The sequence below is a fragment of the Nitrosospira multiformis ATCC 25196 genome (assembly GCF_000196355.1).
GTDB lineage: Bacteria > Pseudomonadota > Gammaproteobacteria > Burkholderiales > Nitrosomonadaceae > Nitrosospira > Nitrosospira multiformis.
This window is the reverse complement of the sequence record NC_007614.1, coordinates 1959255-2074597: the sequence shown is the minus strand read 5'-3', so window position 1 is coordinate 2074597 and position 115343 is coordinate 1959255. Positions and strand designations below refer to the sequence as shown.

Annotated in this window: 102 protein-coding genes and 1 pseudogene (1 of these 103 only partly in view); 59 read left to right on the top strand and 44 right to left on the bottom strand. The window is 53.8% G+C overall.

Annotated features, from left to right (window positions below; translation table 11 throughout):
- Positions 1-180: 180 nt before the first annotated feature.
- Together NMUL_RS16500 and ampD are read left to right on the top strand one after the other, a co-directional pair.
- Positions 181-423 (top strand): PP0621 family protein, encoded by a 243-nt coding sequence (locus NMUL_RS16500; RefSeq protein WP_011381130.1) that lies wholly within the window; start codon positions 181-183, stop codon positions 421-423.
- Between the two features lie 68 nt (positions 424-491).
- Complete coding sequence (gene ampD, locus NMUL_RS09490) at positions 492-1037, top strand: 1,6-anhydro-N-acetylmuramyl-L-alanine amidase AmpD (protein ID WP_011381129.1); 546 nt, start codon at positions 492-494, stop codon at positions 1035-1037.
- A 60-nt stretch (positions 1038-1097) separates the two neighbouring features.
- Here the strand turns inward: ampD and NMUL_RS09485 are convergent, their stop codons facing one another.
- Positions 1098-2771, bottom strand: a complete 1674-nt coding sequence (locus NMUL_RS09485) for an ABC-F family ATPase (RefSeq protein WP_011381128.1) — start codon at positions 2769-2771, stop codon at positions 1098-1100.
- A 204-nt stretch (positions 2772-2975) separates the two neighbouring features.
- Between NMUL_RS09485 and NMUL_RS09480 the strand changes: the two genes are divergently transcribed.
- Positions 2976-3944 carry an acetyl-CoA carboxylase carboxyltransferase subunit alpha gene (locus NMUL_RS09480; RefSeq protein ID WP_011381127.1) on the top strand — a complete coding sequence of 323 codons (969 nt, stop codon included), beginning with the start codon at positions 2976-2978 and terminating at the stop codon, positions 3942-3944.
- Positions 3913-5331, top strand: coding sequence for a tRNA lysidine(34) synthetase TilS (gene tilS, locus NMUL_RS09475; protein ID WP_011381126.1), 1419 nt, complete (start codon positions 3913-3915; stop codon positions 5329-5331). The genes NMUL_RS09480 and tilS overlap by 32 nt, the downstream gene beginning before the upstream one ends.
- A 7-nt stretch (positions 5332-5338) precedes the next feature.
- Here tilS and NMUL_RS09470 read toward each other — a convergent pair whose 3' ends face one another.
- From NMUL_RS09470 to NMUL_RS15995, 4 genes are all read right to left on the bottom strand, one after another.
- Positions 5339-6037, bottom strand: a complete 699-nt coding sequence (locus NMUL_RS09470) for a pirin family protein (RefSeq protein ID WP_011381125.1) — start codon at positions 6035-6037, stop codon at positions 5339-5341.
- 67 nt (positions 6038-6104) lie between these two features.
- Complete coding sequence (locus NMUL_RS09465; RefSeq protein ID WP_011381124.1) at positions 6105-7766, bottom strand: MFS transporter; 1662 nt, start codon at positions 7764-7766, stop codon at positions 6105-6107.
- Positions 7767-7821: 55 nt separating this feature from the next.
- Positions 7822-8214, bottom strand: a complete 393-nt coding sequence (locus NMUL_RS09460) for an alginate export family protein (protein ID WP_011381123.1) — start codon at positions 8212-8214, stop codon at positions 7822-7824.
- A 104-nt stretch (positions 8215-8318) separates the two neighbouring features.
- Positions 8319-8456, bottom strand: a complete 138-nt coding sequence (locus NMUL_RS15995; protein WP_167535577.1) for a hypothetical protein — start codon at positions 8454-8456, stop codon at positions 8319-8321.
- 293 nt (positions 8457-8749) lie between these two features.
- Between NMUL_RS15995 and NMUL_RS09455 the strand changes: the two genes are divergently transcribed.
- The 3 genes from NMUL_RS09455 (at position 8750) to radA (ending at position 13295) form a co-directional block, all read left to right on the top strand.
- Complete coding sequence (locus NMUL_RS09455) at positions 8750-10465, top strand: hypothetical protein (RefSeq protein WP_011381122.1); 1716 nt, start codon at positions 8750-8752, stop codon at positions 10463-10465.
- A gap of 11 nt (positions 10466-10476) precedes the next feature.
- Positions 10477-11799, top strand: a complete 1323-nt coding sequence (locus NMUL_RS09450; protein WP_011381121.1) for an FMN-binding glutamate synthase family protein — start codon at positions 10477-10479, stop codon at positions 11797-11799.
- Positions 11800-11936: 137 nt separating this feature from the next.
- Positions 11937-13295 carry a DNA repair protein RadA gene (radA, locus tag NMUL_RS09445; RefSeq protein WP_011381120.1) on the top strand — a complete coding sequence of 453 codons (1359 nt, stop codon included), beginning with the start codon at positions 11937-11939 and terminating at the stop codon, positions 13293-13295.
- A gap of 137 nt (positions 13296-13432) precedes the next feature.
- Here the strand turns inward: radA and NMUL_RS09440 are convergent, their stop codons facing one another.
- Positions 13433-13960, bottom strand: coding sequence for a peroxiredoxin (locus tag NMUL_RS09440; protein ID WP_011381119.1), 528 nt, complete (start codon positions 13958-13960; stop codon positions 13433-13435).
- Positions 13961-14111: 151 nt separating this feature from the next.
- Positions 14112-14402, bottom strand: a complete 291-nt coding sequence (locus NMUL_RS16375; protein ID WP_238529797.1) for a hypothetical protein — start codon at positions 14400-14402, stop codon at positions 14112-14114.
- On the opposite strand from NMUL_RS16375, the gene NMUL_RS09435 reads away from it, so the two are divergent.
- Complete coding sequence (locus tag NMUL_RS09435; RefSeq protein WP_373365298.1) at positions 14335-14952, top strand: DUF6962 family protein; 618 nt, start codon at positions 14335-14337, stop codon at positions 14950-14952. The genes NMUL_RS16375 and NMUL_RS09435 overlap by 68 nt on opposite strands.
- 77 nt (positions 14953-15029) lie before the next feature.
- Positions 15030-15389, top strand: coding sequence for a group II truncated hemoglobin (locus tag NMUL_RS09430; protein WP_041352523.1), 360 nt, complete (start codon positions 15030-15032; stop codon positions 15387-15389).
- Between the two features lie 79 nt (positions 15390-15468).
- Here the strand turns inward: NMUL_RS09430 and NMUL_RS09425 are convergent, their stop codons facing one another.
- Positions 15469-16887 carry a DEAD/DEAH box helicase gene (locus NMUL_RS09425; protein ID WP_011381116.1) on the bottom strand — a complete coding sequence of 473 codons (1419 nt, stop codon included), beginning with the start codon at positions 16885-16887 and terminating at the stop codon, positions 15469-15471.
- A gap of 814 nt (positions 16888-17701) precedes the next feature.
- On the bottom strand, positions 17702-19576 hold the full coding sequence (gene ftsH, locus NMUL_RS09420) for an ATP-dependent zinc metalloprotease FtsH (protein ID WP_049783162.1): 1875 nt from the start codon (positions 19574-19576) through the stop codon (positions 17702-17704).
- A 376-nt stretch (positions 19577-19952) separates the two neighbouring features.
- Between ftsH and NMUL_RS09415 the strand changes: the two genes are divergently transcribed.
- The 12 genes from NMUL_RS09415 (at position 19953) to NMUL_RS09360 (ending at position 35928) form a co-directional block, all read left to right on the top strand.
- Entirely contained in the window at positions 19953-21740 is a 1788-nt protein-coding gene (locus NMUL_RS09415) for an autotransporter assembly complex protein TamA (protein WP_167535576.1), read from the top strand.
- A 6-nt stretch (positions 21741-21746) separates the two neighbouring features.
- Positions 21747-25808, top strand: a complete 4062-nt coding sequence (locus NMUL_RS14975; RefSeq protein ID WP_080557691.1) for a translocation/assembly module TamB domain-containing protein — start codon at positions 21747-21749, stop codon at positions 25806-25808.
- Between the two features lie 503 nt (positions 25809-26311).
- A complete protein-coding gene (locus NMUL_RS09405; RefSeq protein ID WP_011381112.1) occupies positions 26312-28264 on the top strand; it encodes a glycosyltransferase in 1953 nt (650 codons plus the stop codon).
- A complete protein-coding gene (locus NMUL_RS09400) occupies positions 28242-28973 on the top strand; it encodes an SDR family oxidoreductase (protein ID WP_041352522.1) in 732 nt (243 codons plus the stop codon). The genes NMUL_RS09405 and NMUL_RS09400 overlap by 23 nt, the downstream gene beginning before the upstream one ends.
- Positions 28973-29572, top strand: coding sequence for a D-glycero-alpha-D-manno-heptose-1,7-bisphosphate 7-phosphatase (locus NMUL_RS09395; RefSeq protein WP_041353093.1), 600 nt, complete (start codon positions 28973-28975; stop codon positions 29570-29572). Before NMUL_RS09400 ends, NMUL_RS09395 begins: the two co-directional genes overlap by 1 nt.
- A gap of 88 nt (positions 29573-29660) precedes the next feature.
- A complete protein-coding gene (rfaE2, locus tag NMUL_RS09390; RefSeq protein ID WP_011381109.1) occupies positions 29661-31136 on the top strand; it encodes a D-glycero-beta-D-manno-heptose 1-phosphate adenylyltransferase in 1476 nt (491 codons plus the stop codon).
- Positions 31137-31150: 14 nt separating this feature from the next.
- Positions 31151-32377, top strand: a complete 1227-nt coding sequence (locus tag NMUL_RS09385; protein WP_011381108.1) for a glycosyltransferase family 9 protein — start codon at positions 31151-31153, stop codon at positions 32375-32377.
- Between the two features lie 134 nt (positions 32378-32511).
- A complete protein-coding gene (locus NMUL_RS09380) occupies positions 32512-33318 on the top strand; it encodes a glycosyltransferase family 2 protein (protein WP_011381107.1) in 807 nt (268 codons plus the stop codon).
- A gap of 6 nt (positions 33319-33324) precedes the next feature.
- On the top strand, positions 33325-34119 hold the full coding sequence (locus NMUL_RS09375; RefSeq protein ID WP_011381106.1) for an inositol monophosphatase family protein: 795 nt from the start codon (positions 33325-33327) through the stop codon (positions 34117-34119).
- 99 nt (positions 34120-34218) lie between these two features.
- On the top strand, positions 34219-34689 hold the full coding sequence (locus NMUL_RS16660; protein ID WP_011381105.1) for an SRPBCC family protein: 471 nt from the start codon (positions 34219-34221) through the stop codon (positions 34687-34689).
- 71 nt (positions 34690-34760) lie between these two features.
- Entirely contained in the window at positions 34761-35219 is a 459-nt protein-coding gene (locus tag NMUL_RS09365; RefSeq protein ID WP_011381104.1) for a PAS domain-containing protein, read from the top strand.
- Positions 35220-35337: 118 nt separating this feature from the next.
- Positions 35338-35928, top strand: coding sequence for a lipocalin family protein (locus NMUL_RS09360; RefSeq protein WP_238529795.1), 591 nt, complete (start codon positions 35338-35340; stop codon positions 35926-35928).
- A 121-nt stretch (positions 35929-36049) separates the two neighbouring features.
- Here NMUL_RS09360 and NMUL_RS09355 read toward each other — a convergent pair whose 3' ends face one another.
- Positions 36050-36454 (bottom strand): hypothetical protein, encoded by a 405-nt coding sequence (locus NMUL_RS09355; protein ID WP_011381102.1) that lies wholly within the window; start codon positions 36452-36454, stop codon positions 36050-36052.
- Positions 36455-36698: 244 nt separating this feature from the next.
- Positions 36699-37166, bottom strand: coding sequence for a YbhB/YbcL family Raf kinase inhibitor-like protein (locus tag NMUL_RS09350; RefSeq protein WP_011381101.1), 468 nt, complete (start codon positions 37164-37166; stop codon positions 36699-36701).
- A 144-nt stretch (positions 37167-37310) separates the two neighbouring features.
- On the opposite strand from NMUL_RS09350, the gene NMUL_RS09345 reads away from it, so the two are divergent.
- Both NMUL_RS09345 and NMUL_RS09340 read left to right on the top strand, forming a co-directional pair.
- Complete coding sequence (locus NMUL_RS09345) at positions 37311-38318, top strand: glycosyltransferase family 9 protein (RefSeq protein WP_011381100.1); 1008 nt, start codon at positions 37311-37313, stop codon at positions 38316-38318.
- Between the two features lie 40 nt (positions 38319-38358).
- On the top strand, positions 38359-39297 hold the full coding sequence (locus NMUL_RS09340; protein ID WP_041353088.1) for a glycosyltransferase family 4 protein: 939 nt from the start codon (positions 38359-38361) through the stop codon (positions 39295-39297).
- A 24-nt stretch (positions 39298-39321) separates the two neighbouring features.
- On the opposite strand, the gene NMUL_RS09335 is transcribed toward NMUL_RS09340, so the two are convergent.
- Both NMUL_RS09335 and NMUL_RS09330 read right to left on the bottom strand, forming a co-directional pair.
- Positions 39322-40392: a glycosyltransferase family 9 protein gene (locus NMUL_RS09335; protein ID WP_148235540.1), complete on the bottom strand. Its 1071-nt coding sequence runs from the start codon at positions 40390-40392 to the stop codon at positions 39322-39324.
- A 191-nt stretch (positions 40393-40583) separates the two neighbouring features.
- Positions 40584-40778, bottom strand: coding sequence for a DUF2795 domain-containing protein (locus NMUL_RS09330; RefSeq protein ID WP_011381097.1), 195 nt, complete (start codon positions 40776-40778; stop codon positions 40584-40586).
- A gap of 586 nt (positions 40779-41364) precedes the next feature.
- Here NMUL_RS09330 and NMUL_RS09325 point away from each other — a divergent pair.
- Entirely contained in the window at positions 41365-41985 is a 621-nt protein-coding gene (locus NMUL_RS09325; RefSeq protein ID WP_011381096.1) for a TetR/AcrR family transcriptional regulator, read from the top strand.
- Between the two features lie 144 nt (positions 41986-42129).
- Here NMUL_RS09325 and NMUL_RS09320 read toward each other — a convergent pair whose 3' ends face one another.
- The gene (locus NMUL_RS09320) at positions 42130-42384 is read right to left on the bottom strand and encodes a hypothetical protein (RefSeq protein ID WP_011381095.1); all 255 of its coding nucleotides are present in this window, start codon (positions 42382-42384) and stop codon (positions 42130-42132) included.
- A 461-nt stretch (positions 42385-42845) separates the two neighbouring features.
- Between NMUL_RS09320 and coxB the strand changes: the two genes are divergently transcribed.
- The 11 genes from coxB (at position 42846) to NMUL_RS09270 (ending at position 53521) form a co-directional block, all read left to right on the top strand.
- Complete coding sequence (gene coxB, locus NMUL_RS09315; protein WP_011381094.1) at positions 42846-43979, top strand: cytochrome c oxidase subunit II; 1134 nt, start codon at positions 42846-42848, stop codon at positions 43977-43979.
- A gap of 19 nt (positions 43980-43998) precedes the next feature.
- Entirely contained in the window at positions 43999-45588 is a 1590-nt protein-coding gene (gene ctaD, locus NMUL_RS09310) for a cytochrome c oxidase subunit I (protein ID WP_011381093.1), read from the top strand.
- 30 nt (positions 45589-45618) lie between these two features.
- Positions 45619-45762 (top strand): hypothetical protein, encoded by a 144-nt coding sequence (locus NMUL_RS15990; protein ID WP_167535575.1) that lies wholly within the window; start codon positions 45619-45621, stop codon positions 45760-45762.
- A 54-nt stretch (positions 45763-45816) separates the two neighbouring features.
- Positions 45817-46668 carry a cytochrome c oxidase subunit 3 gene (locus NMUL_RS09305; protein ID WP_011381092.1) on the top strand — a complete coding sequence of 284 codons (852 nt, stop codon included), beginning with the start codon at positions 45817-45819 and terminating at the stop codon, positions 46666-46668.
- Between the two features lie 52 nt (positions 46669-46720).
- Positions 46721-47191, top strand: a complete 471-nt coding sequence (locus NMUL_RS09300; RefSeq protein ID WP_011381091.1) for an RrF2 family transcriptional regulator — start codon at positions 46721-46723, stop codon at positions 47189-47191.
- A 123-nt stretch (positions 47192-47314) separates the two neighbouring features.
- A complete protein-coding gene (locus NMUL_RS09295; protein ID WP_238529794.1) occupies positions 47315-48013 on the top strand; it encodes a helix-turn-helix domain-containing protein in 699 nt (232 codons plus the stop codon).
- Positions 48014-48784: 771 nt separating this feature from the next.
- Positions 48785-49672, top strand: a complete 888-nt coding sequence (locus NMUL_RS09290) for a hypothetical protein (RefSeq protein ID WP_011381089.1) — start codon at positions 48785-48787, stop codon at positions 49670-49672.
- Positions 49673-49804: 132 nt separating this feature from the next.
- Positions 49805-50104, top strand: a complete 300-nt coding sequence (locus NMUL_RS09285) for a ComEA family DNA-binding protein (RefSeq protein WP_011381088.1) — start codon at positions 49805-49807, stop codon at positions 50102-50104.
- Positions 50105-50408: 304 nt separating this feature from the next.
- Positions 50409-52220, top strand: coding sequence for a translational GTPase TypA (typA, locus tag NMUL_RS09280; protein WP_011381087.1), 1812 nt, complete (start codon positions 50409-50411; stop codon positions 52218-52220).
- Positions 52221-52351: 131 nt separating this feature from the next.
- Positions 52352-52975 (top strand): DsbA family protein, encoded by a 624-nt coding sequence (locus NMUL_RS09275; RefSeq protein ID WP_011381086.1) that lies wholly within the window; start codon positions 52352-52354, stop codon positions 52973-52975.
- A 48-nt stretch (positions 52976-53023) separates the two neighbouring features.
- A complete protein-coding gene (locus NMUL_RS09270; protein WP_011381085.1) occupies positions 53024-53521 on the top strand; it encodes a hypothetical protein in 498 nt (165 codons plus the stop codon).
- 74 nt (positions 53522-53595) lie between these two features.
- Here the strand turns inward: NMUL_RS09270 and NMUL_RS09265 are convergent, their stop codons facing one another.
- From NMUL_RS09265 to NMUL_RS09255, 3 genes are all read right to left on the bottom strand, one after another.
- Complete coding sequence (locus NMUL_RS09265) at positions 53596-54255, bottom strand: hypothetical protein (RefSeq protein WP_011381084.1); 660 nt, start codon at positions 54253-54255, stop codon at positions 53596-53598.
- 451 nt (positions 54256-54706) lie between these two features.
- Positions 54707-55774 carry a phosphotransferase gene (locus NMUL_RS09260; protein WP_041353085.1) on the bottom strand — a complete coding sequence of 356 codons (1068 nt, stop codon included), beginning with the start codon at positions 55772-55774 and terminating at the stop codon, positions 54707-54709.
- 207 nt (positions 55775-55981) lie between these two features.
- Entirely contained in the window at positions 55982-56428 is a 447-nt protein-coding gene (locus NMUL_RS09255) for an exosortase system-associated protein, TIGR04073 family (RefSeq protein ID WP_011381082.1), read from the bottom strand.
- A gap of 505 nt (positions 56429-56933) precedes the next feature.
- On the opposite strand from NMUL_RS09255, the gene NMUL_RS09245 reads away from it, so the two are divergent.
- Both NMUL_RS09245 and NMUL_RS09240 read left to right on the top strand, forming a co-directional pair.
- Complete coding sequence (locus NMUL_RS09245) at positions 56934-59528, top strand: glycosyltransferase family 39 protein (protein ID WP_011381081.1); 2595 nt, start codon at positions 56934-56936, stop codon at positions 59526-59528.
- A gap of 133 nt (positions 59529-59661) precedes the next feature.
- Entirely contained in the window at positions 59662-61119 is a 1458-nt protein-coding gene (locus NMUL_RS09240; protein WP_041353083.1) for a DUF4139 domain-containing protein, read from the top strand.
- A 162-nt stretch (positions 61120-61281) separates the two neighbouring features.
- Here NMUL_RS09240 and NMUL_RS09235 read toward each other — a convergent pair whose 3' ends face one another.
- The 4 genes from NMUL_RS09235 to pdxJ all read right to left on the bottom strand — a co-directional run bounded on the left by NMUL_RS09235 (position 61282) and on the right by pdxJ (position 64140).
- Positions 61282-61716 carry an Hsp20/alpha crystallin family protein gene (locus NMUL_RS09235; protein WP_011381079.1) on the bottom strand — a complete coding sequence of 145 codons (435 nt, stop codon included), beginning with the start codon at positions 61714-61716 and terminating at the stop codon, positions 61282-61284.
- A 274-nt stretch (positions 61717-61990) separates the two neighbouring features.
- On the bottom strand, positions 61991-63040 hold the full coding sequence (nagZ, locus tag NMUL_RS09230; protein ID WP_011381078.1) for a beta-N-acetylhexosaminidase: 1050 nt from the start codon (positions 63038-63040) through the stop codon (positions 61991-61993).
- A complete protein-coding gene (acpS, locus tag NMUL_RS09225) occupies positions 63041-63418 on the bottom strand; it encodes a holo-ACP synthase (RefSeq protein WP_011381077.1) in 378 nt (125 codons plus the stop codon).
- The gene (pdxJ, locus tag NMUL_RS09220; protein WP_041353082.1) at positions 63415-64140 is read right to left on the bottom strand and encodes a pyridoxine 5'-phosphate synthase; all 726 of its coding nucleotides are present in this window, start codon (positions 64138-64140) and stop codon (positions 63415-63417) included. The genes acpS and pdxJ overlap by 4 nt, the downstream gene beginning before the upstream one ends.
- A gap of 289 nt (positions 64141-64429) precedes the next feature.
- Between pdxJ and NMUL_RS09215 the strand changes: the two genes are divergently transcribed.
- The gene (locus NMUL_RS09215) at positions 64430-64804 is read left to right on the top strand and encodes a YidH family protein (protein ID WP_011381075.1); all 375 of its coding nucleotides are present in this window, start codon (positions 64430-64432) and stop codon (positions 64802-64804) included.
- Positions 64805-64898: 94 nt separating this feature from the next.
- Positions 64899-65090: a hypothetical protein gene (locus NMUL_RS09210; protein ID WP_041352520.1), complete on the top strand. Its 192-nt coding sequence runs from the start codon at positions 64899-64901 to the stop codon at positions 65088-65090.
- 27 nt (positions 65091-65117) lie between these two features.
- On the opposite strand, the gene recO is transcribed toward NMUL_RS09210, so the two are convergent.
- The 13 genes from recO to NMUL_RS15410 form a co-directional block, all read right to left on the bottom strand.
- Complete coding sequence (recO, locus tag NMUL_RS09205; protein WP_011381074.1) at positions 65118-65846, bottom strand: DNA repair protein RecO; 729 nt, start codon at positions 65844-65846, stop codon at positions 65118-65120.
- Positions 65847-65849: 3 nt separating this feature from the next.
- Positions 65850-66011, bottom strand: a complete 162-nt coding sequence (locus tag NMUL_RS15985; RefSeq protein WP_167535574.1) for a hypothetical protein — start codon at positions 66009-66011, stop codon at positions 65850-65852.
- Positions 66012-66164: 153 nt separating this feature from the next.
- Positions 66165-66473 carry a hypothetical protein gene (locus NMUL_RS09200; protein ID WP_011381072.1) on the bottom strand — a complete coding sequence of 103 codons (309 nt, stop codon included), beginning with the start codon at positions 66471-66473 and terminating at the stop codon, positions 66165-66167.
- Positions 66466-67374: a GTPase Era gene (gene era, locus NMUL_RS09195; protein WP_011381071.1), complete on the bottom strand. Its 909-nt coding sequence runs from the start codon at positions 67372-67374 to the stop codon at positions 66466-66468. Before era ends, NMUL_RS09200 begins: the two co-directional genes overlap by 8 nt.
- A gap of 114 nt (positions 67375-67488) precedes the next feature.
- Entirely contained in the window at positions 67489-68181 is a 693-nt protein-coding gene (rnc, locus tag NMUL_RS09190; RefSeq protein ID WP_011381070.1) for a ribonuclease III, read from the bottom strand.
- A 72-nt stretch (positions 68182-68253) separates the two neighbouring features.
- The gene (gene lepB, locus NMUL_RS09185; RefSeq protein ID WP_011381069.1) at positions 68254-69060 is read right to left on the bottom strand and encodes a signal peptidase I; all 807 of its coding nucleotides are present in this window, start codon (positions 69058-69060) and stop codon (positions 68254-68256) included.
- Positions 69061-69168: 108 nt separating this feature from the next.
- A complete protein-coding gene (gene lepA / locus NMUL_RS09180; protein WP_175463258.1) occupies positions 69169-70965 on the bottom strand; it encodes a translation elongation factor 4 in 1797 nt (598 codons plus the stop codon).
- Positions 70966-71226: 261 nt separating this feature from the next.
- Positions 71227-71490, bottom strand: coding sequence for a glutaredoxin family protein (locus NMUL_RS09175; RefSeq protein ID WP_011381067.1), 264 nt, complete (start codon positions 71488-71490; stop codon positions 71227-71229).
- Complete coding sequence (locus NMUL_RS09170; protein ID WP_011381066.1) at positions 71491-72912, bottom strand: DegQ family serine endoprotease; 1422 nt, start codon at positions 72910-72912, stop codon at positions 71491-71493.
- 124 nt (positions 72913-73036) lie between these two features.
- On the bottom strand, positions 73037-74023 hold the full coding sequence (locus NMUL_RS09165; RefSeq protein WP_011381065.1) for a MucB/RseB C-terminal domain-containing protein: 987 nt from the start codon (positions 74021-74023) through the stop codon (positions 73037-73039).
- A 9-nt stretch (positions 74024-74032) separates the two neighbouring features.
- A complete protein-coding gene (locus NMUL_RS14965) occupies positions 74033-74599 on the bottom strand; it encodes a sigma-E factor negative regulatory protein (RefSeq protein WP_011381064.1) in 567 nt (188 codons plus the stop codon).
- A gap of 1 nt (position 74600) precedes the next feature.
- Positions 74601-75203, bottom strand: a complete 603-nt coding sequence (gene rpoE, locus NMUL_RS09155) for an RNA polymerase sigma factor RpoE (RefSeq protein ID WP_011381063.1) — start codon at positions 75201-75203, stop codon at positions 74601-74603.
- A 409-nt stretch (positions 75204-75612) separates the two neighbouring features.
- Positions 75613-75954 (bottom strand): four-helix bundle copper-binding protein, encoded by a 342-nt coding sequence (locus tag NMUL_RS15410; RefSeq protein WP_011381062.1) that lies wholly within the window; start codon positions 75952-75954, stop codon positions 75613-75615.
- A gap of 215 nt (positions 75955-76169) precedes the next feature.
- On the opposite strand from NMUL_RS15410, the gene NMUL_RS09145 reads away from it, so the two are divergent.
- Together NMUL_RS09145 and nadB are read left to right on the top strand one after the other, a co-directional pair.
- Positions 76170-77129, top strand: a complete 960-nt coding sequence (locus NMUL_RS09145; protein ID WP_011381061.1) for a cation diffusion facilitator family transporter — start codon at positions 76170-76172, stop codon at positions 77127-77129.
- A 152-nt stretch (positions 77130-77281) separates the two neighbouring features.
- Positions 77282-78886 (top strand): L-aspartate oxidase, encoded by a 1605-nt coding sequence (gene nadB, locus NMUL_RS09140; RefSeq protein WP_011381060.1) that lies wholly within the window; start codon positions 77282-77284, stop codon positions 78884-78886.
- Between the two features lie 35 nt (positions 78887-78921).
- Here the strand turns inward: nadB and NMUL_RS09135 are convergent, their stop codons facing one another.
- Together NMUL_RS09135 and NMUL_RS09130 are read right to left on the bottom strand one after the other, a co-directional pair.
- The gene (locus tag NMUL_RS09135) at positions 78922-79317 is read right to left on the bottom strand and encodes a hypothetical protein (RefSeq protein WP_104009701.1); all 396 of its coding nucleotides are present in this window, start codon (positions 79315-79317) and stop codon (positions 78922-78924) included.
- A 38-nt stretch (positions 79318-79355) separates the two neighbouring features.
- Positions 79356-80291 (bottom strand): zinc dependent phospholipase C family protein, encoded by a 936-nt coding sequence (locus NMUL_RS09130; protein ID WP_011381058.1) that lies wholly within the window; start codon positions 80289-80291, stop codon positions 79356-79358.
- Between the two features lie 194 nt (positions 80292-80485).
- Between NMUL_RS09130 and NMUL_RS09125 the strand changes: the two genes are divergently transcribed.
- A complete protein-coding gene (locus NMUL_RS09125; protein WP_011381057.1) occupies positions 80486-82315 on the top strand; it encodes an ABC transporter ATP-binding protein in 1830 nt (609 codons plus the stop codon).
- Between the two features lie 64 nt (positions 82316-82379).
- Here the strand turns inward: NMUL_RS09125 and NMUL_RS09120 are convergent, their stop codons facing one another.
- Positions 82380-83324: a CysB family HTH-type transcriptional regulator gene (locus NMUL_RS09120; protein WP_011381056.1), complete on the bottom strand. Its 945-nt coding sequence runs from the start codon at positions 83322-83324 to the stop codon at positions 82380-82382.
- 281 nt (positions 83325-83605) lie between these two features.
- A complete protein-coding gene (locus NMUL_RS09115; protein WP_011381055.1) occupies positions 83606-84121 on the bottom strand; it encodes a protein YgfX in 516 nt (171 codons plus the stop codon).
- 113 nt (positions 84122-84234) lie between these two features.
- Between NMUL_RS09115 and ygfZ the strand changes: the two genes are divergently transcribed.
- The 15 genes and pseudogenes from ygfZ to NMUL_RS09045 all read left to right on the top strand — a co-directional run bounded on the left by ygfZ (position 84235) and on the right by NMUL_RS09045 (position 107505).
- Positions 84235-85281: a CAF17-like 4Fe-4S cluster assembly/insertion protein YgfZ gene (gene ygfZ, locus NMUL_RS09110; RefSeq protein ID WP_011381054.1), complete on the top strand. Its 1047-nt coding sequence runs from the start codon at positions 84235-84237 to the stop codon at positions 85279-85281.
- Positions 85282-85470: 189 nt separating this feature from the next.
- Entirely contained in the window at positions 85471-88401 is a 2931-nt protein-coding gene (locus NMUL_RS09105) for a bifunctional glycoside hydrolase/polysaccharide deacetylase family protein (protein ID WP_238529791.1), read from the top strand.
- On the top strand, positions 88391-91093 hold the full coding sequence (locus NMUL_RS09100) for a tetratricopeptide repeat protein (protein ID WP_011381052.1): 2703 nt from the start codon (positions 88391-88393) through the stop codon (positions 91091-91093). The genes NMUL_RS09105 and NMUL_RS09100 overlap by 11 nt, the downstream gene beginning before the upstream one ends.
- Positions 91090-92361: a hypothetical protein gene (locus NMUL_RS09095; protein WP_011381051.1), complete on the top strand. Its 1272-nt coding sequence runs from the start codon at positions 91090-91092 to the stop codon at positions 92359-92361. The genes NMUL_RS09100 and NMUL_RS09095 overlap by 4 nt, the downstream gene beginning before the upstream one ends.
- Entirely contained in the window at positions 92361-93500 is a 1140-nt protein-coding gene (locus NMUL_RS09090) for a tetratricopeptide repeat protein (RefSeq protein WP_011381050.1), read from the top strand. The genes NMUL_RS09095 and NMUL_RS09090 overlap by 1 nt, the downstream gene beginning before the upstream one ends.
- On the top strand, positions 93497-95077 hold the full coding sequence (pelF, locus tag NMUL_RS09085; RefSeq protein WP_011381049.1) for a GT4 family glycosyltransferase PelF: 1581 nt from the start codon (positions 93497-93499) through the stop codon (positions 95075-95077). The genes NMUL_RS09090 and pelF overlap by 4 nt, the downstream gene beginning before the upstream one ends.
- A gap of 9 nt (positions 95078-95086) precedes the next feature.
- The gene (pelG, locus tag NMUL_RS09080; RefSeq protein ID WP_011381048.1) at positions 95087-96457 is read left to right on the top strand and encodes an exopolysaccharide Pel transporter PelG; all 1371 of its coding nucleotides are present in this window, start codon (positions 95087-95089) and stop codon (positions 96455-96457) included.
- Between the two features lie 595 nt (positions 96458-97052).
- The gene (locus NMUL_RS09075; RefSeq protein WP_011381047.1) at positions 97053-98048 is read left to right on the top strand and encodes a ComEC/Rec2 family competence protein; all 996 of its coding nucleotides are present in this window, start codon (positions 97053-97055) and stop codon (positions 98046-98048) included.
- 40 nt (positions 98049-98088) lie between these two features.
- The gene (locus NMUL_RS16370) at positions 98089-98223 is read left to right on the top strand and encodes an efflux RND transporter permease subunit (RefSeq protein WP_143034459.1); all 135 of its coding nucleotides are present in this window, start codon (positions 98089-98091) and stop codon (positions 98221-98223) included.
- Complete coding sequence (locus tag NMUL_RS09070; protein ID WP_011381046.1) at positions 98220-99311, top strand: efflux RND transporter periplasmic adaptor subunit; 1092 nt, start codon at positions 98220-98222, stop codon at positions 99309-99311. Before NMUL_RS16370 ends, NMUL_RS09070 begins: the two co-directional genes overlap by 4 nt.
- A gap of 21 nt (positions 99312-99332) precedes the next feature.
- Positions 99333-102512, top strand: coding sequence for an efflux RND transporter permease subunit (locus tag NMUL_RS09065; RefSeq protein ID WP_011381045.1), 3180 nt, complete (start codon positions 99333-99335; stop codon positions 102510-102512).
- Positions 102496-103932, top strand: coding sequence for a TolC family protein (locus NMUL_RS09060; RefSeq protein ID WP_011381044.1), 1437 nt, complete (start codon positions 102496-102498; stop codon positions 103930-103932). The genes NMUL_RS09065 and NMUL_RS09060 overlap by 17 nt, the downstream gene beginning before the upstream one ends.
- A gap of 89 nt (positions 103933-104021) precedes the next feature.
- Positions 104022-104422: pseudogene (locus tag NMUL_RS16365) on the top strand (IS6 family transposase); the annotation flags it as partial.
- 917 nt (positions 104423-105339) lie between these two features.
- Entirely contained in the window at positions 105340-106413 is a 1074-nt protein-coding gene (locus NMUL_RS09050) for a hypothetical protein (protein ID WP_011381042.1), read from the top strand.
- A 111-nt stretch (positions 106414-106524) separates the two neighbouring features.
- Positions 106525-107505 carry a glutathione S-transferase family protein gene (locus tag NMUL_RS09045; protein WP_011381041.1) on the top strand — a complete coding sequence of 327 codons (981 nt, stop codon included), beginning with the start codon at positions 106525-106527 and terminating at the stop codon, positions 107503-107505.
- 99 nt (positions 107506-107604) lie between these two features.
- On the opposite strand, the gene NMUL_RS09040 is transcribed toward NMUL_RS09045, so the two are convergent.
- Both NMUL_RS09040 and NMUL_RS09035 read right to left on the bottom strand, forming a co-directional pair.
- Positions 107605-109041 carry a RimK family protein gene (locus NMUL_RS09040; protein WP_238529790.1) on the bottom strand — a complete coding sequence of 479 codons (1437 nt, stop codon included), beginning with the start codon at positions 109039-109041 and terminating at the stop codon, positions 107605-107607.
- Positions 109042-109186: 145 nt separating this feature from the next.
- Positions 109187-110620 carry a hypothetical protein gene (locus NMUL_RS09035; RefSeq protein ID WP_146063201.1) on the bottom strand — a complete coding sequence of 478 codons (1434 nt, stop codon included), beginning with the start codon at positions 110618-110620 and terminating at the stop codon, positions 109187-109189.
- Positions 110621-110831: 211 nt separating this feature from the next.
- On the opposite strand from NMUL_RS09035, the gene NMUL_RS09030 reads away from it, so the two are divergent.
- Both NMUL_RS09030 and NMUL_RS09025 read left to right on the top strand, forming a co-directional pair.
- Positions 110832-111593: a c-type cytochrome gene (locus tag NMUL_RS09030; RefSeq protein ID WP_104009696.1), complete on the top strand. Its 762-nt coding sequence runs from the start codon at positions 110832-110834 to the stop codon at positions 111591-111593.
- Positions 111590-112903, top strand: a complete 1314-nt coding sequence (locus tag NMUL_RS09025) for a c-type cytochrome (RefSeq protein ID WP_011381037.1) — start codon at positions 111590-111592, stop codon at positions 112901-112903. Before NMUL_RS09030 ends, NMUL_RS09025 begins: the two co-directional genes overlap by 4 nt.
- An 81-nt stretch (positions 112904-112984) precedes the next feature.
- Here NMUL_RS09025 and NMUL_RS09020 read toward each other — a convergent pair whose 3' ends face one another.
- The 4 genes from NMUL_RS09020 to NMUL_RS09005 form a co-directional block, all read right to left on the bottom strand.
- Positions 112985-114193 (bottom strand): NADH:flavin oxidoreductase/NADH oxidase, encoded by a 1209-nt coding sequence (locus NMUL_RS09020; protein WP_104009697.1) that lies wholly within the window; start codon positions 114191-114193, stop codon positions 112985-112987.
- Positions 114194-114355: 162 nt separating this feature from the next.
- Positions 114356-114619, bottom strand: coding sequence for a membrane anchored protein (locus NMUL_RS09015; protein WP_011381035.1), 264 nt, complete (start codon positions 114617-114619; stop codon positions 114356-114358).
- 100 nt (positions 114620-114719) lie between these two features.
- Positions 114720-115157 carry a CHRD domain-containing protein gene (locus NMUL_RS09010; RefSeq protein ID WP_011381034.1) on the bottom strand — a complete coding sequence of 146 codons (438 nt, stop codon included), beginning with the start codon at positions 115155-115157 and terminating at the stop codon, positions 114720-114722.
- Positions 115154-115343 carry the 3' portion of a hypothetical protein gene (locus NMUL_RS09005; RefSeq protein WP_041352513.1) on the bottom strand. The gene runs 44 nt beyond the window's last position, so the window shows 190 of its 234 coding nt (coding positions 45-234); its start codon lies beyond the right edge, outside the window — the gene reads right to left on this strand; it ends in the stop codon at positions 115154-115156. The genes NMUL_RS09010 and NMUL_RS09005 overlap by 4 nt, the downstream gene beginning before the upstream one ends.

Here is a 115343-nt window from a genome sequence, read left to right as displayed (position 1 = left end):
ATAGGTCAATCGAGTATTTGTTCCCCTTTTCCACAAATGGGGAAGGGGCCAGGGGGAAGGTGGGGAGCGGCGGATTTTTATTCCCCCTCAAGCTTGCACACTATTGCATAAGCGGTAGAATGCCGTACATGTCATTTAACTGCTTGCCGCCGGTTTCGATACCGCAACGGAGATTCCCCCTTGGGTAGAATCCTGTTCTTCGCCCTTATTGCCCTTCTTTTTTTCTGGGTCATAAGGAGCTATCGTCGCGCCCTCAAAAAACGTGAGGAGATGCATAAGCAGCCTCAATTTCTCGAAGGTGAGGATATGGTCCGATGTGTCTACTGCGGCGTCCATTTACCCAGAAGCGAAAGTATCACTTCGGAAGGCAGGTTTTTCTGCAGCGATGAGCATCGGCGACTGCACCTGCAATCTGAATCGTGAACCCGCCGGTGCAAATGGGTTACAGCCGGCAGAATGACGCGGGCGGCGTCCGACAGGATGACTGCCTCATGCAGATCGATGCCACGGGATGTGCGAGGGGCATCCGCTTCATCGCTTCGCCCAATTTCGACGAACGGCCGGGGGGATGTGCGATTTCACTGCTCGTGATTCACAACATCAGCCTTCCTCCCGATCAGTTTGGCGGAAACGGTGTAGCCGAGTTATTCACCAACGAGCTCGATCCGGAAGCCCACCCCTACTACCGCACCATTCACGGCCTCAGGGTTTCCAGTCACTTTTATATTCCCCGGACAGGAGAGGTCATTCAATTCGTCCCGTGCGAAAAACGCGCCTGGCATGCAGGGGAGTCCTGCTGGCAGGGCAGGAGCCGGTGCAATGACTTTTCCATCGGTATCGAGCTCGAAGGCAGCGACTCGCAGCCTTTCACCGATTCTCAATACAGAATGCTGGTCGGGCTCACGCTGGAACTGCAAAAGGCTTATCCCATCGAGCATATTGCAGGGCATTCCGACATTGCCCCGGGTCGCAAGACCGACCCGGGCCCCTGTTTCGACTGGAAGCGTTACCGTACCGCCCTCGCTGCTTCTCGTTGAGTCTTATTTCGAGTCTTGCGCAGTCTCTCCGGTAAGCATCAGAAAGAAGAACCCATCCTGTCATCTGGATGAGGTGCGCGCTTTTTCCTTGGCCGCGGTAGAACTATTTCCGCGCGCATTCACGCCATCCGAAAAAATTCCCTGGCTCCGCAAATAGTCCTCGTAGTTCCCCTTGAAGTCGACGATTCTCTCTGGTTTCATTTCAACGATGCGTGTTGCGAGAGAAGATACAAATTCGCGGTCATGGGAAACGAAAATCAGCGTGCCTGTATATTTTTCCAGTGCTGCATTAAGCGATTCGATGGATTCCATGTCGAGATGGTTGGTGGGTTCGTCCATCAGCAATACATTGTTTCTTTGCAGCATGAGCTTGCCAAACAGCATACGTCCTTCCTCTCCCCCCGAAATGACATTAACCGATTTTCTGACTTCGTCGCCGGAAAACAGCAACCTTCCAAGCACACTCCGAACAGCCTGGTCATCATCGTGTTCGCGGCGCCATTGCGTCATCCATTCGGTAAGTGATATATCATTGCCGAAGTCTGCGGCATGATCCTGCGCAAAATAGCCAGGACGGGCTTTCTCCGCCCATTTGACTTCTCCCGCGTCAGGCGACAGATCGCCGGCAAGACAGCGCAGCAAGGTGGTCTTGCCAATGCCGTTCGGACCGATAATCGCAATTTTTTCGCCTGCTTCCACATTCATGCTGAATTTGTAGAACAGCGGTTTCTGCATTCCGTCAAAACCTTTGGTGATGCTTTGTACCGATACCGCCAGACGGTGCAGCTTCTCGCGCTCGTCCATGTCCAGCCGTATGTATGGATACTGCCGGCTTGAAGGTTTCACGTCTTCCAGTTTTATTTTTTCGATCTGACGGGCACGGCTGGTTGCTTGCCGTGCCTTGGAGGCATTGGCGGAAAAGCGGCTCACGAATGACTGCAATTCAGCAATCTGGGCTTTTTTCTTCGCGTTGTCGGCCAGCATGCGCTCCCGCACCTGGGTAGAGGCGAGCATGTAGTCATCGTAATTTCCCGGATAGATACGTATTTCGCCATAATCCAGGTCAGCCATATGAGTACATACGCTGTTCAGGAAATGCCGGTCATGCGAAATGATGACAATCGTGCTTCTGCTGGCGTTGATGACGTCTTCCAGCCAGCGGATGGTGTTGATATCGAGGTTATTGGTGGGCTCGTCCAGGAGCAGAATATCCGGATCGGCAAACAATGCCTGGGCAAGCAGTATGCGCAATTTGAAGCCCGGCGCCACAGCGCTCATCAACCCCTGATGTTGCGGCAGGGGTATGCCCACGCCGAGTAGCAGTTCTCCCGCGCGCGCTTCAGCGGAATAGCCATCCAGTTCAGCGAATCTTGCTTCCAGTTCCGCGGCGCGCATGTAGTCATCTTCCGTCGCATCGGGGTTGGCATAAATTGCGTCGCGTTCTTCCTTTACGCGCCATAGTTCTTCATGCCCCATCATCACCGTATCGATTACGAGACAATTTTCGAAAGCGAACTGGTCCTGGCGCAATTTTCCCACGCGCTCACCCGCATCGACACTGATATTGCCGGAAGTAGGCTCCAGATCGCCGCCGAGGATTTTCATGAAGGTCGATTTCCCACACCCGTTGGCGCCGATCAATCCGTAACGATTGCCATCGCCGAATTTGACCGAAACATTTTCGAACAGGGGTTTTGCCCCAAACTGCATGGTGATATTGGCTGTTGTAATCAATGTCTTTCCCTCTCTCTGTTCCCGGAAGGGATTGGAAAAAACCTTCCATTATACGTTTCCTGATCAGAAACGGAATTATGATCCTCCTGCCCAGGGCCAAACAGGGACAGGTAAATAGGACTCTTGGACATCCGGCTTACTGAGAGATTCCTCGGTTTTCGCCTGATCCTGTATCATTACCGTTTCGGCTTAAACCGGTGTTTTATGAAGATTACATTTCTGGATTTCGAGCAGCCGATTGCTGAGCTTGAAGCAAAAATAGAAGAATTGCGCTTTGCCCAGGATGATTCAGCGGTCGATATTTCAGCCGAAATCCTGCGTCTGCAAAAGAAAAGCCAGTCCCTCACCAACAGCATATACGGGAAGCTCACGCCCTGGCAGATTTCACAAGTCGCGCGCCATCCGCAGCGCCCCTATACACTCGACTACATTCAGAATCTTTTCACGGATTTCGAAGAACTCCACGGCGATCGCGGCTTTGCCGATGACTACGCCATAATAGGCGGGTTGGCGCGTTTTGACGGCCAGACAGTCATGGTTATCGGCCACCAGAAGGGGCGCGACACCAAGGAAAAAATTCATCGCAATTTTGGCATGCCCAAGCCCGAAGGGTATCGCAAGGCGCTGCGGCTGATGCGTCTGGCAGAAAAATTCGCCATCCCGCTGTTCACGTTCATCGATACGCCAGGCGCATATCCGGGCATCGGGGCGGAAGAACGCGGTCAATCAGAGGCGATTGGACACAATCTGTATGTAATGGCGGAGTTGAAAGTGCCCGTGATCTGCACCGTTATCGGGGAGGGTGGGTCAGGTGGCGCGCTGGCGGTGGCAGTGGGCGACGCAATCCAGATGCTGCAATATGCAACCTATTCCGTCATTTCGCCCGAGGGCTGTGCCTCCATCCTTTGGAAAAGCGCTGACAAAGCCCCTGAAGCTGCCGAGATCATGGGAATCACGGCGCACCGGCTCAAGACCCTGGGTCTGATAGACAAGATCATCGATGAACCTTCCGGGGGGGCTCACCGCGACCAGCCCGCTACCATGCAAGCCGTAAAGAAAGCCTTGCAGGACTCGCTCAAGCTCCTGCAGGAATATTCCATCCACATGTTGCTGGAGAAACGCTTTGAGCGGCTGATGGGATATGGCCAGTTCAAGGAAGTCAAAGTCAGATAATATCTCGCGCAGGGCGCAGCATGTATTGCGTACCCAGGTCCCAGCTGGCGATCACCTGACCATCGCTTTGAGCGGGGGAGTGGATTCGGTGGTGTTGCTGGATCTGCTTGTCCCGCTTGCCTCGCAAATGCAACTCCCGCTCTCGGCCGTTCATGTCAACCACGGTATCAGCCCCAATGCAGATAAATGGAGTGAATTCTGCCGGAATCTGTGCCAGTTCCGAAACATTCCTCTTGAAATTGCCAGGGTAAAAGTTGCCCAAGGACCCGGTATCAGCCTGGAAGCCGCGGCACGTGAAGAGCGCTATCGCATCTTTAGGGGTCTTCAAACGGATTATATCGTGCTGGCCCAGCATCTGGATGACCAGGCGGAAACGCTGCTGCTGCAATTGCTGCGTGGTGCGGGGGTAAAGGGGCTGAGCGCGATGCCGGTCGTGAGGACCGTGCGAAAAGAAATGGGTGAGACAGTCCCGGTGAACTCCGTCCCTGCACTTGAGGGCAGACCGAGGCTGCTTCGGCCTCTGCTCGACGTTTCGCGACGGGAGATCGAAGACTATGCGAGAAAGCATGCCTTGCGGTGGATTACCGATGAAAGCAACGACGAGATATCTTTCGGCCGGAATTTTCTGCGTCACGAACTTTTTCCCCTCATGGAAAAGCGCTTCCCCGCTTACCGTACGACTTTCCTGCGCGCCAGCCGCCATATGGCTGAGGCTTCCGCTTTACTGGATGAATTGGCCGAAGTCGATAGTGCGCGATGTGCAGTACCCGGAAAACTCCATGTCGAAGATCTGCGGAAACTGGGTTTTCCGCGTGCGCGGAACCTGTTGCGCTATACGCTGGCGCAGCATGCCGTCGTACTGCCCAGCACGGTAAAGCTTGAAGAAATCCTGCGGCAGCTGGTCTCCTCGTATTCCGATACAAAACTGCATGTCGTTTTCGGGAATACGGAAATCCGGTGCTTCAGAGGCCGGGTACATATACGAAAAGCCCAAACGATAGTCGAAGCGATTCCCGAGGCCCGCTGGCATTTGCCCTGGCGAGGAGAAGAGCAGCTTTTCATTTCCGAGCTTGGCGTAACCCTTCGATTTACACGTTCTATGGGCGCCGGGATCGGCTGGCAAAAGATCAACGGGCAACCCGTAACGATCCGTCTGCGCCAGGGGGGGGAACGGCTGCGTCCAGACTGCAAGCGCCCACGCCGGAGCCTTAAAAACCTGCTGCGGGAAGCATCGCTCCCACCCTGGCAACGGCAAAGGTTACCGCTGATATTCAGCGGAGAGCAGCTGGTCTGCGTACCGGGAATAGGCGTGGATTGCGATTTTCAGGCAGCGGACGACGAACAGGGTCTCGTGGTGGAGTGGCGGCAGGACCTTTTTTCACCCTGATTTTTGTTCACCACAATTCAAACACCAGCACTTCCGCTTTTTGACCCTGATCGAGAACCAGACGATCTTCGCCGGTAAGCATGGCGGCATCTCCCGTTTCCAGCGTGTCGCCACTCAGTGATACACGACCGCGTGCGACGTGGATATAAACGTCATTGCCTGCGCCGATACTCTGTTCAATTCGCTCGTTCCCATCCAGCAGCGCAGCGAACATCCTCGCATCCGTCTGTATTTTCACAGAGCCATTGGTGCCATCCGCCGAGGCAACCAGACATAGCTTCCCACGCTTTTCCGCTTCATCAAAGTATTTCTCTTCATAACCCGGCGGAATACCCGTCTTGTTGGGCAAAAACCAGATTTGCAGGAAATGGACTCTTTCACTTTGTGATGCATTGAATTCGCTATGCTGTACACCCGTGCCCGCACTCATGCGCTGCACGCTGCCGGGGCGAATTACTGAACCTCCCCCCGTACTGTCTTTATGCGCCAGCGCTCCTTCCAGCACATAGCTGACAATTTCCATGTCGCGGTGCCCATGCGTGCCAAAACCCTGCCCAGGCTGGACGGTGTCGTCATTGATCACACGCAACGAACGAAATTGCGTGTGCTCGGGATCGTAATAGTCTGCAAAAGAAAAGCTGTGCCAGGAATTCAGCCAGCCGTGATCGGCATGACCCCGCTCATGGGCGCGACGTAGTTCGATCATGTAAATGCTCCTTTCAGTGAGATGGAAAAAAGGGTGACTATCGGCAATTTGCCTGTCAGTTTCCTCTTTATGCTTCAGTCATGCCTCCCGTTGCCGCCGGGCTGTCGGTTGACGCTGTCGGTGTGCCACCGATGAAGTGTGAAACGCGTGGGGCTTCGCTGCCCGTATGAAAGCGGTTGACGTTTTCCTGCACTCGCTGGTCCTCGCGGGTAACGCGTGCATGCTGGCGCAGATGATCCAGCCACGAGGCCTGCTGGAAGAATTCGATATAACGCCCCGGCTTCTCGAGGTCCTCAAAGACCCCCCAGGCAAACGCCCCATCGCGCCGCCGCGATGCTCCCAGTGAGCGGATTGCTTCCAGGAAGGCTCGCCGCTGATCCAGCCCAATCTCATATTCGACAGTGACTAGCACGGGCCCCCGGCGCAAGTCAGGTTCTTCCATTGCTGGAGGATGCGGCCGCCAATGGTATGAAGGAGCAAGATCCGGAGCCTCCCGGGAGCCCAGACTGAAATTGCGAACAGCCAGCGCCGCCACCATCGTCCCGGCCGAGGATAGCAGGAGGGCAGTGGGAACGGTAGTGCTGGCAGCAACCCATCCCCAGAACAGGCTTCCCAATGCCAGGCCTGCGGAGAAGACCATGATATAGAGAGACAGTGCGCGTCCCCGAACCCAGGCAGGAACAGAGGTTTGTGCGGTAACCTGCAGTGACCAGAGCACGCTAACCCAGGCCGCGCCGGAAAGCGTCATGATGGCGTAAAGCATCTCTTCGCTCTGCAGGATTGCCAGTGCCATGATCGTTGCCCCATAAATCAGGCTTGCCGCCAGCACCAGGCGATCGCGGGAGGCGAGTTCATGCAGCCGGGGCAGAACAAGGATACCGCACACCGCCCCAATACCGACGAAGGAGAGCAAGAGTCCATAAGTTCCGGGTCCCCCGCCCAGTTCGACCCGTGCAATCAGCGGAAGAAGCGCCCATCCCGAAGCTGCGAAGAGAATAAAAGCCGTGGTACGAATCAGCACCGCTCGGAAAGGCGATGCTACATGAGCATAACGTACCCCGGCGCGCAATGCCTGGAAGAAGCGTTCGGGTGGCAGCGACCGCTCTTCCGGTTCGCGCTTCCATCTCCAGAGGACGACAATCATGCCTATAAACGAGAGCGCATTCAGGCCATAAGCGGCCCATGGGCCGATCTGGGCCAGCAATACGCCGGCAATGGCTGGGCCGAGGGAACGCGACAGGTTCATCGACAATGAACTCAATGCGACCGCTTCCGGCAACATACTCCTGGGAACAAGCTCGGGGGCAGTGATATTCAGCGCGGGAGTTGCCAGTGATGCGCCAATGCCCAAAGCAAAGGTCAGAATCAGGAGGTTCCAGATATCGATCTGATCGATAGCAGCAAGTACGGTGAGCATTGCCGCAGCCGCGGCCATCCATATCTGCGTGAAGAGAAGATAACGCCGTCGGTCTACAATGTCGGTCAGCGCACCTGCAGCCAGCGCGAACAGTACCATGGGCAACGAAGTGGCCGCCTGCACCAGGGACACCATCACCGGTGAGGGAGACAGGTCGGTCATTACCCAGGCGGAGGATACGCCATTGATCCACGTTCCGATGTTGGAGCCAAGCGCGGCGAACCAGAATGCCCTGAATGGCAGTATCTTGAGCGGTTCCCAAGTGCCGGAGCGTCCCCGGTTCGATTCTTTATTGCGGGCTTGTTTGGTCACCAGCGAAAACCCAGGCTTGTCATAAGAAAAGTCACATTCCCACCGCCTGCCTGAATTAATCCACTTCCTGCTCGAAAATGGACGATAGCAGCACGGATTTCTCACTGCGGGCTAAGGCGATAATTACCTTCCAATTTGATCGGGTCGCCGATATGGCGACTGGTTCCAATTGTTTCACGTATCGCCACCAAGAGGCAGGCGGCTTAAACCCCGTCTTCCTTATGATGTTTCCACAAAAAATACCGCCCAGGACAAGTATCAGAGCGTGAGCCGGCTTGATCGTCAAGACTGGCTGCAAATCCATTTTATCACCGCGGGCTATATCCGCTTTTACGCCCCGCCGCGACGACCAAGGAAGTGCGAGGAAAGTAAAACCGGTATCGGAGACAACAGTCCAGGCACGGATGGTTTGGTCGCCGGCATGCCCGGGTTGAAATAGGACTTCCATATTCCAGTCTCAACCTCTGTGACACCAAAAAGCCGCGTGCCGAACGAAAGCCTGCGTTTCCCCTGCGCTGTTGCAAACCGCGCCTTTTCTCTTTCATAGCGAAGTCAATAGAGATCAATCTCGAAAGAATCAATATGTTCCGCTGCGAGAGCGATATACAAGCCGTAGAGTGGTTGCAATTTATTGGCTGAATCATCGAAGGCACCCAGCTTGAGTTGAGTGCTGCCATCGAAGAGCGGCATGGTGACGTACCTAATTCCTGCTCCAAGTTCGATGAAGGATCAAGGGCTGGAGCGCGACTCAAGTTTGCGCTCAGTTTGCCGATTATTTAATCCAATAACGATATTTGCTGGGGAAAAAGCAACTCCTCAGACTCCTGGAGTCGCCGCTCTAGGCCAGCCGTCAGTTTTCTCATCAGAAGAAGCTTTCGCCTGCTTTGGCAACCCCATCCCATCACATGGCCACCCAGACAAGGGTTCTATGTACTTCAACCTGAATAATAAGTTTGTTTAATTGATAGATGATGGAGATTGAGATGCAGCAAAAGATTTTATCCAGCTTTTTTCTCCTGCTTCTTGCGTTTGCCTCAGAGCTCTTTGCGCAACAAGCCTATGAGGATGAGCCTGACATGACGCCGGTGGCCGCGCCGTCAAGGGTCAGAATTGAGATCAACAAGAAATATTTTGAGGTTTGTGAAGCAGAGCTGGGACCATTTCCGCAGGAAACCATCCATTGTCCGGATGCAGTGCTGATTCCAACCGAGCGTACGCTTGCCGGCGGCAAGGTGATCAAGCTGAATGAGGATTTGCCGGAGAGCACCCCCCGGTTCCGCAATTCCGAAACAGGGCAGCTCAAGTTGAATGCCGATACCCAGTTATTCGATGACATCACCTCCTGCGACAAGCCCAGCGGCGTTTTTCGGGACATGCGTAATGCTGGCTGTATCCCCGGCAATCGCATCAAACATCTGATAAATCAGATCAAGGGTGGGCAAACCGTCGATTGGGTCTACATATGCCGGAAGAATAGCAATTTTTCGAAGCAGGGGGGTCATTACAATGAACTGGGCCTGATCGGCTATAACCGGCATACGGGTAAAACCTGCTATTTTGCCGGGCAGCCGACGCAAACCCTCAAGGTCAACGGGAAGTGGAAGGTCATCGAGAAGAACAATAAAGGGGAGCCGGTCGAAACCATCAGGACGGAAGCGGATGTTGCCCTGATTCCGGGGGAAAAGATTCCTGCGCCAGGCTTCAGTAAATTCGATGAAAAAATGGTGATCCACTGGTCGGTGCCGACTTTTGGCGGCTGCACCCGTTGTCATTCCAACGGTCCGTTCATTCGCTACCCTTTCAATGAACCGGTCTGCCTCGTTGCCGGCAGTTCCACCAGTTGTCTCAGAAGTTTTTCCAGCAACGAGGCTTGCGGCAAATATCTCGAGCAAACCTATGCGCGTGGCGACCGTATCAAATATCAGTGCAGGGTTCTGAAACCACGCCGCCAGCCGGGAATGCTGTATTCGGTGATTTCTCCTTTTGATGGAGACGGTACGCTCAACAAATTTTTACTGGCGATGAGCGAAGCCGACAAAAAAGATAAATATTATGAAGATCTGATGCAGTATCCCTGGGAAAAACCCAAGCGTCTGGTCAGCCCCGAGGCGAAAGCATGCGCGCAATGCCATGCACTCGGAAATGGTGTCTACGCCACTTTTGTTAATTCCCTGTTTTCCGTCCATAGCCTGAAGGATGAAAAATTTCATCCCGGGGTCGGCGAAAACTGGCGTGCCCGTTTGTTTTTGTCGAATGTTTCCGAGGCTCAGCGCAGCGATAGCGCACACGATAAAAAGATAAAGAGCGAAGGCATCCTGCCGATCAGGGTCAGCGCCAAATCGATCAAGGAAGAGAACGAATTGCGGGAAAAACTATCGCTCGGACACTATCAGACGGCCTTGCGAAAGATCAATGATTGCGACCGGCAGCCGGGAAATTGCCAATGGGACGATCACTGGACGATGGAACGGGTCAAAAAGGAATCGTTCAAGTATTTGCAGGAACATTGCAGCTATTGCCATGCGTCGGAAATGGCCAAGCCGGTTTTAATGACCGAAGCCGATTTCAAACACCCCGATCTGGTTGACAAAATCATAGGCCGCATGCACGAACCGACCAATCCGATGCCCCCCAGCGGGCAACTGCCAGGTTCGGTGTTAAATGTCTTGTCCGACTATCTGCGCAAAGCAAATAATTAAAGGATGCAATAATGAACGAAGAATTGAAAAAGAGCATAGCGGCCAGCATCGAAAACACTCGGTTCGACATTTTGCAGATGATCGAACTGGGACGTGAGCTTATCGACTATCCCGATGAAATCCATCACGGGCCGGTGGTATCCATGGGGGTGCCGAAGGATACGCTGCCCAAATGGGACGATATCCAGATTCTGACAGCGCAGCTCCATAAAAAACCATTAATAGATGATGCCCCGGTGGATACTCAGCTGGTGATCGGTCCGCGTGCCCAAAAACCCCTGGTTCTGGATATCCCGCTGCTGGTTGGCGATATGAGTTATGGCGCGCTGTCGAAAAGGGCCAAGCAGGCATTGTCAAAGGGGGCTGATCTGGCCGGCACTGCGATCTGTTCAGGTGAGGGCGGCATTCTGGGGGATGAACTCGAGCTGAATCAAAGTTATATGTTCGAATTGGGCAGCGCGCGCAACGGCCTGAAGAAAAACAGCGACTTGAGTCAGTTTTCGAAGGATTTTAAAGGCAAAGTCAAGGCGTTTCACTTCAAGGGCGGGCAGGCGGCCAAGACCGGTACAGGTGGGCATTTGCCGGGAGGCAAGGTTACGGAGGAGATTGCCAAGGCACGCCAGATTGAAGTCGGCAAGGATGCGATCTCCCCATCCACCTTTGCCGATTTCCACACACCCCGCGATTTTGCTGATTTTGCCGATCAGATCCGCGACCAGATGGGCGGCATTCCGATTGGTTTCAAGATAAGCGCAAACCACATCGAGGATGACATGCGCTTCGCGCTCGATGCCGGGGCCGATTACATCATTCTCGATGGACGAGGTGGCAGTACCGGTGCTGCGCCGGGGATTTTCCGGGACCATATTTCAGTGCCAACGATCGCTGCATTGGCGCGGGCGAGAAAATTTCTCGACGTCGCAGGCCATGAGAAAGGTGCAAAGAATAGCGTGACCCTGATTATTACCGGCGGTTTGCGCATTCCTTCCGATTTCATTAAGGCGTTAGCCTTGGGAGCCGACGGAATCGCGCTGGCCAATAGTGCGCTGCAGGCAATTGGCTGTACCGGTGCGCGCATCTGCTACTCCGGCGATTGTCCTGCCGGCATAGCAACCCATGCCCAACACTTGGTCAACAAGATCGACGTCGACGCCAGGGCGCGTGACCTGGCGCTGTTTTTCAACGGCAGTGTACACCTGATGAAGATCATGACAAGAGCCTGCGGCCACCATTCCCTGCGGGAATTTAGCCGGGATGATATTTGCACCTGGAAAGCCGAAATATCGAGGTTGGCTGGAATTCCCTATGCCGGTGTCGATCCCTCAAATCCCTGACCGCCGAAACTGAGGTAATCCTTGCGCTGGATGGCACCTGCTGTCTGCCATATATCTATGACGTGGTTCGTGGAAATGAAATATATTACTTCGATGATTGAGCTTTCAGGGCGATAACAAATTCCGGTTTTCCATACATGGCTAAATCCAAATCTACTTATTCCTGCACCGAATGCGGCGGCCAGACTTTGAAATGGCAGGGTCAATGCCCGCATTGCCAGGCATGGAACACCCTTGTCGAGGCGATGAGCGAAAAGGCGGCAGCGCGATTCACTCCCGTCTCAGAAAGCAGGGAAGTTCAGAGCTTGAGTGAAGTGGAAGCGGAGGAAGAGCAGCGTTATTCGACAGGTTTGCTCGAGTTTGACCGGGTGCTGGGCGGAGGCCTTGTGCAGGGTGGTGTGGTATTGCTGGGGGGCGATCCGGGAATCGGCAAATCCACGCTGCTGCTCCAGGCATTATGCAATATGTCTTTGCTGCCGCTCGCGAGAAACGTGTTGTACGTGAGCGGTGAAGAGTCGGCCAGGCAGGTGGCGATGCGCGCCAAACGAATGGGGGTCGATGCAAAGGCGTTGCATTTGCTGGCGGAAATTCGCCTGGAGCGAATCCAGGAAGTGCTGGCCGAACGCAAGCCTGACGTGGCCGTCATCGATTCCATTCAGACAGTTTATTCCGACGCGCTGCAATCCGCTCCCGGTTCCGTCGCCCAGGTACGCGAGTGCGCCGCGCAATTGACCCGACTCGCCAAGGCCAGCGGTACCGGCATGATTCTGGTGGGCCATGTGACGAAGGAGGGTGCATTGGCCGGTCCGCGCGTACTGGAGCACATGGTGGATACGGTGCTCTATTTCGAGGGCGACACGCATTCGAGTTTTCGCCTGATCCGCGCCTTCAAGAACCGGTTTGGGGCAGTGAATGAACTGGGCGTTTTTGCGATGACTGAAAAGGGTTTGCGGGAGGTAAGCAATCCCTCGGCCTTGTTTCTTTCTCATCATGGCGGCCAGGTCCCGGGTTCCTGCATCATGGTGACACAGGAAGGCACCCGGCCGCTTCTCGTTGAAATCCAGGCCCTGGTGGATGAAGCGCACTCGCCTAACGCGAGAAGGTTGAGCGTTGGACTGGAGCAGAACCGGCTTGCCATGTTGCTGGCGGTTTTGCACCGCCACGCAGGCATCGCCTGTTTCGATCAGGATGTGTTCGTGAATGCGGTGGGGGGCGTGAAAATTACCGAACCGGGTGCCGATTTAGCTGTATTGCTGGCAATCGTTTCCTCACTCAAGAACCGGCCGCTGCCGGAAAAAACGGTGGTGTTCGGGGAAGTGGGTCTGGCGGGAGAAGTGCGCCCGGTCCAGCGCGGCCTGGAAAGACTGAGAGAAGCGGCCAAGCTGGGTTTTGTGCAAGCCATTGTTCCCAAGGCCAACAAACCGAAAGCGACGCCTCCCGGCATCGAAATCATTGCGGTGGAACGGGTGGAGGAGGCGGTTGCAAGAATGCGATGAAGAACCCCACGAAAGATTCGCTTTCAGGAATATCTGTTACTTTATCTCAGATAGGCTGACATGATTCCCGGTTTCCGTCACAAGGATCTGAGAAGGCTTCACATTTCGGGATTCACTTCAAATCTTTGGCAATGCAACTAGGAACCCTTCATTCTTTTCAAATCCTCGATTATTTCAGCAGAATTGCGCGAAGCGCTGGCTGATAAATAAATTTTAGCGATCCTGCCTTCCGGGTCAATGAGGTAGGTATTGCGTTTGGCCAGGCCGATGAGGCTCCATATCGAGTCGTAACGCTTGGCAGTCTCGCCTTTGCTGTCCGCCAAAAGCGGAAAGGGAAGATCATACTTTTTGGCAAAGCTGGCATGGCTTGCGCTATCGTCCACGCTTACACCGACAACTTCCGCGCCCAGATCCCTCAATTGGTGAATGTCATCACGGAATTTACACGCCTGCTTGGTGCACCCGGGTGTATCGTCCTTGACATAGAAATACAATGCCAGCCATTTGCCGTGGTAATCCGAGAGCTTGTGGTTTTTGCCATTTTGATCGGGAAGATTGAAATCCGGTGCTGCCTCTCCCACCTTGAGAGGCTCGGCAAGTACGCCACGACTTCCAAAAGTCATGATAAGTGTCGCTAACGTTGCAAGTACTCCCAGTACTTTCATGATTTCTCCTTGATATTCAAATCGATGTAGCGATTTGGCATCGCACGAGGTTTCTGTATGGGTTGAAACACTTGTGCTCATACCAGGTCTTCTCTTTTCATGCTGCATGCGTCATATTATGGTTCACTTCCTTATTTGCATGCAAAGCCCTTCAGTCGAGTTTGGACGAGTAATTGAGCAATAAATTCAAATTATGGATACTGGCTATACTTTCAGTCGCCATGTTGTTGCTTGCGACAATTGTTCCGCCCATTCCACAGCCCTCGTCATACCACCATTTCGCCGATAGCCGGGACTGTTTCGGCATTCCAAACTGTTTTAATGTAATCTCCAATTTCGCTTTTCTCTTCGTTGGAGTCGCAGGGCTGGTATTTTTGCTGAACTCTCGAGGTTCGTGCGCGGCAAAGACCTTTACCCTCCCGTCCGAACGCTGGCCTTTCATGATTTTGTTCCTGAACGTGGCCCTGGTATGCTTCGGTTCAGCTTACTACCATCTGGCTCCTGACAACGATCGTCTGATATGGGACCGGTTACCCATTGCAATCGGCATCATGGCGCTGCTGGCAGCAACGATCAACGACCGGATCGGTCCAAAAGCAGGGACACGCCTTCTGCCTGTCCTGATTGCGATCGGAGCAGGTACCGTACTGAACTGGTACTGGAGCGAACAGCGGGGGGTGGGCAATCTGAACTTTTATGTAGTCGTGCAGTTCTATTCGTTGCTGGTCATCGTTCTCCTGGGTGTTTTTTTCCGCTCGCGCTATACCCGCGGACGAGACATCTACACTGCGCTGGGGCTTTATGCCCTTGCCAAGGTTGCGGAATTCACAGACCGGCCGATTTATGCTCTGGGACACGCAATCAGTGGACACAGCGTAAAGCATCTGCTTGCCGCTTGTGCCATCTACTGGGTTTTACGCATGCTGAGGAAGCGCGAACCCTTGCAGGGAACAATGGAGGAAGCGATGCCTCGTGCTTCCGGTCTTCACTAACGATGTGACGATCTGGTTAAAGTCTGGTTAAAGGAAAGAAGGAGGAGGAAGTGCATCTTATAGAAGCTTACGAACGGATGGGTGGGGAAGCGGTCATCCGCCGTTTGGTAGACCGTTTTTATGACCTGATGGATGAGGATCCCGACTATTACGGCATACGCAAGCTTCATCCCCAGGACTTGACCAGTTCCCGGGAGAAATTGTTCATGTTCCTTTCAGGCTGGACCGGGGGGCCGACACTCTATACCGACAAGTACGGCGATCCCCGCCTGCGCAGCCGCCATATGCCTTTTCCAATTGGCGCTTCGGAGCGCGACCAGTGGCTGGGCTGCATGTATCGCGCCATGGTGGATATCGATCTGGATGAGGCCTTGCGCAAGAAGCTTGCCATGGCGTTCGATCAGACTGCGGACTTCATGCGCAACCAGCCGGAATAAAATTGATGCAAGGAAGGATTGCGCGAATAGCGGGGTGGGAAATGCCCCGCTGCTGTCCTTCAGAACATGGATGAAACGCCTACTTCCCCCTGAAATAAGCGCTAGAACCGGTCGTGCTTCCAAATGAATCGCGCCTGCCATTGCCTCCGCTACCGGCTCTGGCAGCTCTGGTACTGCCCGCTGTATTACCCCATGTATCTCGATTACCGGCAGGGGAACGGCTCTGCCCGGCCTTCCAGTCTCCATCGGACCGGTAAGCGCTGCTCCGGTGCGGAACATCGCTGGACCAGGTACGACTGCGTTTATGGGCGACACTAGGCGTACTTCTGGGCTGGGCACTCGCGCCAGGGCGTGGTTTAGCGCGGGGTTCCAAGCCGGGAACGACATGCGAAGCAATGCGCTGCCCGGTAAAGCGTTCGATTTTTTTCAGATGGATTCCATCCTTGCTGGAAGCGAATGAAACCGCGATTCCTGATGCGCCAGCGCGTCCTGTCCGCCCGATGCGATGCACATAATCTTCGGCAAATTTCGGCAGATCAAAATTGATGACGTGGGTAATGCCTGCCACATCGATTCCCCGCGCGGCTACATCGGTCGCGACCAGTACTCTTATGCCGCCCTGGCGCAGTTTTATGAGGGTACGATTGCGGTCGCGCTGGCTCATGTCCCCGTGCAGGGCGGCTGCCGCATGACCCTGGGCGGAAAGACCGTCGGCGAGCATATCCGCATCACGTTTGGTGGCGGTAAAAACGATGGCTTGTTTGAGCTCTATATCCCGAAGCAGGTGATCCAGCAGCTGGTTTTTGTGGGAAATGTCGTCCACGTAATGCAGCCGTTGTTCGATATTGTTCAACCGGGCCTTGGAGGTCGCTACCTGGATGCGTTTAGGTGAATTCAGCAGACGTGCAGCCACATTATCCATTGCACTGTCCAGGGTGGCTGAAAACAGCAGGGTCTGACGGGTTGCAGGAGTGGCCGATGCGATTCGCTCAACATCCTCTATAAAGCCCATGTCGAGCATGCGATCGGCCTCGTCCAGCACCAGCATTTCCAGGCGGGAAAAATCGATCCGCCCCCGTTGGATGTGGTCGATCAGCCGCCCGGGAGTGGCCACAAGAATATCGACCACCTGCGAGAGCAGCTTGTTTTGCAGCGGGTAAGGCATACCGCCCAGTATGCTCACCACTTTCGCCCGCGGGAGGTACTTCCCATATTTGGCAGTGGCTTCGGATACCTGGAGCGCGAGTTCCCGCGTTGGTGTCAATACCAGCACGCGGGGTCCGCGGCTACGTACCTGGGAAGGAGAAGCCAGGCGGTGCAAAGCGGGCAACATGAAAGCAGCAGTTTTGCCGGTGCCGGTCTGTGCTGATGCCAGGACATCATGCCCCGTCAGCAATTCGGGAATGGCTTGTTCCTGAATGGGAGTAGGCGAGGTATAACCCGCATCATTGATGGCTTTAAGAATGAGCGGATGGAGATTCAGACTTTCAAAAGACACGTTGTTTTTTCCTGTTGAATGAAAAAGTGTGCATCCTCAAAAAAACTCGGTTTCCTTGCATCAGCCCCTACTTGGAAGGATTTTGCACCAAGAGAGTTACAACAAAACTGTCAAGTTCTGCACAGGAATGTTTTTCATTCCATGTTGTGTCTGAGTCAGGTGACCTGAATTGATTCTTGGATGCGCTCTCGAGCGCGCAAGCAGGACGTACCCTCGAAAACGGACGGGCTGCTGGTCGGCCGGCGCACATACATAAGAAACCGCTTGATGAACCCGTAAAGGATTGATCAGGCGTTTCAAACATCGCCGCTAACCACGGTGCCGCCAATTTCCGCTGGAAACTTGAAAATCGAAAAAGCTCTGAAACGGTCAGGAACGATGGACCGAAAAAAGCCGTGATGCTATTAGGGCTTTTCGTCGAAGCGCGGAGTATACAGGAAACTGCAGCCTGTATAGAAATTTTTATATGGATAAATGCATGAAGAGAGAATGAAAAGCGCGGACGGAAAAGAGAATGGGTGGGGGCAGGAGTGATTTCGTTCCCGGGAGAACTCATTCAGCAGAAAAAGTTTTTCTGTAAAGACAGCTTTGCGACTTGAGGAGGGGGAAGATTACGGGGCACTTCCGTGAAACCAAGTCTTTGGAATCCGGGGCTCATTGGAAGTCTTCGGCGGAGTGTCATGCCTCGTCAAGATTGAGCGCATGCGCGACTTGGTCGGGAGTGTGAGATCGCCAGGCTGGAACAGATTCAGCACACACCTGCGGAGCCTGTTCCAGTTTTGCAACCCGTCATGCAAAAGCCAGCACTCGAAACCTACGCTTTCTCCAGGGCTTTGTCCTTTTCCGGGAGGGGCGTGTCGGTGCGAGGAAGCACGGGCCTGGCGGTGATCTGCCGTTTCAGGTTCTCTATCTCGGGTTCATTCAACGTTTCGACCCGAAGCAACTCCTCCGCCGTCCGGTCGAGCAGCGCGCGGTTGTTTTCCAATATCTCTATCGCCCGCTTCAATGCACCATCGACGAGCGCACGCACAGTGCTGTCAACCGTGTTTGCCGTCTCTTCGCTATAGTCCCGGCTTTGCGGCATGGGAATGCCGGGTTGCAGAAATTGCGAACGTTCGCGGTCATACGCAACATTCCCGAGGGCCTCGGTCATTCCATAACGGAGCACCATCGCACGGGCAAGGTCGGTCGCGCGGACGATGTCATCCGATGCGCCAGTCGATATTTCGTTGAATACCACACGTTCGGCTGCTCGTCCGCCCATCATCACCGCCATTTTGTTTTCCAGCTCTGCCCGGGTCATCAGAAACCGGTCTTCGGTCGGCCGCTGCACTGTATAGCCGAGCGCGCCTATTCCACGCGGGATAATAGAAACCTTGTGTACCGCGTCGGTTCCAGGCAAGGCGAGTGCCACCATCGCGTGTCCCAGTTCATGAAACGCGACCACCCGGCGCTCTGCCGGATTGAGCAGGCGGTTGCGCTTCTCAAGGCCGGCTACCACCCGCAAAATGGCGTTATTGAAATCCCCCATCGTCACGGCCGCGCCATTCCTGCGGGTGGCTAGCAGGGCAGCTTCGTTGACCAGGTTGGCGAGATCGGCGCCCGTAAACCCCGGCGTCAAAGCTGCAATCTGCTCTTTTTTTACGTCAGGATCGAGCTTCACCTTCTTCAGATGTACGGCAAGAATCTGTTCTCGCCCCACTTTGTCCGGCCGATCCACCAGTACCTGCCGGTCAAATCGCCCCGCCCGCAGCAGAGCGGGGTCGAGGATTTCGGGCCGGTTGGTCGCCGCGAGCAGCACCACGCCACTTTTAGGGTCGAAACCATCAAGCTCGGCCAGCAGTTGATTCAGCGTCTGCTCCTTCTCGTCATGACCCCCAAGCCCATAGGCGCCCCGGGCTCGTCCAAGCGAATCCAACTCATCGATAAAGATGATGGCGGGAGCCATCTGGCGCGCTTGTTCAAACAGGTCGCGCACGCGCGCGGCCCCGACCCCGACGAACATCTCTACGAACTCGGAACCGGAGATCGAGAAGAACGGAACATTCGCTTCGCCTGCCACGGCACGGGCCAGCAGCGTCTTGCCCGTACCCGGTGGCCCCACCAGCAGGATACCCTTGGGTACCCGCCCGCCCAGGCGGCTGTATCCGGCAGGATCCTTCAAAAAATTGATGACTTCTTCCAACTCTTCCTTGGCTTCATCCACTCCGGCCACATCTGCAAAAGTTACCTTGGTTTCTTTCTCCACAAAAACTTTGGCGCGGCTCTTGCCGATCGACATCAGCCCGCCCGTCATGCCGCCCGGATTCATGCGGCGGATGATAAACAGCCATATCCCGAAAAAAATCGCCATCGGCAATAGCCACGACAGCAGATCGCGCATCCATGTGCTCTGGACCACGCCCGTATACGTCACGTGATGTTGATCGAGCTTATCAGCCAGCTCGGGTTCCACCCGCGTGGTCACGAAATCCTTCAACCCGTCGGCACCTTCCCCCTTCAGGGTGCCATAAATATGATTTTCGGTGATGGCTATCTCCGCAATCTTGTCCTCGTCCAGCAGGGTATGAAAGCGGCTATAAGGAATGGGCTCGACCTTGGTATAGCGGGCATACATGCTTTGTATGAGCAGAATGCCGAGTACCGCGATAATGACGTACCAGAAGTTGATCTGGGTTTTTTTGTCCATGGGAAGTTGGGTCTTTTTATCCTTTTTATCCATCAGATATCCTTGCTCTCGTACTGTTATATTCGTAGACAGTAAATGCCTGACTTTGTTCAGCATAGTATACGGAGGTTGTAGCGCAAGGCACGCAGGTTGGGTAGACCCCAGGTTGTGTAGACGATGGCAGGAGAGAGCTTGCCAAGCAAAGGCTTGACGCAACCGGGCCGAATGCGCTTTACTCAGGAAAATCGCTTATATCGCCGGTCTGCTATTCTTTGATCCTGGCGGTCCGCCTGCGGGGGCAAAGATTTGCCTTGTTCCGCGGCTTTACATGCAAAGCCTGCCTTTCATTCGCGGGCTTCCAGTATTGTTTATACAGCCCTTCTTGCATTTGCCCGTCTTGAAATTCTTGTTTTCTCTTCTGGCGGATAAAGCGTGTCTTTATCTCGGGGTGATCATTTTGCTCATGCTGAGTAACGACACGGTCGAAGCGGGTCTCTTCGGCGGCCTCTTCGGAGACGATGCTCCTCCCCCCTCCATCAGCCTTTCCGCTCCGGAGCCCGTGGCGGATCTGCTGAAAACACATTTCCGTCTGCCGACAGAAGCTCTGGAAGATGAAACTGCGCGCGCTACTTTCATGCGGCGCGCCCAGCGCGAAATTAGCGAACTGCTCGCCACCGAGGGTTATTTCATGCCCAGGATAACATTGCATCTCTCCACCCCCGGCGAGGTACCGCAACTGGAAGTCGCGCCGGGACCGCGGACAATGGTTGTCGGGGTGCATATCGAGTTCAAGGGAGACCTGAGTGTTGATGAGCCTGGACGGCGCGCACGGATTGAAAAGCTGCGCTCTGCCTGGTCCCTCAAGGAAGGCCAGCCCTTTCGCTCCCCTGCCTGGGAAGAGGCCAAATCGGTATTGCTATCCAATGTCGCGGGAGAGGATTATGTCGCAGCGCAGATCGAGGAAAGCAGGGCGGAGATAGATCCCGATTCTTCGCAGGCGCGGTTGAGGGTGATAGTGAACTCCGGGCCGGCATTCCACTTTGGCGAGCTCGACATAAAAGGGCTCAATCGCTACGAACCCTCACTCATAAGCGGCCTTGCGCCATTTAAACCGGGGGACCTTTATCGCCGTGATCAATTACTCTCGTTCCAGACGAAATTGCAGAATCTGCCTCAATTCAGTTCTGCGGCTGTCAATATTCAACCTGACGAAGTAACGCATCAGGCGGCGCCGGTAGAGGTAGTGCTATCGGAGGCGAAGTCGAAGAGGGTAGGGTTCGGCGCAGGGTACAGTTCCAATACGGGTGCGCGTGGCGAGGTCACTTACATGAATAACGATTTCCTGAATAACGCCTTGAGACTGAACAGTGGATTGCGTATCGAGCAGAAACGCCAGAGCTTGACGGGCTCAATCGACAGCGTGGCGGATGCCTCGGGAACATGGTTTTCCTTGGGGGCGGCAGCGGATAGAACCTTTATCCAGCAACTGGAAACCATACGCCAGAAAGTCGGCGTCAGTCGCAACCAGCTCTTGGACAAGACCGAAACAAGACTATCATTGAACTGGCAGCGGGAAAACCGGGATCCAAAAGGGGGCCTGGAGCAGATCAACCAGACCTTGGTGCTGGACGGTTATCTACGCTATCGTTCCGTGGACAACCCGTTATTCCCCAGGGATGGCAGCGTTTCCGAATTGCGCATCGGTGGCGGCAAGCGGGAACTGTTGTCCGATCAGGACTTCTTGCGGACTTATGCCAGGCATCAGTTCTGGTATCCGGTGGGCAAGCGCGACGTGCTATTTCTGAGGGGCGAGCTGGGGTACACCTTTGCTCCCTCGCGCTTCGGCATTCCCCAGGAATATCTCTTTAGAGCGGGCGGTATTCAATCCGTTCGCGGATACGCTTTTCAGCGTTTAGGCGTGAGGGAAGGCAGCGCGGTGGTCGGGGGCAGGGTAATGTTCACGGGTTCAATTGAATATAATCACTGGCTTACACGTAATTGGGGTGCTGCCATCTTTACCGATGTGGGGGATGCGGCCGATACCATAGGCGGGTTGAACCCGGCTGTCGGATACGGGGGAGGGATACGCTGGCGCAGTCCTGTAGGGCCATTGGCGGTGGATGTCGCCCGCGGGCAGCGGGACGGGAAATTCCGTTTTCATTTTTCGATTGCCGTGGCGTTCTGACAGCGCATGAAGGCTGTAAACGAACAGCGAATCCAACATGCTTTCCCAAGCTTCCGCTGGTGGCAATGGATGCTGCTGGCGGCGATCTTCATCCTCCTCGCGGTCGCAGGCTCCGCCCTCTGGCTGGCCACAAGCAACTCGGGTCTCGTCTGGCTCGGGTCGGCCCTCTCCCGTCTGAGCGCGGATAGCATTTCTTTTGAAGGGTTGGAAGGAAAACTGTCCCGATCCGTCAGCGTCCGGCGCATGCGCTTTTCCGGAGAAAACCTGCTTATCGTCGCACGGGATGTGCAACTGGATTGGGAACCCGGTGCATTACGTTCGGGCCAGCTCAAGATCATCGCCTTGACAGCGGGGGAAGTGGAAGTGGTTTCATCTCCTTCTCCGGAACCGGCAACACAGCCGGATAATCTGGAACTGCCCTTGTCGCTGGAGGTGCGCAAGTTCGAGATTGGCGTCCTCCGTGTGATGCGCGAAAAAGGGGGCGCTCCGTTTTTTCGGGCGCTGGACCTTGCCACGAAATTGACAAGTGATGGACACATTCATCAGATTCCTGAACTGCGCGTCATGCTCGACTATGGCCGCCTCACTGCATCAGCCCAACTGAAAGGCGAGAAGCCTTTTCCCCTGGAAGGCTATGTAACCCTGGCAGGAATTTCCGTTCCCAAAGCGCAACAACCAGCCGGCACGTTGACAGAGAAATCGGAAGCACGCATTTCTGCCACCCTTGGCGGTAATCTGGCACAGATCGACGTGAAAATCGAGGGGCAGGGCGCCGGGCTGTCAGGGGAGGGAGATGCGCAATTGCGTCCCTTTGCTCCGTTCGCAGTGGCAGGCCTGCGGTTGTCACTGAGCGGCCTGGATCCTCATGTTTTTTCCGCTACGGCGCCTCAGGCCAGGCTTGATTTGCAGGCGGATTTGAATGAAAAAATGGCGGGCCAACTCGAAGGCACCCTGACCGTCAAAAACAGCAAGCCTTCCGCCCTGGATACGGGCGGTCTCCCGGTGCTCGAAGCACGCGCAGCCCCCGTGTTGTCGGCGGAACTGCTCCAGCTTCATGACTTGAAACTGCTGCTGCCAGGCGGCGGATCGATCATGGGTGATGTCGTATGGCAACTCAAGCAGGCAAGAGGATCGGCGGATTTGCGCATCCGGCAGGTTAACCTGGCCGGGCTGGATACGCGGATGCGGCCCACGAATGTCAGTGGATCCCTGAGACTCAGTGGGGATGAGAAGAGCCAGCAGGGAATATTGGCGCTTCATGATCGGAAGCTGAGTGCGGATGTTCATATGACACTGGCGGACGATGTGCTGACACTGGAAAAAGTGCGCCTCAGCCATGGGCAATCCCTGTTTACCGGTCAGGGCAGGATGGAGTTGAACGGGCAGCGGGAGTTTGACCTGGGGGGCAGCTTGCGGCGCTTTGATATTTCTGTGTTTTTGCAGGGGCCTCGAACCGATCTCAACGCGACACTCAAACTGACAGGTGAGCTGGGTTCAACCGGAACGCCCGAATCCTCCCGAAAAGTTTCAGAACCGGCAGGTACGGCTCAGTTTGCAATCGCTAACAGTCACGTCGCGGAACAACCGGTATCAGGCAATGGCCGCATCGAGTTTGCAGGGCTCAGCCGGGCTAAAGGGGGGATCGAATTAAACTTCGGCACGAACCGGCTTCTGGCGCGTGGCGGTTACGGGCGTCCAGGCGATCAACTGCAGCTTGAATTGAATGCTCCTGCGCTGGCGCAAATTGGGTACGGGCTTGGGGGCTCACTGATGGCGAAGGCAATAATGGGGAGCAGTTCCGCCAGTTTTATCGAGAAGCCGCTTGAATTGCCGGATATAAGCTTTTACGTCACGGGAAAGGGCATCAAGCTCCCGAATGAGCATTATCTGGATAATTTCACTGCCGATGGCACGCTGCACGGCGATGCGATCACGTTAAAGATCCTGGCTGCGGACTACCGGCTCCAGGCAAATCCACGTCTGCAACAACTCAGTGTGGAAATGGGAGGCAGTACTTCACAACACGAGATCCAGGTCTCTGCCCAACTGGTCGATGATCAGAGGCTGTCCCTCCGAGGCAGAGGGGGTCTTGCCAAAACGGGGGGGCAGAGGCGGGATGCCGAATGGGCAGGGGAACTGATGGAGTTGTCCGGGTCGGGGCGAGTTCCATTTAGCCTCAAAAATACCTCTCCCGTACAAGTTGGCTTCAACCACGCATCACTCGGTTTATCGAACATCGGCATCGCGGGAGGCACAGTGCAGATTCGTGAAATCGATTGGAGTCCTGAAAGGTGGAGCACAAAGGGGCATTTTTCGGGGATTGGACTGCGTCCCGGGGCTGGAGGGAAAAAGTCGGAGGCGGCTGTGGAGTCTGTGGCGGCAGCGAAGACCGCAAAGACTGCAGGGGCAAACGAAACCGAAGGTGCGGACGGGCGCAGGCGGTATGAAGCCGATCGGGGAGCGGGTCATGAAGCTCTCCGGCTACACGGAGAATGGGATATTTCAGCCGGTAGCCAACTGAAAGGTTTTATTGACATCGAACGCGAGGGTGGCGACTGGATATTGCCGGATGAGCCGCCGCTACCGCTGGGTCTGCAAGTCCTCAAATTGTCTGCTCGGGCTACAAACGGCCAACTGACCGCAGAACTCACGGCAAGAGGCAAGCGATTGGGCGAGGCGAACGCTCTTGTCGCCATGCCGTTGGCAAAAGCAGTCGAGTCGGGGATGCACTGGACGATTTTGCAGGAGGCTGCCCTCTCCGGGCACATCTTTGTCAATATGCAGGATATTTCCTGGACGGGTCCCGCCATTGACAACAGCATCAAAACGGGCGGTGCAATTGCATTGCAGGCAGATGTGGTCGGGACGTTTGGCAAGCCGCGTCTGGAAGGAAAGATACAAGGAGATAACCTTGCGGTTGCCTCGCTGGAGCATGGCGTGCGGCTTGAACAGGGAAAGCTCGCGGCGCATTTTAACGAGAAGTCCCTTCACATGGACATCCTCGATTTCTCGGCGCCGCATCAATCTCCTCCGCAGGATCCTCTGTTGCGGCACCTGGAACTCGCAAAAGGACCGGGTACCTTGCGGGCGTCGGGAGTCCTGGATTTTACCGGAGAACGCGGCAGTGTCGAGATTACCGCCAATCTTGTTCCGTTGGCTCAACGGCCTGATCGCTGGATTATTGCTTCGGGAAGCGGTAATGCCATGCTGGAACACAATATGCTCACCCTCAAGGGAAATCTCATGGCGAATGCAGGGCTGCTGGCGCAGCCTACCGCGGGTCGTCCTCATTTACCCGATGACGTGATTATCATCGGCCGGGACGAACCGGATGGACCGCAATCCGAGCGCAGGGGATTGCGTATCGATGTTAAAGCCACTCTCGATCTGGGTGAGCGGTTCTACATCCATGCATCCGGGCTGGAAGGCAGGCTGGCCGGACAATTGCATTTGAGGGGCGAGCCCGGACAGAAGCTTCGTACTGTCGGCACCATTACGGCACAGGATACGAAGTTCGAGGCCTATGGGCAGGATTTAACGGTGGAGCGAGGCATCGTGGGCTTTCAGGGTCCGATCGATGATCCGGCCCTGAACGTGCGTGCAGTGCGCAAGGGGTTGGCGGTGGTGGCAGGAGTTGAAGTGACTGGCAGCGTGCGTCATCCCGTCATACAGCTGGTATCGACGCCGGCCGTGTCCGACCTGGAGAAACTCTCGTGGATTACGCTGGGGCGAGCTCCGGGAGGCAAGGCGGACGCCTCCTTATTGCTTGCCGCGGCCGGCTCCATTCTCGGAGGGCAATCCGGCGGTGTGACCGATAAAATAACCCGGGCGCTGGGAGTAGACGAGCTATCGATCCGGCAGGCAGGAAGCGATCCCTTGACCGGCCAGATTGGCACGATCGGCAAGCGCCTGTCGAAGGAGGCTTACATCAGCTACGAACAAGGGCTTGCCGCCGCGACGGCGGGTGTGACGAAGCTCACTTATGCGCTAACTCCCAAGATCACGTTAGTTGCCCGTGCGGGAACGGATAATGCGATCGATGTGCTTTATTCGCTCAGTTTCGATTGATTGAATCCGCGCCGAGTGGGCGAAAAAAGCCGGGAATCAACCAGATTGCCGGATGAAACCTCGTATCCGCGTCATAAGAATACCTTCCTGCTTCTTCTTCAATTGCGAATCCCCGAACCGGAACGTCCCTAGGACAATCCAGTACTCTTTTGTCCGCCCTTTTGCCTGCCTTAAGCAAGCTCCCCTCCGGAAGGCTTCGCCGCTCAGCATGAGTGTGGTACCGAACAGAGCGCACGCGTTTTCCTTCTTAAAATTCGGGCATCTGCTCTAATTCGACTCGATGATTGATCTGGAATCAAAGGGATACACTGGATTCGAATGCAGTATGTGTCTCCATGGAAAATCTCGTAACCCTCGATCGTTTCGACATCCGACATACTCTGGTTGGCCATGCAGACGTCGGTCTGTTGTAACAGGGAGTGTTCCCGTGTGAATGAGGGGGCATTCTTCTGTTTCAGTACCGAGCGGCTTACTTTGGCCGGCTTCAATGAAAGGGAAGGAGTATGAAGAAGAGAATTGCCCTCATCAGTGAACACGCTTCACCCATCGCGGCAATAGGAGGTACGGACACCGGCGGACAAAATATAGCGGTGGCCGAGCTGGCCCGGCATCTTGCCGCCCTCGGCTACGAAATTGATGTCTTTACCCGCTGGGATGACCGCCGTGTTCCAAAAATCCTCAACTGGCGGGATGGCATACGCATCGTCCATGTGGAAGCCGGGCCCGTCACGTTCATTCCCAAGGAAAAGCTGCTGCCTTATATGCCCGCCTTCACGCGCGACATCCTGCGGTTTATCAAGTCGGAAAACAATCGCTACAAGCTCGTTCACGCCCATTTCTTCATGTCCGGGCTGGTGGCGGCGGATATCAAGCGAAAACTGGGTATTCCTTTCATCGTTACCTTTCACGCTCTCGCAAAAGTGCGGAGGCTTCACCAGGGAGGGAATGACTGGTTCCCGGACGAGGGCTTTGCCATCGAAGAAAGGGTGATAACAGAAGCGGACCAGATTGTCGCCTTGTGCCCGCAGGACCGCGATGATCTGATCAATCTTTATGAAGCTGATCCCGGAAAAATCACGGTTATTCCAAACGGATTCAGACCGGATGAGATCTATCCTCTCGACAAGCTGTTCGCGCGCATGGCGCTGAAACTCGATCCCAAGGAAAAGATTATCCTGCAACTGGGGCGCATGGTGCGGCGAAAGGGTGTCGATAACGTCATAAAAGCGCTGGGCTACATGCGGCGCGAGCATAACTTCGAAGCACGTCTTCTGATAGTGGGCGGGGAGTCGGATGAGCCCGATCCAAAAACAACGCCTGAAATCGGTCGCCTGCAAAAACTGGCTGAAGCAGAGGGTGCGGGCGATCTTGTGACGTTTGTCGGACGCCGCCCGCGCGACATGCTGCATTATTACTATAGCGCGTGCGACGTATTCACGACTACGCCCTGGTATGAACCGTTCGGGATCACCCCGCTTGAAGCAATGGCCTGCGGGACGCCCGTGATCGGGTCAAATGTTGGGGGCATTAAATCCACCGTCATGGATGGCAGGACGGGCTTTCTCGTGCCGCCCAACGATCCCGCGTCACTCGGGCGCCGCATCATAGAGCTTTTGAGCAGCAACAAGCTCATGACGTATTTCAAGGAAAACGCCATCCGCCATGTCAATCAGAATTACACCTGGATGAAGGCAACGCATCTCACGGCCAACATGTACGAGCGGATTGCAACCCAGAGCCCCCTGCGAGCGGACGAAGAAGAAGATTCCTTGTCCTACATCGACGACTCCTTCGGGTCATTAATAGAGACTATTGAAAAGTCCAGGCGGAAAATCCGCCTTGCCATCCTCGATTCGGCCCAGGCTGTATACCGCTCGTTGGCGCGCGGCGGAAAGGTATTGGTTTGCGGCAATGGCGGGAGTGCCGCCGAAGCGCAGCACTTTGCGGCCGAACTCATGGGGCGGTTTGAGGCAAGTGGTCGTCGCGGCTTGCCCGCAATGGCACTCACTGCCGATACCGCCTTTGTGACCGCCTGGTCGAATGACTATACATTTGACGATGTGTTTGCCAGACAGGTCGAAGCGCATGGGCAGCCGGGGGACGTTCTGGTTGTCATCAGCTCGAGCGGGCAGTCAGTCAACTTGGTCAAGGCGCTCCGGACGGCGCGCCGGCACGAGATGTTCTGCATTGGCCTGCTTGGCAAGGAGGGTGGTCCTGCCAGCGAACTGACTGATATCAACATCATTGTTCCGTCAAACGAAACTTCACGCATCCAGGAAGTACAACTGCTTGTTCTCCACGTGCTCAGTCATCTGATCGAGCAGCAAATCGTGGTGGATGACCTGAATACCGTTCAGATAACGGAAGAGTGGTCAATAAAGCACTTTCAGGTCCAGGAAATGGCTAAAAACGTTAATAAGAGGAAAATCAAGCATGAATCAACAAAGTGTGACTGACAAAGTCGTTATTGTCACGGGCGCAGGCCAGGGGTTGGGCGAGGCGATAGCAAACACGCTCGGCGCGGCAGGAGCGGTCGTCTGCGCCTGCGATATCAAGGAAGACAAGGTGAAAAACGTGGCCCAGGCCATTAACGACGGGGGCGGCGCTGCTTATCCATTCGTGCTGGATGTACGCAACGCGGAGGGTATCCGGCAGACTGTCGATGACATCATGGCCGAGCATGGCCGCATCGATATCCTGATCAACAACGCCGGTACTGACATGACCCTGGGGATTGAAGATTTAAGCGTGACCGATTGGGACCGGGTGGTGGACGTCAACTTATGCGGTCCCTTCCTGTTGTCGAAAACTGTCTATCCGCTTCTCAAGCGTCAGGGCAGGGGTCATATCGTCAACATTGCCTCGACAGCCGCGAAGCGGGTCTGGACGGAGGCCAGTGCCTACCACGCAAGCAAATGGGGCCTGCTCGGTTTCAGTCATGCCCTGCATGCGGAAGGACGCCGGGACAATATCAAGGTCACTGCGGTGATAGCAGGCGGCATGCGCACGCCTTTCATCATGGACAGGTTCCCCGATACCGATCCAAACGTCCTCCAGGATCCAAAAAACGTGGCGGACACCGTGCACTTTGTCCTGACACAACCCGACGAAACGGTGATTCCCGAAGTTATGGTTCTCCCGATGCGGGAGACATCGTGGCCGTAGTGGCTAAGAAAACTGAAGAAACTGCACCTGGAAAGGCCGTGTTTATCGACAAGGACGGCACACTTGTTCACGACGTGCCCTACAACGTCGATCCGCGCTATATCCGGTTGACCGTGGGTGCGGGTCCAGCTCTCCGGAATATGAAAAATGCGGGTTATAAATTGGTCGTCATTTCCAATCAATCCGGGATCGCCCGGGGCTTGTTCGAGGAAAAGGATTTGTTTCCTGTTAACCGCTGCATCCAGTCCTTGCTCGCGCAATATGATGTTTCCATCGACGCTTTTTATTACTGCCCGCACGCGCCGGGCGATGGTTGCCGATGCCGTAAGCCGATGCCGGGAATGATTTTAAAGGCTGCCAAAGATCAGGGCGTGCACCTGCAGGCCTCCTGGATGATCGGCGATATCCTGAACGACGTGGAAGCGGGAAATCGTGCGGGTTGCCGCACGATTCATCTGGATAACGGTAACGAGACGGAGTGGGTAAAGGGCAATGATCGAGAACCTGTGTATTCGGTAACGGATTGGATGGAAGCAGCGGAAATTATTTGTCAGGGTGCCAATTGCGGTGCCGTGCGCACGGAGGTTGCACACTGCTGATACTGGCAGTTTTCCCGATTGCTCCCTGGAATTTGCTTTGACCCCGTATAGCTTGCAGGGCGACATATTCCAGGTAAAAGGAGGCAGCATGAACAGCAGTTATCTTGCCACTATCGATCGCTTTAGCGGTTTGAATGTACTTGTAATCGGCGATGCGATGCTCGATGTTTATCTCGACGGGGCGGCAAACCGTATCTGCAGGGAAGCGCCTGTTCCCATCGTGGATATCAGGGATGTCAAGGCAGTGCCGGGAGGAGCGGCTAATACGGCAGTAAATCTGGCACAACTGGGTGCCACAGTCCACTATCTTTCGGTTGTCGGATGTGATCACGAGGCCGAGTTGCTGAAAGAATCGCTCGTCAGTCATGGCCTCGACATTTCCCTGGTTATCTGCGATCCGGCCCGTCGAACGCTTACCAAACAGCGTGTCGCCGCAGGTACCCAACTGCTGGTGCGTTTTGATGCCGGCACGACAGAGCGGGTATGCAACAAGCACGAGCAGCAGATGATCGATACCCTGAACGAAAAGTTTCATGAGATGGATGCTGTCGTTGTTTCCGATTATGGTTATGGCATTCTCACGGACCCAGTGATCGATGCTCTGCGTGCTTTGCAGAAAAAAAAGGAAAACACTCTGGTAATCGACGCAAAATCGCTCGATAAATACAGCCGGGTTGGGGCGACCGTGGCCAAGCCGAACTATCAGGAACTCGTCACGCTGCTTGCCATCACGGAACCGGCGCCTGTGGGCCAGCGTTCGGAGCAGATCAGGCTCTACGGACAAAAGCTGCTCAAAAAAACCGGAACGAAATATGTTGCGGCTACCATCGATGTCGAAGGCGCATTGCTGTTTCAGCACGGCAAGGAGCCTTATCGCACCTTCTCCAAACCGGTAGAGAACACCCGGGCAGCCGGAGCAGGGGATACCTATGCAGGCGCGCTCACGCTGGCTCTCGCCAGCGGATCATCTATTGAGGTGGCGGGTGAGATTGCCAAGTCTGCCGCGATGGTGATACTTCAAAAATCCCACACCGCCACCTGCACTCAGAACGAACTGCGGCATTACCTGGGAAGCAGCAGTAAATATGTCGCGGACTGGCAAGCCCTGGATAATCGTCTGGATGCGTTCAGAAAAGAAGGCAAGCGCATCGTGTTTACCAACGGGTGCTTCGACCTCCTTCATAGCGGCCATGTCAGCTATCTCGAGCAAGCACGGGCTCTGGGTGACGTTCTGGTGCTCGGCCTCAATTCCGATGCGAGTATAAAACGTCTGAAGGGGAGCAATCGCCCCATCAACAACCTGTATGAACGTATCCGCATCCTCTCGGGATTGGAGTCGGTAACACTCATGACGTCATTCGAAGAAGACACGCCGGTCAATCTTCTCGAAGTCATTCAGCCAAGTTTGTATGTAAAAGGCGGTGACTATACGATCGAAACGCTTCCCGAAGCGCCGGTTGTCCGGGCATACGGCGGAAAAGTGGAAATCATGCCTTTTGTTCAGGACCGATCCACGACAAACATCATATCCAGGATCAAAAGCATGGACAAACAGGTTGCCTAGGCCGGAAAATCAAAATGTTTGCCGGAGCCTGGAAAAATTACAGGAACATATTATGCGTTCGCCCGGACAACATGGGCGATGTGCTGATGAGCCAGCCGGCGATGCGGGCGCTCAAGGAATCGGTTCCGGGCAGAAAAATCACTCTGTTGACTTCCACCGCGGGAGCATGCATTGCTCCCTTCATTCCGGAAGTGGACGAAACGATTCCGTTCGATGTTCCCTGGGTAAAGACGACCGAAACCAATGGAGCGCAACGGTTGCTGGCGCTTGCCGGCGAATTGCTAGCCCTTCAGCTTGATGCCGCAGTAATCTTTACAGTCTATAGCCAGAACCCGTTGCCGGCTGGCATGTTGTGCTATCTGGCGGGTATCAAAGCCGTTCTGGGCTATTGCCGCGAGAATCCTTACCAGCTTATCAATCAGTGGGTGCCGGACAGGGAACCGCTGGACTACGTCGTCCACGAGGTCGAACGGCAGCTTCGCCTGGTCGAGATGGCCGGCGCAAAAACCTCCGATACCCGGCTCCTGCTGAAAATTCCAGAGGAAACGCGGAAAGAAGCAACGGACAGGGTATGGGAGATATTAAATGTAGCCGGCATCCGGGCAGGTATGGGCTGGCTGGTGCTGCATGCGGGCGTCAGTGAAGAAAAGCGTCTTTATCCGGCCAGAGATTATATAACGGCCTGCCAATCGCTCATCAGGCAAGGCTATAAGATCCTGCTCACAGGCAGCGGCAGCGAGCGCGATTATGTAGACCAGATCGCTCGCCAGCTCAGTGATGCCGCGATAAATGTCGCAGGCGAGCTATCCATTGCAGAACTGATTGTCCTGGTCGAAGCGGCACCCGTCTTGATCTCGAATAATACCGGTCCTGTCCATATTGCCACCGCCGTCGGCACCCCCGTGGTGGTACTGTACGCGATGACAAATCCCCAGCACACGCCATGGCAAGTGCCAAGCAAAGTGCTCTACTTCGAGGTGCTGCCGGAACTGAGGACAAAGAACCAGCTGCTTCAGTCCTTCCCCGGATCCTCCACACCCAGGGCTTCACCGGAGGCAATAGTGGCGGCTGTAGGTGAGCTTGTTTCACCACGGAGAAAACACGGATCCTTCATTCCAAGCCCCCTCCGGAATCCAGTCCCCACCTGCAATAGCCTTCCTGACACTGCACTGGCTGCCTGTTTCACTCCGCATAATGAATATGGCATGTGCCCGCCTATTCGATATGGCGAGGATGTATGAAGCCAGCACAAACCCCGGTTGTATTTATATTGCATCGTTCCGGCTCTGGTCTGCAATCCAGGGCGGAAACGACAACGAAGCCGGGCTGCTACTGCATTCCGCAGTTCATTCGCCGGATCAATAACTAGGGCTACATGATGCGGGCAGGCGTTACCGTAGCCATTCCTTCCTACAATCGCCCTACTGCCTTGGCGGTGACCCTTACCGCGCTTTGTTTCCAGCAACACCAGGATTTTGCTGTCGTTATCTCCGACCAGAGCGATCTCCCAGTCTATAGGGATGCCTCTGTGCAGACAGCAATCCGCCTGCTGGAAAAAAAAGGCCATGCGGTTCAGCAGCTGACCAATCTGCCGCGTCGCGGCCTGGCCCAACAACGGCAATTCCTGCTGGATACGATCGATTCGTCATACTGTCTTTACCTCGACGATGACATTCTGCTGGAATCTTTCGTTCTGGGAAACATGCTGCAGGCGCATCGGGAAGAAGAGATCGGATTTGTCGGGCAGGCAGTCATCGGGTTGTCATATCGGGACGATTGCCGCCCTTCGGAACAGGCGATAGAGCTATGGCACGGGCGCGTCGAGCCCGAGATCGTTACTCCCCAGCATGCGAATTGGCAGCGTTATAGCCTGCATAATGCAGCCAATATCCTGCATGTGCAGGAAAAACTGAAACTGACCCCCGACACGCAAAAGAAATACAAGGTCGCCTGGGTGGGAGGCTGCGTGCTGTATGACACCGAAAAATTGCGGGAAACCGGCGGGTTCGAATTCTGGCGGGAGGTGCCGCAAGAACATGCGGGTGAAGACGTTCTTGCACAGTTGAGAGTCATGAAGCGCTACGGCGGCTGTGGTCTTATCCCCTCCGGGGCCTACCATCAGGAAGCACCAACCACTGTAGTCAACAGAAATTTCGATATTCCGAAAGAGCTGGTGTTATGAGCGCGTATGGAAAACCTCAAGCTTAAAAGCTTCGCCCAGCACGACTTTCCTATAGAAGATATAGAGCAAGTGGCAAGGTCAGCCGGGAGCATTATCAGAGCGCACTATACTCGAGGTGTGGGGTGTGAATTCAAGTCCCGGCGGCAGGTGGTAACCATTGCGGACAGAGAATCCGAACAATTCCTGAAAGAAACGCTTCTAAAACTCCACCCGTGCCATTTTTATGGAGAAGAGAGCGGGGGAATCATTATCGAGCAGGGCGACCAGTGGGTCGTCGATCCGTTGGATGGGACTGAAAACATGACGGGATATCCGCCACTTCTTGCCGTCTCCATCGGGCTTCTACGCAACGGAAAACCTGTTCTCGGCGTCATTTACGATCCCATCCATGACACCTTATATAGCGCACAGGAAGAACATCAGCTAAAAATAAATGGAGAAGTTACCCGGGTAAGGAGTTCGCCCGAACCGGCAAACGCGGTTGTGGGACTCGATTTTTCCTCTGAAATGCATACGCGCCCGGAAACACTTGGGCAGCTTTCGCGTATATTGCAACAGGCGCGCGCAGTAAAAGTATTGGGAGTTCCTGTTTTATCGCTGGCCGAAGTGGCAGCGGGAAGGCTCGACCTGTTTTTTCGTCCTTCGACCAAAGCGGCAGATATGGTTGCAGGTGTCTGCATGGTGAGGGTGTCGGGAGGAAAAGTGGTTGATTACGAGGGCATGGAATGGACGATCCATTCGAAGGGGATTATTGCCGGGTCATCTGCAATGATAGAAGCTTATCTCCCCTGTCTTACATAATTCTGACGAAATTACCATATGGGGAAGCTTCGGCCAGTCCTGAGTTACTCACTGGGGTGGAAATGGAGTTGATCGATATTACACAGCGGAGTCAGTTTTATGTTCGGTTTGCTTAAGGACACCCCCGTGGCAGGTAAAGCTGACGCCGTGATCCAGCGGCCGGCCACAGAAGTTTTCGATTTTGTTGGCCCTAATTTACTCGTGAACTATCCCAAGTGGTCGCGGGAAGTTGTAGAGTTGATTCCGTTGACGGATGGACCGGTGCGAATAGGAACGACGTGTCGTCAAGTTCGTATCGATCAGGGGAGGCGCTCGGAGTCTACATTCAGGGTTACAGTATTTCAGCTAGGTCGGCACGTTTGCTTTGAGGGCGTTTCTAATCCGTATCGGTGCGATTACCTTTTCGAGCCCGTTACCCCCACCTCTGCAAGCCGTATTATTTTTACTTTCGAGCTCCTCAGCCTTGATGTATATATGAGACCGTTTGAAAAACTGATTCGTATAGCGATCCAGGAAGGTACGGAAGAGACAGTGAGAAATATAAAAAGACTGGTGGAAGCGCGTTGTTAATATTCCTGCCGCTCACTGCCCATTGGACTGGGCTTTAATATGAGTGGCGGGGGACAAGATAGGAGGCCCCGATGCTTTTCATTGATGATAAAGATCCTGGGTTAATTCCCCGAGTTCTCTGCACCATACTCGATTCTTGTGTCAATGGAGTGACCTTGGCGGATCCTGATATGGAAGATTTGCCCCTCGTCTATGCAAATAAGGCGTTTGCAGACATGACGGGATATACCCAGGAAGAAACTATCGGAAAGAATTGCCGGTTTTTGCAAGGTACAGACCGGGAACAGGAAGAGAGATCGCAAATCCGGACGGCGATAACAAACAAGGAGCCGATCGAAGTCACCCTCAGAAATTATCGTAAAAACGGAGAGCTATTTTACAATCATCTGAAAATTATCCCCCTGTTCGACTCGCAAGGAAAGGTTCTCTACTATTTAGGGGTTCAGTACGATATAACCACTCAGGTTCTGAAAGAAAAGGAGATCGAACGGCTGAGCGGACGCCTTGCCTCGCTCAAGAATAGCTTCTAATCTTGAAACCAGATGACAATGGATTGCCCGCTCGATACCCCGTACCGTACTAGCCACTCCACTCCGAACTAAAGCAAATCCATAAGCTGAACCATAAGCTGAATGGAAAATCGATCTGTTGAAAACGCTGCTGCCCGAGGGACGATTGTTACAAATCTTTTTGAACGTGAAGAAAATATCATTAGCTTGGGTAATAGCAGCGATGCTTGCGGCGTGCGGAGGAATCCCAAAAGGAGTTACTCCAGTCACAGACTTTGACATCGGTCGCTATCAAGGAGTTTGGTACGAAATTGCTCGGCTCGAGCATTCCTTCGAAAGTGGCTTAAGTGACGTAACAGCAAGCTACGGTTCGCGCGATGACGGAGGCATTGACGTAGTAAACCGCGGGTGTGATGTCGAGAAAGGCAAGTGGCGCGTAGCAAAGGGGAGAGCTTACCCCGCAACAACAGCGGACATTGGATATCTCAAGGTTTCCTTTTTTGGTCCTTTCTATGCCTCGTATGTGGTGTTTGATCTGGATAAGGCCGCCTATCAGTATTCGTTTGTGACTGGACCGGATCGAAACTACCTTTGGCTTCTGGCGAGAACTCCTCATGTCCAAGAGGAAGTTTTGAAAAAATTCATCAGAGAGTCAAATAAGCTGGGTTTTAATACAGAGAAGCTTATTTTTGTTAAACATCATTCCGCGCCCTGCAACGCGGCAGGATGACTTAAATAAAGCACAGGGAATTGAAGGCGCGACCATTCGGCATCGCCTGCACATTGTCATCGCTGTTTGAGTATTTGTGCGAGAAAAATGCGGGGACGCGCATAAATCCTTCTGCCAGCAGTTACCTTCCCTCCAGCAACGCTTTCAATTCATACTTTTCCCGATCGATTTCTCCTCGTGTACGTACGCCCAGACGCCGAAACAGGGGTAAAGGTGGGCACCATCCCTGCAGCGAATGCTGCAGCAGGAATGACAGTACAACCGTGGGCAACGCCAGCCATTTCCTGTTAACAGTCAGGCCAAGCAAAAGGCCCGTCAAGGCCAATGTCGACGCATTGGCTTCAAGCACGCGCTCTATGTCCCACTCCTGGTCGAGCTCTGCAATGCGTCGATTGATGACTTCCTCGTTGCTGTTGGCATAACGCCGGATATTGCTGTTCGTTTGGCGATCTATTTCGCGGTTCACCTTCGGCGCTGTTGAGTGGCGAACGCGATCTCTGCTCGTTCGGTCTTCCGCATGTAACATGGCTCGTTCTCCTTTGAAGAAGTGATTCCGGGGGAGAGATTCATTTGAGTTTCGGAGGCCAGTAATAACAGGTAAACCTTATTTTTATCTTTATTTTTGAAGATTTCTGTATGGAAAGACACAATTGAGGCAGGAAAAAATTGTTCAATAATTCAATTAATGTGGCCTTGCCTTTATCCTCCCGGTAGCTGGATTAGATACGGCAAAACAAGGAGGCGGGGTCAAAATGAGGGGTTATGCAAGTTTAAGAAGTCCCCGCTTCGGCTTTTGTTCCCTCGCATAAACCGACGAGCGTAGCGGAATCAATGACGTGTTCTTTCATGCTTGCCGCTACATGCGTTTTATCCGCACTTGCAGGCAAATCCAATACCACATTCAGGGCAAATAACTGGAAGTGGTAGTGGTGGGTGCCGTGGAAGTATTTGGGGCAGGGACCTTCATAACCGTGCGTCCCCCCATTGGCAATGCCTTCCGTCCCGCCCGCGGGAATGCTCCCGGCGGAAACCGTTGCGGTGTCAGGGGGAATATTGAATACCAGCCAATGTACCCAGGGAACGGGTGTCGCATCGCGATCTTCCACGATCAGGACCAGGCTTTTCGTCTCTGCGGGAAGGTCTCCAAACTCCAGGGGAGGGCTGATATTTTCTCCCATGCAGGTATGTGGCTTGAGAACGGGGGTGCGATTAGGAAACGCCGGGCTGGATATGAACATCCGCGACTCCTTTCATTTGATGGCAAAAAAAGACGAGTTAAAACAGGAGAATTGGTTATAAAAATAGCGGAACCCTGGCTTACATGCAATACTGTTGAGCGAAGAAAGTCTGACTGACTTGACTCGTACCGGGAGCGCAAGCATATGGCTCAGATGGGTAATCTGCCAATCAAGAAGATCGCGATTTTCAGGGCCTTGAAGCTGGGGGATTTTCTGTTGTTCGTCCCTGCGCTGCGGGCGATTAGGCGGGCTTTTCCGCAAGCCACCATCGATTATGTCGGGTTGCCCTGGAACAAGGCGCTCGCCGCGCGTTACAATCATTATATCGACGAATTTATCGAATTTCCGGGTTTTCCCGGATTGCCCGAGCATCCCTTCAGGGCTGAAGCAGTCACGGCTTTTCTGGACGGCATGCAGCGGCGACAATACGACCTTGCCCTGCAAATGCATGGCAAAGGTACAGTATCTAATCTTGTCGTCTCTCTTTTCGGGGCGGCTATTGCGGCCGGGTTTGCGAGCGAAGGCAACTCTCACTGGCCTAACCGCGATTTCTTCATGCCATACCCCTCCAGGCAGCCTGAGTTGCTAAGGAATCTGGCGTTACTCGAGTTTCTCGGCATGGAGCAGGCTGATCGCGCGGCGGACAGAACCATGGAATTTCCGTTATTGGACATGGACTGCCAGAAACTTCGGGAACTGCAAGAATATGGGACTATTCGTGATAAACCTTATGTCTGCCTGCATCCCGGCGCGATTTCCGCAACCCCCTGGCCTGCTGCTCATTTCGCGGAGGTGGCGGACAGGTGTATTCGGCAGGGTTTGAAAGTGGTGTTGACGGGTACTGCGGAAGAGAAGCCGCTCACGCAAGCGGTCGCCGGGAAAATGACGGGTACGGCGATTGATCTTGCCGGTAAAACCGCCATCGGGGCACTCGCCGCCCTTCTGAAGGGCAGCCGGGCGGTGATCTCGAATGACACGGGAGTTGCGCATTTGGCGGTAGCGGTCGATGCCCCGAGTGTCACCGTCTTTACCACGACCGATCCGCTGATTTGGGGTCCGTTGGATCAGGTTCATCATCGGGTTGTTTCGGGAAACGACGTGAAGACGCCGGAAATGGCAATACGGGCGCTGGAGGAATTAATTGGGCGTTAATATGAAAGTAAAGGAGAATCAAGGAAGAAAGGAGGAGAAATTGCGGGTTCTTACCTGGCATATTCATGGCAACTACCTTTACTATCTCACTCAGGCGCCGCTGGAGTTTTATTTGCCTAAAGGAGAGGGTGCAGGCTATGGCGGCCGCGCGCTCGGTTTCGATTGGGGGGACAACGTGCACGACGTGCCCATCGAACAGGTGAAGGATCTCGATTTTGACGTGATCCTGTTTCAGCATCGCAAGAACTACGAAATTGACCAGTACGAAATCCTGTCCGAGGCACAGCGGCGGCTCCCCAAAATTTACCTCGAACACGATCCCCCACAGGAACATCCAACCAATACTGCCCACTGGGTGGACGATCCTTCCATGCTTCTGGTCCACGTAACCGATTTCAACCGCCTGATGTGGGATAGTAACGGAACACCGACCGTCGTCATCGATCATGGGGTAATGGTGCCGGACAACGTGAAATATACGGGAGAACACGCCAGAGGCATCGTCGTGGTGAACAACATGCACAAGCGCGGTCGCCGCCTCGGTCTCGATGTATTCGAGAAAATCCGTGAACAGATACCGTTGGACCTGGTGGGGATGGGGTCAACGGAACTGGGTGGCCTGGGGGAAGTGTCGCATGAGGAACTGCCTGCTCTCGTCGCCGGATATCGTTTCTTCTTCAACCCCATTCGTTATACCAGCCTCGGCCTATCCGTCTGCGAAGCGATGATGACGGGATTGCCCATCGTAGGGCTTGCGACAACCGAGATGGTCACCGCGGTTGAAAACGGCAAAAGGGGCTATGTCGAAACGGACGTGGACAAGCTGATCGAACGGATGCGTTATCTGCTCGACGATCACGATCATGCGCGGGAATTGAGCCGAAACGCGCGGGAGTACGCAACCCGCCGATTCGGCATCCAACGGTTTGCCAACGACTGGCAAAGAGTCGTCAGCAATCTTGTTCGGAATGCTCACTGAAAAACGCTGGCTTAGTGTTCGGGCTCAATGCTCAGTCGTCAGGCCCAATAATTCAGTGGCCAATGCAAGAACCTCTGCAACCGGTACACTTTCCACGAATGAGTACGGATGACTGCAGTCGGATGTCTGCGGCTGAAACGGCCAGGGCGAAACAGGCCTGATGCCGCATTGGGGACATTCAAGCTGCCAACCGATCGCGAGCCGGTGCCGGTCGCGGCTGAGCGGACCCCAGTTGAGGATGTTGGGGGCCCAGTAAATTCCCACTGTACGTGCGCCCACCGCGCGTGCCAGATGGAGCGGGCCGGTATCGTTGCTGATGACGAGCGCGCTATGCTGTAAGAGGGCAGCCAGACCGCACAGGCCAAGTCGGGTACAGGGAATCGCAGGCCGACTCATGGCCCGAATGACAGTCGCCACGCGCTCTTCTTCTTTCGGCGTTCCTGTCACGACAACTGCATATCCTTTTTCGAGCAGGCAATCTGCGGCCTCGGCAAACCTGACTGCAGGCCATACCCTGCGGATATCATCCGCGCCCGGGTGGATAACGACATAGGGTTTGCCCTTGATCGTCTGGCGGACCGATTCTGTCTCCTGTTCGTCGGATTCCGTCACCTCGATGCGCGGTTCGAATCCGGTACTCGTGGTACGAGCGCCAATTAAGGAGGCCACTTCGAGATTGCGCAGAACCTCGCTCTGGTAATGCACATAGGGAATGGAACGGTCGAGGGATTCGGCAGGCGGGTTGCACATGCCTGCCGTCACGCGGGCGGCAAATTTATTGATGAAGGGATTGACGGATTTACCATCCCCTTGCATATGAATGACGACATCGAGCTTCTCGCCTTGCATCGCTTGGCAGAACAGTTCTACTTCGACAGGGTAGACACCGCTGCCTGTGGAGGGAACGCGGCCTTTGGACTCAACCGGATCATTGACACCGGCAAGTGGGGGAAGGCTGAGAACACGGTCAACCGGCGACGGGCGGCCGGAGAAGAATTCCTTTACCCACGGCTTGGCGAGCAGGATGAGTTCTGCCTCGGGATATGTCCGTTTAATCGCATCCAGGGCGGGCAGGATGACGATAAAGTCACCCACCGCCTTGGCATGGAGAACCGCGATTTTGCGGGGTGAGAAAGGGAGAACGGGGGGGAAATTACGTGCTGCCAATGTCAGTAAAAAAGTTATTATTGTTCTCTATTCCCGGCATCGTCTCATTGCCTCTGCACGTTTCATCCTTCGGAGACGTAAATTCTCGCGGACTTTATCTGCCCCTAAGGCACTCGGATTTATTTGATCTGCCCGATTGCCTTGCTTACATCCGCGGGCGTCTCATAGTCCTCATCCGGCAACTGTTCGAGGGTCTGCATTATATTCTCGTCAGCGCCCTTGGATTTGGCATGATCCACGAGTTCATCCTTGTTCGCGGGGTAATCCACACCAGACAGGAATTTCTGGACCTGAATCGGGTTCGCTTTTGCCATGGTTCCTCCATTTATCGCGATCGTTATCTCGGTTGCCTCACATTCAGAACTCAGTGTAGTTCATTTCCTGGCAGATTTCCGTGTAACTTTGATTTAATGAGAGAAGCAAATGACGAAGAAGCGGCGTGCGATGCAAGGCAATGCGCAGGCCACGATGAAGTTGCAAATCCGGGTATGTGTGTTGGCGAACTGAAATAAAACCTGATCAGAGCAAGAATAAAGTCCTCAATGACGGGCGGAACAGCTCCCAATCATTTAAATATAAACCACTTAAGGAGGCAGGCATGAACAACATAATCTGGTGGGTGGGTTTTATTGTTATCCTTCTCGCAGTCTTGAGTTTCCTCGGATTGCGTTAAGAAGTGGTGGCGCCAGCGGTTACTCCTGGGAGCGACAGGCTGTTTTTCGTCAACCACGATTGCGGCGTGAACAGCAATTCTCCACCGGGGTAATCGTGGCCTTATTAGGCATCCCTAACAGATGCTTGCCGTTGCATGGGGATTTGCGCTACGTTTTGCTCTGACTAGATCAGAGTTTGTTGAAATTTTCTTTATGAATCAATTATTTGTGTAATAGGAAATCGGTAATGGTGACTGCTGATCAGATTGTTAACACCGCAGTTGAGCTTGGCGAACAGAAATCATGGGAGGCTGTACGCCTGCATGATGTGGCAGCTGCGCTGGGCATCACCCTGAATGACGTGCATGCGCATTTTCGTGAGAAAGAGGATATCGTTGAAGCCTGGTTCGAGCGGGCAGACAGTGCGATGCTCCGGATAGCGCGGGCGCCGGACTTTTCCTTCCTGACGCCGCGGCAGCGTCTGCACCGGCTGATCATGGCTTGGCTCGCGTCTCTTTACCCTTACCGCAAGGCTACAAGGCAAATGATCTATGGCAAACTGGAGCCAGGTCATCTGCACGTTCAGATTCCCGGATTGATGCGCGTCCGCCGTACTGTGCAATGGATGCGGGAGGCTGCGGGGAGGGATGCTACGTACCTCCGGCGCGCATTGGAAGAAAGTGCGCTTACTTCAATTTATCTGGCGACATTTGCTCACTGGATGAACGACAGTTCGTCCGGTTCTTCCAGGACGAGCCGATTTCTGGATGGATGCCTGTCCGTAGGTGAAAACCTGGATCGAATGCTATTTTTCCATCGGCGCGGCGGAGAAAGAACGGATAGTGGAGAAGCGCCCCAGGGTACATAAGGGTAGTTCGTTTCGCGTATCCGTGGCAGGCATTCTGTTGCATCGCTGCGCTCGGTATAGGCATTCATAGAGCCGGTGATGTGATCAACGTCAAAAAACCATCGGTTAAAGGAGGCTCAGGTTCACGCCTTCCCTCAACCGCTCTCACCCTTCAACTGGAAGACTGTCGTCAGCCATGACGACTATGAGATAGCCTCGGGTAATGTGGGGCGTACGCGAGAACTTGAGGTCTCCGCTGCCGAGAGCGGTCTGCCGAGCGGGAAGCGATAGCCGCGGGTTATCAGCCTGTTTCAACAGCAAAATGGAGACACTCTGGTATTCGGACTCTGTCGCGAAGGCCCGCAGGATCCTGGCATCTCGCAGCGACCCTGGGTTCTTCGGAAGAGACTGACGCGGCACCGCGATTTTTCCCGGAATCGCGCTTCACCGCGTTTCCCGCCCCATTCTTTTCTTCGCTAGCCGTTTCTGTGCGGATTCAAGCCCTTCAAACAAAGTAGCCCATTCAATTTTGGTGGGGAGTCGCGGTTTTCGCTTCCACCCTCCACTGTATTTCGATGCCCTCGCGGATAGTCGCCTCTTTTCACCCTTCTGTCGCTGAATTTCGGGCCGTATAAGGTTTGGTAGGGGATGGACCGGATCCCTCCCGCTCGGAATATGCCGAGTCCATTTATCCTCCTCTATCCCTGGTATCACCCTTTATCACCTCAGCTCGCTCCCTTCCACTCAACCTCGATAAAAGTTGATATTAGTCAAGGTTTCACCTCGTGCCGAGGCATACGATTCGATACCGGATAAGAGAATCCGATTATCTTTAATAACCCTACTCGTGAACCAAATATTCGGGAATCAATGAGGAAAACATGAAGATCAACGTACCCTCCGCCCTTGCAGGAGTCATGACGTACGTGACGTATCCCGGACTGGCGATGGCGGCGGCCGACCCCTACCAGTTAAATCTGCCCGAGCCGCAGACAGCCATTGCCCAGCAGATCTACGACCAGCACATGCTGGTTCTGTGGATTTGTCTGGCGATTTTCATCGGCGTGTTCGGCGTGATGTTCTATTCGGTAGTCCAGCATCGCAAATCCAAGGGCTATAAGGCGGCCAATTTCCATCACAGCACCACGGTCGAGATCATCTGGACGGCGATCCCGTTCCTGATCCTGATCGGCATGGCCTTTCCTGCCACCAAGACCGTGATTGCCATGAAGGATACGTCCAACCCGGACATCACGGTCAAGGCGACGGGTTATCAGTGGAAATGGGGTTATGACTACCTGACGGGTGAAGGGGAGGGGATCGGTTTCCTGAGCGCTCTTGCCACGCCCAAGGCGCAGATCGAGAATGCGGCGCCCAAGGGGGAGAATTATCTTCTGGAAGTGGACAAGCCCCTGGTGGTGCCGACGGGCAAGAAAGTGCGGGTGCTGATCACTGCCAATGACGTGCTGCACGCCTGGTGGGTACCGGCGCTAGGCGTGAAGCAGGACGCTATCCCAGGCTTCATCCGTGACGTGTGGTTCAACATCGAGAAGCCCGGCACCTATCGCGGCCAGTGCGCCGAGTTGTGCGGCAAGGAGCATGGCTTCATGCCGATCGTGGTAGAGGCGGTGGAGCCTGAGAAATACGCTGCCTGGGTGGCAGAGCAGAAAACCAAGCTGGCGGCAGTGGCGGTGGACGTCAACAAGGAGTTCGGGCTGGACGAGCTCAAGGCCAAGGGCGAAGCGGTGTATAACGCCAACTGCGCGGCCTGTCACCAGGCCAACGGGCAGGGCGTGCCCGGCACCTTCCCCGCCATCGCCGGATCGAAGGTTGCCACCGGGCCCAAGGACGGCCACATCAATATCGTCATGAACGGCAAGAGCGGCACGGCAATGGCGCCATTCAAGCATCTGTCGGACGTGGATATTGCCTCGGTGATCACCTACCAGCGCAATTCCTTCGGCAATTCGACGGGCGATGCCGTCCAGCCATCCGAAATCAATCAACACAGATAATAGCCTCAAGGAGGAAACCATGGCAGCAATACCCGATCACGATGTCGTGCATGGCGCCGAGCACGCGCACGACCACCCCACCGGCCTGATGCGGTGGCTGACTACCACGAATCACAAGGATATCGGTACGCTTTATCTCTGGTTCAGCTTCATCATGTTCCTCACGGGGGGCGTGATGGCGCTGACCATCCGGGCCGAGTTATTTCAGCCAGGTATACAGATCGTCAATCCCGAATTTTTTAACCAGCTCACCACCATGCACGGCTTGGTGATGGTGTTCGGCGCCATCATGCCGGCCTTCGTCGGTTTTGCCAACTGGCAGATACCGATGATGATCGGCGCTCCCGACATGGCCTTCGCGCGAATGAACAACTGGAGCTTCTGGCTGCTGCCTCCTGCGGCATTGTTGCTCATCGCTTCTTTCTTCGTGCCCGGCGGCGCTGCTGCCGGGGGCTGGACTTTCTATCCTCCGCTGTCGGTCCAAATGGGCATCGGGATGGACATGATGATTTTCGCCATTCATATACTTGGCGCCTCTTCCATCATGGGCTCGATCAACATCATCACCACCATTCTCAACATGCGCGCCCCTGGCATGACCCTGATGAAGATGCCCATGTTCGTGTGGACCTGGCTGATTACCGCTTATCTGCTGGTGCTGGTCATGCCGGTGCTCGCCGGTGTGGTGACCATGCTGCTGACCGACCGTAACTTCGGCACCAATTTCTTCAATGCGGCGGGTGGGGGTGATCCCGTGCTGTTCCAGCATGTTTTCTGGTTCTTCGGTCACCCGGAAGTCTACATCATGATCCTGCCGTCATTCGGCATTGTCTCCGAGGTAATTCCCGCTTTTTCCCGCAAACCGCTGTTCGGTTATTCCTCGATGGTGTATGCAACTGCTTCCATCGCCATTCTTTCCTGCATCGTCTGGGCGCACCATATGTTCACCGCAGGCATGCCTGTAACCGGACAACTGTTCTTCATGTACGGCACCATGCTGATCGCGGTTCCGACGGGCGTGAAGGTATTCAACTGGACCGCCACGATGTGGCGTGGTTCCATGACCTTTGAAACACCCATGCTGTTTTCCATCGGCTTCATTTTCCTGTTCGTCATCGGAGGTTTTAGCGGCGTGGTCTGCGCTATTGTCCCGATCGATGTGCAGGTGCAGGATACCTACTATGTGATCGCGCACTTCCACTACGTGCTGGTATCCGGTTCGCTCTTTGCCATCTTCGCCGGAGCGTACTACTGGCTGCCCAAGTGGACGGGTCACATGTATGACGAGACGTTGGGCAAATGGCATTTCTGGTTGTCGATGTTCTTCTTCAACCTCACCTTCTTCGTGCAGCACTTCCTGGGATTGGCCGGCATGCCGCGCCGCATCCCCGACTATGCGCTGCAATTTGCGGACTTCAACATGATTTCCAGCATAGGAGCATTCGGATTCGGTACGACCCAATTGTTGTTCCTCTATGTAGTGCTGAAGTGCATTCGCGGAGGAGCAAAGGCGCCCCAGAAACCGTGGGAGGGTGCAAAAACACTGGAGTGGACCCTGCCCTCGCCGGCGCCGTATCACAGCTTTGAAACGCCGCCGCTCGTGAAGTAGTCCGCTAATCGATATAAACAGGAGATCGTCATGTCGAAAAATATGGATATGCCGCAACCCGTAAGCCTGTCGGAAGACGAGGAGATCGAGAGGAAGCTCTCAGCAATCAGAACGGCTCTTTATGCGCTGGCTTTCTCTCTGGTGGTGCCCCTTATGCAATATTTTTGGCAATAGCTGCTGTCGAAACCAGTCGGCATCTTATCGATCAAACTCTAAAGAGAGAAAAAAGTGAGTCAAGAAGCGAGTCATTACTACGTTCCGGCGCCGTCACCCTGGCCAATAACCGGTGCAATCGCGCTGTTATTCATGGGTTTCGGCGCCGCATTTTCCGTCAACCGGCTTCCCCTGGGTTATGGATTGCTGGCGACGGGCTTTGCCATACTCGTCTACATGCTTTTCGGATGGTTTAGCACCGTTGCCCGCGAAAGCGAGAGCGGCAAATTCAACAAGCAGGTCGATAAGTCTTTCCGCTGGGGAATGAGCTGGTTCATCTTTACGGAAGTCATGTTTTTCGGGGCTTTTTTTGGCGCGCTGTATTACATGCGCATGCATTCCGTTCCGGACCTTGCCGACCTGGACAACAAAATACTGTGGCCCGACTTCACCGCCGAATGGCCCACGGCAGGTCCCGGAATCACCGAGAAATTCATGCCGATGGGGCCTTGGGGTCTCCCCGCGCTCAATACCCTGCTGCTGCTGACCTCGGGCGTGACCGTCACCTGGGCGCACTGGGCACTGAAGCTGAACAAGCGCGGGCAGCTCAAACTGGGCCTGTTTCTTACATTCGCCCTCGGATTTCTCTTCGTGGGACTGCAGGCGTACGAGTACGGGCACGCCTACTCGGAGATGAATCTCAAGTTAACTACGGGAGCCTATGGCGCCTCGTTCTTCATGCTGACCGGCTTCCACGGCTTCCACGTGACGGTCGGCTCCATTATGTTGTTCGTCATCTGGTGCCGTGTGCTGAAGGGCCACTTTTCACCCGAGAATCATTTCGGCTTTGAAGGCGTCGCCTGGTATTGGCACTTCGTGGACGTGGTCTGGCTGGGCCTGTTCATATTTGTTTACTGGCTGATATAGGAATTGGTCTTAAAAAAGTTCTAAATATTCACCGTATTTTCTCCGGTTCCCGATGATTCTTTCGCGTACGACCCAATATGCCATTCAGGCCCTCATCTACATGGCAACCCAGCCTCCCGGGGTGGCTGTGCTGAATCGCACAATAGCGGAATGCCTGAGGTCGCCGCCTACTTATCTCGCAAAGATTCTGCAGGAGTTATGCAAGGGCAACCTTTTGTATTCTTTTCGTGGAAAGCAGGGGGGGTTTTGCTTGCGGGAAAGCAGTGACAAGATTAACCTGATGCAGATCGTCAGGATCACCGAGGGCCCGGGATTTACGGAGGATTGTGTTCTGGGGCTGAAAGTTTGCAGCGACACCACCGCTTGTCCCATGCACGCAAAATGGTGGCCGATCAAGCAGGAAATCGTGAAACTTCTGCAAGGCCAGACGCTGGATACCTTGGCTGCGATGGTGGTAAGCGGCAAGTATCAGTTAACGGATTTTCCCGGAGCGGTTCTCGGCAACATCGAGCTGCCGGCATAGCCATCCAATTTATTGCCTATAGGTCCTCACATGTCAAAACACGCACTCAAGCTGATACCTTCCTCAACGGAGCACGCGGATGTACCCAATGATTGCAAGAATTGCGGGGCGTATCACCTTTGTATGTCCCTCTGGCTCAAAACCGCCGATTCATCCCTGCTTGAGCGCGTGGTAAAAAAGAAGCAGGTATTCAAGCGTGGGGAAGTGCTTTACCGTATGGGCCAGCCGCTGGAGTATATCTATGTCATCCGTGGGGGATCGGTCAAAACCTGCGTGAGCACTGAGGATGGGCAGGTTCAAGTAATGGGTTTTCATGCAGCCGGGGAACTGCTGGGACTTAATGCCATCAGTAATCGGGAGCATAAATGCGAAGCGAGGGCAATGGGAGTGACCTCAGTATGTGAGGTTTCCGTCGAGCGTTTCGAAGAACTGGCCAAGAAGGATCCGGCCATTCAGTATGAGATTCTCAAAATCATGAGTGCCGAAATCCATCATGGTCAGGAATTGCTGCTCCTGCTCGGTAAACACAATGCCGAGGAGCGGATCGCCATTTTTCTGCTCAACTTGTCCAGGCAATTTGAACAGCGGCATTGTTCGGCCACCGAATTCACCTTGTGCATGTCCCGCAGCGATATCGGTAATTATCTCGGTATTGCGGAAGAGACCGTCTGCCGCATATTTGCACGGTTTCAGGACGACGGCCTCATCAGCAGTGAATACCGTAATGTCAAACTCAAGGATATCAAGCGGCTTGAGCAGATTGCCAACCAAAGACCCCAAAGATCCTTGAGGCAAACCAACGTCGCCTCCCTTTACTTCTGAAGTGAAGTAACCTTAGGCAGGGCCGACCGGGTTTTGCAGAGCGGCCCTGCCAGTTCCCCGCTCGGCGGAGATCACCTTCTTTCCGCTTTTTGCTCATTCACCGGCAATACTGCCGAACAATTCCACCATCTGTTTTAGCTGAATCCGGGCTGAGTGCCCTGAGGTGATGCCCTTCCCGGGTCATCCCTTCCCGTGCCGGAGAGAGCTCTTGCGCTTCTCCTGTCTTCCCGTTTGCGAGTCTCATTTCGAGGCGGGACATTTTCCTGCCTGATTCAGTCCGTTCCGGTCTCGGATATATTTTTGTCATTATGATTTAAGCATGATCGACTCTGCGATGGCAGAGCTGGAAAGCGAATACAGCCATGTTAAAAGGCAGTAAGCGGCAGCGAGGGCAGCGAGAAGAAAACCTAATGGCATAGAGCTCCCGGAAAACAACCAGAACATGACATTCATCAACTCTTTTTTGGAGGGCAAGACATATCATGCTTTCGCGATATGAAAATCCGATTATCCATATTCCCTGACTCGAAGCTCAAATAGCCCGTCCGATGCCACTGTCCGTCCTCTTTCCTGCATTCTCATCCGGTCTTCCCCGGAATCACCGCGAGTCCGTTGCTATCGTCAGGAGTGCGATCCGCATCGCGGTCAGGGTGGATGGTGGAGCGCGGCCGCAAGAATGTCCAGCCGGCACACGGACTTTCCCCGCATCTTTTCCTATTCCAGGGAAACAGGGAGCCAGCAAAATTCGACAACAATCATGGAGGAAATTAGATGAAGTATTTTCTTGACAAGATGCAATCGATTGCTGCCGTTTCTGCTGCTTCGCTTGTTATTGTCATATCTGTGGCTGCACCCGCGGCTTCCGCCCAGGATGCCAGAACGCAAGCGCTGGAGCAGCAACTCAGGCAGCTGGAGATGAGTCTGCAAGCCGTTCGAAATGAGCTGAACCAGGTGAAAGCGGAATCCGCTCGGGAAGCGCAGAGGCTGATGCAGATCGAACAGAAATCGACGTCGATAGAAAAACGCCAGGCGGCGGACGCGCAAAAGATTGCGAAAATCGAAGAGAGTGGGGCTTCGGTCGAAAGAACTTCGGATCAAAAGGCCCACATGGTTTTTTTCCGGGGTGGCTATGCGCGTAGCAACGATCTTCGTAACGGGGTATCCATTCAAAGCGGGGGAATTGGCGGTGCCGGAGGTCAGGCGGATCGGAATGCGTGGTATATCGGCGCGGGACTGGATTTTAATCTGACAAACGATGTCTGGGGGCTGATGCCGAACACCAGTGTCATGTCGGAAGTCATGTTTGAATACAAGGAATTCGGCAGCAAGGTAGCCAGTAATGCGCTTCCTCCCCCGGGTTCCGGCGTGAACGTCAGTCAGTTCACCTTGACGGCGGCACCCAAGATCAAATTTTTCGAGGGTTCCCGTTTCAGGCCCTGGATCATTCCCGCCGGTCTTGGTCTCCATGTGATCAGTCCGCCTTCCGAATCCATCACGGTACTGATCCCCGGCGTCATGTTCGGTGTCGGTGCCGACTATCAGATCTGGAAAAACTTCTTTGCCGGTATCGATGGCCGCTATCACCTGACCAGTGGCAGAAACGATGGCATCAAGATCGATGGCATGACCGCCGGTGGCTACATTGGAATGGGTTTCTAGGGAGGTTGATTGTCCATCAATATCGTACGGGTTTAAACCTGCCTCCTGCCAGATCGGGGGTGTTGAAAAAATTCGGGCGGTTTGCCCGAATGTCGTGCAACCGCAATTCATTCATACAAAGAGGAGAAAACCATGGGCAAACTGCTCATCATTATTTCAGCTCCGCTGATCTTCGCAGGCAGTGTTCATGCTGCTGTCAATATCAATACCGCTACCCAGCAAGAGCTCCAGACCTTGAATGGTATTACTTCCGCCAAAGCCCGGGCGATCATCGAATACCGGTCGAAGGCGGGCAAATTCAGGACGGCGGAGGACCTGACAAAGGTAGACGGCATCAATCCCCGCTATCTGGATATGAAGCAGCTCTACAAGGATGTTTCAGTCGCCGGACCGACCGTTCTGAAGGTGGGGGCAAAGCCGGCGGGTAAGTAATGATGCCGCAATATTAGAGCGCGATAATGCGATAGATAATGGAGGTGGTAGGAAGGACAGGCAGCAGGGCATGGCGGTTTCCAGAAATGCATAACCTGCCGGCACGATCGCTACTTGACAAAGACCCGCTCGCGCGGGTTTTTGTTTATCTCCCGCCTGCTTTTTACACCTGGATTCAGAGCATGAAAATCTTCTCCGGCAGCGATATCTTGGAACTTCATGGGCACCCCGGTGTCAGCATGCATGTCACTCGTCGACCTGTTATAATTCCGCCCCTTTTGACATTGTAAGCCTACGAACCTTTATGCCTCGTTCCCTGCGCAATATCGCCATAATCGCTCACGTCGATCATGGAAAGACGACACTGGTGGATAAACTGCTGCATCAGGCCGGCTCCTTCGCGGCACATCAGCACATCGCCGAACGCGTGATGGATTCCAATGATATCGAGCGCGAGCGCGGCATCACTATCCTTGCAAAGAATTGCGCAGCCGATTACGAAGGCGTGCATATCAATATCGTGGATACGCCGGGTCATGCCGATTTCGGGGGTGAAGTGGAGCGTGTCTTATCCATGGTTGATGGAGTGCTGTTGCTGGTGGATGCGGTGGAAGGTCCGATGCCGCAGACGCGCTTTGTTACCAGGAAGGCGCTCTCGCTGGGACTGCGTCCGATCGTCGTCATCAACAAGGTCGATCGGCCCGGCGCACGGCCGGATTGGGTAGTAAACCAGACCTTCGATCTGTTCGACAAGCTGGGCGCAAATGAAGAACAGCTTGATTTTCCGGTTGTGTATGCTTCGGCGCTCAACGGTTACGCCACGCTCGACCTGAAACAGCCGGGCATCAATATGCGCCCGCTTTTCGACACGATCCTCAGTCATGTCAGAGCACCGGAGGAGGATGTTGATGGTCCACTGCAACTCCAGATCAGCGCGCTGGATTATTCCAGTTTCGTGGGACGCATCGGTATTGGACGCATCAATCGTGGAAGGCTTAAACCCGGTCAGGATATCACTGTGCTGGCGGGGAGCAATCCGCCCAGGAAAGCGAGGGTCAACCAGGTTCTGGGCTTCCGGGGCATTGAACGCGTCCAGCTTGCCGAGGCATTGGCGGGTGACATCGTCCTCATCAATGGCGTCGAAGAGTTGAGTATCGGCGCCACACTTGCCGATATCGACGAGCCTGAGGCATTGCCCATGCTTGCCGTGGACGAGCCTACGCTCACCATGAATTTTCAGGTGAATACTTCACCTTTTGCAGGAAAGGAAGGGAAATTTGTCACCAGCCGGCAACTGCGCGAACGACTGGAAAAGGAGTTGCTGACCAACGTTGCCATGAAGTTGGAGGAGACCAAGGATACCGACTCTTTCCTGGTTTCAGGCCGGGGCGAGTTGCATCTCACCATTCTGCTGGAGAACATGCGGCGCGAAGGCTATGAACTGGCGGTGTCGCGGCCCCACGTCGTGATTCGCGAGATTGACGGTGTCAAATGCGAGCCCTTTGAGATGCTTACGGTGGATGTTGAGGAGGCGCATCAGGGCGCGGTGATGGAGGCGCTGGGGGCGCGGCGCGGCGATCTGCAGGATATGGTTTCCGATGAGCGGGGGAGAGTGAGACTCGATTATCGCATTCCCGCCCGGGGTCTGATCGGCTTTCAATCGGAATTCCTGACCATGACGCGCGGCACGGGTCTCATGAGCCATGTATTCGACGAATATGCTCCCATGCGTCCTGAAATAACCGCACGTCGCAATGGGGTTCTGATATCCGCCGAGCAGGGTGAAGCGGTGGCGTACGCCTTGTGGAAATTGCAGGAACGTGGACGCATGTTTGTCAGCCCGGGGGAGCGCCTGTATGAAGGAATGGTGATCGGTATCCACAGCCGTGACAATGATCTGGTGGTCAACCCGATCAAAGGCAAGCAGCTCACGAATATACGGGCGTCCGGAAGTGATGAAGCCGTCGTTCTGACACCGCCCATCCAGCTCACCCTGGAATCGGCTATCGAATTCATCGCGGATGACGAACTTGTGGAGATTACGCCTAAAACCATTCGTATCCGCAAGCGTCTGTTGCAGGAGCACGAACGCAGGAAAGCGGCGCGCGCGGCGTAGGCCGGTTTCTTTCTCTGTTTTCTTCCGGTGACTGACGTGCGACCGGAAAAATACGCGCGGCGGTTCAGAGTGCGACTGGAACATTGCTTTCCTGAACCTGCTCAGTCGAAGTAATCTCGCGTGTTACCCTCATGAACGAAAAAATCCTCTGGTATGTCGCCGATCCGATGTGTTCCTGGTGCTGGGGATTTTCGCCCGTGATCGAGAGAATCCGGCAGGAGTATGGCGATCGCCTGAGGATGGAGTTATTGCTGGGCGGATTGCGCGCCGGGACCAAAACTCCCCTGCCTCCTCAACAGCGTGAGGAAATACTCCATCACTGGCATGCCGTACAGCGTGCAACAGGACAGCCGTTCAGCTTCGAAGGTGCAATGCCGGAAGGCTTTATCTACGATACGGAGCCTCCAAGCCGTGCAGTTATCGCCGCTTCCCGGATCAGTCCTGATTCAGTATTCCCATTTTTCAAGACCATTCAGTCTGCGTTTTATGTCGATCAGCAGGATGTGACCCGGCAAGAGATACTGGAACGCCTGGCCGTTGTTGCAGGACTGGATGCCCAACTTTTCTCTCAGGTATTCGAATCCGATGCCGTAAAGGAATTGACCCTTGTCCATTTTCAAAAAGTCCGCCAGTGGAGGGTGCACGGATTTCCCGCTGTGGTCGGGCAGGAGGACAGGGATTACGCGGTATTGACCAGAGGCTATTATTCATTTGAGGATTTCCGCTCGAAACTGGAAAGTTGGCTCGAGAATTGATCCCTGCGAGCTTTCGTGCCGCAAAATTTGTGATTTCCCCGGATAATTATGCAAAAAATATTCCTGGCATTCCTGGCTCCGGCTTTTGCTCTCTCGATGTTTTCGATCTCCCCGCCTGTATCGGCTGATAAGTGGAAAGATGACGGTCATCCTGGCCGGCACGGTCACGAAGGAAAAAATTGGAACAAAGGCAAGGACGGGAAAAACCACAGAGGTGGCAACAACCACAGCCATTACTATTTTGATGACCGGCAGCGTGCCATTGCTCACAACTATTATGCCCCGCGTTTTCAACGGGGGCACTGTCCCCCCGGTTTGGCAAAAAAATATAACGATTGCATGCCACCGGGACAGGCGAAGAGATGGAGAACGGGTTATCCGTTACCCCGCGACGTTGTTTTTTATGACTTGCCTCCCGTTTTGCTGCAGCAACTGGGCTATCCTGCCCCGGGCTACCGTTACGTTCGAGTGGGAATCGACATACTTCTGATTGCGGTAGGAACTGGAATGGTCATCGATGCAATCCAGGATTTGAATGCAATGTAGTAGTGTTTGGCAGTTCGAGAGGGACCGGTATCGCTCGGGATAATCTGGTTATGCGGGGTTCCACCGGCTATTTTTCACATTCCCGTGCCGGTAGACCAGCCAAAGCGCTCCAGTAGAGCTCTGAACGCCTCGCTGGCAATGATGAATGCGATAAGATATGACGTCAAGCTTAGCAGGATGATTGTCCAGATTGCTCGCCAGGGGCTCAGGGTGGAGTATTGTTTCCATTGCGAGAGAAAAGCCGCATCATCCTCCTTGCTTGCGCGGTTCAAGCTCAGTTCGAAGAGAACGTTCTCCCGCGCTCGCCGCAACGCATTCTCGACCCCTGTCCGATAAGTGGTATCGATAAGATCCAGGCGCTTTGCTTGCGCTTGCGAAGTTTCCGGAACTGTTTCCCCAGCCACCTGCGTATAAAAGTCGCGCATGCGCGCAAGGTATCGTTCATCCGCCAATAAGTCATTGACTGCTTTCTCCACAGACTTCGCTTCCCCGGCCGAGCCCATAGAGCTCCCACCGATCTTCTTCTGTTTCGCAGTCCTTATTTCCTGTATGAATCCCTCCTCCTTGCATCCGATCAGCCTGAGCCAGATCGCCTCCGCAGCTTGAGGAGATGGACCGCGCGAAGCCGACCCTGTGGAAGGAGCAGTTTCGAATAGTTTGTCAAGTTCCGCTTTAGCTGCTCTTTCGCAATCCGCATCGATTGCTTCGAGCCTGCCCTTGAGATCGTCATTCATGATGTCTGGAGGCTGAAGGATTGAACTGCTTCCCTGAGTGCAGCAGTGTAACGTAAATTTCCAGAAACAAGGGAGCGGCAAAAGTGAAATCGTAATATGCAGAGTTTCCGGTTATAGCGTTCCGCTGCCGAATAAATCAGCAGCCAAGACTCTAAGGGATTGCTGCCCTTGGTTTAAGAATTAAAATTTCATTTACCAACTTCAGTTCTTCCATGATTACTTTCTGAGTTCCTCATCTGCGAACGCTGAGCGAGGAATTCTAGCGGCGGATTCAGGCTGCCGTCATACCTCTAAAACAGATGTCCAGATTTTTCAAGATAATAATATGAGAAATCAATGACTCCATTTTAGAGGAAAATGACATCAGGTTTCCCCGAAAATTCTCCGTTATTACATCTTTTGCCCATGCAGTTCTCTGGATTGCCGCTGATTTTATTCCGGACAGCAGGGGTTATAGCGGGATTGCCGCAAAAGCATCGAGGTCGTTCACAGCGGTGGCGACGCGGCGAATCAGTTCCCGGTTGGTTTCCGGCTTTATCATTCCGCCGACAGCGAGCGACACAACCATTGCTTCGAATGGATAAACGAGGTGAGCACGGTATCTCTGCTTCAATATCTCGCCGTCAATGTTTTCGATACCACAGTTCGTGAGCTCTTGGGCATAGATAGCCAGCAGATTTGCCTCATGATTTCGCCGTACCTCGGGCGTTAGGGCGGTAGCAAGAAAATAAGCGACATCACCAATCCCTTCGCCGAAACGCACCAATTGCCAGTCGAGAAGACCCGGTTGAGTTTGGCTCCAGAACAGGTTGCCGGGATGACAATCATGATGAACGAGTGTTTGCGGTCGCCCTGAAAGAAAGCGCATGGCGCGCCGACGCTGGCGAGCATAATTTATAGCGGGTGCATGCAGCGGGAAGGGTATGAGTTTTTCCGCCTGCCGGAGCCCCCGCTTCATCAGCGGAACGGCAAGCGCAGTCCCCAGGTGATCTTCGAGTTGGCGTATGCCCGCCAGCCAGGCATATTTCTGCATAAGATCGAATTTGTTCCAGAAGCGGGCATGCAGCCGGGCCAGTTGTTTGATGACAAGTGCGGCGCGATCCGCCGTCAGGGCATCCCCAGGGTTGCCGGCAGCAGCCCCGGATTCAGTCACATCATTCAAAACCAGCGTCGCACCCTTGCCGGGTTTACTCTGACCCGCGAGAAAACCGGGTACGGCGATGGGCACCGCTTGCGCTGTTTCATTGTAGAAGCGGGTTTCAGTATGAAGTAATCCTGGCAACCCAGTAATCAGCCTTGGCCGCCAGGCCAGCGAAGGTAATTTTACAAACCACTTGCGCGAGATCGTCTCCGGACCATCATGTTCAACCGCAATCCGAACCCGTGTCGTCGTTCCTATATCGACGGAAACCAGATCTACCCTGGATACCGTTACATGGGAACAATGACAATTGACTACCCGTTGCGCCCAGCCGATATTCAAATCGCTGGGGTGGCGAGCGAGAATATTATGCTTCATTTGAAGGCTGGAGCGGAGACCGAATCCGATGAAGTTGGATGGGGAGACTACACCCGGATTTTCTTTTGGGAGATTTCCGAGGCGCATCAGAGAGGTTGCGGTCGATCAGGAATTGCGGTATGCACATTCATTTATTCAGAAATACATTGGTTCCCATAGAAAAGGGAGCCGAAGCTCCCTTTTCTATGGAATGCGACAGAAGCAGAGTTACTGATAACGTTGATCCGCAGGTGGTTGTTGCTCGTAAGAGCCGGCGGGCTGGCGATAGGATTTCTCCTTGGGCTCATCCGTGCTCAATTTCCAGTCAGGATGATAGTGTGTCTCCCTGTCCCAGTCTTTCCAGATATAGTCGGGATAGATAAGGGGTTTGGTTGGAATGACAAATGTGACCAGGTCTACCGCGCCCGTCAATGTGCGCCCGATACCATGCACGATGCCTGTAAGCAGGCCAGCGGTAAGTCCGTAGCCAAGTCCCTTCTCGTTGGTGCCTATCATGATGTTCTTCGGTACTTCGCCTATGCCTGTGACCGTGTTGGCAAGCCCATGCGCAAGCTTGTCGCCCACACCTTCCGCATAGCTGTGTGCAAACGCTGCTTGTGGCGAAACGAATAATAATGCAGACAGTATCATTAGCGTTTTCAACATATTTTTCATCGATACCTCCCTTAATAGATTAAATAAAAATTTAATTCCAACTTAATACTAGCATACCGCTGAGAAATATGGAAAAGGCATGCCAAAATTCGGGGGCTCGGCGCCCTATCTGCCGTGTAGTCAAACTGGTTGAAGGCGGGAATTTTTGGATATCAGGGCCTACAGCGAATGTACCGATTTCTCACGGCGCGGCAGCCCGCTTCAAAGTGCGGTGGAAGCAGCAAATGTGATTCTTATCTATTTGTGCTTCCCGGTCATCTTAATCATTCAGCATTCAGGCGTTCTTGCGCAAACTGTGCTACGCTTCCGCATGTTTCACGATTGTGAAACCATCATCTGACGGATTGAAAGCAGGAACTGTGGAACGGCCCCGTACAAGAAAAGCAGCTACGTGAGTTCTTTACCTAAATCGCCGGAAGCATCCAGCTTCCTGTCTTTGCGTTCGTTTCCTTCGGCATCCCTCCATCCTTCAAGCTTCTGCCTGGAAGGTGGCATCCAGTTTTCGGTGATCGTTCCCACACTCAACGAGGCCGGCAACATCGACCCGTTACTGACCAGACTATCTGCCCTTGATTTGCCGGAGGGAAGTTTCGAAGTCATCTTTGTGGACGATGGTTCCTGCGATGGAACGCCGGAAAAAGTCCGCGAATGGGAAAATTGCGGCAACATAAGACTGATCGAACGCCGGGAAAAACCCGATCTCACCCGTTCAATCCTGGCGGGTGCGGGAGCGGCGCGAGGAGATGTCATTGTCGTGATGGATGCGGACTTGAGTCATCCGCCCGAGCAATTGCCCGCCCTGATCGCGCCGATACTGGATGGGAGTCATGACGTCGCAGTCGGGAGTCGTTATGTGCCGGGTGGCAGTACCGAGGGCTGGCCGCTGCACCGGCAGTGGCTGTCCCGCCTCGGCAGCTGGCTTGCGCGTCCCCTGTGTGACATCAACGATGCGACCTCCGGATTTTTCGCATTCCGCCGCGAATTGTCAGGAACTGTTGCGGAACGTGCGGGCGGATACAAGATATTGCTCGAACTGCTCATGGCAGGGCAGGGCAAGCTTCGGGTGGTGGAAGTGCCGATCTGCTTTCGCGATCGGATCCACGGTGCGTCGAAGCTGTCGTTTTCACATCAATGGACATATTTGCGGCGGCTGATGACTCTGGCGGGCGGTACGGTTTCGGTGGGCAGAGCCGGCCGCTTCGCAGCAGCAGGATTATTTGGCGTTTTTGTCGATGCACTGCTGTTCCAATGGTTGTTGAGCAGCGGGGCAGGGCTTGCGCTGGCACATATCCTGAGTTTTTTTGTCGCTGCCTCGGTAAGTTATTCGCTCAATTTCAAATGGTCTTTTCATCTAAACCACGAAGGATACTTGCGGTGGCCGCAATTCGGGCGTTTTCTGACGGTCGGGTTGTTCGCATTGTTGATGCGTGGAGGCGTGCTGGCTCTCCTCGTTCACGGCTGGCATATGCCGCCACTGCTGGCGATATTTCCCGCTATTGGGGCCACGGCTGCCGTTATTTATATGGGCTTGGTTTTCTACGTATTTCCGGTAAAACAGAATCCACCCTCCCTGGATGTCCGGTGGCGCGTCGCCTCGTTCGGAATCGTCGCGTTTGCGGTAATGCTGCGCCTGATCTACATGGGCATGGCACAGTTGATTCCGGATGAAGCGTACTACTGGAATTATGCGCAGCACATGGACCTGAGTTTTTTCGATCATCCGCCTATGGTGGCCTGGCTGATCTGGTTCGGGACCTCGATCTTCGGTGACAACGAGTTCGGAGTACGGATAGGCGCCTTCATCTGCGGGCTGATTACAATGGGTTATCTGTACGCCCTCTCGCGCAATCTCTACGACAAATCGACCGGTATCCGCGCTGTCCTTTTGCTGACAGTGTTGCCACTCGGCTTTGTTACTGCAACGCTCATGACGCCGGATGCTCCGTTAATGGCTACCTGGGCAGCTACCCTGTACTACATGGAGCGGGCATTGATAGCGGACCAGCGATGGGCCTGGTTGGGCATGGGCATTGCATTCGGACTGGGTATTCTGTCCAAATACACGCTGGGACTGCTGGGTCTTGCAGCATTGCTGTTTGTAGTGATCGACCCGGGTTTGCGCCGCTGGTTGTGTCGGCCGGAGCCCTATCTTGCAGCAGCGCTTGCGCTAACGCTGTTTTCTCCCGTTATTGCCTGGAATATGGAAAACGACTGGGCATCCATTATGTACCAGTCCCAGCGCGCGACGGGAATAGGCAACAAGTTTTCCTTGCACCTGCTTTTCTTTCATATGCTGCTTGTCCTGACGCCGGTTGGTTTCGTTGCAGCATTCATGGCGCTGGTCGTGCGCAATGATGAGCGAGCGGTCAACCCCCTGATACGCAGACGCCGCCTGTTCATGCAGGTATTCACGATTGCGCCGCTCGCGGTATTTTTCTGGCTCAGCCTGTTCGGCTGGCCGAAATTCCACTGGACTGCGCCCGTCTGGCTGGCGATTCTGCCGGCAATGGGGTGGATGTTGGGCCAGACGGATCACTGGAGCAAGGTGGCAAGCCGTTTGCGGGCAGCATGGAAACCCACCATAGGAATCTGTATGTTTCTCTATGGATTGGCACTCCATTACGTCGTCCTGGGCATTCCTGGCATTCCCTACGTGGGTTTCAGCGAACACTACTTCTGGCGCGAAACCACGCGTGAAGTCGAACGACTTGCGGCAGAAGTGGCGCAGCAGACCGGAAAAAAACCGCTTATAGTGGGGATGAGTAAATGGTCAGTCGCGAGTTCCTTGTCGTTTTATAACGATAAAAGCGAACCGCTGGATATTCGCGGACGCAACATGTTCCTGCAGAGCGCGGCCATGTATGATTTCTGGTATCCCTCGGAACCCCCGACGGATCGTCCTATTATTCTGTTTGGAATGAAAACACATCAGCTCGAGCATGACATCGATGGCAACGATAACATTACTCCGCTGCTGGTGCAGCCTGGGCCGATCAGGGAATTGAAGATAGAGCGGGAAGGGAAGCCGCTGCGCGGGATATATTACCGGGTTGCACAAGGTTATCTCGGTCTCCCGGCAACCGATTCTCAGGTACGCTAGCCTCTCGCCTTCCATTTTCCTTGGCGTTGCGCCTTACTCGTTAACAGGTCCTATATAAGAGTGCCTCCTTTCTCCATTTCCTATCATGACCATTTATGCTAAAAGCATAATGCGGAAAATATCAATGAATCATATGATGTCGCTTGCACGCGGGTTGATCTTTATCCTGTTCTCTACGTACAGCATGATGGGGTTACCTGCCGGGAAAGATGAAAGAATTGCTGATACTTCGCAACAGAAAGAGGTTGCCATCACGATTTATGGCAATAATCTGGGTTTGATAAAAGATACGCGCCACCTTGGTCTCACGCGCGATTTCAATCAACTCATCTGGCTTGATGTTGCAAAGCAGATACGTCCGGAAACGGCACGATTGCGTAATCCTGCTCATTTCCGTGGATTTCGCGTACGGGAACTGAGTTTCGACCTCGATCTGTTAACCCCTGGAAAACTGCTGGAGCGATACATCGGCAGGGAAGTAACGGTCGTTCATGCGAATCCAGCGACAGGGAAGGAGAGTAGAGAGACCGCTATAGTACTTTCCGCACATAACGGCGGAGTGTTCAAGTATGCGGATCGCGTTGAAATCGGCAACCCCCATCTGGACCGATTGGCTTTCCCTGCTGTTCTCGCGGGATTACAGGACAAGCCCAGTCTGGCTATTTCCTTCGTCAATCCGGTTGCCGGCGAGCAGGACCTGGAACTTTCCTATTTGACAACGGGGTTATCCTGGCGAGCGGATTATGCAGTGGAATTGAATGAGCGCGAGGAGCATGCGGATATCCAGGGCTGGGCGACCATAACCAATCAAAGTGGAACAGCCTACCTGAACGCTGCCTTGCAACTGGTTGCAGGGGATGTCAACCAGGTGCGCCAAGGCGCCCCTGTGCCGCGCCATGTCATGGCCATGGCAAAAATGGCGGAGGCGGCCGACCTGAAACAGGAGCCGCTGCTTGAATATCACCTCTATACCCTCGATCGCCCCATAACACTGGCGGAGAACCAGATCAGGCAGGTAGGGCTGATGTCTGCAACCCGCATACCGATGAAGAAGGAACTGGTTTTGACAGGTTCCGATTATTACTACTCCGGAAAATATGCTGATATAGGGCAGAACCTGAAGCCGGCGGTATTTCTCGAATTCAGGAACAAGGGAGAAGGACTGGGAATTCCCCTGCCTGCAGGAATAGCACGAATATATAAAAAAGACTCACGCGGCCATATCCAGTTTGTGGGTGAGGATCAGGTGGATCATTCGGCTGCAGGTGAAATTGTCCGGCTGAAACCGGGAAACGCATTCGATGTAACAGTGGAAAGAAAACAGACGGATTTCCTGAAGTTGGCGGGAGAAGGACTGACGGACTCGCGGGAGGGGAACACGTTCGAGAGCGCATTTAAGATTCTTTTGCACAATGCCCGCAAAGAAACTGTCGCCGTGACGGTCCGGGAACCAATACCCGGGGATTGGCAAGTGGTATCCGAATCACAAGCACACAGCAAGGTCTCTTCGAATATGGCGGAATGGAAAGTGGTTGTTCCTGCCGGCGGCCATAATGTTCTGAACTATCGGGTTCGTGTAAAAAACTTCTGAAAAAGTCTCTGTACTCTTTATCCTCTACGCCTTATTCCTTTCGGGCAGCTGGAAACAGGCTGAGAGATGAGGGTGAGGGCGAAGTGGAAAGAACGCCGATCCAAAAAAGGAAACCCGGTGGAGCTTCGCTTCCACCGGGCCCTGTCAGCCGGTTTAATACTCTTATTGAACGGTCACGTTGATCTTTTTCGGCTGGACCGGTTCGCGTTTGGGGATGACGATTTCCAGAACGCCCAGATTGGACTTGGCGGATATCGCGTCCGCGTTGGCAGTGTCCGGCAAGCTGAAACGGCGATGGAAGGAGCCGTAGGCGCGCTCGACACGCTTGTAGCCTTCCTTCTCGGTGGTGGCCTCGGTTTTCTTTTCGCCCTTGATCGTGAGCATGCTTTCTTCCATGCTGATATCGATATCTTCGGGTTTTACACCGGGAAGATCAGCCTGAAGAACGAACTTGTCCGCTTCTTCCTTGATATCCACTGCCGGCGCCCATTCGGCGGTCGCGGCGGATCCGTCGCCGGCAACGTTCTCCCGCGCACGATCCAGTTCCCGATGTAATTGGTGGAGCAAGCTCCACGGTTCATACCGACTAATAGCCATAATATCTCCTTTGAATAAATGTCTGACATCAAGCTGATGCTGTGAATCAGCACTTATTAATCAATATAGGTTCGTTTGGCTATTTTTCAACCGATCCCTTCGATTTTTTTGCTACCTGAGCCTCTGGATTTGTTCAGCAGCTTCCTAGGCGTGGTTGTATAGTGAAAAGTGGCAGAGAACGCTGGAGCTGCTGCTGGGGAGGAGGGTGGCAAAACAGAGGAGACCCGCTGTGGCAGGAGGGCGGGGATAGGGAAGGTGCGGGTTTCAGATTTTGCTACACCAGCGGCAACTCGCCGCTGCGAACGCCGATACCCGCAATTTTTTCCACGGCACTGACGAAGTTCGGGTTTTCGTGCAGTTTCACCAGCGAATCCGGGTTTGGGCGCCCGCGCATGCGGGCGAGACGAATCACCCCAAGGGCGGGCAGGTCCCAATGTAGCTCCGCGAGCAGCATTTCGGCCGCTTCCGGGTTATTACACAGAAGCACCATGTCGCATCCCGCATGCAATGCTTTCTGGGCCCGCTCCACCGGATTGCCTGCAAAAGCTGCTCCCGCCATATTCAGATCGTCGCTGAAGATACACCCTTCGAAACCCAGCTCACCCCGCAAAACCTTTTTGAGCCATACTTCGGAAAAACCGGCCGGTAATGCATCCACCTTTGGATAAATGACGTGGGCAGGCATCATGCCGGTAAGGCCGAAACCGATCATTTTACGGAATGGAATAAGATCGTCCATTTCGATCTGCGCGTAAGTTCGTTCGTCCACCGGCATTTCGAAATGGGAATCGGCCTCGATATAACCATGACCAGGGAAATGTTTGCCCACCGCTGCCATTCCGGCTGATTTCAACCCGCTCATCAGGCTATGGGCCAGCTCGGCAATGGCTTGCGGGTCACGGTGAAAAGCACGGTCGCGGATGACGCTGCTTTGGCCATAATCCATATCCAGGACCGGTGTAAAACTGAAGTCCACGCCCGCAGCCCGTAGTTCCGCCGCCAGGACATATCCCGCCTCATGCGCCAGATGCCGCGCCTGGGCAGGATGCTCATCCCAGATCCTGCCCAGTTCTCGCATGGGGGGCAGGCGCGTGAAATCTTCCCGGAAACGTTGAACTCTGCCTCCTTCGTGATCGACGGCGACCAGGAGTGGCGGCGTTCGCAGCGCATGGATTTCAGCAGTCAGATGCATGAGTTGCGCAAGCGAGGAATAGTTGCGCGTGAACAGGATCACCCCTCCAACCAGCGGGTGCCGGAGTTTTTTCTTATCGTTGGCGGTGAGTTGCGTGCCTTCGATATCGAGTATGACGGGACCGAGCGACATTTATTTTTCCAATATGACAAAAGCGCAAGCGAGGTTCAACTCGTCACTGATGGAGAGATGGTGACGGGTGATGCCTTCGTTTTGGACGAGGGTATGCAATTCAGGGTGGAATTTGAAATAGGGTTTGCCCAGGGTATCATGGGTTACTCCGATATGGCTCAGGCTGACAGGATGACGGATACCCGTGCCAAAGGCTTTGGCGAGGGCTTCCTTGGCGGCAAAACGCTTTGCCAGGAACATTGCGGGCTGCATGCTTTTTGCATATTCCGGCCACTCCTCGTCTGTCAGCAGGCGCCGGGCGAAACGCTCTCCGTATTTTTCCAGCAGGCGCGTAATACGCGAGGTTTCAACCAGATCGGTTCCGATCCCATAGATCATTTACATGCTTCCAGCATCAGGTTTTTCATTTCCCGGACTGCCCGCTCGAAGCCCACGAACAATGCACGAGCCACGATCGCGTGCCCGATGTTGAGCTCCGACACGCCAGGGATTGCGGCGATTGCCTGAACATTCAGGTAATGCAATCCGTGCCCGGCGTTGACCGTGAGTCCGTGGTTCAGGCCCTTGCTTACCGCCGCCCTGACCCGCTCCAGCTCGCCTTGCTGCTCGTCCGTCGTTTGCGCATCGGCGTAATGTCCAGTGTGAATTTCGATGACCGGTGCCCCTGCCTCGACGGACGCATCGATCTGCGCGGGCTCGGCATCGACGAAGAGTGAAACCCGGATACCGGCTTCAGCCAGCCTGTGGCATGCGCGTTGTACTTGCTCGAAATGCCGTGCCACATCGAGTCCGCCTTCGGTTGTCAATTCTTCGCGCCGTTCCGGCACAAGGCAGATATCATGGGGTTTGATGCGCAGCGCAAATCCGATCATTTCATCCGTGACCGCGCTCTCCAGATTCATGCGGGTCTTGAGGGCGCCGCGCAGGATTTCCACGTCTCTATCCTGTATGTGGCGCCGGTCTTCGCGCAAGTGCAAGGTGATGGCATCTGCTCCGGCCGATTCGGCAATGAGTGCCGCCTCTATCGGATCGGGATAGGTTGTACCGCGCGCTTGGCGCAAGGTGGCGACGTGATCGATATTAACGCCGAGTTTGATCATGATAGTGGGAGAGTTTTCCTGATTCGGCTTTTTTTCAATGATTGCCTGAATGATATTTGCTCTCCCGCACATCTGGAAGAGGCAGGAGAGACCGGGCAAAAAATGACTATATTATAATAGCGTGTGCAGCGAAGACACTATGTACATAAAAGCGGATCGCCAAGTTGATTGCCTTTGGGGACATTATTCTTTGGGTCGTTACTCCTGACCGGCCCGTATTTGATTGAAGAGGGCGACTATAAATCCCGCGTCTGAAAACCTGCAAGGGGGAAAGGGTGATTCGGAGAAAATGTCGGACCCGCGCGTTTTCTTCGCGGCGGAGCGGACACTTTTAGCATGGGTGCGCACGGGGTTGACGGTCATCGCGCTTGGTTTCGTCGTCGCCCGCTTCGGTCTGTTTCTGAATCTTCTTGTGGCTTCCGGGGGGATTTCCAGAAATGGAGGTGCTGCCAGCGCTCATGGGCTCTCCGGTGTATTCGGCATTATTCTTGTGCTCTCAGGCACCGCGACCATTCTCGGCGCATTGCTCAATCACAGATATTATGTAAGCTCGTTGCCGCTTGAGGATCTGCCCAAGCTGTCCTTACCCTGGCTCTCATCGTTCCTGTCTTTATCGGTTGCTACCATAGGATTTCTGCTGGCAATTTACCTCTTGTTTACATGAAACATACAGGGAGTCGAGCATGTCAGAAAGGGGTTAGCAGACCCTAGCTCGTGAATCGGCTGCCGCCATTTCTGCCGTCTCTGACAGGTGTGTAATGGCTCAGATGACATTCAATGGTATTTTGAGATATGAAATACCGTTATTTTCGCGCGGCGGCATGAGCTCGCGCGGCGGCTTGATTGGGGATATCCAGAAGCAAAGCGATCTAAATAAAGGCTGGGGATTCTACGCTGAACACAGCGCCGCACTCTTCCGTGAGGATGGTTTACCCTCTGTCGCCTGCTGACTTCGTCCTGTTCCTCAGGGATGAGCATTACAATTGCTGAAACTCTTTCAGTAACTGGCGTGTATGTAATGGCTTATCTCCCAGATAGTGGCTGAGAAGGTGGCGCATCAGGATCCTGCTCTGCAGACGGGTCAATGGCGCTAAATAGTCTCCCTGATACATATCCAGCAGTGTTTTTCCACTTAACTCGAGATTAAAGGGGCAGCTGCCGTTGCTCGACGCAATGGGGCCGCGCTCGATTTCGTAGCAGTACATCTGGGTTGGTTTAATCGGTTTTCCTGATGAAACATCGTGATCGAGCGTCAAGGCATAACCCATTTCCTGCAGGAGACGCTGCTCGAAGCGGCGCAGTATGGGAATATAATCACTTGCCGTACTCAGATCGGACAAGGCCTCCTGATAGCAGGCAAATAATCGCTCGTGCGGATCATTGCGGTGCAATAGCCGTATCAAAAGTTCATTGAGATAAAATCCGCATATCAGGGCAGTTCCCTGTAAGGGTAATTGTCCACCTTGCCATTCCGCCTTATGCAAAGTGCGTAATTCGGACTTTCCTCCCCAGCTCAGCAGGAGAGGCTGGAATGCGCGCAGCAATCCCCGTAGTGGAGATGTCGGCCGCTTGGCGCCTTTCGCAACCACGGCAATGCGCCCGGAATTTTGCGTGAAAACTTCCACGATAAGGCTGGTTTCAAGATAAGGATAGCTATGCAACACAAAAGCGGGTTGTGCTTCCTGCCGTTGTTTATCTACGTTCATGTTTTAGCGAGCGCCCCTGCTACGATCTTCGCTTGTGCGGTTTTCCGCACGCTCCGGGTCGCAGCTTCCTTCGGAAGGCACTGCTCCACCCTCCGCGCTGGCGCCCAATCGCTGCCTGCGGGATTCCGGAAAATTGATTGAGCGGTACAGAAACCTGATATTCATGGCGCCAGTAAACCCGCTCCGGGTCACACCTTCCTTTGGAAGGCACTGTTCCACCCTCCGCGCTGGCGCCCAATCGCTGCCTGCGGGATTCCGGAAAATTGATTGAGCGGTACAGAAACCTGATATTCATGGCGCCAGTAAACCCGCTCCGGGTCACACCTTCCTTTGGAAGGCACTGTTCCACCCTCCGCGCTGGCGCCCAATCGCTGCCTGCGGGATTCCGGAAAATTGATTGAGCGGTACAGAAACCTGATATTCATGGCGCCAGTAAACCCGCTCCGGGTCACACCTTCCTTTGGAAGGCACTGTTCCACCCTCCGCGCTGGCGCCCAATCGCTGCCTGCGGGATTCCGGAAAATTGATTGAGCGGTACAGAAACCTGATATTCATGGCGCCAGTAAACCCGCTCCGGGTCACACCTTCCTTTGGAAGGCACTGTTCCACCCTCCGCGGGTTACTCATACCCGAGCGTCTTCAGCATCCGTGCATCTTCGGCCCAGCCGCTTTTGATCTTTACCCAGATCTTGAGATAAACCTTGCCACCGAAGCTTTCTTCCATGTCTTTGCGCGCCTGGGTAGCGATCAGCTTCAATTTTTCTCCGTCCTTGCCGATGACAATTGCTTTCTGGCTGGATTTATCGACCACAATGGAAGCGTGAATCCTGCGCAGCTCGTCTTCCACCGTAAACTGGTCAATGATGACGCTGGTGGAATAAGGAATCTCTTCTCCCAACAGCCGGAACAACTTTTCGCGAACCAGTTCCGCCGCTATGAAGCGTTCATCCCGGTCGGTTACTTCATCTTCCAGGAATAATGGCGGATTTTGCGGCAGGTGCGGCCGTATCGCAGCTATCAATTCGGGCAACTGCCCTCCATTCTCGGCACTTATCGGCACCATGGCTGCGAAATCAAATTCCTTTGACATCTTTTCGAGGAAGGGAAGCAGTTGGGATTTATCCGTCAAGCGGTCTATTTTGTTCAGGGCAAGAACCACAGGCTTGCTCTTTGGCAGGAGTTTCACCACCAGCTTGTCGCGATCGTCGAAGCGCATCGCTTCGATCACCAGTATCACGATATCCACATCCCGCAGCGTCTGAGTGACCAGACGGTTCATTCCGCTGTTCAAACGGTTTGTATGCCGTGTCTGGAAGCCCGGAGTGTCGACAAAAACAAACTGGGAGTATTCATCAGTGAAAATTCCATGTATGCGGTGCCGCGTCGTCTGGGATTTTTTTGATGTAATACTGATCTTTTGGCCGACCAACCTGTTTAACAGAGTGGATTTTCCTACGTTGGGGCGGCCAACAATGGCAATATACCCGCTGCGATAAACAGGGTCTGCAAGGGAAGCTTCAGTGTTCATCAGAAGAGGTTTTGCGTCATATACATTCGGGTAACTCCCTCGCAGCCTTGCTGTTGGAATATTTTGGCTGTGGCAGGAAGCGCTTCACAGTCCAGAAAAGCACGAAAGGCAGTTCTAATGCGACTGGAGTTGCTCATAAGCTTGCCGGGCCGCGTGCTGTTCCGCACTGCGACGGCTCGTGCCTTCGCCCAGGGTGCGGATTTGAGGCCGGGAAATCACGCATTCCACCTGAAACTGCTGCTGGTGAGCTTCGCCTCGGGTAGCAACGACAGCATACCGGGGTAGCGCCAGCTTGCGGCTCTGGAGATATTCCTGCAAAAGGGTTTTGGGATCCTTGCCGAGGGCATGGGTGTTCAGCTCCCCCAGGGAGGGAATGAAAAGATTTTCAACTGTCTTCTCGGCCTGCTCAAAACCCGCGTCGAGATATATGGCGCCAATCACAGCTTCCAGCGCATCCGCAAGAATCGAAGGCCGCTTGTCTCCTCCACTTTTGAGCTCACCTTCGCCAAATCGGATAAGCTTTCCCAGCTCAAGCGTTTGCGCCAGTTCGGCCAGCATCTTCTGGTTTACGAGGTTTGCCCGTATCCGGGACAAACTACCTTCGCTGAGATCGGGAAAATGATGGAATATCAATCCGGCGACGGCGCAGTTGAGGACGGCGTCACCCAGAAATTCAAGCCGTTCGTTGTGAGGTATGCTGTGGCTGCGGTGCGTCAGGGCTTGCCGCAGCAGTTCGGGTCGACGGAAGGTGTAACCGAGTTTCCGGCACAGTGCCGCACTCTCCGTATTCCGGTAAGCTGTCCCCAATTTTGCGCGTCCCCTCCGACCAATTATGGCGACTGATCCACCACATGCTCAAGGTCCTGATTGCCGCCCGAATTACTTGATCGATAATCCGATGCGTTTCAGGTCGCTGAAATTCCACCAGATCATGAAAGCCTTGCCCACAATGTTCTGGTCGGGTACGAATCCCCAATAACGACTGTCACTGCTGCTGTCGCGGTTGTCTCCCATGGCAAAGTAGTTGCCGGGAGGAACCTTGCAGGTAAATCCACGATCGTTATAGCTGCAATTTTCATGATGGGGGAAGGGAAGCACGCCCCCTAGCTGGATACTATGCTCCTCCAGGGGATTGATAAGGACATTATAGCGGTGATTTCCGAGTGACTCCGTATAGCTGCGGCTGTAAACGAATTTCAGGCCCGATTCCACATAGGTATATTCCCCGTTCGGCTCCATCCTCACCGGCACGTTGTTGACGCTCAGCTGCTTGTCACGATAGGTGATGATATCTCCCGGTATCCCTACGATACGCTTAATGTAATCCATGGAGGGATCGACCGGGTAGCGGAAAACCATGACCTCTCCACGCTGAGGGGAGTTTATATCCATCAGCTTGACGTTGGCGACCGGCAATCGGATACCATAAGTATATTTATTGACGAGAATGAAGTCTCCTACCAGCAGAGTCGGAATCATCGAGCCCGAGGGGATTTTGAAAGGCTCAACCAGGAAAGAGCGCAGGCAGAACACGACAAGAATCACCGGGAAAAAGCTTTTCGGATACTCCACCCACCATGGCCCCTGGTCTCCCGGCGCGCGGTGTCGGTGCAGCACGGTACGATCGAGCAGGGCGATACTGCCGGTGATTAACAGCAATATCAGCATAATGAGCGGAAAGTTCATTCTTGTTCCTTATTCCCTTCGGGTGAACAGTCCATTGCTCTCCCGGAAACGGGATTTTCCTGGTGAGCATGTGCCCCTTGTTGAAGGCGATCCATCGTATTGTTTGAACTACTTTTCTCCAACCTGCAGAATGGCGAGAAACGCTTCCTGCGGAATTTCGACATTCCCGACTTGCTTCATGCGCTTTTTACCGGCTTTCTGTTTTTCCAGAAGCTTGCGTTTACGCGTGATATCGCCGCCATAGCATTTGGCCAGCACATTCTTGCGCAAAGCCTTGATACTTTCCCTGGCGATAATGTGCGAGCCTATGGCAGCTTGAACAGCGATATCGAACATCTGCCGGGGAATCAATTCACGCATTTTCTGCGCGAGTTCCCGTCCGCGGTACTGGCTGCTCGCACGGTGCACAATCAGCGACAGGGCGTCCACACGCTCGCCATTGATGAGGATATCCAGCTTGACGAGATCGGAAGCCCTGAACTCCTTGAATTCATAATCCAGTGAAGCGTAACCGCGGCTGGTCGATTTTAACCTGTCGAAGAAATCCATGACGACTTCATTGAGCGGGATTTCATAGGTCAGCATGACCTGCCTGCCCATATATTGCATATTCTTCTGGATTCCCCGCTTGCTGATGCAAAGCGTAATGACCGATCCGACATATTCCTGCGGGACGAGGATGGTTGCCGTGATGATCGGCTCACGAATCTGCTCTATTTTTGAGAGATCAGGCAATCTGGATGGGTTTTCAATTTCAATGACTGATCCATCGCGCAGCACGACCTGATACACCACCGTGGGCGCAGTGGTGATCAGGTTCATGTCGTATTCCCGCTCCAGTCTTTCCTGTACGATGTCGAGATGAAGGAGCCCGAGAAAGCCGCAGCGAAAACCGAATCCCAGCGCCTGCGACGTTTCCGGCTCGTATTGCAATGAAGAATCATTGAGTTTCAACTTCTCCAGCGCATCGCGCAGGGCGTCGTACTGGTTGGATTCCACGGGGTAGAGTCCGGCGAACACCTGCGGTTTGATCTCCTTGAAGCCGAGCAGCGGTTGGGGGGCGGGGCGGTCAACGAGTGTTACCGTATCGCCGACTTTGGCAGACTTCAACTCCTTGATTCCGGAAATAATGAAGCCCACTTCCCCGGCGCTGAGAGATTCCCGGTTTCTGGATTTGGGCGTAAATACGCCTACCTGTTCACACAAGTGGGTGGTTTTACTGGCCATCAGCAATATTCTGTCCTTAGGCTTCAATACCCCATCCATTACCCGCACCAGCATTACCACGCCTACATAGTTGTCGAACCAGGAATCGATGATAAGGGCTTTCAGGGGTGCTTCCGGATTCCCTTTCGGCGGGGGAATGCGCGAAATGACCGCTTCCAGGATATCCTCCACGCCGACACCGGTTTTTGCGCTTGCCCGCACGGCATCCTGTGCTTCTATGCCAATGATATCTTCAATTTCCTTGATGACGCGTTCCGGTTCGGCAGCGGGCAGATCGATCTTGTTCAGTACCGGTATGACTTCCACACCCTGTTCGATTGCGGTGTAGCAATTTGCAACAGTTTGGGCTTCCACGCCCTGGGAAGCATCAACTACCAGAAGGGCTCCCTCGCAGGCTGCGAGCGAGCGCGATACTTCATAGGAGAAGTCGACGTGGCCGGGCGTATCGATCAGATTCAGCAGATAGCTGCTGCCGTCACGGGATTTGTATTCCAGAGCCGCCGTCTGCGCCTTGATGGTGATTCCGCGCTCGCGCTCCAGTTCCATCGAGTCCAGCACCTGTTCTTCCATTTCCCGGTCGGATAACCCCCCGCATAAATGGATGATGCGGTCTGCGAGCGTGGACTTGCCGTGATCGATATGGGCGATGATGGAAAAGTTGCGGATGTGCTGCATCAGGAATCGGGATAGCAAGGGAAGAGGATGATAACAGGACGATGCCGGAATTCACCGGCAATCAAAAAAGGGCACATGGTGTGCCCTCTCATGGCGTGGCCCTCTGGTCGCACGTATATCCGGTCCCTGCAAATTCTTGTTCAAGACGGACATTTTAGCGAATTTTGAGGAAATAAGCACCTGCTCACTTGGCGTATCGCCTCCTTCCCCGATGAAGGGGAAGGAGGCGCTCACCGCTTTCACAAAAGAACAGACGTGCTATTTTTAGATTCGCTGAAATATCCGGTCAAACGCATTCAGGTCGAGGTGATAGTGGCAAATTTCACTGTCCCCGGCCATCAACACGGGAACGCGTTGCCCATAGCGCGATTGCAGATCGCTGTCGCTATCCACATCCACGACTTCGAGCTGAAAAGGATGGCTTGCCTTCAATTCCTGCAGGGCCGCGAGCATGTCCTGGCAGAGGTGGCAGTGTTCCCGGCCATAGACTGTCAGCAAGACAGGGAGATCAGGATCGGGGACAGTCATTTATCTGTGTTCACCATTCATCTTCATGGTAATGAAGGTGGCTGTATCACCGCGTTTGACCAGCAGGGCGATATTGCGTCCTTTCTCGACCTTGTTGAGCAACTGGTTGAATTGATCAACCGTTTTGACATCCTGATTATTGATGCTCAGAATGACATCACCGGGTCTGACCCCCGCGCGACTCGCGATACCAGGCACCATGTCCTCGACCAGAAGCCCGCTTTCAGTTTCCAGTTCCTTCTTCTGATCGGGAGTCAACTCGATCAGGCTCAAGCCGATGCGATTCGCTGTATCCGGCGTCTTGCCCCGCTTTCCAGAACGCGCTGCCGGTTTTTCATCCTCCGGAAGCTCATCCACTGTAATCGTGAACTCCTTGGTCGACCCATTTCGCCACACCTGCATCTGCACTTTCGTGCCTGGCTTGGTCGAGCCTACTATGCGTGGCAGATCGCCCGAGGAATTCACGGTCTTGCCGTCGAACTTGAGAATGACATCCCGTGCTTGAATGCCTGCCTTGTCTGCCGGGCCGCCTTTCTGGACAGAAGCTACCAGCGCGCCGGCTGGCTTGGGTAAACCGAACGATTCCGCCAGTTCCTTTGTGATTTCCTGAATCAGCACGCCGATTCTGCCTCGGCTTACCTTGCCGCTCGCAATCAACTGATTCGATATATCCCGGGCAACATCGATGGGAATGGCGAATGACAAACCCATGAATCCACCCGTGCGACTGTAGATCTGGGAATTGACACCGACCACCTCACCGTTCATATTGAATAGCGGTCCGCCGGAATTCCCGGGGTTGATCGCGACATCCGTCTGGATGAAGGGCACGAAATTCTCCTGTGCCAGAGAGCGTCCTTTGGCGCTGACAATTCCGGCAGTGACGCTGTTTTCAAAGCCGAACGGTGATCCGATCGCTACCACCCATTCTCCTACCTTCATGTTATTGGGATCCCCCTGGGTGACTTTCGGCAGTCCGGTAGCATCGATCTTGAGGAGAGCAATATCCGTCTTGCGATCCGCGCCGATGAGCTTTGCCCGGAACTCCCGTTTGTCCGTAAGCTTCACATTGATTTCATCGGCTCCATCCACCAGATGGGTATTTGTCAGAATATAGCCATCCGAACTGATAATAAAGCCGGAGCCTACCGATCTGGATTCGAAATCTCGTGGCATTCCTCCATGCGGCTGCATGTGTCTCCGGAAAAACTCGAAAAACGGATCATCCTCGGGTATGTTCGGTATTCCCGGAAAAGCCCGTTCCGTGGTTGAGTTGCCTGACTGAACGGTGCTGATGTTTACGACCGAGGGTCCTTCTCTTTCCACCAACCCGGTAAAATCCGGCAATTCACGCGCCGGCGCCTGGGCAAACACGCTCGTGGATAATCCAAGCAGCACCACCAGTAAAAATTTAGCAATCATACTTTTTCTTCCATGGAGTAAAAACGGGTGAATCCTTCATCCATCTGCCCAAAATAAGGGAATAGTAGTACCTGGTACCAGGACTGCATTCAATCCGAGCCGACCCGACGGTCTTTAGGGCCACCTAGCGACTGGTAACAGAATTACCGATTTGCATTACAGTGGCCGGCGGTACTTCGCCTATGGCAGTTACCCTGTTGTCACCGAGAGTACGTGTATAGATGTTGATCGCGCCGCGGCTGTGATAGAGGCCCTCGACAGGAGAGGAAGCCTCTCCCGAACTGGGCTCGATAAATACCGAGACAGCAGCAAGACCATCCGACAGAGCAATATGCGCAACAGGACGGGATTTGCCGGAGAGATTACGTTTCATTTCCACAATCTTTTTGAATCCTGGAGGCGGATCTTTGACTTGCCAGCCAAGTTTTCCGCTTCCCTGTGTCGAGGAGACAAGATTTGTCTTGCGCCATTCGGCAGCTTGGCCCGAATATTGGGATTTCAACAGGCTTTTGTCTATTTCACCGCCAATTTTCAGGTCGGTGAATACAAATTGTTCCACCACCCGCCCTTTATCCATTACGGCGGCTTTCAGCAACAGGCCGGTATTGGGATCCATCCATAATTTCTGACCATAACGCTTGTCATCCCTGGGCTCCAACTCGATGATCTGGCTGGCATAGTCGCTGACCCGCTCCTGCTTGCCTTTCTTGACGACATAGTTGTGGTCAAGATTGATCAGCGGTTGAGGCAGCAGCGCGGGAAAAACTTTTCGCAGCCATCGTTTTTCCGTCACCACGGTCTTGTTTTCCGGAAGATAACATCTCATTTCGTCGTTGTTGCGGATAATCTCACGGGGAGGACCATCCAGCACCATGCTTTTTTCCTGCTCCCCTTCCTCATTCACCAGATGGATGATGCGAGATGTCTCTATCTGACCCTCGGATGAATAGACGAATGTCCCGACATAGTTGTAATGGCGGGGGGCGGCGGCAATCTTTTGCAGCCAGTTAAGCGCCTCGGGGGATGAGGGGGATGAACTGGAGGGATTCTGCGCAAATGCGGATTGAACGATAACTGTCAGCAGCAGGGAAGACAGTGAAACCTGTGTCATCTGGGAACGTTATCGCGCGCTTTCCGCAGCTGTACGCATGAAGGGGATTGCTCCGTGCATGGTGGTGCTAGGCGAGAATTGCTGATGCGCCAGGAGATAGTCGTTGATTTGCGCAGATTCGGACGCGGCGATGGAAGCTTTGGCGGGAATTGCCGGATAAGTGGCAACGGGTGCGAGAGTGGTGGCTGCAGAAGTCGAGGGCGACGTCCTGTTATCGGCCAGATTCTGCCTCAGAAGATCCGGCTCTTGCGTCGTTTGCAGAATTATCCATCCACCCACCATCGCTGCTGCGATGGAGGCTGCAGCAGCGTAGGCTCTTGGCCTGCGCTTCGGTGCCGGATAAGGCAATGTTGTGCTTGACACTGCGAATACCGCAGGTTCCGCTACCAGTCTTGCGTTAACTCGTCGCGTAATGTCTAATGGTTTGACCTCCGACTGACCCAATGCATCGCTGATCAGGTGGTAGGCAATCCAGTATTCCCGTAATTCCTCCGCGTTCTTGAATTGCTCGATCATTGCCGAGGCATCGCCCGCGTCCAGTTCACCATCCATCAATGCCGATATTTTTTCTTGCATATTACCACCTCTTATCTTTACCAGTCCCCAGCAAGGGGCGCAGTTTTTCCGCTATTGCTTCCCGTGCACGAAATATTCGCGAACGGACCGTGCCGATAGGACAATTCATGATCGCTGCGATTTCCTCGTAGCTCAGTCCCTCAATTTCTCTCAACGTAATTGCCGTTCGCAGTTCTTCAGGCAATTCTTCCAGCGTTTGGTTCACCGTTTGAGCGATCTGCTTGCTTGTCAGTTCGCTCTCGGGCGTGTTCATTTCGCGAAGCTGGCTCGCTTCTTCAAAACCTTCGGCCTCTTCGCTGTCGAATCCTGTAGTAGTGGTAGGCGCCCGCCGTCCTTGAGCAACCAGAAAATTCTTGGCAGTATTGATGCCTATCCTGTACAACCAGGTATAAAATGCACTGTCTCCACGGAACGACGGTAGCGCACGGTAAGCCTTGATGAAGGCCTCCTGAGTCACATCCTCTACTTCCGACGGATCCCTGATGAATTGCGAAAGGAGACGCGCAAGCTTGCGCTGGTACTTGATCACCAGAAGATCGAAGGCCTGCTTGTCCCCGTGTTGCGCACGTTCCACCAGTTGCTGATCGATTTCCCGGTCACCCATGCCACCTAATTCCTGAATTGACGAATCTCTTACTTGTAACTGCTTCGTTATAAGGCAGCTCAGCCAAGTATACCCGTTCAGGAGCCCATCGGGAATTACGCACCGGTCTATCGTCCGCGGTCTGAGTGAACAGACACGCGTAGTATAAATTAGTTCAGTTGAAAACGTGGTTATTCCAACAGATGGAGTACATGACGGATTCAGGAACTGTTAGCACTTGTTTTATGCTCGACGAAGCCGATTTTATTCGGCGCGAGCATACGCCGCCGCCTCATAGAGCAAGGCAGCCTCGCAAAGTGCGACCCAGGTTCACCATGCCCTTTGCGTGCGCCTTCAGGTTTTTCCGCGCGGCAATGGGACTGGCGAAACAAGTGCTAGCAGACCAAGTGCTAACAGATTTCGTATATTTTTATGCTGCCATCTTGCGGCAGTGCTCCGCGCACTGGCGGCAAGTTTGCACACACTCTTCCATTCCATCCAGCTGTTCGCAGCTTTTAGCACAAGCGTCGCAAATTTCGGCACAGACGCCACAAACCTTGGGACTGAATCGGGAGCCGCTGAGCATGAAATTCAGCGACGTCTGGCAGATTTCCGCACAATTCATCATCAAGCGGAGGTGATCGGCCTCGACATGTTTGCCGCCTGCTTCGAGGCAATGGTTCATGGCCATTCGCAAGCAGGTGCGATAACAATGGTTACATGCATCGATACAGGCTTGCAGATTCTGATCGGTTTCCGTGTATAAAAACATGGTCATCTCCTTTTCCATTTTTGGGAAATTCTTCGGGATCGAGGAGTTTTCTCAAACCCGCTAGTCCATAATGTGCGCCCGCCCTGGCTCACATTCTGTACGCTAGCAGACAAAAAATTCAGAGCCGGGAAAGAGGGGGAATGGGGGAGCAGGAATAGGGGTGGATTGTTGCTATCATTGTTCGGCTTACGCGTCTTCCATTCAGATTGAGGCAAATGGCAAATCATCACAGTCGCGGCCCCGGTTTTTCCAACATGCCATCTCATACCAGGCACCCTGGATACCATAACCATTCTCCCGCACCCGATCACGGACGTGCGTTCGTTATTGCTATCGCCTTAAATGCCGGCTTTGTCGTGGTTGAATTCGCTTACGGCTTTGCCGCCAACTCGACGGCACTCATGGCGGATGCTGGGCATAATTTGTCGGATGTGCTCGGGCTTGCGTTAGCCTGGGGAGCGGCGATTTTGAGCCGCAAGGCTCCGAGCGAACGTTATACCTATGGTTTGCGCAGCACTTCGATACTCGCCGCGCTGGCAAATGCTGTTCTGCTTCTGGTGGCGTGCGGGGCAATCGCCTGGGAAGCTTTTCAGCGGTTTTCACAACCGCCGCTGGTAGCGGGCCTCACCGTTGCTTCCGTCGCAGCCGCTGGTCTTCTGATCAACGGTCTGTCTGCCTGGTTGTTTTTGAAGGGGAGCAAAGAGGACCTGAATATTCATGGCGCTTTCCTGCACATGGCGACAGATGCCGCTGTTTCGGCAGGCGTGCTCGTATCGGGGGTGGCGATCCTTTTTACGCAATGGTATTGGCTCGACCCGGTGATCAGCCTGATGGTCGTTACCGTCATTATGTTCAATACATGGGGTCTTCTGCGCGACTCGGTTCAGCTTGCGCTCAGCGCCGTGCCCCCGCATATCGATATTGCCGCGATCGAATCTTTTCTGCGTAACCAGCCGGGTGTGACGGACGTACATGACCTGCATATATGGGGTTTGAGTACGACCGAGAGCGCCCTCACTGTCCACCTCGTCATGCCGGACGGCTACCCGGGGGATGCATTCATGGACAATATCAGGAACAACCTTGAATCGCACTATGCGATCCACCACAGTACCCTGGAGATCGAACAGGGAACCATCAGTCATTATTGCCCGGTGTCGACGGAGTCCGATTGATCTTCGTTGATTGGAGTTGGAATCGCGAGTGCCCACGGAAAGAATGAAGTGAGGCGAAAGATCAACCTCTGACCTATCGACTTTGCTGGCGTAAAAGCATCCGCCAGGTCTGTTATCATTCCCTGCTCATAAGAACAAAATAACGACGACCAGTGCCACAGCTTACTTTCGATACTCTGATAATTGGCAGCGGCCTGGCCGGGCTCACTCTTGCGCTCAATCTGGCGCAAAACAGGAAAGTGGGCCTCATCACCAAGCGTGCCTTGCTCGATGGGGCAAGCGGGTGGGCGCAGGGAGGAATCGCCGCAACACTATCGGAAGAAGACTCACCCGAAGCTCACATCCACGATACGCTTGTCGCAGGTGCGGGTCTTTGCAATGAAGAAGTGACGCGATATGTGGTGGAAAATGGTCCTCAAGCCGTCCAATGGCTGATTGAGCAGGGAGTGCCTTTCACGCGCGACGGCGGTAATGGAACCGGTTATCACCTGACGCGTGAGGGCGGTCATAGCGTTCGCCGCGTCATTCACGCGGCGGATGCGACCGGCAAGGCAGTGCAATTGACATTGATCGAAAGAGCGCATGCCCACCCCAATATCACCGTGCTCGAGTATCACGTTGCAATCGACCTCATAACAAGCGCCAAACTGGCCGGCCGTATCGAACCTCCCTGCAAGAAGGGCAATCGCTGCCTGGGCGCTTATGTGCTGGACAGCAGGGAAGGGAGGGTGCGCACCATAGCGGCGAATAACACCGTGCTGGCGACAGGTGGAGCGGGCAAGGTCTATCTTTACACTACCAATCCGGATACTGCGACCGGCGATGGCATCGCCATGGGCTGGCGCGCGGGTTGCCGCATAGCGAATATGGAGTTTATCCAGTTTCATCCAACCTGCCTTTATCATCCTCACGCCAAATCGTTCCTCATCAGCGAAGCGGTGCGAGGCGAGGGCGGCCTGCTGAAACTGCCGGACGGGACGCGTTTCATGCCCGCGCATGATGAACGTGCGGAACTTGCGCCGCGTGACATCGTTGCGCGTGCAATTGACTTTGAAATGAAGAAGCGCGGGCTCGACTGTGTGTACCTGGATATCTCGCACAAGCCGGCAAACTTCCTGAAGGAGCATTTTCCGACCATTTACCAGCGCTGCCTGGAATTCGGAATTGATATCACCAAAGAACCGATACCTGTGGTGCCTGCGGCTCACTATACATGTGGCGGTGTCGTCACCGATTGGAACGGCAAGACCGACCTGGACAATCTTTATGCGATTGGCGAAACCGCCCACACGGGTCTGCATGGAGCCAACCGCCTGGCAAGCAATTCACTGCTCGAGTGCCTGGTATTCGGGCAGGCCGCGGCACGGGATATCATGCAGCAGACCCCTGAACCTCTCACCGCATTGCCGCAATGGGATGAAAGCCGCGTGACCAATGCCGATGAGGAAATCGTCATTTCCCATAACTGGGATGAACTGCGGCGCTTCATGTGGAGCTACGTTGGCATCGTCCGCACCACTAAACGTTTACAGCGCGCGCAGCACCGCATCAATCTTTTGCGTGAAGAGATCAACGAATACTACGCGAATTTCCACGTCACCAACGATCTGCTGGAATTGCGCAACCTGGTGGATACCGCCGGTTTGATCGTACAAAGTGCGATGCTGCGGCATGAAAGCCGGGGACTACACTACAGCAAGGATTACCCGGACTTACTGCCGGAGGCAAGGGATACGGTGTTGAAGCGGGGACAGTAAAGAGGGCTCTGCTGTAAGAATGATAGTGGGTTTCGTCAATTTCTTGTGCACACTTCTTTCGTATCAATCGAAAACTCGCATGGCTGCGGCTTGCCCATCCAGCGGTGACGATCCATGCGCCCGGAGCATCCTGCGTCTTCGAGAAGGGCGCGTTGCGCGGAGGCATCGCAAACCAGCACGACGGAGTGCTTGTCCTGGCGCAGCACTCTCACCTTGTAGCCTTTAAAGTTTCGCAGCAATGCCGGCTCATGTTGCGTCGCCCGCATGAGCAAATCCTTTTCATCGAGCCCGGGCGGGGGATTCTTGTAGCGGACGGTGGATTCTACTGCGCTGGCGAGCTTGGTCAGTGCAGAAGCCTTGATAAACATCTCTTCGCTGTAAGGAAGTTTTGGGGTGGGGGCGCAACCTGCAACGAGCGATAGTACAAGCATGATAGTTATGCTGACACGGATACCGGCGGGACGTATGCTCACGAGACACCCTTTTTCCAATAGATGTGGTTGCCCTGATCATCTTTTCCTGTATCCAGATTGCAATTCACCAGGGCCGTCGCGTAGCTATTATCATTTTGGAAGACGGCCTTGGCAATGAGGGACCCGGTGGCAAGAACATTCTCCAGGGCACGATCAAATATCGCATCATAGCTCATCGCTTCAAGCGGGGTCGCAAGGCTTTCCAGATATTGGGGATCGAGATCGGCAACCGCAGGGTAGGTCAAACCGAGGTTGGCGGCGACATGCCGCGCAAAAGGAGGAAGGGCATGGCCTTCTTCCGCTTTGTCGACAACGAACTTGAATGCGCCGTGCCAGTTGTCGATGAGGGGAGGGTCGGTTTGGCAGGCGCCGGCATAGCAGGTTTCAAGCATACTCTGCCACGTGCGGGTAATGACGGAATCGAGTTTTCCGCTGCCAGGTTTATCGCAGCAGCTCCAGATTCCGGAATCCAGATGTTCCGCCAGGCCTATCTCACCGAGATTCAATCGTTGGAAAATATAGGCATCCTGATGCATCTCGCATATCCGGTGCTTATCCTTGTTCTTCTGGTATTCACCCACCTTGAGTTCGATGACGGGATGAATGGTCGTATCAGTAACGACATGGCTGGTGTATCCCAGCAGCCATGAAAATGCTTTTTGCCGGGATGCTCCATCGAGTCTTCTGATCCATTCGACCCCTGCCTTGATCATGTCGCCGGTTCTCTGATAGTGCATTCGATCCGCCCACTGGCCAGCACTGGAGTGAGCAATGTCCAGATAGGGATAATCAGGGCTCACGGCGCCAAGCTCACAGAAACGGAAGTAATCCAATATCGAGACAATTGCTTCCGGAGGAAACCCCTGCTTTTCAAGCCGGTCCGGTTCCTTGACCAGGTTCACCATGGTGAGGTGTGCATAAGCGCCAGGCATGGATAGTCGCAAAGAGTGATTGATCGAGAATGCAATGGAGAACAATGTTATTGTATATCCTGCCTCGTTTTCGGGAAGTATTCAGACAGCAGGCGGAATATCTCCTTCCCACAGTGGTCATACGGCCCACCAAAGATCGAATCTGGTCACACCGGATTTGGCATGATTCGCTATAGATTCCTACAATGGTTTAAATGCTCAGCTATTTCGAGAAACTGATTTACCCCTATCCCGATCCCACCGACAGGATTCCCCCAAAAGGTTTTTTTACCTTTATCTGGGAGGCAACCGAGGGTGTAAGACGATACCTGGTGGCAATGACGCTGCTTACCGCATCAATCGGTGCGTTTGAAGCCTTGTTGTTCGCGATGCTGGGAAAAGTCGTCGACTGGCTCAACCAGATCCCGCCCTCTCTTCTATGGGAACAGGAGCGGAACACGCTTCTTCTGTTTGCTGGACTGCTGGTTGCAAGCCCCCTGTTGGTCGGTATACAAAACCTCGTCAAGCATCAGGTGTTGGGGGGGAATTTTCCGATGCGTCTGCGCTGGAATTTCCATCGCCTGATGCTGAACCAGAGCATGCACTTCTATCAGGATGAATTTGCGGGGCGGGTGGCGGCCAAGGTGATGCAAACCGCTCTCGCGCTGCGCGATGTCTGCTTTATTCTCGGCGATATACTGGTCTATGTAACGATTTACTTTTTTACTCTGGTGGCCGTCGTCGGGACGTTTGATCTCTGGATATTGGTACCTTTCGCAGGCTGGTTTGCTCTCTATCTTTGCGCACTGCGCTATTTCGTGCCCAAGCTCAGCCGTGTATCCCAATCTCAGGCGGATGCGCGCGCCTTGATGACGGGGCGCATCAGTGATGCTTATACCAATATCGCCACCGTAAAACTCTTCTCTCACGCTGGCAGGGAGGCCGGTTATGCCAAACTGGCGATGCAGGAGTTTCTGGGGACAGTACATAGCCAGATGAGGTTGATCACCTGGTTTGAAACCGTGAACCAGGTGATGGGGGCATGTCTCATCATCAGCGCAGTTGCGGTTGCCTTGCTGTTGTGGGTGGATGGGCAGATCGGCGTGGGCGCGGTGGCGGCCGTCGGTGCCATGTCATTGCGGCTTAACGGGATGTCGCATTGGGTCATGTGGGAAATGACTTCATTGTTCGAACAGGTGGGTACCGTACGCGATGGAATCACAACTTTGTCACGTCCCCATATGGTGACCGATCATCCCGATGCAAAACGTCTTCAGATAAAAACTGCCGAGATACGGTTTGAGAATGTGGTTTTCGGTTACGGGAGTGACGTCCCCGTAATAGACCATCTTTCGCTGCATATCAGGCCGGGCGAAAAAATCGGTCTGGTCGGACGCTCGGGCGCGGGTAAATCCACTCTCGTCAACTTGCTGCTTCGCTTTTATGATGTGGAGGAGGGGCGGATACTGATCGACGGGCAGGACATCCGGTATGTTACTCAGGACAGTTTGCGCGCCAATATCGGCATGGTTACGCAGGATACATCCCTCATGCATCGTTCGGTAAGGGACAACATCGCTTATGGTCGACCTGATGCCACCGATGCGGAAACGGTGGCCGCCGCGAAAAAGGCGGAGGCCCACGATTTTATTATGGACCTGACAGATCCTGCGGGACGCTCTGGCTATGATGCGCATGTGGGGGAGCGCGGGATAAAGCTTTCGGGCGGGCAGCGCCAGCGGATCGCCATAGCGAGAGTAATGCTAAAAAACGCACCGATTCTTCTGCTTGACGAAGCGACCAGCGCGCTGGACTCTGAAGTGGAGTCAGTCATCCAGTCCAGCCTCTACCGCCTGATGGAGGGCAAGACGGTGATCGCCATAGCGCATCGCCTATCGACCATTGCTGCCATGGATCGGTTGATCGTGATCGACAAGGGGCGGATCGTGGAGGAAGGAACACATCAAAGCCTGATCGGGATGAACGGCCTCTATGCCGGGCTTTGGGAGCATCAGAGTGGCGGTTTTCTGGGGGAAGACGCATAGAACTATAAGCTTGAGAAAGCCTATATCTCCTGCGGTTCAAACGGTTTTCCGATCGGTTCGGCAATCAGTCGCCCAGTTCCACTCCCGCTCGCGGCCTCACGCCCGCGCGGATAGCGGCTTCCGTCAGGGAAGGAAGGCAAAGCTCGATGAACCGGTAGGCGTATCCCCGCAGGTAATGACCGCGGCGGATCGAGATGTGGGTGATGTTTTGCCCGAACAGGTGGGAACTGTCCAGCAGCGTCAGCCGGGTGTCCCGCACGGGATTGAAGGCCATCGACGCAACGAGACCCACCCCCAGCCCCAGTTCCACGTACGTTTTGATGACGTCCGCATCGAGTGCGGACATGGCGATGTCGAGCACCAATCCTGCCCCGGCGAACGTCTGATCAATTCCCGCCCGGCCGGTAAAGCCTTCGTGATAAGTGATGATCGGGAACTCTGCAATGCCTTCAAGCGTGAGCGGCTGTATTGCTTCCAGCGGGTGTCCGGGCGGCACAATGACAGCGTGGTGCCACGAGTAATAAGGAAAAGAGGCCAGTTCTGCGACACTCTCCAATGCTTCGGTGGCAATGCCGATATCGGCCACCCCGTCCAGCAGCATCGATACGATTTCGCCGGGGCTGGCCTGGTGCAGGACGAGATGCACCTGGGGAAAGGTTTTCTTGAATTGCGTGACCACCGTAGGGAGTGCGTACTGCGCCTGCGTGTGGGTAGTGGCGATGGTCAGCCGTCCTTTATCCCGCTTGCTGAACTGTTCAGCCAGACGCTTGACATTCTTTGCATCCAGAAGGATGCGCTCGACAATCTCTATCAACTCCTTGCCCGGATTGGTCAGGCCGAGCAGCCGTTTGCCTTTGCGCACGAATAATTCGACGCCCAATTCATCTTCAAGATCCTTGATGTGTTTGCTGACGCCGGACTGGGAAGTGAACAGGGCATTGGCCGCTTCGGTCAGGTTATAGTTCTGGCGGACTGTCTCATGGATGATGCGCAATTGTTGAAAGTTCATATTTATAAGCCTGCAGCCTGTTATTGTCGTGATCGGTTTCGAGCAATGATGGATGTGGAATGCTCATTCAAAAATCAGTATGGCTTTCCGGGGGTGTGATAAAGAAAAGGCGCGAGCCGATGGCCAGCGCCTTGAAAATCACAACAACAATGGAGAATAACCACACCTGAAAGTTATCAGTTCTGTTTTCTCCAGTGAACCAATATTAATTCATTTGTTTATACGTTTTATGCATAACCCGGGAAGGGGTAATTGATGTGAATCATTACAAAAACAGCCGACTATTCAAGCCGCCTCAATTCGCCTCTCCGGCTTCTCCATTTCCATCGCAACAGCACCCGTAGCTGCCTGAATTCTTCCGAGTTTATTCCATCGGGAAGGATTACGACACTGCGCGAAAAATACCGGCTCCACTGTCGTGGAGATGCGTCTGTCTTATCGATTTTCAGGGGTCTCAAGTCGAGCACCGTCAGATAGGGTGCGACGAAACTGCTGCCAAGCAAGGCACAGGCGATCTGCCCTCCATCCCGCATATTCAGGGTAAACACCATTTCATCGGTTACTTCGAGGCCGGAAACGGAATCCGGCGAGCACAACAATGCATAGCGCTTCAGGTAGAAAACAAGGCTGATGACGAGCAAAGCGGAGCCCGTCAATTTGGCTGAAAGGGGCAACGTCAGGGGCCACAACAATACAATAGCCACAAAGTGCGCGAAGCTGAGGACTATTCCTAATCTACGCGAGGGTTTCAGATGGACGACGAGGGAAGGCACGGAGCGTTGCACAACGGGTTGCATGTTCTAAAATATTGATGAGCTGTTATCTCAATGCGGGCAATTTGCCGCCCAGCTCGAGTGTATGCTTTATAATTAACTCTTTTGGGGCTTCTTTGACCAATACCTGCCTTAACATGAATCCTGTCTGGCACTCCTACCTGCAACACCGCGGTGCGATTTTCCGGGAAGACTGCATTGTCAGCTACGGCAATGCTGCTGCCGAACTTGAGAGTACCCGATCTGCCAACGTACTGAGTGATCTTTCTCATTTTGGCCTGATTCACTTTTGGGGAGAGGATGCGGAAACTTTCCTGCAAGGACAATTGAGTTGCGATATAAGGCGCGCCACTACCTCAACAGCCTCCTACGGGAGCTATTGCAATCCCAAAGGCAGAATTCTCGCGACTTTTCTGATTTGGCGGACGACTGGTGACGGGTATCTCATGCAGCTGCCTGCAATCTTGCTCGCGGGGATCCAGAAGCGCCTCGCCATGTATGTGCTGCGGGCCAAGGTCAAATTGGCGGACAGCAGTGGAGCCTGGGTCCACATAGGGGTCGCGGGCCCTCATGCTGCGGCCCTGTTAAGGAAGATCCTGGGGGAAATTCCTGTCGTGCCTCTCGGAGTGAGGCATGGCGAAAGAGGAAGCATCATCCGTCTTGCGGAGGATCGCTTTCAACTCCTCATTCTTCCCGAGCAGGCGCCCACTATATGGGAAGATTTGAGCAGGAATGCGACCCAGGTAGGGAAGCCCTGTTGGGACTGGCTGGAAATCCGGGCAGGTATTCCCCACATCCTGCCCGCAACCCAGGAACAATTCGTGCCCCAGATGGTGAATCTGGATACTCTCGGGGGGATAAGCTTTCAGAAAGGTTGTTATCCCGGCCAGGAAATCGTTGCCCGCACGCAGTATCTCGGCAAAATAAAGCGGCGCATGTATCTTGCAAATGTTCGTCCAGCAGCGGGTGATCTGCCAATCGAAGCGGGGGATGAGTTATTCAGCGCCGACTTGGGGGAACAATCTGCGGGTATGGTAGTCAACCCAGCATCGTCCTCCGACGGAGGAACTGATCTATTGGCTGTCATTCAGACCAGCAGTGTCGAGGCAGGTGAAATTCACTGGAAATCGCTGGAGGGTCCCGCACTGGGAATTATGCCGCTACCTTATTCCGCGAATCAGTAAAGAGTAAAAAAGTATGTGTCCGATTTTGTCATTATCAAATAGCAGCATGTCTCTTGATGAGATCCGAACTCCCCGTCAAAAAACCACGCAGAAAGAACATTTCCTGTTACCTTGCGAAGCACCTTAATACAAAATGCGTTCCGGTGCGCCCCACTGGCTTCCGGAGCAGAAAGGATATCTCGACAAGTTTTGCAAACTGCCACACCCAATCCCATTATTCCCGCCACTGACATCGGAGACAGGGGGGGGCTGCGTATCTGTAAAGGTCGCAAAGATCATGGCGGCATCCGCGACAACCTGCCTCAACCATCAGGATTCCGCTTCCTGTTCCATTTTTCCGGTGCGATCCGGAGCGAAGCATCGTCGCTCTGTTCAGGCATCTGGCAACTGCTTCTGTTACTGATGCTGATGCTGATGGCATCAGCGGCCCACTCAGACGGCCTGGAGCTGGAGAAACGCGATATTGTGTTTTACTATGGCAGCAGGCCCCCTGTCGAAGATCTGCGCCATTTCGACCAGATCGTCATCCAGCCAAGCCAGATTCTGCCGCATGAGAAAACAGCGCTGTTGAATCTGGACTCTTCACTCGTCTTCGCCTATGTCTCGTTTGGTGAAATCGCCCGCAACAGCGAAGATATGGCGCGTATCGATACGGACTGGTCGATAGGCGTCAACCCTGCCTGGAACAGCCTGGTAATGGACATGACCGATCCTGCCTGGCGCGAATACCTGCTGAAGCAGCACTTCGAACGCTTGTGGCGTGACGGTTACCGCGCCTTTTTTCTCGATACAGTGGACAGTTACCTGATCGTGACGCCGGAAGGCAAACAACGCGAAGAGCAGGAAAAAGGACTGGTTTCATTGCTCGCGGAAGTCAAGCAGCGTTTTCCAGGATGCAAGCTCATTCTCAACCGGGGCTTCGAAGTACTGGACCGGGCCAGCCAGTATGCCGATGGTATGGTGGCGGAATCTCTTTTTCATGGTTTTGACCCAGTTAGCGGTAAACACGCCCCAACCAAGGAAGAAAACAGAAAGTGGCTGCTCGATCAGCTGGTGCGGGCGCAAAACGAATTCAAGGTGCCCATTACGGTGCTCGACTATGTCGATCCGGGGAACTGGGTAGAGGCGGAAAAAACGGCGCGTGACATTCTCAAGCTGGGATTCATGCCCTGGGTGGCCAATGGAGACCTGACGTGGCTGGGGCAGGGACGAATACGCCTGGCTCCCCGCAAACTGCTGGCTATCGTTAATGGAACGCCCGCGCAGCAGATGGAGCATGATCTGTTTCGGCATGCTGCCATGCCGCTCGAATATCTTGGCTTGGCGCTCGACTATTGGTACATCGATCAGCTTCCCTTGCCGATTGAACCGCTCGTCGGGCGGTATGCCGGGATTATCGCGTGGCTGGGGGAGGACAGTGCGAACGGTACCGAACGGTATGAGAGTGTCTGCGCACGGCTGCAGTCAGAAGCGAATGCGAACCTGCCCATAGTGTTCATGGGTTATCTGCCGGCAGGTGTTGCGTGCCGGAATCTGCTGGATTATCAGGGTGAATTGTACCCGACGACCGGCATATTGAAACTCGATGCCATGAATGATCGCCTGGGACGCCCTGAGTCCGCTCCGGTTATCGGCAGCGGCACGCCCGATGTACGGGTTCGAGACCGCAATAACGCATGGCTCACCTTGAGCAGTGCTGACAAAATATTTCATCCGATTGCGGTGACGAACTGGGGCGGGTACGCGTTACATCCCCATATCCTGAGTGAGAGCGTCTCCGGGCGGCACGAATGGCTGCTCGATCCTTTTGTTTTTTTCCAGGCGGCGTTGCGTCTGCCGGTGCAGCCGGTATTTGACATGACAACGGAAAACGGGCGGCGCCTGGAGATTATCGAGGTGAGGGGAGATCGCCTGTTTGCAAAGGATGAGCAGGGTGTGGAGGCAATCGACCGGCTCAGGGGCTGGATGGAAAAAAATCCGCTGCCGATAACATTGGGTGTCATTGAAGCGGAAGTAGCCACCGAAGAGCAGCAGAGCAAGCTGCGCCAGGTGGCCAGTTTGCCCCAAGTTCGTCTGGCAAGCCATACCTACAGTCACCCTTTTTATTGGGGGGTGTTCGAAGGTAAGACAGACGCGGATCAACAATCCTACCGATACAGCGTATTCATGAAGGATTACGCGGCGGAAATGACGCGCGAAACAGGTGGCACTCTTCCATTCCTGCGTACGATGGCACCGGATTCCCCTCCGTTATTGATCTGGTCTGGGGATGGCAAGCCAGGGCCCGCAGTGCTGGCCGCCGCGCAGAAAGCCGGGCTGCCGCATTATGGCGGAGGGGGGCTGCATTGGCAGAGTGGACAGATATCGCTTGCAGACCTTGATCCCGCACTTCGTCCGACAGAATGGGGTATTCAGGTGATGACGCCGCTGATTGCCGAACCTCTGTTCGCGCAGCTCTGGTACGGCGAAGCCCTGAATTTTGGTAAGGTTGGCGAATGGAACCGGGAGCTCGACCTTGCACGCCGGTTGCGTGTTTCGTCCATATCGATTCATGCCGATGCGTTCCTGAACGAACGGGGGAGGGAGCTTCTGGAGCAGATGGCGGGGGCGCAGCGGAAGGAAAATGTGCTCGGCATCTGGGTCGATGAATATGTCACTCGCGTGCGTGCGTTCCAGACGGCAAGCATCGCACGCGATCTCGACGGCAATTGGTCTCTTTTCGGGGATACCCTCAGAACAGTGCGGTTGCCCCCGACCGAAATGACGCCGGAAATCTCCAGCGATGTAGTTGGATATAATGATCGCAACGACAACCGCTACATCCACCTCGCTCGGAATCACGCAATCCTGAAAGCCGCTCAAGGTAAACGGAACGGAAATCCGGGACTGAGATTGATCGAGGCGAGTGCCCCCCTTAAATCCTGGCATATCAACAATGATGGTTCCGCCACGCTTTTATTTGAATCGGGCGGCCGTTTGGCGCCCCTGACCGTCACGGCTCCCGCTTCCTGCGCCTTGAGCATAAATGACACAAAGTTGATACCGCAGGTGAAGGGTGCACATTCCGTTTATACAGTTCCAGGAAACCTGACAGCGGGAAAATTCCGGCTTGAGTGTTGAAACGCAACGCGAATCTCTGCTAAACGCACCCGCGTTGCTGTTCATGAGCGCGGTGGTTCTCATTGCCTTCTGGATATTGTTTCCGCGTCAGCCCGCCTTCAGGGATCCCGCCAACCTGTCAGCAAAAGATGCTTTGTCGGTCGCTTATCTTCGTGTTCTCGTGCAGTCCGATCCGGGTAACGCTCCGCTACGCCTGTCGTTCGTACAGGTACTGACGGAAGCGGGCATGACCGATGAAGCTGTCCTTGCCATGGAACCTCTGCAGAATGCTCCCGAGTCAGGGTTGACTTACGAGATTCGCCTGGCAGAGTTGAAGCTGGCGCTGCAGCAGCTTTACCGACATCCTCCCCGGGATGTCGAGGCATCACTGCGAAGGCGTATCGGAGAACTGGTCCCCTTATTGTTGCGCCTGGCGGACAATGACAAAGAGTCGAACCAGGTGGTGTTGCTGGCAGAGCAGTTTGGCGAACCCTCGGTCGTAGCGGAAACTTTCGAGCAGTTGGCTGGCATGCAGAATGAAACCCGGCAGACAAAATCGCGCTGGCTTGCTTTTGCTGCCAAACAACGGCTTGCAGCCGCACAACCCAGAGCTGCAGCACAAAATTTCTGCCGGGCTTTCACTTTCGAACGAATAGCCCGGAAGAAAACCGAATTGGCGAAAGCCTGTTTAGGCGCCTATCTCCAGGCGGGAGTCGACCGGGAGGCCTTGAAAGCCGCGATGCAGATCCTTTCCGCTTATAGCTCCTCCAACGCGGACGCGCAGCTGCTGCTCCTGGCGGCGGACGTTGCCCAGCCGATGGGTGACCGCGATCATGCATTGGTTTGGCTGGAGCAGGCAAGCGCACATCTGCCTGCGGATCAGAGGCTTGCGGAACGTGTTGTCCGGTTGCAGGTTTCGATGGGGCTCCTTAGCGAAGGCCTTGCCCGGGCACCCATGCTGCGCGCTTCTCTGATTCCTGGAAGTGAGCGTCAGCGACTGCTTGCCCATTTATATGACTGGAATGGTCAACCCGATGAAGCGCTCGCCTTGTGGTTGTCTTTTGCGCGCCATAAGGCTGATGAAGAGGCTGAAACCCGGGCCTTTGCATTGGCTCAGGCAAAACCGGATAACGAGGCGATTGTGCAGCTTCTTGAGGCAGTCATGTCCCGCCGCAAGCTGACGACTACCGAAGCGGATGCTTATGTCAAAGCGGGTCTCGCCGTTGCCCAGCCGTCGCGTGTGGAAAAACAGTTGCGACGTCACGCGGAACGATTCGGCAATCCTCCCCCCATCCTTAACGCATTGGTGGAGGTTCTTGTTCTTCAGGGCAAACCGGATGCGGCGCTCACGTTATATGAAGATATGCCGGAAATACAGGATGGGCGTCAGAGGCTTGCATTGGCAAGGCTATATGAGGAAGCCGGCAACACGCAAAAGAGCTTTCAGTTGCTGCTTCGGGACATCGACTCGCCGCCTCCCGCTTCTGCGGAAGAATACTGGTTGCTGCTGGCGAAAGTTTCCACGCAACTGGGACAGGATGCGTACGCCGGTCAAGCCTACGAAAAAGCATTGGCTCTTCGGTCGAACGACGTGGAAATTCTGGAAAACCTGCAACGTCTGGCCCTGCGCCATCACGATGAGAAAAAAAGCGAGCGGCTTGCGCGCTATGGGTGGGAAAGATTGAAGCGGATCGAGGATTTGCAGCGCCTGATGCGTTTTTCCTGGAAGCGGCGGAATTGGGATGAACTGGATCAGTGGCTCGAGGTTGCGGAAAAACTTCCTTCCGCAGCGCAGGCGCGGGATTACTGGTATTTCCAGTCGATGCGCAGAATGGCGCATGGGGAGCAAAGCGCTGCACGTGGGGCGCTGCAGGAGATCCTGAAATTACAGGCCGCAGATCCGGAAGTCACCGAAGCCATGATCTGGCTATTGCTGGCATACGAGAAAATTGATCGTGTACTGCTTGATTCCGTCGTTGCGCCCTATCGTGCCCAGACAGCCAGTCAGTCCACGGTTAATCCGGCCTTGGCCGAAGCCTTGGCGGCAGCGGAGCAAGGTTTGGGCAGGCCGGTTCAGGCAGCCGCCTGGTTTTTGCGATCGCTTTCGACCCGGGCGGGGGATTTTCTCTGGATATTGGCCCTGGCGGATAATATGGAATGGGCGGGGTGCCCCGCTCACGCCAACTATGCCCGTTTCCAGGCGCTCGAAATGTTCGCTTCAAGGCAGAATTCCCGGATCGAAGTGAAATATCCGTCACGCCTCGCCGAATACTTTTTCGGATCAAAGTATCTTCCTCCCAAAAGGGAGGGTACCGAGGATGCAAAGAAACAGGAGGAATTACAGTCGATTCGGGACCAATGGGGCTTTGGAGGAAAACTGGATAATGCCGACTATTTCGCATTGCGTAGAGAGGTGGAACGGCTTGAGCTGTCACAATGGAAAGATTTTGCAAAGGCAGTCAGGAACAGGAATGAGCGTGAAGTGGAGCGGCAGTTGGCGCTTATTTCGGATCACCTGAAGCGTCAACCGGCGGCCGCATCACATCCGGACATGCTCCCCTTATCCATAGACGATGTGGATCGCGCGAATCGGTGGTTGGCCGGCGAACCGGAGCCCAACCCGAGCGATTTGGCAACGGAACTGGATATCTGCCGCGAGACGCTGACCAAGATTCGGGAATTTCCTGTAAACAGTGAACCTGCAAAGCGATGAAGAAACCCTGGCTGGAAGGTATAGAGGTTGTCGATGTAAACACCCCCGTATCTGCGTGGGGCGGCTGGTTTGAAACATTCGTTATAACTGCTGTTGTAATTGCGGCATCATTCATTACCCAGCAGGCGGATCCTTTCCGATTGAGTGGCGGATTCCCCTGGGCAGTGCTGGCACCCCTGCTCGCGGGATTACGGTACGGGTTTGTCTTTGGTTTTGTCAGCGCGCTGCTGACACTCGCAGTCCTTGGCGTCGCCATCGACCAGCAATGGCAGGCCGCGAAGAGCTTTCCGCTGCCTTGGGCGATAGGCGTGGTGGTGGTGGCGATGGTGGCAGGGGAGTTTCGTGACATGTGGGGGCGTCGCCTGCACCGGCTGGAGGGCGCGTATCAATACCGCGCCGAGCGTCTTGAGGAATTCACGCGCAGTTACCAGTTATTGCGCCTCTCGCATGACCGTCTCGAACAGACCGTTGCCAACAGTGGCTTTTCCCTGCGTGAAGGCATCATGCACCTTCAATCCACGCTGGACGCCATCGATGGAATGACGGAAAGCTCGCTGCAAAAGCTTATTGAATTTGTGGCGGAATATGGTGCATTGACTCAGGCCTGCATCATCGGGATTACTGCCGACCGCATTGATACTTCCAACGTTCTGGCCTGTGTGGGAGAGCGCTTTCCCATCGATGTGACTGATCCAGTGCTGAGAATGGCGCTCGACAGCGGCGAACTGGCCACGTTGAATCTTCTGCAGGAATCAGAGATGGACCAGGCCCAGCTTCTGGCTGTGGTACCTTTAACCGACTCCGTCGGCGAAATAAATGCCGTGCTGGCAGTGCGTTCCATGCCTTTTTTTTCGTTTCATGAAAGCAATCTCAAACTTATCGCGGTGCTGGTGGCCCACGGCGTGGACCATCTCCGCTTTGGAACTGCGAGGCCATCGGTTCGTCGGTTTATTGCTTCATTTGAACGGGCATATCAGGATTTTTCGCGCTTCAAGCTCGATACCGTGCTCCTGAGATTATCCGGAAATCCGGAGGAGGTGCGGAGCGTTCACGAAAAGCTGCGGTTTTCGATTCGTGCCATCGACTTTATCTGCCTTGCGCGTGAAAAGGATCAGTATGTCGTCTGGGCGATGTTGCCACTGACGGATATTACTGGGGCACGGGCATGGGCGCAGCGAGTAGCCGATATTCCCGCAACAACCGCGCAGGAATGGATGTCTATCAATGAAATTGATCCGCAAAGGATCCGTTCCCTGGAGCAGGGGTGATGCGTCGCATGTATCGCTTGCTTGCATTCTCGGGAGTGACTGCTGAAGTAGTAGCCGTTCTCCTGGTCTGGTTGAGTGCGGATGACGCGCTTGCAGATTGGCAGGAAGGCGCGCTGCTGTTTATGGCGGCTGTATTTCACTCTGCTTCATCGTATTACCTTGCGCGCATGTTCTGGCAGGCGCTGCCGCGCCGCTACAAGCTTCCTCCCCGTAGAAGTCTGGGATTGCTGTTTGCCTTTCTATGGATTCTGCCGGTTTTCGGGGCGCTGGGCGTGCTGTGGAGCATAACACGTGCATTGAAACAGCCCCGGACCCGTTCCGCGAAGAATGTAAAGATCATAATCCTGCCTGAGCTGCCTTTTTCACCCCCTGTCATTTTCCCTGTTCCCCCTTACAGCCAGGGAGCCCTGCGCCAGATCGTCCATTTTGCCCAGCGCTCGCTCAAGCGGTTGAAAGCGGTGATGGCAACACGGCATATGTCGCCGAGAGAAGCCATGGAGATCTGGTCGAAGGCTACTCGCGACCCGATCGATGACGTAAGGCTGCTTGCCTATGCGATGAAGGATGCCCATGAAAAGAGGCTCACTGACCGCGTCCTGGCTTTAACCGAAGCGCTGCCACACCTTCCTCCACGAGCACAGAATGCCTGCCGCAAGACGATCGCTGCGCTATGCTGGGAACTGGTATATCACAAGCTGGTACAGGGTGCTGTCAGACAGCACTGGCTGAAAAACGCCCGCACACAAATGGAGGTCGTATTGGGCTCGCCATCGATTACGCGGCGCGACGTTCCCTCTGCATCTGTATCGGCTTCTGTGCGTGCTGCATCCGAAGCCTCTCTGGCGTCGCCCAAGCATGAGATGGGTGAAGCGTCCTCTCTATCCGGGAGCGTGAACGCCGACAGTTGGTTGTTGTATGGTCGGATTTTATTGGAATCAGGTGAAGCCGCCCTGGCGAGAAAGGCTTTTGTCAACGCACAAACCCATGGCGCGGATCAGCAACAACTGTTGCCATGGTTTGCCGAAATCGCTTTCCGGCAGCGGAAGTTTACCGAAGCAAAGGCCTGTTTGTCCGCGCTTGCACGTGTTGGGGAGAAAGGGCGGGAACTGGCTCTGGTAAGAGCATGGTGGAATAAATGAGTGTTATCCAGGCAGGGGCGGAGAAGCCCTGGACGGTACGGGCAGCAGGATCGGTTCTGGAACCGGTGGCGGATATTGCTCTGCTGCTGGAAGGCACCTATCCTTATGTCCGTGGCGGGGTATCTTCATGGGTCCACCAGATCATAAACGGTTTGCCGGAATTTACCTTCGCCGTGATCTTTATAGGCGGCAATAAGGAAATGTATGGACCGGCGCAATATCAGTTTCCGCCGAATGTGACGCATGTCGAAACGCACTATCTGTTGCACCGCAGCCATGGGAAGCCGCATGCCCGCAAGGGCAGCCGCCAGCCTTTCCAGGAAATGGAAGAACTGCACGCCATCATGCGGCAATCCGGGAAATTGGCTGACAGGAAAATGATTGATGCGTTTGCGCGATTGGGCTCCAAGGGTGGCATCAGTCAGGAGGATTTTCTGTATAGCGAAGCTTCCTGGGATTACATTACCCGACAGTATAAAGAGCGCTGTACTGAACCCTCGTTTGTGGACTATTTCTGGTCGATACGTGCAATGCATGCACCTTTGTTCGTGCTGGCCGATATTGCGACCGGGCTTCCACCGGTTCGGGCAGTGCATGCCATTTCGACTGGTTATGCAGGCCTGCTGGGCGCGATGATACGGCTGCGGCGAAACATTCCTTTCGTGCTCACCGAGCACGGAATCTATACCAAGGAGCGGAAAATCGACTTGGCGCAGGCTACCTGGATCCATGATCACAATGACGATGTATGCAATACGCTGCATGAGGAAATGGGATATATCCGGGGCCTCTGGATCAGATTCTACGAGCAGCTGGGGCGCATGGCGTACGCGCAGGCTTCGCCCATTATCAGCCTGTATGAAGGGAATCGGTTGAGACAGATTGCCGACGGAGCAGTCCCGGAAAAAACACGTATCATTACCAACGGCCTCAATGTGGAACGCTATCGCGACGCACTCGAAAAAAGACCGGAAAAGATTCCACCGGTGCTGGGACTGGTCGGGCGCGTGGTGCCGATCAAGGATATCAAAACGTTCATCCGGACATTGCGGATGCTGGTCAAGGAGCGTCCTGACGCGCAAGGATGGGTTGTCGGCCCGGAGGACGAAGATCCGTTGTATGTGAATGAATGCAAGGAACTGGCCGAAAGTCTCGGCCTGGGGAATCATCTCAGATTCATGGGCTTTCAAAATATGCTGGAAATTCTGCCCCAGCTTGGCCTGATGGTACTGACCTCGATCAGTGAAGCTCTGCCGCTGGTAATACTCGAGGCTTTCGCCAGCGGTGTTCCCTGCCTTGCGACGGATGTAGGGTCCTGCCGGGAGCTCATCGAAGGAGCGGCCGAGCAGGACCGGGCATTGGGGGCGGCGGGTAGTGTGGTGCACATTGCCGATCCAGAAGGCACGGCAAAAGCAGCCCTCGAACTGCTCAACAACCCGGAGAAGTGGAGTGCTGCGCAGCAGGCGGGGCTTGCACGCGTGAAACGCTATTATAACGACCAACTCATGTTTTCATCTTATCGGGAAGTCTACTCGGAAGCCTTGAGTGTACCGCGGCATCCGGCAGTAGCGAACTGATGTAACTATATGGCCGGTATCGGTTTCGAAATCCGCAAAATCCTGGAGCGCGACAATTACTGGTCGGTGTTGCGAGCCTATGGTTATGCGGGCCTGGTCAGCGGTGGTCCATGGGTGCTCTCGATTTTGAGCATCATGATGATAGGCGTCCTTGCCGTCATGCTGGGTGTGGAACAGCGCGAGGTCAATGCCTTCCAGATCTGCGTTACCTATATGATGGCGAGTTCACTGATCTGGACCGGGGGTATGCAGCTCATGTTCACTCGGTTCGTCGCGGACCGGACTTATGCCGGTGACAAGGCAGAGGTGCTGCCCAATCTGTTCGGCGTCCTGATGTTGACCATGGCGGGTGGCTTTGCGTGGGCAGCGCCCTTTATCTTCTCGCTTTTCACGGGACCATTTTTCCAGCAACTGTTGCTGCTGTGCAATTTTGTTGTGCTGAGCGGGATGTGGATTGTCCTCATTTTCCTGTCGGGGATGAAGGCGTATGGGCGAATCATCTGGACTTTGGCCAAGGGTTACTCCCTGGGAATTGCAGTCGGACTCCTTGCATCTCCATGGGAACTCAACGGCCTGTTGCTCGGTGTGCTGACCGGTCACGGCTATCTGCTGTTTTCCTTCCTGCATCATATCGTGCGGGAATATCCCGGAAATTCTCTGCTCAAGTTTGACTTTCTCGATCGAAGCCGGAGCTTTTACAGCCTGTTTGCGGTCGGCACGCTCTATTACCTGGCGGTGTGGATCGACAAATTCATCTTCTGGTTCGTGCCCTATACTTCCGAGGTGGTCATCGGTCCCTTGCGCGCATCCATCATCTACGATCTTCCCATTTTTCTGGCATATCTATTCATCCTGCCGGGGATGGCCGTATTTCTGGTAAGCATAGAAGCGGATTTTGCCGAACAGCACGAACGTTTTTACCGTGCCGTGCGTGAAGGCGACACGCTCATGCATATCGAATATAGGCGTGACCGGATGGTGTACGCTGCCCGGCAAGGTATCTACGAAATCTTCAAAGTGCAGGGTCTGACGGTGGTGTTGTGCCTTCTGTGGGGCAGGGGCCTGCTGCAAACCATTGGCATATCCCCGCTCTACATTCATTTGTTTTATATCGATGTGGTCGCAGTCAGTGTGCAGGTGCTGCTGATGGCGATACTCAACATACTTTTTTATCTCGACGCCCGGCGGGAAGTATTGATCGTTACGGCATGTTTTTTTATCACCAACCTGCTGTTCACCGTTGCCACGCTGCAACTAGGAGCCGAATCCTTCGGATACGGCTTTGCAGTATCCGTTACGCTGTCCGCATTTCTCGGTCTCTTCATCCTCTCGCATAAGTTCAACCGGCTGGAGTATGAGACATTCATGCTGCAGGGTTAGCCCGCATCTCTCATAAATACCAGGTGCATAGCAGACCAATCATGACAAAGTCATTTAACGGGAATGGCTCGAATCATGAGATGGAGAGTCTCGCCTGTATGGACGCTGACGGCCAGCACGGGATTCTGCGCCATCGATAAACCCCCTCGCGCCACGCCATGCAATGAACGCCTGCGCTTCGGTCAGCACTTCCCCTCCCGCACTTTCCTCTCTAGTGCTTCCCTCTGTGATACGGAACTCCACAGTCGCCCACACTTCTCGACTTGAATGATTCAGGTTGCGGTATTCACAAATTGACCACTTATCCATCATAGTTTTCTTACAACTTTCACAAATCGCTCACCTGTCCATCATAGTTCTCTTACAACGAGTGTGGTAATTTTGATTCCACACTGGCTGCTGGCATCCCTTAAACGTATGCCGATCAGTCGAAGACCACTGTGGAGAGTGGCGCGAATGACCGCTGAATCGGTCATTCGCACTTCATAATCGCCCGTCTATCAGCCGTTGCAGCGTGATAGCACGCAGTTGGACCCTCTCGGTGTGCGAGTTACCTGTTTATCTTGGAAGGGGGAAAACTTGAAAGCTCATCGCCATGCAACTCACCATTCATACGATTGACGTCGGGCAGGGAGAAAGTGCGCTCGTGGTTGCGGCAGACGTGGCAGCCGGGCGACACCGGACGATATTGATCGAGGGCGGGCTACTCGGGTATGCCGAGACAGTCCACAACTTTATCGATCCCATCCTCAGGGGTTACGGTTACTCCCTCGATCACATTCTTGTCAGCCACTACGACAAGGACCATTCAGCGGAAGTCATAGGACTCCTGAATGCGGACAACATGCGCGTCGTAAGCGAAACCATTTCGAACGCGGTGGCAAATGCGGCGCAATGGGCTGCAGCAGGCACTCGCCCCCAGCAAATCGCCTGCGGAGCCGTGGCGGCATCGGCAACGATCCTCGGAGCCTGCGAACGGAACCTAAACCAAATCCTGGCAATGTGCCAGGCTGTTTTTCCCCGGGCTGCAGGGAAGACAGACGACGAAGCGGCGGAGCTTGGATTTAACTATGCGCTGGAGCATACCGACAAGGTTCAGAGCTTTCCCGCTCTTGAAGTCGGCAAAACCGGGAGACGCAGAAATATTGCAAAAATATCCGCGGTCGCCGCGGCGATTGCCATCGCATCGGGAAACAATCCGGCTGCCGCAGCCTTCGGCGCCATCTTCCTCCTGATTGCCAAAACACTTCCCAATCAGCTGCGGCTCGATACCGGCGGCCGATACTGCAACGTCCATCTTATCGATATAGAACAGCCAATCTGGCCATTAAGATCTGCCGAGACATACGGCGGCATGGCGTTCGGGCAACACATAACGAAGGACGAGATTTTCAGGAACAGCGGGAGCGGTACCGCTCTTCCTTCCCTCCATTCTCCCGGAATATTCTGCCGGGTGATCAGCTTCTGGGTTTGGCAAGGGATGGGCAGTAATCCTGTTCAGACCGTCTGGAGACGCAAGGCGGGAGACTGCACGTCCAACCTTGTAAGGATTTGCAAAAGAATTGCCTCATCCTTACGTGCAATATTCTAGGTAAATGAATTTTTACCGAAGGCATAAGAGAGAACATAGTATGAACCAGATCGTAATTATGGCGCTGCGGAAACCTTACACCTTCGTGGTTCTTTCCATTCTGATCGTCCTGTTTGGAATCAGGGCGATACGGCATACCCCAACGGACGTCTTTCCCACTATCAAGACGGCATGAAAATGGTCACTAAATTATCCATCGTTCTAGGCTTAATCGCCACTCTGGTATTGAGTGGATGCCAAAAACACGACACACATGAAGAAATGCCGCACTATGCGGCAACCACACCGTTCCGTGAAGACACTTCCATCCTGGAACCCTATGTCTGTCAGATTCGCGCCATCAGACATATTGAAGTCCGCTCTTTGGAAAAGGGCTATTTAACCCATATTTTTATAGACGAAGGGCAATGGGTAAAAAAGGGACAACCCATGTTCAAAATCATGCCCAACGTCTATCAGGCAGAACTTCTAACTGCGGAAGCTGAAGCGCAAAATGTGAACATCGAATACCTCAATACCAAGGCCTTGGCTGATAAGAATATCGTATCAGCCAATGAATTGGCTTTGGCAAAAGCAAAATTAGATAAGGCTAACGCGCAGGTGAACTTGGCGAAAACCCACTTGGGGTTCACCGATATCAGAGCACCCTTTGATGGGATTACGGATCATTTGGCTGTTAGGATCGGCAGCCTTCTGGATGAAGATGATTTGTTGACGGAGTTGTCTGATATCGCCCACTTGTGGGTCTATTTCAACGTCCCGGAAGCTAAATATCTGGATTTTATAAGGCGCGAAAAAGGCAAAACCAATGAAAAAGTGCAGTTAAGGATGGCAAATGGCGAGATTTACGAGCATACGGGGGTCATCGAGACAATTGTAGGTGATTTTTATAATACCTCCGGCAACATTCAGTTTCGTGCCTTGTTCGAGAACCCGGACAGGGTTCTCAGGCATGGTCAGACAGGAACAATTCTGATGACCGTACCTTACCCAAACGCCATGCTCATCCCTCAAAAAGCGACGTTCGAAATCATGGATAAAATCTATCTCTACGTCGTCAACAAAGAAGAAAAAGTGGAGCAAAGGCTTATCCAGATAGAGGCCGAGTTGCCCCACATGTTTATTGTTAAAAGCGGCGTGAATGACGGCGAGAGGATTTTGATCGAGGGTATGCGCAAAGTTAGTCCTGGAGACAAGGTTATGATCGATTTAAAGCCACCCCAAGAGGTTCGCTCAGAGTTGATGAAATTGTATACCGAGTAACCTTTTAGTCAGGATTAAGCCATGTTTGGTATTTTTCTCAAAAGACCTGTGCTGGCGATCGTGTTATCGCTGTTGTTCATATTCATGGGCTTGTTGGCAATGAAATCATTGCCCGTTTCCCAGTTTCCAGATATTGCACCGCCCCGGGTCACGGTTTCAGTATCGTTTCCCGGTGCCAGCGCCCAAGTACTGGTGGAATCGTCCCTGATCCTCTTAGAACGCGCTATCAATGGCGTGCCTGGTATGAGATACATCACTTCGGATGCAACCAGCGCCGGAGAAGCGACCATTCAAGTATATTTCAATTTAGGCGTCGATCCGAATATCGCGATGGTTAACGTGAAGACACGCGTGGATCAGATGATGAGCAGGCTACCCATACTGGTGCAGTTGGAAGGCGTGATTGTAAACTTCGTCCAGCCCAGCATGCTCATGTACGTCAACCTCTACAGCAAAGACAAAGACGCCGATCAGAAGCTTTTGTTTAATTATGCCTATGTCAATGTTATTCCGGAGATTCAACGCATTACTGGAATTGCCCAAGCAACCATATTGGGTTCCCGCCAATATGCGATGCGGATTTGGATGAATCCGGAACGGATGAGAGCCTATGCCGTCTCGTCAGAAGAGGTGATGAAGGCACTGGCGACTCAAAGCATTATCGGACGACCTGGTCGGTTGGGGCAAAGCACAGGCATGCTCGCCCAGTCCAAAGAGTACGTGCTGGTTTATAAAGGACGCTTTAACAAGCCGGAAGAATATGGGGACATTATTCTCCGGGCTGCTCCAACAGGCGAGATTCTGCGCATTAAAGACGTTGCCAAGGTCACTCTGGACAGCGAGTTTTATAATATTTTCTCCGATAAGGACGGATTCCCTTCCGCGTCCATCGTGCTGAAGCAAAACTACGGCAGTAATGCCCAAGTAGTCATAGAGAACGTGAAGAAAAAACTGGAAGAATTGAAAAAATCTTTCCCGGAGGGCATGGACTACGAAATCAATTACGATGTGTCGCGTTTCGTTGAGGCGTCTATCGACCAAGTGCTGCACACATTGGTGGAAGCCTTCATTCTGGTCTCCTTGGTGGTTTTCATTTTCCTTGGAGACTGGCGTTCTACCCTGATTCCCGTCCTCGCGGTACCGGTTTCGCTGGTCGGAGCATTTGCCGTCATGTCTGCGTTCGGGCTTTCCATCAACCTCATCACCTTGTTTGCCTTAGTGTTGGCTATTGGTATTGTGGTCGATGATGCCATTGTGGTAGTGGAGGCAGTGCATGCAAAAATGGCAGCCGAGCATTGCACCCCTTATGAAGCCTCCCGAAAAGTGTTGCAGGAAATCGGTGGCGCCATTATAGCGATTACGCTGGTCATGGTATCAGTGTTCGTCCCTCTTGCGTTTATGCCAGGACCGGTCGGGGTATTTTATCGACAGTTCGCTATCACTATGGCGTCGTCGATCACTATTTCAGCAATTGTGGCTTTATCGCTCACCCCGGTACTGTGTGCCATGATTCTTAAAAACACTCACGGCCAGCCGAAACGGAGAAACCCGATAAACCTTTTCATCGATGCCTTTAACTCTGTTTTCGAAAAGGTCACCGGCCGCTACATCAAATTCCTGAATGTCACGGTCACCCGGCGCATTGTCACGCTTTTGGTATTGGTCGGGTTTAGCTTCGGCATTTTCGCGGTCGATAAAGTCTTGCCTTCCGGTTTTATTCCCGGCGAAGATCAGGGCATGATTTATGCGATTATCCAAACACCGCCCGGGTCAACCATCGAAGTGACCAACAAAGTGGCACGTGAACTGGAAATAATGGCCGCAGAAATCGAAGGCGTACAATCAATTTCTTCCTTAGCCGGCTACGAAGTACTTACCGAAGGCCGTGGATCAAATGCAGGGACTGTTGTGGTCAACCTGAAAGATTGGTCGGAACGTAAACATTCGGTAAATCAAGTTATCCACGAGTTGGAGGAAAAAGCCCATAACCTGGGTGCGACCATCGAGTTTTTTCAACCGCCGGCAGTGCCGGGATACGGTGCGGCATCGGGTTTGGCGTTTCGCTTGGTGGACAAGACGTTAGACACGGATTACTTCGAATTCGATGAACTTAATAAAAAATTCATGAATGCGATGCGTGAACGTAAGGAATTGACCGGCTTGTTCACTTTTTATGCGGCCAATTATCCGCAATACGAACTGGTCGTCGACAATAGGCTGGCCATGCAAAAAGGGGTTACCATCGAAGACGCGATGAATCACCTAGACATCATGATCGGCAGTACTTATGAACAGGGCTTTATTCGCTTCAATAACTTTTTTAAGGTCTACACCCAGGCCGCGCCGGAATTCAGGCGAGCCCCTGAAGATGTGTTGAAATATTTTGTGAAAAATGATAAAGGCGAAATGGTGCCGTACTCTGCCTTCATGACCATGGTGAAAAAGCAGGGGCCCAACGAGCTGACGCGTTATAACCTCTATAACACGGCGGCGATTCGGGCCGAGCCCGCACCGGGTTATACCACTGGCGCAGCTATCAAGGCAATCGAAGAGGTTGCGGAAGCCACTTTGCCGCGAGGTTTTGAAGTTGCCTGGGAAGGCTTGACATTCGACGAAGCCCTTCGGGGCAATGAAGCACTGCTGATCTTCGCCGTCGTTATCCTGTTTGTCTATCTGGTGCTGGCCGCACAATACGAAAGCTTTGCTTTACCCTTGGTCGTGTTATGTTCGCTACCTCCCGGTATTTTCGGTGCCTTTTTATTGTTAAAAGGAACAGGGCTTGCCAATGATGTCTATTCCCAACTGGGAATGGTGATGTTGATTGGCTTGCTCGGCAAAAACGCGGTACTGATTGTCGAGTTTGCAAGCCAGAGGCAAGTCGAAGGAGGAATGACGGTCAAAGAAGCGGCGATTGCGGGCGCAAAAGAGCGTTTCCGGCCGATTTTGATGACTTCATTTGCCTTTATAGCCGGGCTGATACCCTTGGCGATGGCTACGGGAGCTGGAGCGGTTGGCAACAGGACGATTGGTACCTCAGCACTGGGTGGGATGCTTACCGGTACCGTGTTTGGCGTTATCGTTATTCCAGGACTTTATTATATTTTTGCGAAAATGGCAGAGGGTAAAAAATTAATTCAAGGTGAAGACCTTGATCCTCTAGCCGAAACTTATCACTACGGCCCGGATGACAATGAAAAATAAAACATTTCGGCTTATGGCCTTAGTCGTGCTGGGGCTGCTGTTGCAGGGTTGTATTCCTAAAGTAGCAATCAAAAAAGCAGATGTGCCTCTTCCTGCTACTTTTGAACCGGACGTTTTTGAAACGACCAGTACGGCGACTGTCATGCGGAAGGATTTTTTCGATGACCCTGCCTTATCAGATTTGCTAGACATCGCTGTTGCTAATAATAAAGAAATTAATATCATGCTGCAGCGCATCACCATTGCACAAAATGAAATCCAGGCGCGTAGAGGCCAATATTTGATGCCATTGGTAGGTATTCGTGCTGGCGCAGGCGGAGACAAAGTCGGCGAGTTTACGCGCTTCGGCGCTATCGAAGAGGAACTGCCATTAGCCGGCAAACACTTTCCTACGTTTCTTGGCGATTTTCGATTTGAGCTATTTTCAACTTGGGAAGTAGATATATGGAAAAGATTGAGGAATGCGAGACAAGTGGCTGTGCTGGAGTACATGGCATCTAAAGAAGGTCAAAATTTTTTAGTGACCAACCTGGTCGCTGACGTTGCTCATTCGTACTATGAATTGCTTGCCCTGGACAACCACCTTGAGATTTTAGAGCAAAATATCAGGATTCAGGAAAATGCGTTGGAGATGGTTAAACAACTTCTGCTGTATGCAAGAACAACTGCACTTGCGGTCAAACGTTATGAAGCAGAAGTGGCAAAAAACAAAAGCAACATATACAAAATTAAACAGGATATTACGGTTGTTGAAAACCGGATCAACTTCCTGTTAGGGAGAACGCCGCAGCCTATCCAGCGTGCTTCCAGTGGTTTTATGGAGCAAAACCCCAAAGTACTCATGACAGGTATTCCGTCGCAATTGCTACAAAACAGGCCTGATATTAGGCAAGCGGAGCTTGAGCTATCGGCAGCGGAATTAAACATAAAGGTGGCCAGGGCAAATTTCTTTCCCACCTTTAACATAAACGCGGGGGTAGGGTTTGAAGCTTTCGCGGTTAAGTACCTGTTCAATACCCCACAATCATTGGCGGCCGCTGTTGCCGGAGAGCTAGTAGCTCCAGTGATCAATAGGTACGCTATCAGAGCCGAATATAAAAACGCCAGTGCCAGGCAAATTCAGGCAGCTTATGAGTATGAGCAAAGTATTATCAATGCTTATGTGGAAGTGGCGAATCAAATTTCAAACATCGATAAGCTCAAAAAAAACTATCAACTCAAGACAAGCCAGGTGGAAGCGCTTGTCCAATCAATTGATGTCGCTAGCCAGCTATTCAAATCTGCTCGTACGGACTACCTGGATGTGCTGTTGACACAAAGGGATACCCTGGAGGCCAAACAAGATCTAATTGAAACGCAACAAAAGCAATTTGACGCAATGGTGGATCTTTATAGATCACTTGGTGGCGGTTGGCAGTAGCAGGATGAGAGGAAGGAGCGGTTCAAAAAAAGGCTCTGTTGCAAAAAATAAGAAGAGAGGCGCCCCATTGTATTTTTCAGGACAGATCCGTAGATGAAACTTACGTGAAGGTCGAAGGGAAGGGGACGCATTTATACCGGGCACTTGATAGAAAGGTCATACGATTGATTTCTATCTCCCTTCAACGCGCAATATTAAGGCTGCCAAACGTTTTCTGGGCAAAGCCTTGAAATCCATGAAACCCTGGGCGCACCCCGGTACTATCAATACCGGCGAGGCGCCTGCTTACAGGTCCGCCCTTGCCGAATTAAAAGCGGAAGGAAAGTGTCCGCCGGATATCATGCATCGGCACGTCAAATACTTGAACAATATTGTCGAAGCTGATCATGGCAAGCTCTAACGCTTGATAAACCTGGTGCGGGGCCTTAAATGGAAAAAAACAGCCTACGCCACCATCAAAGGTTTTGAGTTCATGCGAATGTTCAAGAAGATAAAAGGAGGTTTTATGGAAATAACAATTCCAAGGCTTATGATTCCCATGAAGGTAATCCTAATTGTTGCCGCCGTCTGGCTCGCGGCACCCCTTGCGAAAGCCGACACGTGGCGTGGCGCCCCACCTTTTTGCGATGGACAATGCCTGTCAAATGAGCGAGAGGTTCAAAGAAGCGAGTGCGGTGACGGTGAATGCTGTCGGACAGGTAGTAAAGCCTTATGCGCGAATTCAGAACCTACCTGTACTCCTGACCAGACAAATGTCTCATGCTATGGAATTGTGCAAGTTTGCGACAATGGCTATTACTCGGCCCCTGACAACGTTTGGCACAGTTGTTCCACCCATGCTTGTGGAGTTTGCTTTGGATTTGATTGGCCGATTGCAACAAAGCCATTATCCCAATAATAGAGCCGAATATAGTAATAGATCAGCCAACCGCCTATTTCTTTTTTCTGCGGCTCCCGCAAACGTACCATGAGCAGCGTGAGCAGAACTCCGACCTAGCCCGATTGAAACGACGCATCCTGCGTATCGGTTGATGCGAAGACGGGCAGCGATAATGCAAACAAACCAAGAGCTGTTATACCCATCATGTTGTAATTTCTGCTTTTAACGATGGTTTATGGTGGCAGAGCGATCTGGCAATGCGGGCTTTTTCCGTATCGGATTGGTCCTCAACACAATATTCATGGAAGTACGCCAAAATTAACACATCCTTTATTATTGATAAAATACATTATCGATAATCTGCCCACGGGTCAGCTCAGAGAATTCCCGTCCAAGTCACGATTTTTCTACCGCCTTGCAAAAGGTTGATGATTCCAGAAGAACCATCAAGAATATACCTCTTCCCTTCTTGTCATACACAGATTCTGCACCCTCATTCTGCACCCTCGTCCCTGGGGGAATCCAGGATGCAAACGCAGACTCAATCCCGGGAGTTGAAGGAGCTGTACAATACCTGGTGTGACTGCCACTCGAAAGGGTATAAAAAGGATATAAAGCATATTTATCGGGTCGGCGAGCAACCGGTACAAACATTATACCGGGGGAAGCCGGTATCCAGAGGCGTTCAAAGCGCGGCATTACTGGTTTGGCTGGATTCCGGTCTTGCCAGTTTTGTGGAAGTTTGCTCTACAGGTACAGGAATGAAAACTCTTACCAATGTCGTCCCCATGAAGGAATTATCACCCAATGGTGGACAACTGAATTATCTGATCAGCGGCGGGCGTGTATATGCCTCGGCAAAATCATGGGCCAGGGCATTACAGGTTCCGGACGCCATGAAAGTCTGGTTTGAAACAGGTCTGATCAGAACAGCCTTGCTGAACAAGAACGTGATGGATGGCGAACTGGAAATGATCTACAAGGGGGTGCTGGTTTATCGCTGGCATATCGTTGCTGAACAGTTGCGCGTCTTCGACAGACAATGGTATCAAACCCAGTTTAAAGGCAGGCCCAAACAGGAGCAGCGGGATATTGAAAGATTTCACGATAACTACGAACGCCTGGTTCATTGGGGATATGATCTTCAGGAACGGGCACTGAGTCAGGGAATAAGCTCCAGTAGCCTGCCAGGTTCTCCTGTCACACAAGAAACATTGCTTGAGATTATCCGGCAGATTATTGCGCCGCGGCTGGGAGATCACGATAAGAAATTGCATGAACAGGATGTTGTGATTGCAGAATTGAGAGAAGCCGTGTCTGCTTTGCGTGACCAGAACGCATTCATTTCCGTCAAACAGGCGATTGCCGAACAGGGCCTGGATTCAAGCCTCATGCCGCTATACCCGAACTCAAGAGAGAATCTTTCCAGTCTGGTTGGCCATTTTTTAAAAAGACGGGGAGTTGAACAGGGGCCAAACATAGTGGCGAGACTGGATGGAAAATCCTTATCAACCGAGATGAATACTTACAGGCGCGGCGATATTTACGCGGCATTGAATGAGTTCAAGGACGTCAAGCAGCTAGACCTCAACATAGAATAGGGCGGTAAACATCAAAATGGCTGTCGGATATCGGGGAACAGCCGTATGATCAAAATCAGTAATCGACCGATTTGATCGTCCGGGCCCGGCAAAACAGGAAGGATCTGCAGAATGGGTTTACTCGTTAAAGGCAAGTGGGTGGACGAGTGGTACGATACCAGATCGACCGGCGGCCGGTTCATCCGTACCAATGCGCAGTTCCGCAACTGGATAACGGCCGATGGCAGTCCGGGGCCCACCGGCGAAGGCGGGTTTCCCGCCGAGGCGGGGCGTTATCATCTATATGTCTCGCTTGCTTGCCCCTGGGCTTCCCGCACGCTGATTTTTCGGATGCTCAAAGGGCTTGAGAGCATGATCAGTGTTTCGGTGGTGCATCCCTACATGGGCGAGCATGGCTGGACTTTTGATGAGGCGCCGGGAGTAATACCTGATCCCGTGGGTGGCGCATCCTATCTTTATGAAGTCTACCTCCGGTCGGTGCCTGACTATAGTGGACGCGTGACAGTACCCGTGCTCTGGGATTTGCAGCGGAATACCATTGTCAGCAATGAATCGGCCGATATCATCCGCATGATGAACTCGGCTTTCGATGGAATAGGCGCTTTGCCCGGGAATTATGCGCCTGAGGTATTGCTTCCACAGATCGCCGAGATCAATGCGCGCATTTACGCTGACGTCAATAATGGCGTTTACAAGGCAGGTTTTGCCACTAGGCAATCGGTATATGAGAAGGCGGTGATGGTGCTGTTCAGATGCATGGACGAGCTGGAACAACTGCTTTCACGTCAGCGTTATCTCATCGGCAACTGTATCACTGAAGCCGATTGGCGGATATTCACCACGCTGATCCGCTTTGATCCGGTCTATCACGGCCATTTCAAGTGCAACCTCAGGCGTCTCGTGGATTATCCCAATCTCTGGGCCTACACACGGGAGTTGTATCAATGGCCGGGTGTGGCAGAGACTGTGAACATGCAGCACATCAAGGAGCACTATTACCGCAGTCATCCCACCATCAATCCGAATCGCATTGTGCCGGTGGGCCCGATCCTGAATCTCGATGAGCCCCATGATCGCACGAAGCTGGCATAGTGCCGCAGGTGCTGGTCAGAGTTCCTGTTTACAAGACCCCCTAACGGATTCAGCTAGGCTGCCCGATAGAGAGGGCATTGCCAAATGCTTGATTGCAGATCAGTGGGATGAGCGCATGCCGGCTTCAATCCGCCTCAAAAAAACCCGCATGATTTCCTCGTAGAGCGCATCGCCGAGCACTGCGTCTTCGTTGCCGGCATCCACATTCGGGTTATCGTTGACTTCCATTACATAACAGCAGTCGTTCGTCTGCTTGATATCCACTCCGTAGAACCCATCCCCGATGAGGTTGGCTGATTCGAGTGCGATACTGATGACCTCTTGCGGCGCTTCATCCAGTGGAACAGCCGATGTAGCCCCCTCTCTTAGTTTATGCCGCTGCGCGTCTCGCTCGATAATCTGCCAATGCCCCGGGGGAAAGAAGTATTGAGCTACAAACAGCACCTTCCGGTCGAGTATGCCTACCCGCCAGTCGAACTCGGTCGGCAGCCATTGTTGTGCAATGACGAGCACGGATTTTGCAAGCAGTTCGGTTACTTTGGGAATCAGCTCGCTCTCGGTCTCCACTTTCACGACTCCTCGTGAAAATGAGCTATCGGGTTGCTTCAGTACGCACGGAAGACCCAGTTCAGGAATAATCCGGCCGACATTATCATGATGGATCAACAGCGTTTTCGGTATCGGCACTTTATGCAGGGCGAGAAGTTCAGCCAGGTAAACCTTGTTGTTGCATTTGAGGATAGAGTTGGGGTCGTCGATCAGTGCCAATTTTTCCGCGGATGCAAGCCGCGAAAAACGATAGGTGTAGTGATTGACGAAGGTGGTTTCGCGAATGAACAAGGCATCGAAATGCGACAACCGGCCGATATCCGTCCGCGTTATGAAATCCACGTGCATGTCCAGTTTTTCCGCTGCTTTCCTGAACTTTTGCAGGGCTTTTGCATTGGAGGGCGGCTCAGATTCATCCGGATTGCAGAGAATGGCAAGATCATAGCGGGGAGGGGGTTTTCTTCGGTGCTGCATGCGCTCATTGAAATAAGTGGTCGCAGCAAGTATCGCGAAGTCCCGGTGTTCGACAGGAATCTCGCCGGCGCCCAGGGGCCGAGCGCTGCGCAAGCTCCACCGGTGGCGGTGGCGTTCGAAGCGGACGGCCAGGAGTGGCACCTGCAACAGGTTGAAGAACTGATGACCCAGGGAATCATAACCGGTAAGCGGAGTGCGGCCAAAATAGAAGGCAAGCTGGAAGTCGTCTCCCGGCAAGGGCGCCAGCACACTCTGAACAAGATCCTCCAGTTCCTCCATGAAGTGGCGCACCAAATTCCGGGAATGCAAATCCTCAATAGCACCTACTTTGGGTACCGGTTTATGTCCTCGGGCCTCGGCAAGCAATGAAACGTAATATCCCGATCCTTGATAGCGGTACGATTTACAAAGGTTGAAAACCTTGAGAGACTGCCCTGTAGCACTCGTGCCGCGATTGTTTTCCGCCTGAACGGCAAAAGATGGATCGGTCAGGTAGGCTCGGGCCTCAACCACGGTCACGCCTGGAATTTGAAGAGGCCAATCCCCGGATTTGTCTACGATAATTAAGATATTCACAGAAAAATTAAGATATTCACAGAAAAACCTTTTTGGCTGGCTCGTTGCCGTTGAATTCGTGGAAGCGAGCTTCCTTCCAGCGTTATCGCCCGGACTGGGGCGCACTTTTACTGCTTTCGCCGGGCGGCGTCCCCGCGCTGCGCAGATTGACGAATTTGCTCAATGTATCGAACCAGAAGGGAGCTCCCAGCGTGACAGCAAGTATGGAAATGAGCAGGCCGAATATCTTGTAAAATGCCCACCCCGTATATTTCCACGATAACTCGGGAGGTCGAAAATAACCGGAGTCATACGGGTCCAGCGACCACCCTACCGGCAATTTGAGATTCTCTGCCGCCTTGAGAGCTGTATCTGCCGAAACAGCATCCGCCTGAGTCTTCACTGTATCCTCCGCAGCTGCAACAATCGATGCGCGCAGAACATTGTCCTTTGAAAGTCTTTCAATGAGCATCACCGTGTCCGCATTGGAAGCAACCACGACCAGAGTCGCGAGACAAAGCAGTACGCGCTGTGTCCAGCGCTTGTACCAGCCACCAACGCGTTCCATGGTTTTGTTGAACCAGTCTTCGAGATTTTTGCGGAAGGCTTCTGCCTGATGCTCGATCGCAGTCACTTCCCGCCGGGTCTTATCGACAAGAACGAGAAGGGTTTCCTTGGTATGGCCCTCGGGTAGCCTTTTCAGTCCTTCCTGTATGTTGCCCAGAGGATCCGGATATTCCGTAGCAAAGTCCCGCGCGAAAGCCAAGGCTTCCTTCAATGTGGCGTCAGCTGTCAGGAGCAATTTAACCTCTTTTGGATTTTTTGCGGACGCGATGGCAGCATGGCGCGCATCGAGCATCTTCAGCGCTGCGCTGATACTATCGATTTCGTGCCGGGCCTCTGCTTCTGCTTTGACAAGAGCCATATCGTCGGGTGCGGTCTTTGCCGCTTGTACAGCCTGGCCATAGGCCACCTTTGCTTTTTCGGCAATTGCTTCGAGCGCTACCCTTGCCCTGTCAAGCGCATCTTTTGCCTGGGTAACGGCTGCAACGCGTTGTGGATCACCGGGCGTAACTGCCGCTGCTTCCAGGGCTTCTTCATAAGCGTCATCCGCCGCCTCGGCATTCGCCAGAAGATCGCCATACTTTCCTGCGATGATCCCCCGCGCCGAGAGGATGTCGAGCAAAGCCAGAGAGAAGCTTTCGCCGGACATATAGGAGGGAAGGCGAGTCCGTTTTGACGGATCGGAAGCGTACTGGGATATTCCGCCTATCAGTCCATGATTGTAGAGTTGCTGCGCCAGCCCGGTAAACTTCGGGTCGTTCAGAAGATTCTTTATGCCCTCCACCAGGTTGCCGCGTTTGTCGATCAATGACGCAATTCCTTCATTAAGGGCTGTACATACGAGACTGAGCAGTAAATAGACGAAAATGACAGCGATTCCCACTTCCAGTATATTTGACCCGAGCAACATATTCCCCTCCGAGTGTGCGGAATACACGCTATTCATCCTGAAGTCTAGCAGAACAACCGACATTCGCCGCTCGTGCTCTCCAATGCCTATTGAACCAACTCCGGTTGACCGGGACCCCCCTTCTGGGTGAAACTTAAGGATTACTGAACAACTCCTTCGCGGGCGCGAGGGAGGCTCTGTCTGGTTCCTGAATAGCCTTCCTGAACAGCATGGAAGCCTGGCACAGCTGCATCAGGGAAATTTTCTGCCAGCATCCAGTAATTCATCAATCCTCATGCGTCAATTTATTTCACTTCTATTCATTGCTGCTGCCGTATCAGGTGTATCAAGTGCCCTGGCTGCCGCCTCGGACGGAATCGCATCGAGCAGGACTACACCGGTCATGCCGGTGACCGTGCCGGATACGATGGCTGAGCGGGTCAAGCCCTGCACAGTGTGTCATGGCCAGGCAGACAGGGTGGGCAGGGATGCCTATTACCCTCGAATTGCAGGTAAGCCGGAGGGATATCTTTTCAATCAGTTGCGGGATTTCCGAGACGGACGCCGCTATTACCGGCCAATGACATTACTGTTGGCGAACGTGAGCGATGAATACCTGCGGGAAATGGCAGCGTATTTTTCAGCACTCAGACAACCTTACCCTCCGCCGGAACAGGTGATATCTTCTCCCACTGAAATAAGACAGGCCCAGCAGCTGATTCAGCAGGGGGATGCCACGCGGGATATACCCGCGTGCATTGAATGCCACGGCAAGCAGCTCATGGGCACCGCGCCTTTTATTCCGGGACTCCTGGGGCTTCCGCGCATCTATATCGCCGCCCAATTCGGTGCCTGGAAGAACGGTGGAGTGATGAGAGGACAAGCGAGTAACTGCATGTCCGATATCGCCAGACAACTCACGATCAAGGAGACGAATGTCGTAGCGGCGTGGCTTGCCGCTCAGCCTGTGCCTGAAAATGCAGGTCCGGCAAATGTGCTGTCCCCGGAGATGGCGCAGCGCTGCGGAAGTATTGTCCAGGGGAGCGCAGACCGATGAAAATTGCTGTCATCGCTGCCGCAGTGGCAGTTCTTGCGGGTATCGGCCTATCTCCTGAAATAGTTGGCGCACCTTCTCCGAAAAAGGAAGCAAAGGCAGAAAAGAATGCTACGCCGTTATCATCGGTTCTTTTGCAACAGCGGCGAGCGCGCGGAGCATATCTTGCACGAGCCGGAAATTGCATAGGATGCCATACAGCTCAAGGTGGAGGCGCCTATGCCGGCGGCAGGAAGCTTTCGACTCCATTTGGCACGTTCGTTACATCCAATATCACGCCGGATAAGGCAACCGGAATCGGTGACTGGGATGAAGACGATTTCTGGAAAGCGCTGCACGAGGGTAAATCGCGCGATGGGAGGCTTCTGTATCCCGCGTTTCCGTATACCGAATATACGAAAGTCACGCGCGAGGATTCCGATGCGATTTTTGCCCATCTTCAAGCCCTCGAACCCGTCGTTCAACAGAATCCGCCAAGCCAGGTTGCTTCCCGATACGATTTCCAGCCATTGCTGACTCTTTGGCGTGCCGCTTATTTCAAGCCGGGCGTGTATCAGGCTGATCCCGCCAAAAGCACTGAGTGGAACCGGGGTGCTTACCTGGTGCAGGGGCTTGGTCATTGCAGCGCCTGCCATGCCGAGCGGAATCCACTGGGTGGCATGATTGGCCGCAAGGGAGATGATAAGCTGGGAGGTGGGCAGATCATGGGCTCCAACTGGTACGCGCCATCGCTGACTTCGAGTCTGGAGGCAAGTACGGCTGGCTGGCCGGTCGAAGAAATTGTCCAACTGCTGACCACCGGGATTTCACCCAGGGCGACGACGTCAGGACCGATGGCCGAAGTTGTCAGTCAGAGCCTCCAGCATCTGACAAAAGAGGATGCCCGGGCAATGGCGATCTACCTCAAATCACTGCCTGAAACACAATCGCACCAACAGGTAAATTCTCCCGCACAGACGGAACAGGTGCAGGCCTGGTTGCGGTACGGGGCACGGATATACAAGGAACACTGCCAGGATTGCCATGGCGACTCGGGGCAGGGCGCCCCGGGAATTTACCCCCCCTTGGCCGGTAACCGAAGCGTTACCCTTACACCCCCTACGAATGTCATTCGCAGCGTGCTCAATGGAGGTTATCCCCCGTCCACTGCAGGCAATTCCCGCCCCTACGGCATGCCCCCATTCGCACAGGTTTTACGCGATGGCGAGGTTGCGCTGGTTCTGTCGTATATCCGCAACGCGTGGGGCAATCGCGCCAGTCTGGTGACAACTGCTCAAGTCGACAAGAGTCGCGAAGGGATAACGGAACGCTGAGGCCGAATGCTCAATTCAGCGCATACCGGCGACTCCTTCTCTTTATCCCACGGCAGCAGGATTGCAATTAAACTGCCATGGCTATTTTGCACGGCGCTTGACAGCATAGCCATACTGGATCGGCCATTCTGGTTCTATCGCTAACGCATGTTGCGCCTTGAGGGCCCAGTAAGGCTCCCGCAGTAACTCTCGGCCTATAAAAACGAGATCTGCCTGACCGCCGGTGATGATCTCATCGGCGTATTGCGTGTCGGTGATGAGTCCCACTCCGCCTGTGCGGATTTGCGCTTCATCGCGGATGCGTTGGGCAAATTGAACCTGATAGCCTTTGGCAACAGGAATTCTTGCATCCGGTATCACGCCGCCGGAGGAGACATCGATCAGATCCACCCCGAGCAGCTTCAGCTCTCTGCAGAGAATAATCGATTGTTCCATATCCCAGCCTCCCTCGACCCAGTCGGTTGCCGAGATTCGCACGAAGAAAGGCAGTTCGGACGGGATAATATCGCGAAGGTCCTTGGCAACCCTTAGCAAAAGCCGCGTACGATTTGCGAGGCTGCCGCCATAACTATCAGTACGATGGTTGCTTAACGGCGATAGAAATTCGTGCATGAGGTAACCATGGGCCGCGTGAAGTTCTATCATTTTGAAGCCGGCGTTCAGCGCACGTCGAGCGGCTGCTTCCCATGCCTCGATACATTCCTCGATATCAGTTTCCGACATGGGTGTTGGGACGGGATCATCAGCGTAAAACGGCAGGGGACTGGGCCCAATCACTGACCAGCCTCCTTCTGCCGGCGTTTTCAGGCTGCCGCCGCCTTTCCAGGGAGCATCGCAACTGGCTTTACGTCCGGCGTGTGCGAGTTGGATGCCTGGAATCGCGCCCTGCATCTCCACAAACCGCGCAATGCGAGCCAACGGCTCGATATGTTCATCTTTCCAGATCCCCATGTCTCCCGGTGAAATACGGCCCTCAGCCGTGACTGCAGTGGCTTCGACCACCACAAGCCCTAAGCCGCCGATTGCCCGGCTACCCAGGTGGACGAGATGGAAGTCGTTGGCAAAACCATCCTCGGCGGAATACATGCACATGGGAGACATTGCGATGCGGTTGCGGAAAGTAACGCCGCGAAGGGTAAGCGGGGACATGAGATCCACTTCCGGGATTTCCCGGTCATGCTCGCTCTGACATTGTGTCTGGATGGCGGCACTGCTTAGCTGGTGGTCACCGATCTTGCCCAGAGGGCCGTGGCCGGCTGTATCGTCCTTGTTCTCGTCATAATGGGACATGGCTTTTTTCCCACTGTCTGATTGGAGTTCGCTCAGTACTTTCCTGGTTGCATGAGTTGCTTCATGATTGCGTTGCGTGGAGCCGCTAAATGAAGGGGTAAACTTAACTCTGCCAGCTGCTCCTGCTGAACGCACGCGAGAAGTGAAGAACCCTGCTCATAATCAAAGCAGGGGCTCGTCCGCCGGATCGATGATAGGATCGCCCGGGGTGGGATCAGGATCGTAGGGGCGAGGATCGACAGGTTTGTCGGGATTAAAGGGTTCCGGGTCTCGTCTTGGCTTATCGGGGTCGATGGGACGAGGCGGGTCCTGAATGGGGCGGTCAGGGGAAGGCTCCGGCTCGGGTGCAGGAGCTGGCTTGGGGCCATCGGGTTTGTCCCGCCGGCCCGGTCCATCCGGTTCTTTCTGCAAACGGTATTTTGGCATGAAGATGAGTCCGGTTTTTGGGCTACCGGGACTGGGATACCGGCAGTCATTGATAAACGCACCGCTCCCAGTCCGGTCTTTCCGGAACAGGAATACTGTATCAGCGTTTTAGCTGGCCACGTATTTCCCCGTTCTTATGGGTGTCGCTGTGAACGTTGATGTAAAGTCCACCTGCCTTGAAGGCGTCATACTGCGCATCTGTCAATTTCGCTCCGTCCGGTATGGACCATTCGTTATCGGAAGTTTTGTTGAGCGTAATGATATCGGGGCCATTCTTGCCAACCTGGGCCTCATGGACATGCGCACCCGTACCTTTTATATCGGAGGTCATGACTTTGCCCTTGATGGATTTGTCATCCTCTACAGTTAGGGTGCCGTGGCCCATTGCGGAAGTCTTGACCGGGGGCACTTCCTGATCGCCGGTCAGGTGCACGGTAATGTCTGTGGCGTTAGCTGTGGTGCCGCTTAAAGCCAGGACAGCCAGCAGCGCAACTGTCCATGCGGGGGGGGCGAAAGGGGTTTTGCGAACTTTATTCATTGAACTACCTCCTCTAGAAATAGAATTATGCAGTTTGGTTGTTGTGGATTGATCTGCCATTTCTTTTGACTTTTCTGGCGGAAGCGCTGGGAAAAGTGCTGCGCTACACGAAGAATCTCTCTTAATTTTATTGGGTATTTGCCATTACGTCCGTACGCTAGCGTACGCAACTCTCTATTATTCAGC

What these genes read in the sequence shown, in the direction of transcription:
- rpoE (WP_011381063.1), bottom strand. Translation starts at nt 75,203, where the DNA reads ATGGGTGACCGGGAAATCGATCAGCAACTGGTGGAACGTGCGCAACAC.
- NMUL_RS09145 (WP_011381061.1), top strand. Translation starts at nt 76,170, where the DNA reads ATGGCAAATCATCACAGTCGCGGCCCCGGTTTTTCCAACATGCCATCT.
- NMUL_RS09355 (WP_011381102.1), bottom strand. Translation starts at nt 36,454, where the DNA reads ATGTTACATGCGGAAGACCGAACGAGCAGAGATCGCGTTCGCCACTCA.
- NMUL_RS15985 (WP_167535574.1), bottom strand. Translation starts at nt 66,011, where the DNA reads ATGAATATCAGGTTTCTGTACCGCTCAATCAATTTTCCGGAATCCCGC.
- ygfZ (WP_011381054.1), top strand. Translation starts at nt 84,235, where the DNA reads ATGAATCCTGTCTGGCACTCCTACCTGCAACACCGCGGTGCGATTTTC.
- NMUL_RS14965 (WP_011381064.1), bottom strand. Translation starts at nt 74,599, where the DNA reads ATGCAAGAAAAAATATCGGCATTGATGGATGGTGAACTGGACGCGGGC.
- NMUL_RS09405 (WP_011381112.1), top strand. Translation starts at nt 26,312, where the DNA reads ATGAAGAAGAGAATTGCCCTCATCAGTGAACACGCTTCACCCATCGCG.
- NMUL_RS09480 (WP_011381127.1), top strand. Translation starts at nt 2,976, where the DNA reads ATGAAGATTACATTTCTGGATTTCGAGCAGCCGATTGCTGAGCTTGAA.
- recO (WP_011381074.1), bottom strand. Translation starts at nt 65,846, where the DNA reads ATGAACGTAGATAAACAACGGCAGGAAGCACAACCCGCTTTTGTGTTG.
- lepB (WP_011381069.1), bottom strand. Translation starts at nt 69,060, where the DNA reads ATGAACTTTCCGCTCATTATGCTGATATTGCTGTTAATCACCGGCAGT.
- NMUL_RS09380 (WP_011381107.1), top strand. Translation starts at nt 32,512, where the DNA reads ATGATGCGGGCAGGCGTTACCGTAGCCATTCCTTCCTACAATCGCCCT.
- NMUL_RS09030 (WP_104009696.1), top strand. Translation starts at nt 110,832, where the DNA reads ATGCGTCAATTTATTTCACTTCTATTCATTGCTGCTGCCGTATCAGGT.
- NMUL_RS09325 (WP_011381096.1), top strand. Translation starts at nt 41,365, where the DNA reads ATGGTGACTGCTGATCAGATTGTTAACACCGCAGTTGAGCTTGGCGAA.
- NMUL_RS09300 (WP_011381091.1), top strand. Translation starts at nt 46,721, where the DNA reads ATGATTCTTTCGCGTACGACCCAATATGCCATTCAGGCCCTCATCTAC.
- NMUL_RS09235 (WP_011381079.1), bottom strand. Translation starts at nt 61,716, where the DNA reads ATGGCTATTAGTCGGTATGAACCGTGGAGCTTGCTCCACCAATTACAT.
- NMUL_RS09045 (WP_011381041.1), top strand. Translation starts at nt 106,525, where the DNA reads ATGGGTTTACTCGTTAAAGGCAAGTGGGTGGACGAGTGGTACGATACC.
- NMUL_RS09215 (WP_011381075.1), top strand. Translation starts at nt 64,430, where the DNA reads ATGTCGGACCCGCGCGTTTTCTTCGCGGCGGAGCGGACACTTTTAGCA.
- NMUL_RS09210 (WP_041352520.1), top strand. Translation starts at nt 64,899, where the DNA reads ATGGCTCAGATGACATTCAATGGTATTTTGAGATATGAAATACCGTTA.
- NMUL_RS15990 (WP_167535575.1), top strand. Translation starts at nt 45,619, where the DNA reads ATGTCGAAAAATATGGATATGCCGCAACCCGTAAGCCTGTCGGAAGAC.
- NMUL_RS09240 (WP_041353083.1), top strand. Translation starts at nt 59,662, where the DNA reads ATGATGTCGCTTGCACGCGGGTTGATCTTTATCCTGTTCTCTACGTAC.
- radA (WP_011381120.1), top strand. Translation starts at nt 11,937, where the DNA reads ATGGCTAAATCCAAATCTACTTATTCCTGCACCGAATGCGGCGGCCAG.
- ampD (WP_011381129.1), top strand. Translation starts at nt 492, where the DNA reads ATGCAGATCGATGCCACGGGATGTGCGAGGGGCATCCGCTTCATCGCT.
- NMUL_RS09295 (WP_238529794.1), top strand. Translation starts at nt 47,315, where the DNA reads ATGTCCCTCTGGCTCAAAACCGCCGATTCATCCCTGCTTGAGCGCGTG.
- NMUL_RS09135 (WP_104009701.1), bottom strand. Translation starts at nt 79,317, where the DNA reads ATGCTTGTACTATCGCTCGTTGCAGGTTGCGCCCCCACCCCAAAACTT.
- pdxJ (WP_041353082.1), bottom strand. Translation starts at nt 64,140, where the DNA reads ATGATCAAACTCGGCGTTAATATCGATCACGTCGCCACCTTGCGCCAA.
- NMUL_RS09065 (WP_011381045.1), top strand. Translation starts at nt 99,333, where the DNA reads ATGTTTGGTATTTTTCTCAAAAGACCTGTGCTGGCGATCGTGTTATCG.
- NMUL_RS09115 (WP_011381055.1), bottom strand. Translation starts at nt 84,121, where the DNA reads ATGCAACCCGTTGTGCAACGCTCCGTGCCTTCCCTCGTCGTCCATCTG.
- NMUL_RS09450 (WP_011381121.1), top strand. Translation starts at nt 10,477, where the DNA reads ATGAACGAAGAATTGAAAAAGAGCATAGCGGCCAGCATCGAAAACACT.
- NMUL_RS09200 (WP_011381072.1), bottom strand. Translation starts at nt 66,473, where the DNA reads ATGAGTAACCCGCGGAGGGTGGAACAGTGCCTTCCAAAGGAAGGTGTG.
- NMUL_RS09330 (WP_011381097.1), bottom strand. Translation starts at nt 40,778, where the DNA reads ATGGCAAAAGCGAACCCGATTCAGGTCCAGAAATTCCTGTCTGGTGTG.
- NMUL_RS09015 (WP_011381035.1), bottom strand. Translation starts at nt 114,619, where the DNA reads ATGCCAAAATACCGTTTGCAGAAAGAACCGGATGGACCGGGCCGGCGG.
- NMUL_RS09095 (WP_011381051.1), top strand. Translation starts at nt 91,090, where the DNA reads ATGAAGAAACCCTGGCTGGAAGGTATAGAGGTTGTCGATGTAAACACC.
- pelG (WP_011381048.1), top strand. Translation starts at nt 95,087, where the DNA reads ATGGCCGGTATCGGTTTCGAAATCCGCAAAATCCTGGAGCGCGACAAT.
- tilS (WP_011381126.1), top strand. Translation starts at nt 3,913, where the DNA reads ATGGCCAGTTCAAGGAAGTCAAAGTCAGATAATATCTCGCGCAGGGCG.
- NMUL_RS15410 (WP_011381062.1), bottom strand. Translation starts at nt 75,954, where the DNA reads ATGTTTTTATACACGGAAACCGATCAGAATCTGCAAGCCTGTATCGAT.
- NMUL_RS09170 (WP_011381066.1), bottom strand. Translation starts at nt 72,912, where the DNA reads ATGATTGCTAAATTTTTACTGGTGGTGCTGCTTGGATTATCCACGAGC.
- ctaD (WP_011381093.1), top strand. Translation starts at nt 43,999, where the DNA reads ATGGCAGCAATACCCGATCACGATGTCGTGCATGGCGCCGAGCACGCG.
- NMUL_RS09060 (WP_011381044.1), top strand. Translation starts at nt 102,496, where the DNA reads ATGACAATGAAAAATAAAACATTTCGGCTTATGGCCTTAGTCGTGCTG.
- NMUL_RS09400 (WP_041352522.1), top strand. Translation starts at nt 28,242, where the DNA reads ATGAATCAACAAAGTGTGACTGACAAAGTCGTTATTGTCACGGGCGCA.
- NMUL_RS09275 (WP_011381086.1), top strand. Translation starts at nt 52,352, where the DNA reads ATGAACGAAAAAATCCTCTGGTATGTCGCCGATCCGATGTGTTCCTGG.
- NMUL_RS09440 (WP_011381119.1), bottom strand. Translation starts at nt 13,960, where the DNA reads ATGAAAGTACTGGGAGTACTTGCAACGTTAGCGACACTTATCATGACT.
- NMUL_RS09035 (WP_146063201.1), bottom strand. Translation starts at nt 110,620, where the DNA reads ATGTCGGTTGTTCTGCTAGACTTCAGGATGAATAGCGTGTATTCCGCA.
- NMUL_RS09430 (WP_041352523.1), top strand. Translation starts at nt 15,030, where the DNA reads ATGGGTGGGGAAGCGGTCATCCGCCGTTTGGTAGACCGTTTTTATGAC.
- NMUL_RS09265 (WP_011381084.1), bottom strand. Translation starts at nt 54,255, where the DNA reads ATGAATGACGATCTCAAGGGCAGGCTCGAAGCAATCGATGCGGATTGC.
- NMUL_RS09120 (WP_011381056.1), bottom strand. Translation starts at nt 83,324, where the DNA reads ATGAACTTTCAACAATTGCGCATCATCCATGAGACAGTCCGCCAGAAC.
- acpS (WP_011381077.1), bottom strand. Translation starts at nt 63,418, where the DNA reads ATGATCTATGGGATCGGAACCGATCTGGTTGAAACCTCGCGTATTACG.
- NMUL_RS09175 (WP_011381067.1), bottom strand. Translation starts at nt 71,490, where the DNA reads ATGACTGTCCCCGATCCTGATCTCCCTGTCTTGCTGACAGTCTATGGC.
- NMUL_RS09385 (WP_011381108.1), top strand. Translation starts at nt 31,151, where the DNA reads ATGTTTGCCGGAGCCTGGAAAAATTACAGGAACATATTATGCGTTCGC.
- NMUL_RS16370 (WP_143034459.1), top strand. Translation starts at nt 98,089, where the DNA reads ATGAACCAGATCGTAATTATGGCGCTGCGGAAACCTTACACCTTCGTG.
- NMUL_RS09350 (WP_011381101.1), bottom strand. Translation starts at nt 37,166, where the DNA reads ATGTTCATATCCAGCCCGGCGTTTCCTAATCGCACCCCCGTTCTCAAG.
- NMUL_RS09075 (WP_011381047.1), top strand. Translation starts at nt 97,053, where the DNA reads ATGCAACTCACCATTCATACGATTGACGTCGGGCAGGGAGAAAGTGCG.
- NMUL_RS09125 (WP_011381057.1), top strand. Translation starts at nt 80,486, where the DNA reads ATGCTCAGCTATTTCGAGAAACTGATTTACCCCTATCCCGATCCCACC.
- NMUL_RS09285 (WP_011381088.1), top strand. Translation starts at nt 49,805, where the DNA reads ATGGGCAAACTGCTCATCATTATTTCAGCTCCGCTGATCTTCGCAGGC.
- NMUL_RS09270 (WP_011381085.1), top strand. Translation starts at nt 53,024, where the DNA reads ATGCAAAAAATATTCCTGGCATTCCTGGCTCCGGCTTTTGCTCTCTCG.
- typA (WP_011381087.1), top strand. Translation starts at nt 50,409, where the DNA reads ATGCCTCGTTCCCTGCGCAATATCGCCATAATCGCTCACGTCGATCAT.
- NMUL_RS09010 (WP_011381034.1), bottom strand. Translation starts at nt 115,157, where the DNA reads ATGAATAAAGTTCGCAAAACCCCTTTCGCCCCCCCCGCATGGACAGTT.
- NMUL_RS09365 (WP_011381104.1), top strand. Translation starts at nt 34,761, where the DNA reads ATGCTTTTCATTGATGATAAAGATCCTGGGTTAATTCCCCGAGTTCTC.
- NMUL_RS09260 (WP_041353085.1), bottom strand. Translation starts at nt 55,774, where the DNA reads ATGAAGCATAATATTCTCGCTCGCCACCCCAGCGATTTGAATATCGGC.
- ftsH (WP_049783162.1), bottom strand. Translation starts at nt 19,576, where the DNA reads ATGGACAAAAAAACCCAGATCAACTTCTGGTACGTCATTATCGCGGTA.
- NMUL_RS09470 (WP_011381125.1), bottom strand. Translation starts at nt 6,037, where the DNA reads ATGATCGAACTACGTCGCGCCCATGAGCGGGGTCATGCCGATCACGGC.
- NMUL_RS09345 (WP_011381100.1), top strand. Translation starts at nt 37,311, where the DNA reads ATGGCTCAGATGGGTAATCTGCCAATCAAGAAGATCGCGATTTTCAGG.
- NMUL_RS09255 (WP_011381082.1), bottom strand. Translation starts at nt 56,428, where the DNA reads ATGAAAAATATGTTGAAAACGCTAATGATACTGTCTGCATTATTATTC.
- NMUL_RS14975 (WP_080557691.1), top strand. Translation starts at nt 21,747, where the DNA reads ATGAAGGCTGTAAACGAACAGCGAATCCAACATGCTTTCCCAAGCTTC.
- era (WP_011381071.1), bottom strand. Translation starts at nt 67,374, where the DNA reads ATGAACACTGAAGCTTCCCTTGCAGACCCTGTTTATCGCAGCGGGTAT.
- NMUL_RS16375 (WP_238529797.1), bottom strand. Translation starts at nt 14,402, where the DNA reads ATGAAAGGCCAGCGTTCGGACGGGAGGGTAAAGGTCTTTGCCGCGCAC.
- NMUL_RS09130 (WP_011381058.1), bottom strand. Translation starts at nt 80,291, where the DNA reads ATGCCTGGCGCTTATGCACACCTCACCATGGTGAACCTGGTCAAGGAA.
- NMUL_RS09290 (WP_011381089.1), top strand. Translation starts at nt 48,785, where the DNA reads ATGAAGTATTTTCTTGACAAGATGCAATCGATTGCTGCCGTTTCTGCT.
- coxB (WP_011381094.1), top strand. Translation starts at nt 42,846, where the DNA reads ATGAAGATCAACGTACCCTCCGCCCTTGCAGGAGTCATGACGTACGTG.
- pelF (WP_011381049.1), top strand. Translation starts at nt 93,497, where the DNA reads ATGAGTGTTATCCAGGCAGGGGCGGAGAAGCCCTGGACGGTACGGGCA.
- NMUL_RS09375 (WP_011381106.1), top strand. Translation starts at nt 33,325, where the DNA reads ATGGAAAACCTCAAGCTTAAAAGCTTCGCCCAGCACGACTTTCCTATA.
- NMUL_RS09460 (WP_011381123.1), bottom strand. Translation starts at nt 8,214, where the DNA reads ATGGAAGTCCTATTTCAACCCGGGCATGCCGGCGACCAAACCATCCGT.
- NMUL_RS15995 (WP_167535577.1), bottom strand. Translation starts at nt 8,456, where the DNA reads ATGCCGCTCTTCGATGGCAGCACTCAACTCAAGCTGGGTGCCTTCGAT.
- NMUL_RS09025 (WP_011381037.1), top strand. Translation starts at nt 111,590, where the DNA reads ATGAAAATTGCTGTCATCGCTGCCGCAGTGGCAGTTCTTGCGGGTATC.
- NMUL_RS09070 (WP_011381046.1), top strand. Translation starts at nt 98,220, where the DNA reads ATGAAAATGGTCACTAAATTATCCATCGTTCTAGGCTTAATCGCCACT.
- NMUL_RS09020 (WP_104009697.1), bottom strand. Translation starts at nt 114,193, where the DNA reads ATGTCCCATTATGACGAGAACAAGGACGATACAGCCGGCCACGGCCCT.
- NMUL_RS09165 (WP_011381065.1), bottom strand. Translation starts at nt 74,023, where the DNA reads ATGACACAGGTTTCACTGTCTTCCCTGCTGCTGACAGTTATCGTTCAA.
- rfaE2 (WP_011381109.1), top strand. Translation starts at nt 29,661, where the DNA reads ATGAACAGCAGTTATCTTGCCACTATCGATCGCTTTAGCGGTTTGAAT.
- NMUL_RS16660 (WP_011381105.1), top strand. Translation starts at nt 34,219, where the DNA reads ATGTTCGGTTTGCTTAAGGACACCCCCGTGGCAGGTAAAGCTGACGCC.
- NMUL_RS09050 (WP_011381042.1), top strand. Translation starts at nt 105,340, where the DNA reads ATGCAAACGCAGACTCAATCCCGGGAGTTGAAGGAGCTGTACAATACC.
- NMUL_RS09090 (WP_011381050.1), top strand. Translation starts at nt 92,361, where the DNA reads ATGCGTCGCATGTATCGCTTGCTTGCATTCTCGGGAGTGACTGCTGAA.
- nagZ (WP_011381078.1), bottom strand. Translation starts at nt 63,040, where the DNA reads ATGTCGCTCGGTCCCGTCATACTCGATATCGAAGGCACGCAACTCACC.
- NMUL_RS09455 (WP_011381122.1), top strand. Translation starts at nt 8,750, where the DNA reads ATGCAGCAAAAGATTTTATCCAGCTTTTTTCTCCTGCTTCTTGCGTTT.